The sequence below is a fragment of the Jatrophihabitans sp. genome, assembly GCA_036399055.1.
GTDB lineage: Bacteria > Actinomycetota > Actinomycetes > Mycobacteriales > Jatrophihabitantaceae > Jatrophihabitans_A.
This window is the reverse complement of sequence record DASWNX010000011.1, coordinates 1-113,419: the sequence shown is the minus strand read 5'-3', so window position 1 is coordinate 113,419 and position 113,419 is coordinate 1. Positions and strand designations below refer to the sequence as shown.

The 113,419-nt window shown below is 70.3% G+C and carries 111 protein-coding genes (1 of these 111 cut by a window edge); 76 read left to right on the top strand and 35 right to left on the bottom strand.

From position 1 onward, the window contains the following. On the bottom strand, positions 1-198 hold the 5' portion of the coding sequence (locus VGB75_03685) for an NfeD family protein (GenBank protein ID HEY0166124.1). The gene continues 237 nt to the left of window position 1, outside the view; 198 of the gene's 435 nt are visible here — the first part of the coding sequence; its start codon is at positions 196-198; its stop codon lies beyond the left edge, outside the window. A gap of 134 nt (positions 199-332) precedes the next feature. On the opposite strand from VGB75_03685, the gene VGB75_03680 reads away from it, so the two are divergent. Further along, positions 333-1,151 (top strand): alpha/beta fold hydrolase, encoded by an 819-nt coding sequence (locus VGB75_03680; GenBank protein HEY0166123.1) that lies wholly within the window; start codon positions 333-335, stop codon positions 1,149-1,151. A gap of 56 nt (positions 1,152-1,207) precedes the next feature. Here VGB75_03680 and VGB75_03675 read toward each other — a convergent pair whose 3' ends face one another. The 7 genes from VGB75_03675 to VGB75_03645 form a co-directional block, all read right to left on the bottom strand. After that, the gene (locus VGB75_03675; GenBank protein ID HEY0166122.1) at positions 1,208-2,023 is read right to left on the bottom strand and encodes an ABC transporter permease; all 816 of its coding nucleotides are present in this window, start codon (positions 2,021-2,023) and stop codon (positions 1,208-1,210) included. Beyond that, a complete protein-coding gene (locus tag VGB75_03670; protein HEY0166121.1) occupies positions 2,020-3,018 on the bottom strand; it encodes an ABC transporter ATP-binding protein in 999 nt (332 codons plus the stop codon). The genes VGB75_03675 and VGB75_03670 overlap by 4 nt, the downstream gene beginning before the upstream one ends. After that, positions 3,018-4,121: a hypothetical protein gene (locus tag VGB75_03665; GenBank protein HEY0166120.1), complete on the bottom strand. Its 1,104-nt coding sequence runs from the start codon at positions 4,119-4,121 to the stop codon at positions 3,018-3,020. The genes VGB75_03670 and VGB75_03665 overlap by 1 nt, the downstream gene beginning before the upstream one ends. 123 nt (positions 4,122-4,244) lie before the next feature. Then, complete coding sequence (locus VGB75_03660) at positions 4,245-4,853, bottom strand: dihydrofolate reductase family protein (GenBank protein ID HEY0166119.1); 609 nt, start codon at positions 4,851-4,853, stop codon at positions 4,245-4,247. 219 nt (positions 4,854-5,072) lie between these two features. Continuing rightward, entirely contained in the window at positions 5,073-6,368 is a 1,296-nt protein-coding gene (locus VGB75_03655; protein HEY0166118.1) for a DUF222 domain-containing protein, read from the bottom strand. A gap of 146 nt (positions 6,369-6,514) precedes the next feature. Beyond that, the gene (locus VGB75_03650; GenBank protein HEY0166117.1) at positions 6,515-6,775 is read right to left on the bottom strand and encodes a PspC domain-containing protein; all 261 of its coding nucleotides are present in this window, start codon (positions 6,773-6,775) and stop codon (positions 6,515-6,517) included. A gap of 223 nt (positions 6,776-6,998) precedes the next feature. Next, positions 6,999-7,475, bottom strand: a complete 477-nt coding sequence (locus tag VGB75_03645) for a hypothetical protein (protein HEY0166116.1) — start codon at positions 7,473-7,475, stop codon at positions 6,999-7,001. Positions 7,476-7,661: 186 nt separating this feature from the next. Here VGB75_03645 and VGB75_03640 point away from each other — a divergent pair, with 186 nt between their 5' ends. Next, entirely contained in the window at positions 7,662-7,823 is a 162-nt protein-coding gene (locus VGB75_03640; GenBank protein HEY0166115.1) for a hypothetical protein, read from the top strand. 45 nt (positions 7,824-7,868) lie between these two features. On the opposite strand, the gene VGB75_03635 is transcribed toward VGB75_03640, so the two are convergent. Further along, positions 7,869-10,028, bottom strand: coding sequence for an alpha-1,4-glucan--maltose-1-phosphate maltosyltransferase (locus VGB75_03635; protein HEY0166114.1), 2,160 nt, complete (start codon positions 10,026-10,028; stop codon positions 7,869-7,871). Between the two features lie 89 nt (positions 10,029-10,117). Between VGB75_03635 and glgP the strand changes: the two genes are divergently transcribed. Then, a complete protein-coding gene (glgP, locus tag VGB75_03630) occupies positions 10,118-12,694 on the top strand; it encodes an alpha-glucan family phosphorylase (protein ID HEY0166113.1) in 2,577 nt (858 codons plus the stop codon). A gap of 84 nt (positions 12,695-12,778) precedes the next feature. Next, positions 12,779-13,690, top strand: coding sequence for an NAD(P)-dependent oxidoreductase (locus tag VGB75_03625; GenBank protein HEY0166112.1), 912 nt, complete (start codon positions 12,779-12,781; stop codon positions 13,688-13,690). Here VGB75_03625 and VGB75_03620 read toward each other — a convergent pair. Then, a complete protein-coding gene (locus VGB75_03620) occupies positions 13,664-14,815 on the bottom strand; it encodes a nucleotide pyrophosphatase/phosphodiesterase family protein (GenBank protein ID HEY0166111.1) in 1,152 nt (383 codons plus the stop codon). The two genes, VGB75_03625 and VGB75_03620, sit on opposite strands and share 27 nt — an antisense overlap. A gap of 186 nt (positions 14,816-15,001) precedes the next feature. On the opposite strand from VGB75_03620, the gene VGB75_03615 reads away from it, so the two are divergent. The 3 genes from VGB75_03615 (at position 15,002) to VGB75_03605 (ending at position 17,200) form a co-directional block, all read left to right on the top strand. Continuing rightward, positions 15,002-15,394 carry a YciI family protein gene (locus VGB75_03615; GenBank protein HEY0166110.1) on the top strand — a complete coding sequence of 131 codons (393 nt, stop codon included), beginning with the start codon at positions 15,002-15,004 and terminating at the stop codon, positions 15,392-15,394. 81 nt (positions 15,395-15,475) lie between these two features. After that, positions 15,476-16,771: a sigma-70 family RNA polymerase sigma factor gene (locus VGB75_03610; protein HEY0166109.1), complete on the top strand. Its 1,296-nt coding sequence runs from the start codon at positions 15,476-15,478 to the stop codon at positions 16,769-16,771. Between the two features lie 51 nt (positions 16,772-16,822). Beyond that, positions 16,823-17,200 carry a VOC family protein gene (locus VGB75_03605; GenBank protein HEY0166108.1) on the top strand — a complete coding sequence of 126 codons (378 nt, stop codon included), beginning with the start codon at positions 16,823-16,825 and terminating at the stop codon, positions 17,198-17,200. A 10-nt stretch (positions 17,201-17,210) separates the two neighbouring features. Here VGB75_03605 and VGB75_03600 read toward each other — a convergent pair whose 3' ends face one another. Continuing rightward, positions 17,211-17,615 (bottom strand): nitroreductase family deazaflavin-dependent oxidoreductase, encoded by a 405-nt coding sequence (locus tag VGB75_03600; protein HEY0166107.1) that lies wholly within the window; start codon positions 17,613-17,615, stop codon positions 17,211-17,213. Between the two features lie 125 nt (positions 17,616-17,740). Between VGB75_03600 and VGB75_03595 the strand changes: the two genes are divergently transcribed. Then, entirely contained in the window at positions 17,741-18,121 is a 381-nt protein-coding gene (locus tag VGB75_03595; protein HEY0166106.1) for a hypothetical protein, read from the top strand. Between the two features lie 63 nt (positions 18,122-18,184). On the opposite strand, the gene rnhA is transcribed toward VGB75_03595, so the two are convergent. Next, positions 18,185-18,664, bottom strand: coding sequence for a ribonuclease HI (gene rnhA, locus VGB75_03590; protein ID HEY0166105.1), 480 nt, complete (start codon positions 18,662-18,664; stop codon positions 18,185-18,187). Between the two features lie 47 nt (positions 18,665-18,711). On the opposite strand from rnhA, the gene VGB75_03585 reads away from it, so the two are divergent. Then, positions 18,712-19,251 (top strand): dihydrofolate reductase family protein, encoded by a 540-nt coding sequence (locus VGB75_03585; GenBank protein ID HEY0166104.1) that lies wholly within the window; start codon positions 18,712-18,714, stop codon positions 19,249-19,251. A gap of 11 nt (positions 19,252-19,262) precedes the next feature. On the opposite strand, the gene VGB75_03580 is transcribed toward VGB75_03585, so the two are convergent. The 3 genes from VGB75_03580 to VGB75_03570 form a co-directional block, all read right to left on the bottom strand. Next, positions 19,263-19,475: a hypothetical protein gene (locus VGB75_03580; protein ID HEY0166103.1), complete on the bottom strand. Its 213-nt coding sequence runs from the start codon at positions 19,473-19,475 to the stop codon at positions 19,263-19,265. Between the two features lie 35 nt (positions 19,476-19,510). After that, entirely contained in the window at positions 19,511-21,049 is a 1,539-nt protein-coding gene (locus VGB75_03575) for an MFS transporter (protein ID HEY0166102.1), read from the bottom strand. A 179-nt stretch (positions 21,050-21,228) separates the two neighbouring features. Next, the gene (locus VGB75_03570; GenBank protein HEY0166101.1) at positions 21,229-21,657 is read right to left on the bottom strand and encodes a VOC family protein; all 429 of its coding nucleotides are present in this window, start codon (positions 21,655-21,657) and stop codon (positions 21,229-21,231) included. 641 nt (positions 21,658-22,298) lie between these two features. On the opposite strand from VGB75_03570, the gene VGB75_03565 reads away from it, so the two are divergent. The 12 genes from VGB75_03565 to VGB75_03510 all read left to right on the top strand — a co-directional run bounded on the left by VGB75_03565 (position 22,299) and on the right by VGB75_03510 (position 34,573). Beyond that, entirely contained in the window at positions 22,299-23,249 is a 951-nt protein-coding gene (locus VGB75_03565; GenBank protein ID HEY0166100.1) for a TauD/TfdA family dioxygenase, read from the top strand. A 52-nt stretch (positions 23,250-23,301) separates the two neighbouring features. Further along, positions 23,302-24,549, top strand: coding sequence for an ATP-grasp domain-containing protein (locus tag VGB75_03560; protein HEY0166099.1), 1,248 nt, complete (start codon positions 23,302-23,304; stop codon positions 24,547-24,549). Further along, complete coding sequence (locus VGB75_03555; GenBank protein HEY0166098.1) at positions 24,546-25,319, top strand: SDR family oxidoreductase; 774 nt, start codon at positions 24,546-24,548, stop codon at positions 25,317-25,319. Before VGB75_03560 ends, VGB75_03555 begins: the two co-directional genes overlap by 4 nt. 48 nt (positions 25,320-25,367) lie before the next feature. Then, the gene (locus VGB75_03550; GenBank protein ID HEY0166097.1) at positions 25,368-26,399 is read left to right on the top strand and encodes a hypothetical protein; all 1,032 of its coding nucleotides are present in this window, start codon (positions 25,368-25,370) and stop codon (positions 26,397-26,399) included. 200 nt (positions 26,400-26,599) lie between these two features. Beyond that, a complete protein-coding gene (locus VGB75_03545) occupies positions 26,600-28,768 on the top strand; it encodes an iron-containing redox enzyme family protein (GenBank protein HEY0166096.1) in 2,169 nt (722 codons plus the stop codon). A 42-nt stretch (positions 28,769-28,810) separates the two neighbouring features. Beyond that, positions 28,811-30,649: a carbamoyltransferase gene (locus VGB75_03540; protein ID HEY0166095.1), complete on the top strand. Its 1,839-nt coding sequence runs from the start codon at positions 28,811-28,813 to the stop codon at positions 30,647-30,649. A 45-nt stretch (positions 30,650-30,694) separates the two neighbouring features. Next, the gene (locus tag VGB75_03535) at positions 30,695-30,862 is read left to right on the top strand and encodes a hypothetical protein (GenBank protein ID HEY0166094.1); all 168 of its coding nucleotides are present in this window, start codon (positions 30,695-30,697) and stop codon (positions 30,860-30,862) included. A gap of 20 nt (positions 30,863-30,882) precedes the next feature. Beyond that, complete coding sequence (locus VGB75_03530; GenBank protein ID HEY0166093.1) at positions 30,883-31,953, top strand: pyridoxal-phosphate dependent enzyme; 1,071 nt, start codon at positions 30,883-30,885, stop codon at positions 31,951-31,953. 6 nt (positions 31,954-31,959) lie between these two features. Next, positions 31,960-32,277: a hypothetical protein gene (locus tag VGB75_03525; GenBank protein ID HEY0166092.1), complete on the top strand. Its 318-nt coding sequence runs from the start codon at positions 31,960-31,962 to the stop codon at positions 32,275-32,277. A gap of 16 nt (positions 32,278-32,293) precedes the next feature. Continuing rightward, complete coding sequence (locus VGB75_03520; GenBank protein ID HEY0166091.1) at positions 32,294-32,599, top strand: hypothetical protein; 306 nt, start codon at positions 32,294-32,296, stop codon at positions 32,597-32,599. Continuing rightward, on the top strand, positions 32,596-33,807 hold the full coding sequence (locus tag VGB75_03515) for a hypothetical protein (GenBank protein HEY0166090.1): 1,212 nt from the start codon (positions 32,596-32,598) through the stop codon (positions 33,805-33,807). Before VGB75_03520 ends, VGB75_03515 begins: the two co-directional genes overlap by 4 nt. A gap of 118 nt (positions 33,808-33,925) precedes the next feature. After that, positions 33,926-34,573: a LysE family translocator gene (locus tag VGB75_03510; protein ID HEY0166089.1), complete on the top strand. Its 648-nt coding sequence runs from the start codon at positions 33,926-33,928 to the stop codon at positions 34,571-34,573. 62 nt (positions 34,574-34,635) lie between these two features. Here VGB75_03510 and VGB75_03505 read toward each other — a convergent pair whose 3' ends face one another. Together VGB75_03505 and glgX are read right to left on the bottom strand one after the other, a co-directional pair. Then, on the bottom strand, positions 34,636-35,601 hold the full coding sequence (locus VGB75_03505) for a LacI family DNA-binding transcriptional regulator (GenBank protein HEY0166088.1): 966 nt from the start codon (positions 35,599-35,601) through the stop codon (positions 34,636-34,638). A gap of 311 nt (positions 35,602-35,912) precedes the next feature. Next, the gene (glgX, locus tag VGB75_03500; protein HEY0166087.1) at positions 35,913-38,066 is read right to left on the bottom strand and encodes a glycogen debranching protein GlgX; all 2,154 of its coding nucleotides are present in this window, start codon (positions 38,064-38,066) and stop codon (positions 35,913-35,915) included. A gap of 56 nt (positions 38,067-38,122) precedes the next feature. Here glgX and VGB75_03495 point away from each other — a divergent pair, with 56 nt between their 5' ends. The 5 genes from VGB75_03495 to VGB75_03475 are packed head-to-tail and all read left to right on the top strand — an operon-like array spanning position 38,123 to position 42,078. After that, entirely contained in the window at positions 38,123-38,950 is an 828-nt protein-coding gene (locus tag VGB75_03495) for an ABC transporter ATP-binding protein (protein HEY0166086.1), read from the top strand. A gap of 46 nt (positions 38,951-38,996) precedes the next feature. Further along, positions 38,997-39,776 (top strand): enoyl-CoA hydratase-related protein, encoded by a 780-nt coding sequence (locus VGB75_03490; GenBank protein HEY0166085.1) that lies wholly within the window; start codon positions 38,997-38,999, stop codon positions 39,774-39,776. Positions 39,777-39,778: 2 nt separating this feature from the next. Beyond that, the gene (locus tag VGB75_03485; protein HEY0166084.1) at positions 39,779-40,729 is read left to right on the top strand and encodes a class I SAM-dependent methyltransferase; all 951 of its coding nucleotides are present in this window, start codon (positions 39,779-39,781) and stop codon (positions 40,727-40,729) included. Beyond that, the gene (locus tag VGB75_03480) at positions 40,726-41,376 is read left to right on the top strand and encodes an HAD hydrolase-like protein (protein HEY0166083.1); all 651 of its coding nucleotides are present in this window, start codon (positions 40,726-40,728) and stop codon (positions 41,374-41,376) included. The genes VGB75_03485 and VGB75_03480 overlap by 4 nt, the downstream gene beginning before the upstream one ends. Positions 41,377-41,436: 60 nt before the next feature. Then, positions 41,437-42,078, top strand: a complete 642-nt coding sequence (locus VGB75_03475) for an acyltransferase (protein HEY0166082.1) — start codon at positions 41,437-41,439, stop codon at positions 42,076-42,078. Positions 42,079-42,202: 124 nt separating this feature from the next. Here the strand turns inward: VGB75_03475 and VGB75_03470 are convergent, their stop codons facing one another. Beyond that, a complete protein-coding gene (locus VGB75_03470; GenBank protein HEY0166081.1) occupies positions 42,203-43,381 on the bottom strand; it encodes a glycosyltransferase family 4 protein in 1,179 nt (392 codons plus the stop codon). Between the two features lie 23 nt (positions 43,382-43,404). Here VGB75_03470 and VGB75_03465 point away from each other — a divergent pair, with 23 nt between their 5' ends. Beyond that, entirely contained in the window at positions 43,405-43,992 is a 588-nt protein-coding gene (locus VGB75_03465) for a hypothetical protein (protein ID HEY0166080.1), read from the top strand. 4 nt (positions 43,993-43,996) lie between these two features. Here the strand turns inward: VGB75_03465 and VGB75_03460 are convergent, their stop codons facing one another. From VGB75_03460 to VGB75_03450, 3 genes are read right to left on the bottom strand one after another with little or no spacing between them, the layout of a single operon-like run. Then, the gene (locus tag VGB75_03460; protein ID HEY0166079.1) at positions 43,997-44,485 is read right to left on the bottom strand and encodes a hypothetical protein; all 489 of its coding nucleotides are present in this window, start codon (positions 44,483-44,485) and stop codon (positions 43,997-43,999) included. A gap of 29 nt (positions 44,486-44,514) precedes the next feature. Further along, entirely contained in the window at positions 44,515-45,975 is a 1,461-nt protein-coding gene (locus tag VGB75_03455) for a glycoside hydrolase family 57 protein (protein ID HEY0166078.1), read from the bottom strand. A gap of 23 nt (positions 45,976-45,998) precedes the next feature. Further along, positions 45,999-46,796 carry a class I SAM-dependent methyltransferase gene (locus VGB75_03450; GenBank protein ID HEY0166077.1) on the bottom strand — a complete coding sequence of 266 codons (798 nt, stop codon included), beginning with the start codon at positions 46,794-46,796 and terminating at the stop codon, positions 45,999-46,001. Between the two features lie 205 nt (positions 46,797-47,001). Between VGB75_03450 and VGB75_03445 the strand changes: the two genes are divergently transcribed. The 3 genes from VGB75_03445 to VGB75_03435 all read left to right on the top strand — a co-directional run bounded on the left by VGB75_03445 (position 47,002) and on the right by VGB75_03435 (position 50,503). After that, positions 47,002-47,301, top strand: a complete 300-nt coding sequence (locus tag VGB75_03445) for a hypothetical protein (protein ID HEY0166076.1) — start codon at positions 47,002-47,004, stop codon at positions 47,299-47,301. A gap of 411 nt (positions 47,302-47,712) precedes the next feature. Beyond that, positions 47,713-49,761: a tetratricopeptide repeat protein gene (locus VGB75_03440; GenBank protein ID HEY0166075.1), complete on the top strand. Its 2,049-nt coding sequence runs from the start codon at positions 47,713-47,715 to the stop codon at positions 49,759-49,761. Positions 49,762-49,819: 58 nt separating this feature from the next. Next, positions 49,820-50,503 (top strand): tetratricopeptide repeat protein, encoded by a 684-nt coding sequence (locus VGB75_03435; protein ID HEY0166074.1) that lies wholly within the window; start codon positions 49,820-49,822, stop codon positions 50,501-50,503. 80 nt (positions 50,504-50,583) lie between these two features. Here VGB75_03435 and VGB75_03430 read toward each other — a convergent pair whose 3' ends face one another. Further along, positions 50,584-50,766, bottom strand: a complete 183-nt coding sequence (locus VGB75_03430) for a hypothetical protein (protein ID HEY0166073.1) — start codon at positions 50,764-50,766, stop codon at positions 50,584-50,586. A gap of 264 nt (positions 50,767-51,030) precedes the next feature. Here VGB75_03430 and VGB75_03425 point away from each other — a divergent pair, with 264 nt between their 5' ends. The 6 genes from VGB75_03425 (at position 51,031) to VGB75_03400 (ending at position 57,699) form a co-directional block, all read left to right on the top strand. Next, entirely contained in the window at positions 51,031-51,810 is a 780-nt protein-coding gene (locus tag VGB75_03425) for an electron transfer flavoprotein subunit beta/FixA family protein (protein ID HEY0166072.1), read from the top strand. 76 nt (positions 51,811-51,886) lie between these two features. Then, the gene (locus VGB75_03420) at positions 51,887-52,846 is read left to right on the top strand and encodes an electron transfer flavoprotein subunit alpha/FixB family protein (protein ID HEY0166071.1); all 960 of its coding nucleotides are present in this window, start codon (positions 51,887-51,889) and stop codon (positions 52,844-52,846) included. Positions 52,847-52,873: 27 nt separating this feature from the next. Then, positions 52,874-54,373, top strand: a complete 1,500-nt coding sequence (locus VGB75_03415; protein HEY0166070.1) for an MFS transporter — start codon at positions 52,874-52,876, stop codon at positions 54,371-54,373. A 2-nt stretch (positions 54,374-54,375) separates the two neighbouring features. Beyond that, positions 54,376-55,587, top strand: a complete 1,212-nt coding sequence (locus VGB75_03410; GenBank protein ID HEY0166069.1) for a cysteine desulfurase family protein — start codon at positions 54,376-54,378, stop codon at positions 55,585-55,587. 10 nt (positions 55,588-55,597) lie between these two features. Beyond that, positions 55,598-56,707 carry a tRNA 2-thiouridine(34) synthase MnmA gene (gene mnmA, locus VGB75_03405; GenBank protein ID HEY0166068.1) on the top strand — a complete coding sequence of 370 codons (1,110 nt, stop codon included), beginning with the start codon at positions 55,598-55,600 and terminating at the stop codon, positions 56,705-56,707. Then, positions 56,704-57,699 carry a methionine synthase gene (locus VGB75_03400; protein ID HEY0166067.1) on the top strand — a complete coding sequence of 332 codons (996 nt, stop codon included), beginning with the start codon at positions 56,704-56,706 and terminating at the stop codon, positions 57,697-57,699. The genes mnmA and VGB75_03400 overlap by 4 nt, the downstream gene beginning before the upstream one ends. 33 nt (positions 57,700-57,732) lie before the next feature. Here the strand turns inward: VGB75_03400 and VGB75_03395 are convergent, their stop codons facing one another. The 3 genes from VGB75_03395 to ald all read right to left on the bottom strand — a co-directional run bounded on the left by VGB75_03395 (position 57,733) and on the right by ald (position 62,492). Beyond that, positions 57,733-59,817 carry a glycogen debranching N-terminal domain-containing protein gene (locus tag VGB75_03395; GenBank protein ID HEY0166066.1) on the bottom strand — a complete coding sequence of 695 codons (2,085 nt, stop codon included), beginning with the start codon at positions 59,815-59,817 and terminating at the stop codon, positions 57,733-57,735. 165 nt (positions 59,818-59,982) lie between these two features. Then, positions 59,983-61,260: an FAD-binding oxidoreductase gene (locus VGB75_03390; protein ID HEY0166065.1), complete on the bottom strand. Its 1,278-nt coding sequence runs from the start codon at positions 61,258-61,260 to the stop codon at positions 59,983-59,985. A 116-nt stretch (positions 61,261-61,376) separates the two neighbouring features. Then, positions 61,377-62,492, bottom strand: coding sequence for an alanine dehydrogenase (gene ald, locus VGB75_03385; protein ID HEY0166064.1), 1,116 nt, complete (start codon positions 62,490-62,492; stop codon positions 61,377-61,379). Between the two features lie 225 nt (positions 62,493-62,717). Here ald and VGB75_03380 point away from each other — a divergent pair, with 225 nt between their 5' ends. After that, positions 62,718-63,230 (top strand): Lrp/AsnC family transcriptional regulator, encoded by a 513-nt coding sequence (locus VGB75_03380; GenBank protein ID HEY0166063.1) that lies wholly within the window; start codon positions 62,718-62,720, stop codon positions 63,228-63,230. A 67-nt stretch (positions 63,231-63,297) separates the two neighbouring features. Here VGB75_03380 and VGB75_03375 read toward each other — a convergent pair whose 3' ends face one another. Then, the gene (locus tag VGB75_03375; protein ID HEY0166062.1) at positions 63,298-64,704 is read right to left on the bottom strand and encodes an aspartate aminotransferase family protein; all 1,407 of its coding nucleotides are present in this window, start codon (positions 64,702-64,704) and stop codon (positions 63,298-63,300) included. Continuing rightward, positions 64,701-65,177: an Lrp/AsnC family transcriptional regulator gene (locus VGB75_03370; protein HEY0166061.1), complete on the bottom strand. Its 477-nt coding sequence runs from the start codon at positions 65,175-65,177 to the stop codon at positions 64,701-64,703. Before VGB75_03370 ends, VGB75_03375 begins: the two co-directional genes overlap by 4 nt. Positions 65,178-65,512: 335 nt before the next feature. On the opposite strand from VGB75_03370, the gene VGB75_03365 reads away from it, so the two are divergent. From VGB75_03365 to VGB75_03340, 6 genes are all read left to right on the top strand, one after another. Further along, positions 65,513-66,733, top strand: a complete 1,221-nt coding sequence (locus VGB75_03365) for a spermidine/putrescine ABC transporter substrate-binding protein (protein ID HEY0166060.1) — start codon at positions 65,513-65,515, stop codon at positions 66,731-66,733. Then, positions 66,726-67,952, top strand: coding sequence for an ABC transporter ATP-binding protein (locus tag VGB75_03360; protein ID HEY0166059.1), 1,227 nt, complete (start codon positions 66,726-66,728; stop codon positions 67,950-67,952). Before VGB75_03365 ends, VGB75_03360 begins: the two co-directional genes overlap by 8 nt. Further along, the gene (locus VGB75_03355) at positions 67,949-68,878 is read left to right on the top strand and encodes an ABC transporter permease (GenBank protein HEY0166058.1); all 930 of its coding nucleotides are present in this window, start codon (positions 67,949-67,951) and stop codon (positions 68,876-68,878) included. Before VGB75_03360 ends, VGB75_03355 begins: the two co-directional genes overlap by 4 nt. Then, a complete protein-coding gene (locus VGB75_03350) occupies positions 68,878-69,738 on the top strand; it encodes an ABC transporter permease (protein ID HEY0166057.1) in 861 nt (286 codons plus the stop codon). The genes VGB75_03355 and VGB75_03350 overlap by 1 nt, the downstream gene beginning before the upstream one ends. Positions 69,739-69,831: 93 nt before the next feature. Next, positions 69,832-70,845, top strand: a complete 1,014-nt coding sequence (gene speB / locus VGB75_03345) for an agmatinase (GenBank protein HEY0166056.1) — start codon at positions 69,832-69,834, stop codon at positions 70,843-70,845. Between the two features lie 4 nt (positions 70,846-70,849). Next, positions 70,850-72,070 (top strand): saccharopine dehydrogenase NADP-binding domain-containing protein, encoded by a 1,221-nt coding sequence (locus tag VGB75_03340; protein ID HEY0166055.1) that lies wholly within the window; start codon positions 70,850-70,852, stop codon positions 72,068-72,070. Positions 72,071-72,083: 13 nt separating this feature from the next. Here VGB75_03340 and VGB75_03335 read toward each other — a convergent pair whose 3' ends face one another. Further along, positions 72,084-72,353: a DUF2631 domain-containing protein gene (locus VGB75_03335; GenBank protein ID HEY0166054.1), complete on the bottom strand. Its 270-nt coding sequence runs from the start codon at positions 72,351-72,353 to the stop codon at positions 72,084-72,086. Between the two features lie 132 nt (positions 72,354-72,485). Between VGB75_03335 and dxr the strand changes: the two genes are divergently transcribed. From dxr to VGB75_03300, 7 genes are all read left to right on the top strand, one after another. Next, complete coding sequence (gene dxr / locus VGB75_03330) at positions 72,486-73,688, top strand: 1-deoxy-D-xylulose-5-phosphate reductoisomerase (GenBank protein ID HEY0166053.1); 1,203 nt, start codon at positions 72,486-72,488, stop codon at positions 73,686-73,688. Between the two features lie 96 nt (positions 73,689-73,784). Next, positions 73,785-75,074 (top strand): site-2 protease family protein, encoded by a 1,290-nt coding sequence (locus VGB75_03325; GenBank protein ID HEY0166052.1) that lies wholly within the window; start codon positions 73,785-73,787, stop codon positions 75,072-75,074. Positions 75,075-75,143: 69 nt separating this feature from the next. Beyond that, positions 75,144-75,512, top strand: a complete 369-nt coding sequence (locus VGB75_03320) for an FKBP-type peptidyl-prolyl cis-trans isomerase (GenBank protein ID HEY0166051.1) — start codon at positions 75,144-75,146, stop codon at positions 75,510-75,512. 91 nt (positions 75,513-75,603) lie between these two features. After that, positions 75,604-76,740 (top strand): flavodoxin-dependent (E)-4-hydroxy-3-methylbut-2-enyl-diphosphate synthase, encoded by a 1,137-nt coding sequence (ispG, locus tag VGB75_03315; GenBank protein HEY0166050.1) that lies wholly within the window; start codon positions 75,604-75,606, stop codon positions 76,738-76,740. Between the two features lie 55 nt (positions 76,741-76,795). Further along, on the top strand, positions 76,796-77,998 hold the full coding sequence (locus tag VGB75_03310) for a GNAT family N-acetyltransferase (protein ID HEY0166049.1): 1,203 nt from the start codon (positions 76,796-76,798) through the stop codon (positions 77,996-77,998). Between the two features lie 110 nt (positions 77,999-78,108). Then, entirely contained in the window at positions 78,109-78,963 is an 855-nt protein-coding gene (locus VGB75_03305) for a GNAT family N-acetyltransferase (protein HEY0166048.1), read from the top strand. Continuing rightward, positions 78,963-79,700, top strand: coding sequence for an HAD family hydrolase (locus tag VGB75_03300; protein HEY0166047.1), 738 nt, complete (start codon positions 78,963-78,965; stop codon positions 79,698-79,700). Before VGB75_03305 ends, VGB75_03300 begins: the two co-directional genes overlap by 1 nt. A 73-nt stretch (positions 79,701-79,773) precedes the next feature. On the opposite strand, the gene VGB75_03295 is transcribed toward VGB75_03300, so the two are convergent. Both VGB75_03295 and VGB75_03290 read right to left on the bottom strand, forming a co-directional pair. Beyond that, on the bottom strand, positions 79,774-80,292 hold the full coding sequence (locus VGB75_03295) for a DUF4439 domain-containing protein (protein HEY0166046.1): 519 nt from the start codon (positions 80,290-80,292) through the stop codon (positions 79,774-79,776). Continuing rightward, positions 80,289-80,924 (bottom strand): hypothetical protein, encoded by a 636-nt coding sequence (locus VGB75_03290; GenBank protein HEY0166045.1) that lies wholly within the window; start codon positions 80,922-80,924, stop codon positions 80,289-80,291. The genes VGB75_03295 and VGB75_03290 overlap by 4 nt, the downstream gene beginning before the upstream one ends. 114 nt (positions 80,925-81,038) lie before the next feature. On the opposite strand from VGB75_03290, the gene rimP reads away from it, so the two are divergent. The 9 genes from rimP (at position 81,039) to nusB (ending at position 90,352) form a co-directional block, all read left to right on the top strand. Continuing rightward, the gene (rimP, locus tag VGB75_03285; protein ID HEY0166044.1) at positions 81,039-81,590 is read left to right on the top strand and encodes a ribosome maturation factor RimP; all 552 of its coding nucleotides are present in this window, start codon (positions 81,039-81,041) and stop codon (positions 81,588-81,590) included. 3 nt (positions 81,591-81,593) lie between these two features. Continuing rightward, positions 81,594-82,688, top strand: coding sequence for a transcription termination factor NusA (gene nusA / locus VGB75_03280; protein ID HEY0166043.1), 1,095 nt, complete (start codon positions 81,594-81,596; stop codon positions 82,686-82,688). After that, positions 82,678-83,037: a YlxR family protein gene (locus tag VGB75_03275; protein ID HEY0166042.1), complete on the top strand. Its 360-nt coding sequence runs from the start codon at positions 82,678-82,680 to the stop codon at positions 83,035-83,037. The genes nusA and VGB75_03275 overlap by 11 nt, the downstream gene beginning before the upstream one ends. A 170-nt stretch (positions 83,038-83,207) precedes the next feature. Next, the gene (gene infB, locus VGB75_03270; protein HEY0166041.1) at positions 83,208-86,087 is read left to right on the top strand and encodes a translation initiation factor IF-2; all 2,880 of its coding nucleotides are present in this window, start codon (positions 83,208-83,210) and stop codon (positions 86,085-86,087) included. A gap of 112 nt (positions 86,088-86,199) precedes the next feature. Then, the gene (rbfA, locus tag VGB75_03265) at positions 86,200-86,640 is read left to right on the top strand and encodes a 30S ribosome-binding factor RbfA (protein ID HEY0166040.1); all 441 of its coding nucleotides are present in this window, start codon (positions 86,200-86,202) and stop codon (positions 86,638-86,640) included. Positions 86,641-86,726: 86 nt separating this feature from the next. Next, positions 86,727-88,112 carry an MATE family efflux transporter gene (locus VGB75_03260; protein HEY0166039.1) on the top strand — a complete coding sequence of 462 codons (1,386 nt, stop codon included), beginning with the start codon at positions 86,727-86,729 and terminating at the stop codon, positions 88,110-88,112. 67 nt (positions 88,113-88,179) lie between these two features. Next, on the top strand, positions 88,180-89,082 hold the full coding sequence (truB, locus tag VGB75_03255) for a tRNA pseudouridine(55) synthase TruB (protein HEY0166038.1): 903 nt from the start codon (positions 88,180-88,182) through the stop codon (positions 89,080-89,082). Positions 89,083-89,227: 145 nt separating this feature from the next. Beyond that, complete coding sequence (gene efp / locus VGB75_03250) at positions 89,228-89,791, top strand: elongation factor P (GenBank protein HEY0166037.1); 564 nt, start codon at positions 89,228-89,230, stop codon at positions 89,789-89,791. Positions 89,792-89,929: 138 nt separating this feature from the next. After that, a complete protein-coding gene (gene nusB / locus VGB75_03245) occupies positions 89,930-90,352 on the top strand; it encodes a transcription antitermination factor NusB (protein ID HEY0166036.1) in 423 nt (140 codons plus the stop codon). 57 nt (positions 90,353-90,409) lie between these two features. On the opposite strand, the gene VGB75_03240 is transcribed toward nusB, so the two are convergent. After that, on the bottom strand, positions 90,410-90,919 hold the full coding sequence (locus VGB75_03240; protein ID HEY0166035.1) for a transcriptional regulator: 510 nt from the start codon (positions 90,917-90,919) through the stop codon (positions 90,410-90,412). Between the two features lie 314 nt (positions 90,920-91,233). On the opposite strand from VGB75_03240, the gene pyrR reads away from it, so the two are divergent. From pyrR to gmk, 11 genes are all read left to right on the top strand, one after another. Then, complete coding sequence (gene pyrR, locus VGB75_03235) at positions 91,234-91,869, top strand: bifunctional pyr operon transcriptional regulator/uracil phosphoribosyltransferase PyrR (protein ID HEY0166034.1); 636 nt, start codon at positions 91,234-91,236, stop codon at positions 91,867-91,869. 82 nt (positions 91,870-91,951) lie between these two features. Beyond that, entirely contained in the window at positions 91,952-92,962 is a 1,011-nt protein-coding gene (locus VGB75_03230) for an aspartate carbamoyltransferase catalytic subunit (GenBank protein HEY0166033.1), read from the top strand. Further along, entirely contained in the window at positions 92,959-94,293 is a 1,335-nt protein-coding gene (locus VGB75_03225; GenBank protein HEY0166032.1) for a dihydroorotase, read from the top strand. Before VGB75_03230 ends, VGB75_03225 begins: the two co-directional genes overlap by 4 nt. Further along, positions 94,290-94,892, top strand: coding sequence for a transporter (locus tag VGB75_03220; protein ID HEY0166031.1), 603 nt, complete (start codon positions 94,290-94,292; stop codon positions 94,890-94,892). Before VGB75_03225 ends, VGB75_03220 begins: the two co-directional genes overlap by 4 nt. Before the next feature lie 22 nt (positions 94,893-94,914). After that, the gene (gene carA, locus VGB75_03215) at positions 94,915-96,102 is read left to right on the top strand and encodes a glutamine-hydrolyzing carbamoyl-phosphate synthase small subunit (protein HEY0166030.1); all 1,188 of its coding nucleotides are present in this window, start codon (positions 94,915-94,917) and stop codon (positions 96,100-96,102) included. Next, complete coding sequence (carB, locus tag VGB75_03210) at positions 96,102-99,452, top strand: carbamoyl-phosphate synthase large subunit (protein ID HEY0166029.1); 3,351 nt, start codon at positions 96,102-96,104, stop codon at positions 99,450-99,452. The genes carA and carB overlap by 1 nt, the downstream gene beginning before the upstream one ends. Then, positions 99,449-100,342, top strand: coding sequence for a dihydroorotate dehydrogenase electron transfer subunit (locus tag VGB75_03205; GenBank protein ID HEY0166028.1), 894 nt, complete (start codon positions 99,449-99,451; stop codon positions 100,340-100,342). Before carB ends, VGB75_03205 begins: the two co-directional genes overlap by 4 nt. Next, positions 100,343-101,314 (top strand): dihydroorotate dehydrogenase, encoded by a 972-nt coding sequence (locus VGB75_03200; protein ID HEY0166027.1) that lies wholly within the window; start codon positions 100,343-100,345, stop codon positions 101,312-101,314. Then, positions 101,311-102,168, top strand: coding sequence for an orotidine-5'-phosphate decarboxylase (gene pyrF / locus VGB75_03195; protein ID HEY0166026.1), 858 nt, complete (start codon positions 101,311-101,313; stop codon positions 102,166-102,168). The genes VGB75_03200 and pyrF overlap by 4 nt, the downstream gene beginning before the upstream one ends. A 99-nt stretch (positions 102,169-102,267) precedes the next feature. Continuing rightward, positions 102,268-102,603, top strand: coding sequence for an integration host factor, actinobacterial type (mihF, locus tag VGB75_03190; protein HEY0166025.1), 336 nt, complete (start codon positions 102,268-102,270; stop codon positions 102,601-102,603). Beyond that, positions 102,600-103,184: a guanylate kinase gene (gmk, locus tag VGB75_03185; GenBank protein HEY0166024.1), complete on the top strand. Its 585-nt coding sequence runs from the start codon at positions 102,600-102,602 to the stop codon at positions 103,182-103,184. Before mihF ends, gmk begins: the two co-directional genes overlap by 4 nt. A 66-nt stretch (positions 103,185-103,250) precedes the next feature. Here gmk and VGB75_03180 read toward each other — a convergent pair whose 3' ends face one another. The 3 genes from VGB75_03180 to VGB75_03170 form a co-directional block, all read right to left on the bottom strand. Next, positions 103,251-104,648: an NAD(P)(+) transhydrogenase (Re/Si-specific) subunit beta gene (locus VGB75_03180; GenBank protein HEY0166023.1), complete on the bottom strand. Its 1,398-nt coding sequence runs from the start codon at positions 104,646-104,648 to the stop codon at positions 103,251-103,253. 79 nt (positions 104,649-104,727) lie between these two features. Beyond that, the gene (locus VGB75_03175; GenBank protein ID HEY0166022.1) at positions 104,728-105,048 is read right to left on the bottom strand and encodes an NAD(P) transhydrogenase subunit alpha; all 321 of its coding nucleotides are present in this window, start codon (positions 105,046-105,048) and stop codon (positions 104,728-104,730) included. Further along, entirely contained in the window at positions 105,045-106,226 is a 1,182-nt protein-coding gene (locus VGB75_03170; GenBank protein ID HEY0166021.1) for a Re/Si-specific NAD(P)(+) transhydrogenase subunit alpha, read from the bottom strand. Before VGB75_03170 ends, VGB75_03175 begins: the two co-directional genes overlap by 4 nt. Positions 106,227-106,519: 293 nt before the next feature. Here VGB75_03170 and rpoZ point away from each other — a divergent pair, with 293 nt between their 5' ends. From rpoZ to VGB75_03150, 4 genes are all read left to right on the top strand, one after another. After that, the gene (gene rpoZ / locus VGB75_03165; GenBank protein HEY0166020.1) at positions 106,520-106,783 is read left to right on the top strand and encodes a DNA-directed RNA polymerase subunit omega; all 264 of its coding nucleotides are present in this window, start codon (positions 106,520-106,522) and stop codon (positions 106,781-106,783) included. 31 nt (positions 106,784-106,814) lie between these two features. Beyond that, positions 106,815-108,083: a bifunctional phosphopantothenoylcysteine decarboxylase/phosphopantothenate--cysteine ligase CoaBC gene (coaBC, locus tag VGB75_03160; protein HEY0166019.1), complete on the top strand. Its 1,269-nt coding sequence runs from the start codon at positions 106,815-106,817 to the stop codon at positions 108,081-108,083. A 35-nt stretch (positions 108,084-108,118) separates the two neighbouring features. Then, complete coding sequence (gene metK, locus VGB75_03155; protein HEY0166018.1) at positions 108,119-109,321, top strand: methionine adenosyltransferase; 1,203 nt, start codon at positions 108,119-108,121, stop codon at positions 109,319-109,321. A 225-nt stretch (positions 109,322-109,546) separates the two neighbouring features. Next, positions 109,547-111,586 (top strand): primosomal protein N', encoded by a 2,040-nt coding sequence (locus tag VGB75_03150; protein HEY0166017.1) that lies wholly within the window; start codon positions 109,547-109,549, stop codon positions 111,584-111,586. Here VGB75_03150 and VGB75_03145 read toward each other — a convergent pair. Next, positions 111,583-112,233: a M15 family metallopeptidase gene (locus VGB75_03145; protein ID HEY0166016.1), complete on the bottom strand. Its 651-nt coding sequence runs from the start codon at positions 112,231-112,233 to the stop codon at positions 111,583-111,585. The two genes, VGB75_03150 and VGB75_03145, sit on opposite strands and share 4 nt — an antisense overlap. Between VGB75_03145 and VGB75_03140 the strand changes: the two genes are divergently transcribed. Continuing rightward, entirely contained in the window at positions 112,211-112,624 is a 414-nt protein-coding gene (locus tag VGB75_03140; GenBank protein HEY0166015.1) for a hypothetical protein, read from the top strand. The two genes, VGB75_03145 and VGB75_03140, sit on opposite strands and share 23 nt — an antisense overlap. Positions 112,625-112,701: 77 nt before the next feature. After that, on the top strand, positions 112,702-113,419 hold a 718-nt coding region (locus tag VGB75_03135; GenBank protein ID HEY0166014.1), incomplete at its 3' end, for a hypothetical protein.

Here is a 113,419-nt window from a genome sequence, read left to right as displayed (position 1 = left end):
CGGGCGCACCACCAGCAGCAGCGCCAGCGCGCCGCCGACGGCGACGGCCACCTGGACGGCCGGTGGCGCTCCTGCGGCGGCGGCGACCCCGCCGGCTGCCGCGCCGCCGGCGCACATGATCAGCACCAGGTCCAGCGAGAGGGTCTCAGCCCCTGCCAGTACGGCGGCCACGATCAGCCAGATCAACCAGGCTTGCATGAGCCCATCGAACCACGCCGCTTCGCCGCCGACACGCCATTGCCGGTTCAGGCGCCGGTGAAAGGGCGCTGAAGGCGCCCGGCCCCCCGCGGCCAGGCCACTGCGAGCACCGCGAACGCGGGCACAATGGTGCGGTGCTCAGCTCGCTGGCCCCGGCCCGCCGCCGCCTGGCCCTAGCCGGCTGTGCCGCCGTCGCGATCGCGCTGATAGCCGTGGTGGCCGCGGTGCTGGCGAGCCGCGGCGACGGCCAGGCCGAGCTTCGGGTGGCGCCCCAGGACCAGCCCGGCCCGGTGCTGCTGGTGCCCGGCTACGGCGGATCGACCAGCGGGTTGAACGTGCTGGCCGGCCGGCTGCGCGAGCAGGGCAAGGACGTCGCGGTGCTCACCCTGCCAGGCGAGGGCCAGGGCGACCTGGCGGCTCAGGCGCGGGTGCTCGACGCGGCCGCTGACGCCGCGATCCGGCGGACCGGCGCGGCCTCGGTCGACGTGGTGGGCTACTCGGCCGGTGGTGTGGTGGCCCGGGTGTGGATCAGCCAAGCCGGCGCCGCCACCGTTCCGGTTCGCCGCCTGATCAGCCTGGGCGCTCCGCACCACGGCACCGCGCTGGCCAGCCTCGGCGCGTTGTTCGCCGGGCAGTGCCCGACAGCCTGCCAACAGCTCGACCCGGAAAGCGCCCTGCTGGCCAGGTTGAACTCCGGTCCCGGCAGCGAGGCGCCTGCAGGCCCGGTGTCGGTCTCGCTGTGGACCAGCCGCGACGAGGTGGTGATCCCACCGGAGTCGGCGGTGCTGGCCGGGGCGCTCAACATCAGTGTCCAGAGCGTCTGCCCGGCCTCGACAGTGACCCACTCACAGCTGCCGAGCGACCCGTTGGTGGCGGCGATGGTGGTCGCGCAGTTGCAACCTTCGGCGCCCGTGCCGCTGACCGCCCGCGATTGCGCCCGGCTCAGCTCGTGACGCGCTGCGGCTGGTGACGCGCCCCGCTCATGACGTCCTTCAGCTCGTGACGTCCTTCAGCTCGTGACGTCCTTGGTGGCGAAATTCGCCCAGGCAGCGCCGAGCAGCACTCCGACGTAGACGCCTTGCAACGCCACTCCGCGCAGCACGTTGCGCCACAGGATCGGATCACGGAACAGGTCGATGAAGGACAACCAGTACCGCGTCGGCAGGTAGGGCTGCAGGGCTCGTGAGGCGTCGATGGTGAGCAGCAGCGAGGACCCGATCAGGATCGCCAGCGCTCCCATGCTGGCCGACAGCGCCGAGTCGGTCACCGTCGACAGGAACAGCGCCACGGCGGCGACCCCAAGCATCGAGAACGCCACGTAAGCGATCGCGATCACGGTCCGGACGGTGATCTGGCCGGAGGTCAGGCTGCTGCCCGAGACGCTGGTGACCGCCGCTGTCACCGGCTGGTCGCCCAGCAGCAGCCGGCCGACGAAGTATCCGGTGCCGGCCACCACCACCACCGCCACCAGGACGAAGGCGAACACCGAGACCAGCTTGGCGACCAGCAGCCGGGTGCGTCCGACCGGTCGGATCAACAGGTAGCGCAACGTTCCGCTCTGGGCCTCGCCGGCGATGGTGTCACCGGCCACCACCGCCACCGCGACCGGCAGGAACAGCGGCAGCACGATGGCCAGCGCGGCCACCGCGAACAGCGAGCCGTTGGACAGCACCGCCGACAGGAACGCCGGTCCCTGGCCCGGACGTGGGCCGACCCCGGTGACCGCGAGGAGGATCGCCACGATGGTCGGCAGCGCGTCGAGCATGGCGATGGTCATCCAGGTGCGCGGGCGCCGGAACAGCTTGAGCAGCTCAATCCTGATCATCGGCCCTCCACCCGGTCACTGCCCACCCGGCCACTGCCCACCCGGCCACTTCCCACCCGGCCGCTCTCCACCCGGTCCGCGCTCGGTCCGGTCAGCTCCAGCACGGCCTGCTCAAGACTGCGGCGTTCTGGCCCCAGCTCGCGCACCCGGATGCCCTGTCCGACCAGCAGCGCGTTGAGAGTCGCCGGGTCGCCGCCGCGCACCAGCAGCGTCTCGCCGTCGCGGTGCTCGACCCGGCCGTCCAGCAGCGCCAGCGCCGCCGCGGCGTCGGGAGTCCGCACCAGCGTGCGCCCGGTCGGCGCCTGCAACTCCTCGAGCTGGGACTGCACGATCAGCCGTCCCCGGTCCAGCACCCCGACCCGGGTGCACAGCTGCTCCACTTCGGCCAGCAGGTGACTGGATAAAAAGATCGTGGTGCCGCCGGCATGCAGCCGCAGCAGCAGGTCCCGGATCTCGTGGATGCCCTGCGGATCAAGGCCGTTGGTGGGCTCGTCGAGCACCAGCAGCCGCGGTGTGCGCAGCAGCGCCGCCGCCAGGCCGAGCCGCTGCCGCATCCCCAGCGAGTACGCCTTGACCGGCCGCCTGCCGACCCCGCCAAGGCCCACCTGCTCCAGCGCCGCGCTCACCCGGTCGGCGCGGTCACCGGGCGCGCCGCGAGCGCGCCGCGAGCCGCTGCCGTCGAGCAGGCTCAGATTGGCCCGGCCGGACAGGTGGCCGTATGCGGCGGGTCCCTCGACCAGCGCTCCGACCTGATCCAGCACCCGGCCGCCGGCCGCCGGCATCGGCTGGCCGAGCACCTCGATGCGGCCCGAGGTGGCCATCACCAGGCCGAGCAGCATCCGCACGGTGGTGGTCTTGCCCGATCCGTTGGCGCCGAGAAAGCCGTAGATGTCACCGGCCCGGACGTCGAGGTCGACGGAGTCGACGGCGGTGAGCGAGCCGAACCGTTTGGTCAGGGCGTGCGTCCTGATCACCGGGCTCTGCGATCCGGTCATCAGCCCAGCCCAGGATGCTCGGGCAGCTCGGCGGCGGCCGTGGCCAGCGTCGACGCGGTCACGGTGCCGATCAGCAGCCACGCCGCGTCGGGTTGGGTGGGAGATGACAGCAGCAGATTGAGCGGGCCGATCGACAGGTTGAGCTGGGGCTTGCTCGGATCGGCGCCGGTGGCCTCGAGCAGATCCTGGCTCAGCGAGTAGGCGATCCGGCCGGGTAATGGCACCGCCACTAGCTCGGTCACCCCGCGGCCGTAGATTCCGACGCTGCCCAGTGCCGGGAGGCGCTCGTTGCGGTCCAGGCCGGCCAGCCGAGCCGGCGGCTCCACCCCGCCTCGTTGGTCGATGGCGGTGGCCAGGTCCCGGGACGCTCTGCTGGAGAGGTTGGCGTCGGCAGGCGGGGAGAACTTGGTGATCGCCGGTGACGGCTCGGCGGGGGAGAAGTCAAGGAAGGTGCTGGCCAATGCCAGGACGCCGGACTGCTTGCCCCGCACCTGGACCCGCAGCGGCAGCCCGGTCTCCTGGTGGGCCCAGACGTCGACATGGGCGATGCTGGTGACCGGCTGGCTCGGGGTGATCCGCAGGCCCGGCGCGCTGCGGCCGGCTACCCGGGTCGAGCCGATCCGGCTGGCTTCCTGGGGCAGTGCCTGGCTCAGCAGCCGGCGGCCGAGCTCGGGCGGTAGCAGGTCGGCAGTGGTGGGCAATCTGACGTCGGCAGTCACCGATGAGCCGGTCCGGTCCACTGTGTTGGACTCGTAGTTCCAGTTCCACTCGCCGTATCGGTCGTGATAGACGCCGGCTTCGCCGGCGAAGCTGATCGCGTCGACCCGCCAGTCCGAGCTGGAGCGGTGCCAGACCCGAAGTTGGGTGCGCCCGCCGAACAGGTCGGCCACCGAGCCGAACCGGTCGGTGGCCGGCAACGCCAGGCCGCCGGTGGACTCGGCGTAGCCGCTGTAGGGCCGCCCGGTCGAGGACTGGATCAGCCGCAGCAGCGCGGCAGCCGAGAGGTCGCTGCTCTTGGCGGGCAGCGCGGCCACCAACGACGGCAGCGCGGCCAGCACCGCGGTGGTTGCGAGCACGGCCAGCCAGCGCCGGACTGAGGTCATTCTTCACCGTACGTCAGCCTCGGGCCGGTGATCGAGTGATCAGTGGCGGTCATCAGGAGCGCTGACTGGGACGGACGCCATCGCTCAGGGCAGGCCGCTGGCCCGATTCCTAGCCGGAGATCGTCACCGCGACCGCGTGGGCCGGTATCGCAGGGCGACCGCTCCAGATCGGAACTCATGGCGGTCCACGAGCTCGAGTGCGATGCGCTCGCGCAGACCGGCGAGCAAGGTGGGCCCGTGTCCGGCGAGGACTGGCTGCACAACGAACTCGTACTCGTCGATCAGTCCCAGCTCTGCCAACGCCAGCGGGAGCGTCACGCCACCCACCCACAGGCCCTCGCCTGGCTCCTGCTTGAGCCGCTCAACCGCTTGCCTCAAGTCGCCTCGCACCAGCTCGGCATTCCAATCGACCCCGCTCAGTGTGCTCGACACGACGTACTTCTTCGCCCGGTGGATCGCCTCGGCGAACGGGATATCCCGCTCGCCCATCCATTCGGGCCACGTGCCCGTGGCAGGCTCCCGCCACGCCGACTCCATCATCTCGTAGGTCACGCGACCGAACAGGAGGGCATCGGCTCGGTCCATCGCAGCGGTCCAGTAGCGCATCGACTCCTCGTCCGGCGGGAGCCCTGCCTCGTGATGGCAGCAGCCGTCGAGCGTTACGTTGATCGAGTATCGAAGTGGTCGCATCTCATGCTCTCCCTGCATACGCGCCGTGCGTTCATACACCATTCAGATGACTGCCGGCTCCAGAACTCATCGGCGCCGCGAATCAGGCCAAGGGCCACGGACTTCGCCTACTGACCGCCACGCCCGTGGGTGGCCCGAGCGGCCGCGCAGCAGTGCTTGCTGAGCGGTGCGCTCGATGAAGGCTAACGCCGGTTAGCCGCTGTTCCTGGCGATGGGTGGCTTAAGAGTGGACGAGGTTGTCTAGGTCGGTGGGGCTACGTCTCACGGCCTGTTGATCCGCTGGTTGCGTCTGGGTGTCTGCTCGGCGTCCAGCCAGGCCGGGGGCACGAACCAGGGCACGCCGTCGAGCATGGTCACGCGCCAACCGTGGCTGTCGATCCGGTCATGGTGGTAGTCGCACAGCAGCACCAAATTGCTCAGATCGGTCTGGCCGCCCTTGGACCACGGAACCACGTGGTGCTTCTCGGTCCATTCTGGAGGAGCGGTGCAACCCGGGAACGCGCAGCCCTGATCCCGGGCGATCAGTGCCAGGGTCTGCTTCTCGGTGGCGCATCGCTGAGTCGTGCCGTAGTTCAGGACGCCGCCCTTGCTGCCATGCACCACCCAGGCGATGGAAGCCTGATCGGCAACCCGCAGCGCCTGATCAACCGTCACACGCTGGCCGAAGCTGGTCGTCGCCAGGCCGGTCCGAGACTCGAACTGCTCGGCGGTCATGGTGATCAGCACGGTTGCCGACACGCCCGCCGACCGGGGGAGTTCCGCTGACCGCAGCGCGATCTTCAACACCGACCGGAACGCGTCATGCATGCGCTGTCCGGCGGTGCGCTCGTCGCGCTCACCGCCGGCCGCCGGCTTCGGCGCCGCCAGCGAGTGCAACACGGCGTGCGCGAGCGCGGCGGTCTCGGAATCAAGGTCAGCGGTGAGCCGATGCATTCCCTCACCGTTGGGCACGCAGCTCAGGAACCGGCGCCGCTGCTGCCATCTCTCGTCGGCGAGGGTTCCGTCGGGAAGCAAGGTGTCCAGCAGTTGCTTGGCGATCCCGGCGAGGGTCGCGGCGTCGAAAAGCTCGGCCTGCTCGACCAGAAACGCCTCGGCCTTGGCCAGCTCGTCCACACACAGCTGGCCGTCGCGCAGCTTGCCGAGGCACCGGATGACCACCTCTGCCTGCTTGGCTGAAACCGCACCGTCGGCTCGGGCGGCCGCCAGCGCCGGCAGCAGCGGCGGGTTCACCTGCCCCGACAGCTGCACCCGTACCCCAAGCTCATGCGCCTGCCTGACCCGCGCGCCGCTCTCTGACGGCGCCAGATTCAGCAGCCCCGCCACGAACTGGCTGGCGCCGCGCAGCATGTGCCGAGCGGGGATGCCGCGCGCTTCAAGCTCGGGGATGGTGACGTTGTCGAAAGCCTCCGTTTTGCGGCGAAGCTTCTCCACGGTGCGAACCAGCCCCAGTAGTTGGCTCTCATCGAGTACCGACAGATCGGCGGTGGCTAATTCAGTGACGGCGGCCAGCGCGGCGTCGGCCTTGGCCAACACCTCAGTCGCCAACCCCGTCGTCATACCTGAAATCTAGACCAAGGGTACGACAGTACTCGTTGCCGCCTTGCTTTATTAACAAAGGCGAAAACGCCCAGCCGAAGCTCAGGCTGGGCGTGTTTTCGCCGAGCCCGTAGGGCTCGCTGCACTACCTAGGGGACGACCACCTACTAGGCAGGCGGCGGCGTCGGGTTCATGGTGGGAACGCTGACCTCGCCTGACTGGGCCTTGGGCATCACGATCCAGAGAATCGGGTAGAGAAGCACCTGGCAGCCGGGCAGCACCAGCAGGACGAGCAGGAACAGCAGCCGTGCAGGCCATGGCTCCAGGCCGATCCGGCGGCCGAGCCCTGCGCAGACGCCGCCGAGGATGCGCCCTTCGCTCGGGCGGGTGAGACCCTGTCGGCGGAACAGGTCGTGGATGGACCCCATGATGTTTTCGTTTCCCCTCGTTGATCGGCCGGGTGGCCCGCGCCGCTCGGTGCGGCTCGATGTGTCAAGCATCGGCCGAGAGGGGTTCCCAAGCATCGGGGTCGGCCCTGAGAATCACCCTCGACGTCGCGGTCGGCGAGTCAGGGTCCGAGCGAGGGTGATTACCGCCCCTCCTACGGGGCGCGCGGACGCGGTCAAGGGCCGCGGCAGGGTCAACTGCGACCTATCGCAGGAGTTCGCACACGCTAAGCCTGAACTCCTCGACGCTCTCGACCTTGATGGCCTCGCCCTGGGAGTCGCTGCCTGACCAGTGCATCACCTGGCCGGGTCTCAACTTCGCCAGCTGCTCCAGAGTGAACGTGACGCCAACGGCTGACGATGAGTCATCCGACGTCCAGCCGTACAACGTGTACTCAGTGGCTGGCCGTAGTCGGGCGAGCGGCGGGTCGGTTTTCCACCCGTCCGGCGGATTCGCCAGCGTCCATGACGTGAAGTCGGTGACTCGCTGCGGCGGTGTCCACGAGCCGAGATCTTGGGCATCAGCGCCGGAATCGTGATACAGCGACGCGCCATCGACGTAGTGGCTGCAAAGACGGAGGTGTCCGACGATGCGTCCATCGGCGTCGACTCCGACGCCAGCCACACCGTATGAGGGCACCGTGCATCCCGAAGTCAGCGAGGTCGCGACCAGTGCGATCACCAAGACGAGCCCTCGCCGCATACCGGTGAGGCTAGGGCCGGGACGGCTGGATAAGGCGTTAGCGACCGATCCGTGACATCACGATTCAACGCCCATACAGATGCTTCTCACTCGCTGACGGCGCCTGCTTGTGACCAGAGGCGAGCGGCATGTCGCAAGCGGCCGATCACCGACGCGCGCAACCTGGTGCTTGACGCCGCCGGAAGGCACGACCAGGCGGAGGTTCGGCAGAAGTGGCGCTTCGCGTCCTTCGCCGTGGACGGGCAGGAGTACACCCTCAGTCACCACCCCGATTACACGCCGCTGCTCAGGGACGCGTTCGCAGCGGCCCGTGACCGCGACGCCTGACCAGCCGCCTGGCGTCGCGGCGTCGGGCGGCTACCCGCCCGACCATCAAACGCGCGGTCGGACGTGGAAGATGTGCGAGGGCTGGTCCGGGGTGAGCCGCACGAAGTTGTGCTCGCCCCACTCGTAGTTGGCGCCGCTGAGCAGGTCGGCCACCAGGAAACCCTCGTCCAAGCCGACACCCAGTTCGGCCAGCCGCAGGTGCACCCAGCCTTCGCGGACCTGATGCGGGTCGGTCGAACAGCACACCAGGATCGTGTCGCCGGTGGCGGCGTCGCGCTTGGAGAAGACCAGGATGGCGTCGTTTTCGCTGTGGTGCATCCGCAGGTTGCGCAACTGGTGCAGCGACGGGTGCGCCCGGCGGATCTCGTTGAGCCGCTTGAGGAACGGCGCCAGCGACTCGCCGCGCTCGATCGCGCCTTGGAGGTCCCGGGGCCGCAGCTGGTACTTCTCCGAGTTCAGGTACTCCTCGCTGCCCGGGCGCACGGGGGTGTTCTCGTACAGCTCGTAGCCGGAGTACACGCCATAGGTCGGCGACATCATGGTGGCCAGCACGGCGCGGATCGCGAACGCCGACCGGCCGCCGTTGACCAGGAACTCATTGAGGATGTCGGGAGTGTTGGGAAAGAAGTTGGGACGCATGTAGTCGGCGGCGGCGACCAGTTCCTCGCCGTACTTGCCCAGCTCCCAGGCGGTGTTGCGCCAGGTGAAGTAGGTGTAGCTCTGGGTGAAGCCGACCCGGGCCAGCTCGTGCATCATCGCCGGCCTGGTGAAGGCCTCGGCGAGGAAGAGCACGTCCGGGTCCTTGGACTTGACGGAGCCGATCAGCCATTGCCAGAAGTTCAGCGGCTTGGTGTGCGGGTTGTCGACCCGGAAGATTTTCACTCCGCGCGAGACCCACAGCATCGTAATCCGCAGCACCTCGGCGGCCAGGCCGGCCGGGTCGTTGTCGAAGTTGAGCGGGTAGATGTCCTGGTACTTCTTCGGCGGGTTCTCGGCGTAGGCGATGGTGCCGTCGGGCAGGGTGGTGAACCACTCCGGGTGCTCGCTGACCCACGGGTGATCCGGCGCGCACTGCAACGCCAGATCCAGGGCCACCTCGAGGTTCAGCTCACGGGCGCGGGCCATGAACGCGGCGAAGTCGGCCTCGGTGCCCAGCTCGGGATGGATGGCGTCATGGCCGCCCTCGGCCGAGCCGATGGCCCACGGGGAGCCGGTGTCGGTCGGCTTGGCGTCCAGGGTGTTGTTCGGGCCCTTGCGGTTGACCCGGCCGATCGGGTGGATCGGCGGCAGGTAGACGACATCGAAGAGCAGGTCGGCGACGTAGTCCAGGTGCCGGGTGGCGTCGGCGAAGGTGCCGTGCCGCAGCGGGCGGGCCGGGTCGCCGGGGTCGTTGGCCAGCTCCGCGCCGATCGAGCGCGGGAAGAACTCGTACCACGCGCCGTAGAGCGCGCGTGGCCGGTCGACCCAGACGCTGTAGCGCGGTGAGCGGGTGATCAGCTCGCGCACCGGGTGGTTCTGCGCCAGAGCGCGTGCCTCGGCGCTCATCGCCCGGGTGATCCGCAGCGGCACGTCCACCTCGCTGCGGCGCAGGTCCGCGGCCACCGCGCGCGCCAGCTCGGCGTCGGAGGGGTCGGCGCCGGCGGTGATGATGTCGGCGCTGCCGGCCTTGCTGGCCGCCGCGCCCTTGCCGACGACCGTCTCCGGCTTGTCGCCGGCGGCCGGTTTGCCGCTCGCTGATCCGCCGGCCGCGGGAGTGCCAGCCGCAGGCGAGCCGGCCGTGTCGCCCGCTGGCGAGGAGGCCGCGGTCAACGCGTCGGCGACCCGCTGGAACAGCCGCGCGCCGATCTCCAGATCGTTGGCCAGCTCATCGGCGCTCTGACCGGCGTCGACCTTGACCTCGACGGCGTGGTACCAGGTGGCCAGCGGGTCGCCCCAGGCTTCGACGACGTACTGCCAGGAGCCGGTGCTGTCGGGCGTCACCTCGGCGCGCCACCGGTCCGAGCCGCCGCCGAGCGGGCGCATCCGGTGGAAACCGGCCTCGACGCCGGCGGGGGAGCGCCACACCACGGATGCGGCCACCGCGTCATGGCCCTCTCGGAAGACCGTCGCCTCGATGCCCACCGGCTCGCCGACCACCGCCCGTGAGGGCAGCTCGCCGTGCGCTATCACCGGATGTAATGAGTTGAGTCCTATGCGTCCGACCACGAGGCTCACCGTATCGTCCCCCGGCTGCTGACTCGTAATTGACCTGGCATCGGCCGTAAGCGCTACCACGTGCCGCTATCGTGTGGGGAATGAAGGCATTACGACGGCTGACTGTCCGCGCGGCGCTGCCCGCCCCGCTGGCCCCGCTGGGCGACATCGTGGCCAACCTGCGGTGGTCCTGGCATCCGGACTCCCTGGACCTGCTCGAGTCGGTCGACCCCGAGCTGTGGTCTGAGTGCAGGGGAGACCCCGCCCGGCTGCTGGGCGGCGTCAGCACCGATCGGCTGGCCGGCCTGGCCAAGGACCGCAAGTTCCTCCGGCGCCTGCAGGACGTCTCCGACGACCTGCGTGACTACCTTGAGCAGCCGCGCTGGTACCAGCGCCAGCAGGAGGCCCAGCCCGGCTCGCTGCCGAACTCGGTCGCCTACTTCTCGCCGGAGTTCGGGATCACCGAGGTGCTGCCGCAGTACTCCGGCGGCCTGGGCATCCTGGCCGGCGACCACCTCAAGGCAGCCTCGGACCTCGGCGCGCCGATCATCGGGGTGGGCCTGCTGTACCGGGCCGGCTACTTCTCCCAGTCGCTGTCGCGCGAGGGCTGGCAGCAGGAGCGCTACCCCTCGCTGGACCCGCAGGGCCTGCCGCTGACGCCGCTGCGCGACAGCGACGGCAACCCGGCCCGGGTGTCGCTCGAACTGCCCGAGGACCGGACGCTGCACGCCCAGATCTGGCTGGCCTCGGTCGGCCGGGTGCCGCTGCTGCTGCTGGACTCCGACGTCGAGGAGAACGACGCGGCCGCCCGCGGGGTGACCGACCGGCTCTACGGCGGCGGCCCCGAGCACCGGCTGCTGCAAGAGCTGCTGCTGGGCATCGGCGGCGTCCGGGCGCTGCGGTGCTTCTGCGCGATCACCGGCCACCCGGCGCCTGAGGTGTTCCACACCAACGAGGGGCACGCCGGCTTCCTGGGCATCGAGCGGATCAGCGAGCTCAGCGACGGCCCGGCCAAGTTGAGCTTCGACGAGGCGCTGACCGCCGTGCGGGCCGGCACGGTGTTCACCACCCACACCCCGGTCCCGGCCGGCATCGACCGCTTCGACCGCGACCTGGTGCGCGCCCACCTGAGCGAGGTGCCCGGCGTGCCGGTGGACCGGATCCTGGCGCTGGGCGCTGAGGAGGACCCGGCCAAGTTCAACATGGCCCACATGGGGCTTCGGCTGGGCCAGCGCGCCAACGGCGTCGCCCAGCTGCACGGCCGGGTGAGCCGGTCGATGTTCAACGACCTGTGGCCGGGCTTCGACGCCCAAGAGGTGCCGATCACCTCGATCACCAACGGCGTGCACGCCCCGACCTGGATGGCCCGGGAGTTCCTGGACCTCGCCGAGCGCACCGCCGGCTCCGACGACCTGGCCTCCGGCGACGGCTGGGATGCCATCGACCAGATATCGGACGTCGAGTTGTGGGAGCTCAAGCACGAGCTGCGCGAGCGGCTGGTGGGCGAGATCCGCCGCCGGATCAGGCAGTCCAGCATCGAGCGCGGCTTCTCCGGCGTCGAGCTGTCCTGGATCGCGACCGCCTTCGACCCGGACGTGCTGACCATCGGCTTCGCCCGCCGGGTTCCTAGTTACAAGCGGCTGACCCTGATGCTGCGCGACCCGGCCCGGCTGAAGAAGCTGCTGACCGACCCTGAGCGTCCCGTGCAGATCGTGGTGGCCGGCAAGTCGCACCCGGCCGACGACGGCGGCAAGGAGCTGATCGCCCAGCTCGTCCGGTTCACCGACGACCCCGAGGTGCGCGGCCGGATCGCCTTCCTGCCCGACTACGACATCGGTATGGCCCGCTACCTGTACTGGGGCAGCGACGTCTGGCTGAACAACCCGTTGCGCCCGCTGGAGGCCTGTGGCACGTCCGGCATGAAGGCGGCCCTGAACGGCGGGCTGAACCTGTCGATCAAGGACGGCTGGTGGGACGAGTGGTGTGAGGACGGCAAGAACGGCTGGGAGATCCCGTCGGCCAACGACTCACTCGCCGGCACCACCGATGACCACCGCGACGCGGTCGAGGCGGCCGGGCTGTATGACCTGATCGAGCACCAGGTGGCGCAGCGGTTCTACACCCGCGACGCCCGGGGCATCCCGGCGCAGTGGGTGGCGATGGTGCGCTACACGCTGAAGTCGCTGGGCCCGAAGGTGGTCGCGACCCGGATGGTGCGCGACTACATCCACCGGCTCTACGCCCCGGCGGGGCAGTCCGCGGCGCTGCTGACAGTCGATGACTTCCGCGCCGCCAAGGACCTGGCCGCCTGGAAGAGCTGGGTGGCCGGCGCCTGGAAGGACGTGGCGGTGCGCCACGTGGAGTCCCTGGTCGAGGGTGACCCCAGTCTGGGCGGCTTCTTGCAGCTGCGCGCCGAGGTGGCGCTGTCGGGCCTGACCGCCGGCGACGTCGAGGTGCAGGCGGTCTACGGCCCGGTGGACTCCGACAACCGGCTGACCTCCTTCGAGCTGCTGTCGCTGACGCTGGCCGACGAGCGCGACGCCACCGGGTTCTTCACCGGCGACATCCCGCTGAAGAAGGCCGGCCCGTTCGGCTACACCGTGCGGGTGCTGCCCAAGCATCCGCTGCTGGCCAACCTCGCCGAGACCGGCCTGGTCGCCACCGCCACCCAGGTTTAGCGTTGCGGGCACAGGGTAATCGGGCACAGGGTAATCGGGCACAGGGTAATCAGGCACGGGGTAATCAGGCACGGGGGTGGCGCGATGCGGGTGCTGGTGACCGGAGCCCGGGGCAAAGTCGGCCGGGCCGCCGTCGCCGAGCTGGCCGCCGCCGGGCATGACGTGCTGTGCACCGACCTCGGCGCGCCGACCTACGAGCGCGCCGAGCCGGACATGCCGCCCTACGTGCGGGCTGACCTGACCGACGCCGGAGCTGCGTTTCAGCTGGTGCGCGGGATGGACGCGGTGCTGCACTGCGCGGCCATTCCCGAGCCCACCCAGGACATCGCGCACGCGGTGTTCGCCAACAACCTGCTGGCCGCGTTCAACGTCATCGAGGCCTGCGTCCGGTTCGGGGTGTCGCGGCTGGTGAACCTGTCGTCGGAGACGGTGCCCGGCATGATCTTCGCCGAGCGGCCGTTCGAGCCGTCCTACTTCCCGATCGACGAAGAGCATCCGGTGCAGCCGCAAGACCCCTACGCCCTCGGCAAGCTGTTCGGCGAGCAGCTATGCACGGCGGCGACGCAGCGCTCGGACCTGTGCTGCGTCTCGATCCGGCCGACCTGGGTGCAGGACGCGGGATCGTATGCGCGCAATCTGGGGCCGATGGTGGCCGCCGCCTTCGCCGGCGCTCCGGAGCCGACGGTGAACGGCTGGTCCTACATCGACGCCTACGACCTGGCGATTGCCTTGCGCCTTGCTGTCGAGTCAGATCTGCCGGGGCATGAGGTGTTCTACATCTGCTCGCCGGACGCGGCCGGGGTTTCCGACACCGTCGCCGCGTTGCGCGCGCAGTATGGCGACCGGGTGCAGTACCGGGACTTCGCGCGGCCCGACGCCAGCGGCACCTCGGCAGCGAAGGCGCAGCGGATGCTGGGCTGGCAGCCCACCCGCGGCTGGCGCGACTACCTCACCGAGGACGGCCAGCCGTTACCGGGACAGCAGCGGGACCAGTAGCTCGGCGTCGGTCAGGGCGCCGTGGTACCCGACGAGCTGCGCGTTGCGGGACGCGACTTTGCGGCGCACCACCGCCAGCTCTGACACCGACACCGCGACCAGGTCACCGATCCTGCTGCGCGCCGGCTCGCTGACGCTCGGACCGAACCAGCCCCGCTCTATCGCCTCATCCCTTGTCAGCAGCGCCATCCCGTGCCCGACCAGCTCGGCCCAGCGCGAGCGCACGCTGTCGAGTTGACCCGGCGCGACGTGCAGGTAACGCACCCGGGGCTCGCCCCCGAGCAACTCCACACCGTCGGAAAGCGATGGCTCGCTGTCGTAATCGATCTTGGCCTGCTCGGGGACGTCGAGCATGCCGTGGTCGGCGGTGACCAGCAGCCGGACGCCCGGCGGCAGTCGCTCGGCGAGCAGCTGGGCTGCCTTGTCGATCAGCTCCAGCTGGAGCCGCCACGCCTCGGAGTGGCAGCCGTGCACGTGCCCGATCAGGTCCAGCTCGGAGTTGTAGCAGTAGATCAACCCGCGCCGGGCTCTGGCTACGCTCGCGACCGCGGTCGCGGTGTCGGCGGCGGTGAACGCCGGGACGTAGCGCGCGCCACGCAGCGCCGCCCGGGTCAATCCGCTGTGGCCGAACGCGGGCGCGGACACCACCGACGCGCTGACCCCGGCCGCCTCGGCTCGTTCGAAGGCGGTGGCCACCGGCTGGACCTGTTCGGGCGGCTGCTCATCGCTCAGATCGGCGCCGGAGTAGACGCCGCGCCAGGTGAGCCAATTGACCGGTTCGCCCACTCCGTCGGCTCGGGTGGTGTAACCGGTGATGCCGTGCTGGCCTGGCGGGACGCCGGTGCCGAGCGAGGTGATGCTGACCGCGGTGGTGGTCGGGAAACCTGCCGTCAGCTGGCGGGCCGCCAGGCTCGACAGGAACGGGGCGTGCCGGGCGTGCTCGCTCAGCAGCTGCCACCCCAGGCCGTCCACCAGCAGCACCACGACGCACTCGGCCGGCTCGATCTCCAGCGTGTTCGGCTCGCCGTCCACTCCCAGGGCTGCCAGGGCTGACGGCAGCACGTCAGACAGCGAGGATTTGCCGTAGTCGACGATGCCGGCCAGCGGTGGCGATGCGGTGCTCATCGACTCATCCTGCCCGAGCCACGCGTGAGCCGCCTCGAAGACCGTGGGCAGGTCGGCGTCGATCGGTTCTGGCGCACGGCCGGGACCATACTTGTCGAGGACGGCTGGCCCGCGCCGACCTAGGCATGCACGAGCCCGGCACGGGCTACTTCTAGACGATCAAGCCAGAGGGACAAGGAGCCTGCCATGAAGTACGTGATCCTGATCCACAGCAACCCCGACCCGTGGGGACACCCGACGTCGGCCTACACCGCCGAGGGACGGGCGGTCCCGAAGGAGCAGCACGAGGAGATGGACCGGCAGTTCGACGCGTTGCTGGCTGAGCTGTCGGCGTCGGGGGAGTTCGTCAGCGCCGAGGCGCTGGGCGACCCCGCCTCGTCCACCGTCTACACCTGGAGTCCCGAGGCTCGCCTGGCCACCGACGGCCCCTACGCGGAGTCAAAGGAGCAGCTGGCCGGCTTCTTCCTCATCGACTGCCAGTCTCGCGAGCGCGCCGAGGAGGTGGCCGCGCAGTTCGCCGGCCCGGGCAGCACCGTGGAGCTCAGGCCGGTGATGTGGCCCGGCGGCGAGGACCAGTAAACGACCGGTAAGGCGACCAGTGAGACTTCCGGTAAGGCGACCGGTGAGACGGCCAGACGAGCGACCGGTGACAGGCGATCAATGACAAGCGAGCGGCAGGAACCCGACGGCGCGCGGCAGCTAGAGCAGCTGTGGCGCGACTGCGCGCCGCGGGTGCTGGCCGCGCTGGTGCGCCGCTACGGCGACTTCGACACCGCCGAGGACGCCCTGCAGGAGGCACTGCTGGCCGCCTCAAGGCAGTGGCCGAGCCAGGGCCTGCCGAGCGACCCGACCGCCTGGCTGATCACCGTGGCCTCCCGGCGGCTGGTCGACCAGTGGCGCGCGGACCGGTCCAGAGTCGAGCGGGAGCGGCTGGTCGCCAGCCGGACGCCGCCGGAGCGGTTCCTCGCCCCGGCGGCCGACAGCACCGCCGCCGTCAGCGCCGGAGCGGTGGACGACTCGGTGGCCCTGTTGCTGCTGTGCTGCCACCCGGCGCTGCCCCGGCCGGCGCAGGTGGCCCTGACGCTGCGTGCCGTCGGCGGCCTGAGCACCGCGCAAATCGCCCGGGCGTTCCTGACGCCCGAGCCGACGATGGCCCAGCGGATCAGCCGGGCCAAGGCCAAGCTCCGGCAGGTCGGCGCACGGTTCACCGCACCCGCCGCGCGCGAGCTGCCCGCCCGAGTCGCGGCCGCCGCGCAGGTGCTGTACCTGATCTTCACCGAGGGCCACACCAGCACCGCCGGCGCCGGCCTGTACGACGTCAGCCTCAGCGACGAGGCGATCAGGCTGGCCCGGCAACTGCACCGGCGCCTGCCCGAGGCCGGCGAGGTCAGCGGGCTGCTGGCGCTGATGCTGCTGACCGACGCCAGGCGGGCTGCCCGGATCAGCGCCGACGGGGCACTCGTGCCGCTGGCCGAGCAGGACCGCACGCTGTGGGACCAGGCGCGTATCCGCGAGGGCGTTGCGTTGATCGAGGCCGCGCTGCCGGCCGGGCCAGTGGGGGAGTACCAACTGCAAGCGGCGATCAGCGCCGTGCACGCCGAGGCGGCCCGCGCCGAGGAGACCGACTGGGCCCAGATCCAGACGCTGTACCGGATGCTGGGCGATCTGGCGCCCAGCCCGGTCGTCACCCTCAATCACGCCGTCGCCCTGGCCATGGTGGACGGGCCCGCGGCCGGCCTGCGGATGCTGGACCCGCTGCTGGAGGACAACCGGCTGCGCCGCTGGCACCGCCTCCACGCCGTCCGCGCCCACCTGCTCGAGCTGGACGGCCACGGCGAGCAAGCCCGGGACGCCTACGCCGCCGCCGGACGGCTGTCCACCAGCATTCCCGAGCAGCGCTACCTCAACGCCGCCGCGGCACGACTTGCCAGCGATCTGGACAGCACCCGATCCTGAGATGACACCCGATCGCACAACAGCGAGCACAGCACTGAACGAAAGGACGCCATGTCGAACTCGATCAGGCTCAGCTCAATCGCGCTGGACTGCCCGGACGCCGGTGAGCTCGCCGCCTTCTACGCCGACATCACCGACGGCGAGGTCGTCTTCGTCAGCGCCGAGTGGGCGACCGTCGACGGCCCGGGCGGGCGGATCGACTTTCAGACCGCTCCCGGCTACACCCCGCCCACCTGGCCCCACCCGGCGTCGCAGATGCAGGCGCATCTGGATTTCTACGTCGATGACCTGGCCGCGACCGAGGCGCGGGTGCTGGCAGCGGGCGCGACAAGGTTCGCCGACCAACCCAACGCCGATCATTGCCTGGTCTTCGCCGACCCGGTCGGGCACCCGTTCTGCCTGACCACATGGGACACCGTGCCGTCCTGAGCCGGCTGGCTCAGACCCGGGTCAGGATCACCACGGGAATGACCCGCCCAGCCTGCTGCTGGTGCTCGGTGAAGAACGGGTAGTGCTGGGTGAGCAGGCGCCACAACCGCTCCCGCTCCGCGCCCTCGGCGGTGCTGGCCACCGCCTCGTAGGTCTGGTCGCCGACCTCGACGGTGACGTGAGGATCGGCCACCAGGTTGAGGTACCAGTCCGGATGCCTGGCCGCGCCCATGTTGGAGGCGATGACCAGCAGCCGGTCACCGTCGGGATGAAACATCATCGGCGTGGTGCGGCGCTGGCCGGTCCTCGCCCCGACCGTGGTCAGCAGCAGCAGCCGATCGCGGTGCATGCCCTCGACCTCGCCGCCGGCCCGAAACTGCTCGACCACTCGACGGTTGATCTCCTTGATGTCCACGCTTGCCCCTTGCTGCCTGATAGCGCCAGTGTTGGGCCGTCGCCGATCATCCCCGGGCCGGCGCCTGCAAGGCAATCCCGGGTCGTCCCTTCACCACCTCGCGCGGTTGTTGGATAATTCCGGGTGTGAGAGGGCGAGGCTTCGAGAACATGGCCACGGTGCTGGTCAACCCTGACGTGCTGGGCGACTTCGAACTCGATCTGATGTCACAGGACTTCCGGGTGTGGATCGTGCACACCACCACGACGTTCCCCGACGCGCCGCGGGCGGCGATGCAGATCCGTCGCGCCCTGATCGACTGGAGCCAAGGAAGGTGGAGCGTGGCGGCCGACTGGACCGTCGTCTGGATCACCTTCGGCGAGAGCTGGTTGGACGGCGACAACCCGATCCCGTGGCCGGCGCATTCGGCGCTGTGGAAGAAGCTGGCCGAGTACTCCGACGACGTCCGCTACAACCTGGGACTCGGCGGCATGCCGAGACTCGGGGTGCCTCGCGAATCTCGTTAGCCGGCAGGAAGGCGGCGTCGGGGGAGCCGTTAGATCATCAGCGCCGTCAGATCATCAGCGCCGTCAGATCATCAGGGCCGCGCCGTCGTTGGCCAGCGCGTCGGCGCGCTCGTTGCCGAAGTCTCCTGAATGCCCCTTGACCCAGCGCCAGTCGACCGCGTGCCGGACCGACACCTCGTCCAGCGAGCGCCACAGGTCGGCGTTCTTGACCGGCTGCTTGGCCGAGTTCTGCCAGCCGTTGCGCTTCCAGCCGTGGATCCAGCGGGTGATGCCATCGAGGACGTACCTGCTGTCGGTGTAGAGCACCACGGCGCACGGCCTGGTGAGGGCGCTCAACGCCTGGATGGCGGCCATCAGCTCCATCCGCTGATTGGTGGTCTGCGGCTCGCCGCCGAACAGCTCCTTGGAATGCTCGCCGATGCTGAGCCATGCGCCCCAACCACCCGGCCCCGGGTTGCCCTTGCAGGACCCGTCGGTGTAAATCACCACTGGCGGCTGGTCGGGCTCGGCTGGCGGCGCCACGCTGGGCAGGTCGGCACTCACCTGCAGCACGGTACCGGCGAACGACGGATCTCTGGCGGAGGCAGGTCATGGCAAAGCTGCTGTACTCGGCGTCGATGTCGCTGGACGGTTTCATCGCCGGTCCAGGCGGCGACATGTCGTGGCTGACCGGGCACCTCGGGCCCAACCCGATCGCGGACGAGCTGATCGGCCAGATCGGCGCCCTGCTGATCGGCAACCGCACTTATCGCGGCGACGATCCGAACCGGGGCACTGACAAGGAGGGCGCGTTCGGCGGCCGGTGGTCTGGACCGCAGTTCGTGCTCAGCCACCACGCTCGGCACACCTCGGCGCCCGGCGTGGTCTTCCTCGATGACCTCCACGCCGCCGTCGCCGAGGCCAAGGCCGCCGCCGGTGAGAGATACGTCAACATCCTCGGCGCCAGTGTCGCCCGGCAGTGCCTGCAGGCCGGGCTGCTGGACGAGATCCTGGTCTTCATCGTCCCAACGCTGCTCGGCGACGGCGTGCGGCTGCTCGATCAGCCCGGCGGGGTCGACGTCCTGCTCGAACACCTCAGCGTGCACCCGCTGCCGCACGCCACCGGCCTCTGGTTCGGCGTTCGCAGGTGATCCGAGCCTGCTCAACCTAGGGGCCGGCCTCGGTGGTCTCCGCGGAAGAGGCGCCCGATCACCAGCGTCACGAGCAGGTAGAGCGCCGGCACGAGCGGCCAGAGGAACCAGCCGAGCATGCTGAAGGCGTCAAGCCGGTCGACGTTGAGCAGTTGCCAGCCGATCCCGGCCGGCATCCAGCCCCAGAGCAAGAGCCAGACGGTGCGCCGCCACGGCTCTGGCATCTGGGGCTGGTCACCTGGTGAGGGGAATCGCCCGGCTACTTCGTATCGCCGTCGGTGGCATCGCCCTTGGGCCCGGCGCGCAGCACCCCGGCCCCGTGGTCGCGGCGGACGCCCGCGCCCAGGCCGCCGGTGAGCCGGCTGGCCCCGCCTGAGGCCATGGCGACATGTCGAGCCGACAGCGGCTTGGCGATGCTCTCCAGGGATTGCCGCTCGGCGTTGACGCCGTAGATGAAAGCGGTCAGACCACCGAGGAACATCAGGACGGCGCCGATCGTGTACCCCCAGAACAGCGGGTCGCGATCGAGCACGTCCCCGGTGCCCGCGGCGTCGATGAGCTTGCCGAACAGGAACGGCGCGATCACACCGCCGAAGAACTGCGACACCGCGAAGAACAGTGAGATGGCTTTGGCCCGCACTTCCAAGGGGAAGATCTCGCTGACCGTCAGGTACGCAGAGGATGCCGCCGCCGAGGCGATGAAGAAGATGACGCACCACAGGATGGTCTGGGTGGTCGCGTTGAGCGAGCCGTTCTTGAACAGCCAGCCGGTGATGAACAACAGGATGGCCGAGGAGCAGTACGTGCTGCCGATCATGATCCGTCGGCCGACGGTGTCGAACAGCTTGCCCAGCAGCAACGGGCCCAGCAGGTTTCCGACCGCGAACGGGAAGATGAAGTAGCCGACCGCGCCACCGCTGATGCCGTAGAACTTGCCCAGGATCAGGGCGAAGGTGAAGAAGATCGCGTTGTACAGGAAGGACTGGGTGACCATCAGCATGAAGCCCAGGAACGCCCGGCTCGGGTATTCCCGAACGATGAGCTGGGCGAGTGTCTTGTAACCCGGCTCCTCACGTTGCTCGACCAGCAAGGCGTCGGACGGGTCGACCGGCGCCAGCGTGACGCCTCCGGCTTTGATGTCGCCTTCGATGCCGTCGACGATCCGCTCGGCCTCCTCGGACTGACCGTGGGTGAGCAGCCATCTAGGGCTCTCCGGGATATGCCTGCGCAAGCCCCAGACCGCGATGCCGATCAGCGGTCCGATGAGCAGGCCGAGCCGCCACCCGAGGTTGACGTCGAAGAGGTCGGGGTTGAGGAAGGCGATGTTGGCCGCGGCGCCGATCATCGCGCCGAGCCAGTAGGTTCCGTTGATGGCCAGGTCGACCCGGCCGCGGTAATCGGCCGGGATCAACTCGTCGATCGCGGAGTTGATCGCCGCGTACTCGCCGCCGATACCCAGTCCGGCGATGAACCGGGTGGCGATGAAGAAGAGGAAGTTGAACGAGAAGGCCGTGAGCAGGTTGCCGATCAGGTAGACGCCGAGGGTGATGATGAACAGCTTGCGACGTCCGAGCTTGTCGGCGAGCCGTCCGAAATAGAGGGCGCCCACCACCTCTCCAAGCAGGTAGATCGACGCGGCGAGGCCGATCTGGCCGGCGGTGAAATGCAGGGTCCCCTCTTCGGTCAGCCGTTCGCCGATCGCGCCGGCCACGGTGATCTCGATGCCGTCGAGCACCCAGGTGATCCCCAGCGCGATGACGACCCGCCAATGGAACTTCGACCAGGGCAGTCGATCCATGCGGGCAGGGACAAGACTTTGGATGGGTTGGGCGACTGCGCCTGGCACCGTCACGACCTCGGCCTCCTGACGTGTTAATGCGGAGTGAAGTCGCTCTCGGTTCTCAGATGATCACTCCTATTCGTAGGTACCACCGCCCGCTTGCTCCGTCAAGCAGGCTCACAGGTGTTGCCTGGCGGCTACTCCTGGTGCTGGGGGCCGGCGATGTTGACCAGCCAGCTGACGCCGAACTTGTCCACGCACATGCCGAAGGTGTCGCCCCAGGGCGCCTGGTCGAGCGGGGCCGTCACTATCCCGGTGGAGGACAGTTTCTCCCAGTAGCCCCGAAGCGCGGACTCGTCCTCGCTGTCGCCGCTCAGCGACACCGCGAAGTTCGTGCCCGGCGTGTAGGGCATGACGTTGGGCGTGTCGGCGGCCATCAGCACCAGCCCCTGCTCGGTGACCAGCATCGAGTGCATGATCTTGTCGTGCTCGGTGGGGTCGTCGCTGACCTGGAGCTCGGCGAAGGTGCTGCGGGTCAGCTCGCCTCCGAACACCGACTGGTAGAAGTCCATGGCGTCCCTGGCGGTGTCGCGGAAGTTCAGGTAAGGGTTCAGCCGGGTGGTCATGAGTCGTTCCTTCCCTCGTGACGGCGCCCCGCCGGACGACGCCCGGCGGGCACCTCATTCTGGCCTCTGAAGTCCTCGTCTCGGAAGAGGCGCCGCACCCGGCAGGCCGGTGTGCCTGCGCGGTGCGCGGCCGGCGCGCCGGCGCGATCGGCGTCCACGCGGCCCGCGGTGCCCCCGCGATGCGGCGAGGACCGCGGGGCGAGGGGAGCGGACTCGGGGGCGGCTGCCGACGGCGTCTCCACGGCCGTGCGCCACCGCCACCGCTGCCGCCACCGCCGCCAATGGGTCTTCGTACGGCTGGAACGGCGCATCGACGCCCTGGCGCCGGCAGCGCAGCGCGCAGCCGGATCGCGCGCATCGGACTCGTCATCCTCATTTGGGGTTTGAATGTCATTCGTATGATGTATATGCTTGCGCAGCCTTCTGTGACAGCTCGGCTCACCGGACGTCGGTGAAGTGCTCGGCAACCTGCGGGTCGCCGGGCCATGTCACCGGTCGCTGAGTGCTGACGCCAGGCAGCTTCGGCCCTATGTTAAGCCAGAGTTACACTGCTCAACTTTTAGCGCCACCGCTTCTGACGTGCCACGTCACACCCTCCATACCGCCCCGTCCGCCCGGCCGCTCTCGTTGGAGTCATACGAATGACTAGTACGATGATGTTCAGCTCATTCACAGTGGACGACAAGACCCGTGAGTCCCTCAGTGAGGACCTCGCCGAGCGTCTGCACGGGCAGCCGCTGGATTCGGACCGGCACGAGTCAATCCTCGCGGGCGTCGGATCACACGTGCTGCAGCAGGTCCTCGACGACCACATCCTCACTCACCTGGCGCAGTTCGTGAGCAATCGCGAGCGGGTTCTACTGCTGCGCAACCTTCCGGTGCAGCAACTTCCGCCCACGCCGGTCGAGGGTTACGCCGACGAGCCCGCCCTGGCGATGACGAACGCGATGCACCTGGGCCTGGTCCGGCTGTGCGGTCTCACCCCGTACTCGGTGCCCTATGAGAATGACGGCCGGCTGATGCGCAACGTGGTGCCCAATCCGCAAGCCGCAGCCTCCACCAGCTCATGGGGTTCGGACACCGACTTCTCCTGGCACACCGACAACCCGCACCTGCCGTTTGGCTTCAGCGGGGTTGACCCCCGTGCCTTCATCCCCCGTTACCTCAGCTTTTTCGCGATGCGCAACGAGGAGGCAGTGCCCACCGATGTCGTGTCGATCGACGCCGCGGTGGACCTGATGGATCCCCTGGCGCTGCAGGTGCTCGGCGAGCCGGGCTTCACCGTGGGCGCCCCGGCGTCCAACGACAGGTTCCAGACCCAGCCGCTGGCGCCGCATCCGCTGGTCGAGATCTCAGGCGCGGACCGCAGGGTCAGGTATGACCCTGGAACCGTCACAGCGTCGAACCCGCGCTGTGAGGCGGCACTGGCCCAGTGGCGCCAGGCGCTGGACAGCCTCACCGGAGAAGAGCTGGTGCTCGGCCCCGGGGACTTCCTGATCTTCGACAACTACCGGATCCTGCACCGCCGTCGCGCGTTCGAGCCCGGGCCGGTGACCCAGGCCCGCTGGCTGCGGCGCTGCTACGCCAGTTGAGCGCTGCCCTTTCTCCCCGATCTCACAAGATCAGAAAGCATAGAGGTTCTCGATGTTCAGGATTGCAGTAGTCGGCGGTCGCCCCGCCCCGATCGCCGGCGCCAAGGAGCTTGGCATCGACGTGGTGCTGGTGCACGAGCCCGGCAAGTATCACCCGAGCATCGCCGCGCACTGCGAGCAGATCGTGCATGCCAGCGTCGAGGATTCTGCCGAGATTCTCCAGGTGTTGCGGCCGCTGCACGCCAAGCGGCCATTCGACCGGGTGATGACGACGGCGGAGATCGCCGCGGTGTCCACCGGACAGGTGGTCGACACGCTGGGATTGCCAGGCGTGGGCGAGGCGACGGCGTTGGCTCTGAAGGACAAGTCGCTGACCCGCCAGTGCCTTGACCAGCGCGGACTGAGCCCGGTGCGGTTCGCCGTGCTGGAAAGCGCTGAGCAGGCGGCGGACTTCTACGACAAGGTCGGTGGCCGGATCGTCATCAAACCGATCGACGGCGCCGCCAGCCTGCGGATCAACCTGGTCGACAGCGCCGCTGCCGCCGCTGAGGTGTTCACCAGCCTGCTCGCCGAAGGAGTGCTGAACCCGATCGCGGAGGAGTACCTGGACGGCCCGGTCGTCAGCGTCGACTCCATCTCCTTCAACGGCCGGCATGTCCCGATCGGCTACTCCGAGTACCGCATGAACGATCGATTCGTCGAATGGGAGGTGAGCACGCCCAGCAGGGTCGCGCTGCCTTACCTGGACCAGCTGCGCACGCTCACCCCGCAGTTGCTCGACGCGGTGGGACTCACCGAGGGCCCGTCGCACAGTGAGTTCGTGCTCACCGAATCCGGCCCCCGGGTGCTGGAGTCCCACGCCAGACTGGCCGGCAGCGGAGCGCCGGAACTGGTGCGCCGGGCATTCGGTTATGACCTGAACCGGATGATGATGACCGTTCCACTGCAGATCGATCCGCTGCCGGAGTCGTCTCCGGATCCCATCGCCGGAGCGGCAGTCCGGTTCTTCACGCCGATGGCCGGCAAGATCGAGCGGATCGACATCGCCGAGGACATCCAGTCGATTGTCCGGCGGTTGCCCGTCGGGGTGACACCCGACGTGTTCCTGCCCTTCCTCGACGAGTTCCGCGACATGGAGATCGCGGCGGCGGTCACCAAGAACGTCGGTGACGAGGTGCCGCCGCTGCTGACCGTCGCCGACTGCGTGAGCGGTTATGTCATCGCCACCGGCCGGGACCGTGAGGACGCGGTGCGCCGCTGCGACGAGGTCAACGACAAGATCCGGATCGAGACGTCGTGACGTCGCACCCCACCCCGCCGCGCCTGAGCGCGGTGGTGACCGGCGCCAGCACCGGCATCGGCCGGGCGACCGCCAGACGGTTGGCCGAAGCCGGTTACCGCGTGGTGGTGGCAGCCCGGAGGCTGGAGCTGCTGAGAGCGCTTGCCGATGAGATCGGGGGGACCGCGGTCCACCTGGACGTCACCGACGCCAAGTCGGTGGCGGCGCTGGCCGAGCAGGTCGACGCCTGCGATGTGCTGGTCAACTGCGCCGGAGGCGCGGTGGACGCGCGATCGGTGACCGAGGCCGAGCCTGCTGACTGGGCTCGCAGCTATGACATCAACGTGCTGGGAACCCTGCGCGTCATCCAGGCGCTGCTGCCGGCGCTGAGCCGCAGCGCCAGCGCGTCCATCGTCACCGTGACCTCGACCGCGGCTCTGGCCGGTTACCCGACCGGCGGCAGCTACAGCGCGGCTAAGCATGCCGAGCGAGCCTTGATGGAGACCCTGCGCCAGGAGCTGTGCGGCCAGCCGCTCAGGGTCATCGAGATCGCGCCCGGCATGGTGATGACCGAGGAGTTCGCGCTCAACAGGTTCGGCGGTGACCAGCAGCGCGCCGAGGCGGTGTATGCCGGCGTCGACCGGCCGCTGCTGGCCTGTGACATCGCCGAATGCATCCTCAGCTGCCTTGCGCTACCGGCTCATGTCAACGTCGACCGCCTCATCGTCCGCCCTCTCGCGCAAGCGGCCCAACACCTGGTAGCGCGAGGCCCCATCTTCGCCAGCACGTGACCCCCTGCCGTCAAAGCACGTTCCGCACTCCTCCGGAGGACCGCATCGATGAAGCTTCACCGCGAGAGAATCGCCCCGCAGATGTTCCAGTACGCCGATTTCGACGACCGCGGCAACGTCCGCTGGATGTCCTACCTGATGTACTACCACCGGGCGAACTACCGCTCTCGGGCCATCAACACCGACGCGGGCGGATTTCGCTACTCCCACAACGGCAAGGGTGAGATCGCCTCGGTGGGGGAGCGGATCCCTGACGGACCGGTGAACATCCTGTCCGGCACCTCTTCGGCGCTCGGGGTGGGCGCCACCGGTGATGACAAGACCCTGCCCTCCCGCCTCTGGAGCGAGCACGCCCCCAGCAACCCGTGGCTCAACATGGCCGGGCGAAGCTACTCCGCCACGCAGGAGTTGTTGCTGTTCATGTTCCACCGGCACCTGCTGCCCCAGGTCGACAACGTGGTGATCCTCTCCGGGTTCAACGAGCTGGCCACCAGCCGACTGCCCGCGGAGCTACGCGGAGACCACGGGGGCTTCTTCTTCTGCGGGGAGTTCTTCGACGCGATGGAAGGAGTGAAGGCACAGCATCGCAAAGCCAACGCCAAGCTGAAGGGAAACGTCAAGGTCGACCCGGTCGTGGTGACCGACACCGCCCCGCACGTGCTCTCGACGTTCATCGAGCGCGCGGTCGCCGACACCGAACGCAATCTGGCCAACTGGAAGCTGCTCACCGCCCCGCACGGCAGCCGCGTCAGCTATGTGCTTCAACCGATGTCCTACTGGGTGCGCGATGAGCCTTCAGCGGAGGAGAAGTTGCTCTTCGACGAGACCGACCGGATCTCGAAGATGGGCACCTGGGAGCAGCTCTACGGAGAGGTCTCCACCCCGCAGGCCCACCGGGATTACGCCGCGGCGCTGGCCGCGGCCTGCGAGCGGCAGTCGGTCGAGTTCGTCGATCTCAACGGGTTGATGGCCTCGGCGCTGACGCCCGACACGTGGGCCTATGTGGACCGGGCCCACTACACCGACCTCGGCCACGACATCGTCGCCCGCCTGTTGGCCGAGTCACTGTCACTGAAGTAACCCACTCCTGCCCGGTGAGGGCGCCGACACCACCGAGAGGTTGACCTCGACATGAGCATCCTGAAGAGAATCCTGGCTCGCTTCGGAAAGAAGAAGCCCAAGAATGACGCCTCGATCTATCCCATGTTCTGAGCTGAACCATCCAGCGTGCCGCCAGAGCGCAGCGGCGGCGTGCCAGAGAAGATCAGGAAAGTGAACCCATGACACTGACGGATCAGCCGGCCCGAATCCAGCCCTCGACCGCCTCTGCCTCTGCCGCCGATCCCTCGCGGATGATCCTGGCCGCGCTGTCGGACCCCGAACGCGACTACGCGCCGGGGTTGGCCGACGACGTGCGCGCTGAGATCTCGCGTGTTCAGCAGCGCGGCGACAAGCGCGGCGTCGACGAGCTCTGCGAGCAGGCCCGCCAGTGGGCGAGCAGCCAGCGAGCCCGTTTCGCCGCGATGGCTGAGGGCGTGAGCGAGCCGGAGCTGCGGGAGGTGCTCATCCGTCGGACCGCCCTGCACTGCGCGCCCGTCATGTTGACCGCGGGCAGTTGGCTGCAGTCGCTGTGCGCCTCCAGCTCGGCCGAGCGGCCGAGCTCGCTGGCGATGTTGGCCGTCTACGCCGATGACATCGGGGTCGGCGCGCCCCGGGCGGGCCGCGCCGACGCGTACTACACGCTGTTGCAGTCCCTGGCGCTGGCTGACTACGCGGCGCCGCTGTCACAGCTCTGCCGCGACGCCCGGATACCGGACCTGTCGTTTCACCTGCCCTCGGTTCTGTCAGCGATGAGCCGGCGCTCGGCCGACTTCGAGGCCGAGCTGATCGGCGTCGACGCGCTGGTGCGCAGCGTCGGGCTGCTTCCTCCGCTGCAACTGCTGGTGAAAGCCAGCCCGGCCCTGGCCGACTGGGCACGCCTGGACTTCGGCGTGCCCATGCGTCCGGCTGATGCCGGCGCGACGCCGAGCAGCCGCGAAGCCCTCGACCTGCTCGCGGCCGAACAGCGCGGGGACCCAGCGGTGTCCGAACGCGCGGCAGCTGCTCAGGCCTGGCTGTTGGACCTGCTGAGCAACTGGTGCGATCAGGTCGCGCAGGAGCTGCAGGCCGCTGGGGACCCCAGCTTCGAGATGGCGGAGTTGATGCGGCTGCGCGCCCGGGAGGGTTCGGTCTATCACGAGCGCTTCCTCTTGCAGGACAAGCCGTTGTCGCAATGGCTGCGCGACTGCCAGGTGGATCCGGGGCCGTTCCTGGACGCGCTGGCGACCAGCCGGCTGGTGAAGCCGGGCCGTGCTGGGGCGAGCTCCCTGGTCAACGGCCTGGTGAGCTCCCGCGGGCCGATGTTCCGGGTCTTCTCACCCGCGGACCTCGGGGTCATCAGGCGGTGGATCAACTCGCTGGGCTCGAGCCAGCCCGACCTCGCCCCCACGCCGACCGCGACACCGCCACCGCTGCGCTGGCTGCGAACTCCCAACCTGAACCCACCGGCGCCTGGGCCGGCGCCTGCCTCCATCCGGCAGGCCTACCACCTGCTGTTGCAGCCGAACAGCCCGGGCATGCAGGCATGGGCGGCCAGGTACGTCCGCGGCTGGCTGGCCCGTGCCGCGCACACCGAGCTCTCCGAGGCCGAACGGCTGCCTGTGGCGTGGTCGGAACAGGGGCTGCGCCCATGGCTGCTGCAACGCCATGACCAGCACAGCGAGGATTTCACCTCTCATCAGCAGGAGGAGCTGCCGAGCCGGGAGGCCCTGATCGACTCGACATTGCAGCTGGCGCCGCTCACCCTCATCGACGGCTCGTGGCTGCAGGGTTTCACCGATTTCCAGCATGCTCGGACCGAAGTCGGCTACCCGCTGTTCGACACCTACTGGGACGAGCTCGGAAACGGCCGGCTTGAGCTGAATCACCCGCTGATCTACCGGCAGGTGCTGCTGGACATGGGCATCGAGGCGCCGCCTACGGCGTCTGTGGAATTCGCAGAATGGCCGCTGCTGCGCCCGCCGTCCTTCGAGCTGCCGGTCTACTGGTTGTGCATCGGCCGGCTGCCGAGGACCTTCATGCCCGAGATCCTCGGACTGAACCTGGCTATGGAGCTCTCCGGTGTGGGCGGCACCTACCGGCAGGCGCACCGCGCGCTGCGCGAGTACGGCTTCAACACCCGGTTCGTCGACATCCACAACACGATCGACAACGTGGCCACCGGCCACTCGGCGTGGGCCGCCGACGCCGTGGACACCTACCTCGCCTCCGTCGGCGCCGAGCAGGGCGCTGATCATCAGGAAGCGGCCTGGCGCAGAGTGCGGATGGGCTACGCCTCGCTGGGGGCGCCGGACACCTTCCGGGCCAAGCTGGCCCAGCGCCGGGCCGAGCGCCGAGGTGGCCCTCGATGACCGCGGCAACCTTTCCGACAAACCCTTCCGACCGGAGCATCGATGTCTGAGCTTATTCTCGGCGTGTCTGCCTATTACCACGACAGCGCGGCAGCGCTGGTCAGTGACGGCCTGCCGGTGGCCGCTGCTCAGGAGGAGCGGTTCACCCGCCGGCGTCATGATCCGGCCTTTCCGGCGAAGGCGATCCAGTACTGCCTCGACGAGGCGGGAGCCAAGCTCGACGACGTCGCCGCCGTCGTGTACTACGAGAACCCGAAGCTGAAGGTCGGCAGGGTTCGGGCCACCTACCTGGCCGCGGCGCCGTTCGGGTCCAGCTCGTTCGCCGCCAGCGTGGGTGGCTGGTTGGGCGACAAGCGCTCGGTGGGAGCGACGCTGCGTCGTGAGCTCAAGGCCCTGGACCTGGGCGCGATCCCGCCGGTGCAGTGCCGTCAGCACCATGAGTCCCATGCCGCCTCGGCGTTCCTGCCGAGTCCGTACGAGTCGGCCGCGGTGCTGTGCATCGACGGCGTGGGCGAGTGGGCCACCACCACGATGTGGCACGGCCGGGCCGACGGCAGCCTGAAGCCGCTGACCGAGATCCGCTTCCCGCACTCGCTGGGGCTGCTGTACTCGGCGTTCACCTACTTCTGCGGATTCAAGGTGGATTCAGGCGAGTACAAGCTGATGGGCCTGGCGCCGTACGGGACACCCCGGTTCGCCGACGTCATCCGGCGAGAGCTGATCGACATCAAGGCAGACGGGTCCTTCCGCCTGAACATGAAGTACTTCGAGTACCTCAAGGGCGAGGTGATGACAGGGCCTGCCATGGAGAGGCTGTTCGGCATCCGTCGCCGGCTTCCCGAGGCGCAGCTGACCGAGGAGCAGTTCGACCTCGCCGCCTCGATCCAGCAGGTCACCGAGGAGGTGGTGCTCAAGCTCGGGCGCACCGCACGCCGGCTCACTGGCGAGAGCAGGTTGTGCCTGGCCGGTGGCGTGGCGCTGAACTGCGTCGCCAACGGCAAGCTGGCAGAGGCCGGCGTTTTCGACGAGATCTGGATCCAACCGGCCGCCGGAGACGCCGGCGGGGCCCTGGGCGCGGCGATGCTCACGGCGATCGAGCGAGGCGCCAGCCGGCCGCTGGACCCGGCCGGCCGGGACGCGATGTCGGGATCGCTGCTGGGACCGTCCTACTCCGACGAGCGCATCGCCTCGTTCCTGACCAGCCGGCACATCCCGTTCCAGCGTTACGAGGACGGCGAACTGGCCACCCGGACGGCGGAGTTGCTCGCCCAGGACAAGGTCATCGGCTGGTTCCAGGGACGGATGGAGTTCGGGCCCAGGGCGTTGGGCGCCCGGTCGATCCTCGGTGACGCCCGCAGTCCCGAGATGCAGTCCACCATGAACCTCAAGATCAAGTTCCGCGAGTCGTTCCGGCCCTTCGCGCCCGCGGTGCTCGCCGAGCGTGCCGGCGAGTACTTCGGCCTCACCCAGCCCAGCCCGTACATGCTGCTCGTGACCGGGATCCAGCCGCAGCAGCGGATCGCCGAGACCGGCGCCGTGGCCAACGGGCTGGACCGGCTCAAGCAGCACCGATCCACCGTGCCGGCCGTCACCCACGTCGACTACTCCGCCCGGGTGCAAACCGTCGAAGACGACGGGGTGAACCCGCCCTTCTTCCGATTGCTCAGCGAGTTCGACCGCATCACCGGCAGCCCCGTGCTGGTCAACACCTCCTTCAACGTCAGGGGTGAGCCGATCGTGAACACGCCGGAGGAGGCCTACACCTGCTTCATGCGCACGAACATCGACTACCTGGTGCTGGGCAATCACGTGCTGGCCAAGCAGGACCAGCCGGCCTGGTCAGAAGAAGTCGATTGGCGCGAGAGCCTTCCGCTCGACTGACCCCTCACCGCTCACGGCCGATCAACACCGACGAGAGGAAGACTCGTGCGCGTTATCTTGTGGAAACTGGTGTACTTCATCGTGTTCGTACCGGTGGCGATGGTGATCCGGGCGATCCGGCCACCGCTGGAACAAGGTTGGCGACTCGATATCCCCAGCTACTTCAGCCCTCCGGCCGCAGCGCTCGCCCGACAACCAGGGCAGTTGCGATGACGGTCACCGCACTCGGGCGAGTGAGTCGAAGCGGTCATGGCCGATACCGCGAGCCGGACCCCGGCGTCTATGAAGCCATCGGGCCGGGGGCAGCCGACCGGCTGGGCGCGGCATTGGCCGAATGGGACAGGGCATTCGAGGACGCGCGTTCGGATGAGGCCTTCACCGGCGCGCTGGAGCCGGCGCTGCGCGATTTCGTGGGCCGTCCCACGCCGCTCACCGAGGCGGCCGCCCTCGCCGGGCAGGCCGGAACCTGTCGGATCCTGCTCAAGCGTGAGGATCTGGCGCACACCGGCGCAGCGGTGGCGACCGACGTGCTGATCCAGGGCATGCTGGCGCAGCGGATGGGCCGCCGGCGCCTCGTCGCCAGCACCACCTCGGGCCGCGCAGGCGTTGCCGCGGCGGCAGTCGCGGCCCGGCTCGGGCTGGATTGCACCGTGCACATCGGACGTTGCGATGAGATCGCCGCGGGCCCCCAGATCGCTGCCATGACCATGTTGGGCGCCTGCGTGACCGTGGTCGGCACGGGTCCCGGCGATCGGCGCCAGGCAGACCGGAGCGCGGTCTCGGACTGGTTGTGCGACGTCACCGACAGCCAGTTGCTCCTGGTCGAGCCCCAACCGCGCTTCGGCGCGCCGTTGATAGCGGCAGAGGGCGGGCGGCTGATCGCGCGGGAGACCAGCCAGCAGGCAGCCGCCCTCACCGGCAGGTCACCGGTGGCGGTGGCAAGCACGGCCGGTCGCGGTTGCGGACAGGCGTTCCTACGCGCGTTCGCCGATCAGCCCGCCACCGACCTGTACAGCTTCGGCCCGCTCGCCGGCTCAGCGCCGGAGCAGGACGGCCGGCGTTGTTCGGACCGGCTCAACCGAATGCAGGCCGGCGCCGTCAGCCACACCCGCGCCATGCGGGCGTGGGCCCTGCTAGGCCAATGCGAAGGGCTCATCGCCTCCATCGACTCCGCGTTCGCCCTGGCGGGCGCGCTCGAGGCCGCTAGGGCCTACCAGCCTGATGACGCGCTTGTCGTGTTGCTGACCGGCCGCGGCGAGCAGGACATCGCGCAGGCCTCGGAATACTTCGGATTGGACAGGTGAGCCGTGATGACAGAGCAGAATGACACTCCCTCCCGCGCCGACGACGCGCTGTCGCTGCGCTCGGTTCGCGAGCTGTTCGTCAGCGATCCCGCAGCCCTGACCCCGCAGGTGCTGCAGGCCGCCGGCGAGCTGGCCAGGGTGGTGCTGCAGGGCGGGGCGCGACTGCCCGATGAGATGTACAGCGAGCTGGCCCGCCGTCAGATCTCGGTGAGCTGGCTGGCTCACACGCCCACCGGGTTTCGGCCGGTCGAGAACCCCTATTCCACATCAGCTGCCGAGCAACCGTCTTCGGCCCCCCTACAGCCGGGTAGCTGCACCTTCTGAGAACGAGGACGCCGCCGTGAACCCCTCCACCGACCTCCACCCAGCCCGAACAGGACCTGCGTCCGAGCCAGTTCCTTCCCCCTCAGCCGAGGAACTGCTGGCCGGCGCGCATGCCGCTGTAATCAAGGACTTCGGCAGCGCCGATGTGCTCAGTCAGGCGGTGCTGCACCTGGTGGACTGCGCAAGCCATGCCGCCACCTGCCTGCCGCACCCGGATCTCACCGCCGCCCGGCTGGCGCTGGAGTCCGCCCGCAGCGCGGTCGTTGCGGCAACCTATGCCGTCCGCATGATTCACGATCAGGGTGAAGGAGTGGTGGCATGACCGAACATGTGATTGTGGTGCACCGGTGGCGTGACAAGCACGCGCTGTATGAGGAGTACATCGACCATCGGGCCATCGACGTCAGCTACATCGTGACCCCTCTGGCCGCTCCGTCGGTGGCCGAGTCGGCTGCGGCGGTCGAGGTGGTCTCGCGCACGGACGACCTCGCCGAGCTGGTCAGCGCCACGGGCCGGCTCTGCCAGCGGTTTGGCGCCCCGTCGCGGATCGTGGCGCTCAACGAGGGCGACCTCGACGCCGTCGCCGAGCTCCGGGTGCTGCTCGGCTGCCCCGGTGAGACCCCGCAGAGCCAGGCGGTGTTTCGGGACAAGCACACCATGGTGGCGGCCGTCGCGGCGGCCGGCGTGGCGACCCCGCGGTTCGCGGCAGTGTCGAGCGAGTCAGAGGTGCTGCGGTTTCTGGCCCAGGAGGGCGGGCCGATCATCGTCAAACCGCGCTTTGGAACAGCCAGCCGCGGCGTGCTGCGGATCGACGCGGCCGAGGACGTCGCCCAGCTCGCGGACCTGCCGGACGAGCCGAGGCTGGCGCAAAGCTTCTGCCCGGCGCCGATCTTTCATATCGACGGCGTCTGGAACGGTTCGCGTCTGGTCTCCTGGCGGGCCTCGCGTTACCTCAACACCTGCGTCGACTTCACCGTCGGAGCACCGCTGGGATCGGTCGAGGTGGATGACGCCAAGCTGCTGGGGCACCTCGGTGAGTTCTCCACGGCCGCCATCGCGGCGATCACGCCGCAGCCGGCAGTGGTGCACATGGAGGCCTTCGTGGCAGCTCACGCCGACCGAGGTCCCGACATCACCTTCCTGGAGATCGGCGGACGGGTCGGGGGCGCGGAGATCCCGTTTCTCTGGCGGGAGGTGCACGGCGTGGACCTCGCCGCCGCGGCGACCGCCATCCAGCTCGGCCGGCCGCTGCCGGAGCAACCAGCCGCGGCCTCCGACGAAGTCGGCGGATGGCTGCTGGTGCCGACGCCGGTCCCGGCGCCGTGCCGCATCGACCGGATCGAGCACGAGCCGGCCGAGTCCGGCCCCTATGTGACCATCGTGCCGCCGGTCGGGTATCGCATTCCGAAGGTCGGGGGTTATGAGCATGTGGGGGCTCGAATGAGATTTCGGGCCTCGACGTCGGCGGAGGTGGAAAAAGCTGTCAGGTACGCTGCTGAGCGGTTTCATCTATATTGTTCACCGGCATGAGCGCTTCGTCATCGCCAGCGCGCTTCCTCGAACGCCTGGCGCCTAACTCGAGGTGAGGCGGCGTGCCGGTGTGGATGACTGCAGACCGGCAGGACAGGCCGTTTAAGAGGGAGTGCCGATGATCGCGATGTCATCAGCGCTAGGAGTTTTCACGATAGCTCTGGGCATGGTGCTCACTCCCGGGCCGAACATGATGTACCTGGTGTCGCGCAGCATCACCCAGGGCCGCCGGGCAGGGGTCATCTCCTTGATCGGGGTCGCGGTCGGATTCCTCGTGTACCTGGTCGCGACCAACCTCGGGCTGACTGCGGTCTTCGTCGCCGTTCCGGACCTGTACGTGGCAGTCCGGGTTCTGGGCTCGCTATACCTGGGATGGTTGGCGTGGAAGGCGCTCAAACCCGGGGGAGCGTCGGTGTTCGCGCCCAAGGAGCTGGCCGAGGACTCACCCTGGCGGCTCTTCTCGATGGGCTTGATGACCAACCTCCTCAATCCGAAGATCGCAGTCATGTACCTGTCGCTCATCCCGCAGTTCGTCAGGCCCGCGGCCGGCAACGTCCTGGCCCAGGGGTTCATCCTGGGCGGCATCCAGATCGTGGTGGCCCTGACGGTCAACTTCCTGATCGTGCTGGCGGCCGGCACGATCTCGGTGTTCCTGCTCCGGCGGCCCGGCTGGTTGCGGGCTCAGCGGCTGGTGATGGGCAGCGTCCTGGCTGCTCTGGCGGTGCGGTTGATGTTCGACAACAGCAAGGCGTTGCCGGCGTCGTAGCCGCGCGGCGTTGGCGTGCGCGGCGGCGCTGGTGACGCCGCCGCCCATCCCGTGACGGCCGATCAGATCGTGCGGACCGACTCGCGTTCGGTGAGGCTGACCTTCAGCCGCTGCGACGAGGGCGCCTCGCCCCTGAGCATGCTCAGTAGCGAGAGCATGGCCAGCGAGCCCAGCGCCACCGACGGAACGGTCAGCGTCGTCAACGCCGGATGCAGCGCGTCGGCAATCGGCAGATCGTCATGGCCGACCACCGATATGTCGTCGGGAATCCTGAGGTCGAGCGCGGCCGCCTCGATGTAGACAGCAATCGCGATATTGTCGTCCTCGCAGATTATCGCGGTGGGCCGATCGCTTCGGCACAGCAGTTCGCGAGCCGCTATACGGGCTTTCGACAATTCGAATGAGGTCGAATGCACAATCAATTCGACCGATTCCTGAGAAAGCACCTGGGCTGCCGCGTGATGCTTTGTCGACATGAGCCAGGAGCCCACTTGATTGACTTGTAGATAGCCGATCCGACGGTGGCCACGCTGTGCCAGCATTCGACACAACGCACGTATGCCGCCCGCCGCGTCGGAATTCACGGTGACGCTCATCGAGCGGGGATTGGTGTCAATTCCCACCGCCGGCAGATGCGCGAGTGAATCCATGACCTCCAGCGCGTCGCGGCACACCACGACCCCGTCGACGAGGTAACCGGGCACGGGAAGCGTGGCATTGGAGACCGGCGAGGGAGTGGGCGCGATAACCACGCTGTACCCAGCCTGCTGTGCCTCGCTGCTGACTCCGACGAAGATGTCGCTGAAGGTGGGAATGGCGAGAGCCGGTAGGACCGCCAGCACCATTCCAGTCTGATCGGTGCGCAGGCCGCGGGCCGCCAGGTTCGGCCGGTACCGCATCTCGCGAGCGCAGGCCTTTATCCGCTCCGCGGTTTCCACACTCACGCGGCCGCGCCATTTTCCGGAAATGACCAACGATACGGCCGACTGCGAGACGCCGGCCGCTAGGGCCACTTCCCGGCTGGTCACCGCATTGCGCGACCGCAATCCGTCAGACGTTGAATAGTCCGGTTGCTTATTTTTCAAAAGCTTCCCGCCGTATCTGTTAGGAGTAAAGCATTCCGGAGCGCCCGCAGGTTACCAAATCGTGAATGGCCTCACCATCCATGTTCGTAGCCGGGCTGGGCCGGGACTCCATATTGTCCGCTAAGGCAAGAGCGTCCGTAGTAAGAGTACCGAGCGGGTCGCTACCGCCAGCGTTACCCGGCAACGGGTCGGCGGAGTCCGCCCGCGGGGCCGGGACTGGCCCCGTAGGCGATCGGGCCGGCCCTGGCGTGAGCTCAGTCGCGGTCGGCGCGCAGCAGCAGCACCGAACGTCCGGGGACCGTGATCTCGGCGCCGCCGTCGACCGGCTCGGCGCAGGACAGGCCGCCGGCCTGGGCGGTGTCGATCACCACCTGGTAGCGATCGGCCCAGGGCAGGCCCGGCAGGGTGAAGCGCACCGGCTGCTCGCCGGAGTGCAGCAGCAACAGGTAGGACTGGTCGGAGATGACCTCGCCACGTCGCCCGCGGTGGCGCAGGCCGCGACCGTCGAGGTACATGCCGATGGTCCGCAGACCGCGGTCGAACCAGTCGCCGCTGCCGAGCTCCCGACCGGTGGGGTGGAACCAGGCGAGATCCTTGCAGCCGTCGGCGTTGACCGCCCGGCCCTCGAAGAAAGCTCGCTGGCGCAGCACCGGTGAGGCCCTGCGAAGGGCGATCAGGCGTCGCGTCAGCGCCAACAGGTCAGCGCTGGCCTCGGTGTCCTGCCAGTCCAACCACGAGACGTCGTTGTCCTGCACGTAGGCGTTGTTGTTTCCGCCCTGGGTCCGGTAGCGCTCGTCGCCGGCCACCAGCATCGGCGCGCCGGTGGAGAGCAGCAGCGTGGTGAGCAGGTTGCGGACCTGCTTGCGGCGCAGCTCGTTGACCACCGGGTCATCGGTCTCGCCCTCGACCCCGAAGTTGATCGAGCGGTTGTCGTCGGTGCCGTCGGCGTTGCCCTCGCCGTTGCCCTCGTTGTGCTTGCGCTCGTAGCTGGCCAGGTCGCGCATCGTGAACCCGTCATGGGCGGTCACGAAGTTGATCGAGGCGAACGGCAGCCGGCCGTCGTCGGCGTAGAGGTCTGAGGACCCGGTGAGCCGAAAGGCCAGATCGCGGACCCCGCCGCTGCCGTGTGACCAGAAGTCACGCACCGTGTCGCGGTACTTGCCGTTCCACTCGGTCCACAGCGGCGGGAACTGCCCCACCTGGTACCCGCCATCGCCGAGGTCCCACGGCTCGGCGATGAGCTTGACCTGGCTGATCACCGGGTCCTGGTGGATGGTGTCGAAGAACGAGGAGAGCTTGTCGACGTCGTGCAGTGACCGGGCCAGCGCCGAGGCCAGGTCGAAGCGGAAGCCGTCGACGTGCATCTCGGTGACCCAGTAGCGCAGCGAGTCCATCACCAGTTGCAGCACGGCCGGGGTCCGGACGTCCAGGGTGTTGCCGCAGCCGGTGTAGTCCAGGTACCTGGCCGGGTTGGCCGGGTCCACCCGGTAGTAGGCGCGGTTGTCGATTCCCCGGAAGGACAGCATCGGGCCGTCCGGGGTGGCCTCGCCGGTGTGGTTGTAGACGACGTCGAGGATCACCTCGATGCCGGCGGCGTGCATGGCCCGGACCATCGCCTTGAACTCCCGCACCTGGTTGCCGCCGAGCCGGCCGGTGTGGGTGGCGTAGGCGGCGTGCGGGGCGAAGAAGCCGATCGAGTTGTAACCCCAGTAGTTCTTGGCGCCCCGGCGCTGCAGCGCCGGCTCGTTGACGAAGTGGTGGATCGGCAGCAGCTCGACGGCGGTGACGCCCAGGTCCTTGAGGTAGGAGATGGCTGCCGGGTGGCCGAGGCCGGCATAGGTGCCGCGCAGGTCGGCGGGGATGCCCGGGTGGCGGGCGGTGAAACCCTTGACGTGCAGCTCGTAGATGATCGTGTCTTCCCATGCCGTGTCAGGCCGGGGATCGGCCCCCCAGGGAAATCCGTCCAGGACCACCACCGACCGTGGGACGAAGGGCGCCGAGTCGAGGTCGTTGTCGCCGTAGCAGGCGACGTCGTCGATGAAGTCACCTTCGATAGCTCGGGCGTAGGGGTCGATCAACAGCTTGGCGGGATTGTGCAGCTCGCCCGTGGCCGGTTGGTGGCGGCCGTCGAGCCGGAAGCCGTACCGCTGGCCGGGATTGACTCCCGGCAGGTAGCCGTGCCAGATGTGGAAGGTTCGCTCCGCCAACCGCACGCGGGTCTCGACTCCCTCGACGAACAGGCACACCTCGGCGCGGGTGGCCGTCGGTGACCAGATGCTGAAGTTGGTGCCTTCGCCGTCCCAGCTGGCGCCGAGCGGAAACGGCTGACCCGGCCACGCCACCAGTTCGCTCGCGGCGCAGTCGAGCCGGTGGGCCAGGCCCTGCCTGAGGTCGGGTGCTTGTTCCATAGCGCAGGCGACCTTACGCCGGTCACGCGATGGGCGTTTTCTCTCCCGTTGTGCGCGTGCGGTTGGATGGGGGCGTGGTGCGCCCCGATTTCGAATCAGACCCCGACGCCGTCCTGCAGCTGAGCCAGGTGACGGTTCGACGCGGCGCCAAGCTGCTGCTCGACTCCGTCGACTGGACGGTGGAAGAGGACGAGCGCTGGGCGGTGCTCGGGCCCAACGGCGCGGGCAAGACCACCCTGCTGCAGCTGGCAGCCACCACCATGCACCCCACCACCGGCGCCGTCGTGGTCTTCGGCGAGCGGCTGGGCGCGGTCGACGTCTTCGAGCTGCGCCCCCGGATCGGGCTGTCCTCGGCGGCGCTGGCCCAGCGGATCCCGCCGGGCGAGCTGGTGATCGACGTGGTCGTCTCGGCCGGCTACGCCGTGATCGGGCGCTGGCGCGAGGCCTACGGCCGCCTGGACGTCAGGCGGGCCCGGACGCTGCTGAACCGGTTCGGGGTCGCCGAGCTGGCCGAGCGGGCCTACGGCACGTTGAGCGAGGGCGAGCGCAAGCGGGTGCAGATCGCCCGGGCGATGATGACCGACCCGGAGCTGCTGCTGCTGGACGAGCCGGCCGCCGGCATGGACCTGGGGGGCCGGGAAGACCTGCTGCGCCGGTTGGCCAGGCTCGCCGCCGACCCGGAGGCCCCGGCGATGGTCCTGGTGACCCACCATGTCGAGGAGATCCCGCTGGGCATCAGCCACGCACTGCTGCTGGGCGAGGGGAAGGTCGTGGCTCAGGGGCTGATCGCCGACGTGCTGACCTCGGCGAACCTGTCCCGGGCCTTCGGCCTGGACCTCGTCGTCGAGTGCGAGGACGGTCGCTACTTCGCGCGAGCCCGCTGAGGCAGAGCGCCGCGACCGCTTTGGCCGCTCTGGGTAGGCTCGCGCCATGACTGAGTACCTAGCGCTCGAGGTCACCGACGGTGTGGCCACTATCCGGATCGACCGGGCCCCGGTGAACGCCCTCAACACCCAGGTGCAGGAGGAGCTGCGTCAGGCGGCCGCCGAGTGCGACCGGCGCGATGACATCCGGGCAGTCATCCTGTGGGGTGGGCCGAAGGTGTTCGTGGCCGGCGCCGACGTCAAGGAGATGCACACCATGTCGGCCCAGGACATGCAGCGGCGGGGCGCGGCGGTGTCGTCGTCGCTGGACGCCATCGCCCAGCTGCCCAAGCCGGTCATCGCGGCGGTGACCGGCTACGCCTTGGGCGGTGGCTGCGAGCTGGCGCTGACTGCGGACTTCCGGGTCAGCGCCGACAACGCCAAGTGGGGCCAGCCCGAGATCCTGTTGGGTGTCATTCCCGGGATGGGCGGCACCCAGCGGCTGGCCCGGCTGATCGGCCCGGCCAAGGCCAAGGACCTGATCTTCACCGGCCGCTTCGTCGACGCCGCCGAGGCGTTGCAGCTGGGCCTGGTGGACGTCGTGGTGCCAGCCGACGAGGTGTACTCCACCGCCCAGGCGATGGCCGCCAAGTTCGCCCGCGGGCCGGCGCTGGCGCTGCGGGCGGCCAAGCTCGCCATCGACAGCGGCCTGCAGACCGACCTGGCCAGCGGCCTGAAGCTGGAATCTCAGCTGTTCGCCGGCCTGTTCGCCACCGAGGACAAGCAGCGCGGAATGGCCTCCTTCATCTCCTCCGGGCCCGGCAAGGCCGAGTTCATCGGCAACTGAGCATGTCGGCCGAACCCAACCCCCCTGCCAGCGCCGCCCAGGTCGAGGCGGCCTGGCGCGACCCCAAGCTCGCCAACGTGCTCTACCACGACTGGGAGGCAGGCACCTACGACCAGAAGTGGTCGATCAGCTTCGACCAGCGCTGCATCGACTACGCCCGCGACCGGTTCGCCCACGTCGCCGGCGTCACCGGCTGGCCCTACGGCCGGGCGCTGGAGCTGGGCTGCGGCACCGGCTTCTTCCTGCTGAACCTCAAGCTGGCCGGCGTGATCGACTCCGGCGCGGTGACCGACCTCAGCCCCGGCATGGTCGAGGTGGCGCGCCGCAACGCCGCCAACCTCGGTTTCGACATCGAGGGCCGGGTCGCCGACGCCGAGTCCATCCCCTATCCCGACGACAGCTTCGACCTGGTGGTCGGGCATGCCGTCCTGCATCACATCCCCGGCGTCGAGCAGGCGTTGCGCGAGGTGCTGCGGGTGCTCAAGCCGGGTGGCCGGTTCGTCTTCGCGGGCGAGCCGACCCGCTACGGCGACTACGTCGCGCGCCGGCTGTCCCGCTTGACCTGGTGGGCCACCACCCGGGTGACCCGGCTGGACCGGCTGAAGTCCTGGGCGCGGCCCAAGGCCGAGCTGGACGCCTCGTCACGGGCCGCCGCGCTCGAGGCCGTCGTCGACCTGCACACCTTCGACCCGGCCCAGTTGCGCCAAACCGCTGAGGCGGCAGGCGCGGTGGGGGTGCAGACCCGGACCGACGAGCTGACCGCGGCCTGGTTCGGCTGGCCGGTGCGGACGTTCGAGGCCGCTGTGCCGCGCGAGAAGCTCGGCTTCGGCTGGGCGATGTTCGCCTTCAAGAACTGGCAGCGGCTGCACAAGCTGGACTCGGCGGTGCTGTCGAAGTTCGTGCCGGCCCAGCTGTTCTACAACGTAGAGATCACCGGAGCCAAGCCCGCATGATCGACACCGTCCTTTTCGACCTCGACGGGACCTTGAGCGACTCGGCGCCCGGGATCCTCGGCGCGCTGCGGACCAGCTTCGCCGAGGCCGGCCTGGACTGGGTGGATTCCGACACCGCCCGGTCGCTGCTCGGACCGCCGTTCTGGCACTCGCTGCCGCCGCTGGTCGGCGAGCACCGCCTCGACGAGGTGGTGGCCTCCTACCGCCGGCACTACGTCGAGGGCGGCGCCATGTTCGACACCACCCGCTACGACGGCGTGCTGGAGACCTTGCAGGCGCTGGCCGAGCGCGGTCACCGCCTCGCCGTCGCCACCAGCAAGCCCGAGCCGCACGCGAGCCGGATCGTGGCGCATCTGGGGCTGGCCGACTTCTTCCAGACGATCTGCGGGGACACCCTCGACGGCGCCCGGAACTCCAAGACGCTGGTGGTGGGAGAGGCGCTGCGCAGGCTGGGCGATCCCGACCCGGCCACCGTGCTGATGGTCGGTGACCGTAGCCACGACGTGCTCGGGGCGGCAGCGCACGGGCTGGACTGCGCCGGCGCGCTCTGGGGCTACGGCTCGGCCGCCGAGCTGAGGGCTGCCGGGGCGTCGCGGCTGTGCGCCAAGCCGTCGGAGGTGCTCGACCTGCTGACGCCGCCGGACTGAGCCGTGATCGGCCGATGGCGCTTCCGCGCCCGCGCTGCGGGACAGCCGCGCTGGCTCAGCGTGGCGAGCCTGCGCTGGGTGCTGCGGCACCGGGCCTACACCCCGTGGTACCTGCTGCGGTACTGGCGGTTCTGGCGGTTCAAGCTCGCCAATCCCCATGTCGTCACCACCGGTTTCGTCTTTCTCGGCAAGAACGTCGAGCTCTATGCCCGGCCGGGATTCGGGCGGCTGGTGCTGGGGCGCTGGGTGCATCTGGGCGACGGCACCTCGCTGCGCTGCCATGAGGGCACCCTGCGGATCGGGGACAAGGTGGTGTTCGGCCGCAACAACGTGGTCAACGCCTACCTCGACATCAGCGTCGGGGCCGCCAGCATCATCGCCGACATGGTCTACGTGACGGACTTCGACCACGTCTTCGCCGACGTCGAGCGCCCGATCAAGGACCAGGGGATCGTCAAGTCCCCGGTGCGGATCGGCGCGGACGTGTGGCTGGCCAACAAGGTGTCGGTGGTGCGCGGCACGGTGATCGGCGATGGCTGCGTGGTGGCGGCCAACGCCGTGGTGACCCGCGACCTGCCGCCGTACTCGGTGGCGGTCGGGGTGCCGGCCAGGGTGGTCCGCAATCGGCGCGATGACCACGCCGCCGGCGCCGAGACCCGGGCCGCGATCGCCGACATGGCCGCCAAGCTGGGCCTGGACTGACGTCCCCGGTGGCATTGTGCGGCCTGAAACCGCGCTAACGGAGGGGATCAACGCGGTTTCAGGCCGCACAACGGGCCAGGCGACGTCAGCCAGGCGACGTCAGGCAGGCAGGCAGGCAGGCAGGCTACGGCTGGACCGCCGCGTAGACCTCGGCCGTCCGGCTTGCCACCGCGGCCCAGCCGAACTCCTCCTGGGCCCGGCGCTGGGCCCGCCTCGCCTGCTGGCGGGCGGCAGCCGGGTCGGCCACCACCTGCCGCACGGCGGCCGCGATCGCAGCCGGGTCCTCGGGAGTGAACCGCAGCCCGGTGCGGCCGGGCTCCACCAGCTCAGCCAGGCCGCCGGTGTCAGAGACCGCCACCGGAGCGCCGGCCAACTGGGCCTCCAGCGCCACCATCCCGAACGGCTCGTAGAGCGAGGGCACCACCACCAGGTCAGCGGCGCCCAGCAGCCCGGCCAGTTCGGCGGCGTCGAGAAAGCCGGCCCAGTGGATCAGGTCGCTGACCCCGTACCGGGCCGCGCGGTCCTGCTGGTCGGCCAGCTGCTGGCCCACGCCGGCCACCACCAGCCGCACGTCGGGCAGCTCCGCACGCAGCAGCGGCAGGGCCTTGATGAGCTCCTGCAGGCCCTTCTCGTGCACCAGCCGGCCGGCGAACACCAGCAGCGGCCGACCCGCGTACTTCTCGGTATCGACTGTCTCGACCTGGGGATGAGACTCAGCCGCCGGAACGCGGTCGGCCCCGTTGCCGATCACCCGGACCTTGCCGAGCTCAAGCTGGAACAGCTCGGCGACCTGGCCCGCCATGAACCGCGAGCAGGCGATCACCGCCGAGGCCTCGCGGCACAGCCAGCGTTCCACCGAGTGGATGGCACGCGGCGCCGGCTCACTCAGCCAGCCCTGCTGCCGGCCGTGCTCGGTGCTGTGCACGGTGACCACCACCGGGCTGCCGGTGACCTGGCGCAGGGTGAGCGCGGTCTGGGCCACCAGCCAGTCGTGGGCGTGAATGACCTCGGGCTGCCACTGCGAGACCAGCAGCAGTCCGGCCCGGGTCAGCGAGTGCTCGAAGGCCTGGGTCCAGGCCAGCACGCTCTCGCTGCCGAAGTCGATCGCCAGCCCGTCGGCGGCCGCCCGCCAGACGGTGACCCCCTCATAGCGCTGCTGCTCGGGCTCGGGCCGCTCGCCCCGGGTGAGCACCCGGACGTCATGGCCGAGCGCGGCCAACTGCCGGGCCAGGTGCCCGACATGCCGGCCGAGCCCGCCGATCACCAGCGGAGGAAACTCCCATGACACGATCAGCACCCGCACACGAGAGATGGTGCCTTACCTCCATGACGCAGCCGACGCCGCCGCAGGACGCGCAGCCGATGACCGGCGGCCAGCCCGGCAGCCCGCCGCCGCCAGGGCGGGGCGGGGCGAGCCTGGCCGCCGGCGTCGTCCTGCTGCTGCTGGCGGTGCTGCTCTTCGCCGGCTCCCGGGTGGTCGCGGCCGGGCAACGGCATGCCTATGACCCGGCAGCGACCCCGCCGCAGACTTACCAGCTCACGGCCGGCCAGACCTACCAGCTGTCCTCGGCCCGGTCGGTGGCCGAGCTGAAGCAGGCCGGGGTGCTGCCCAATCTGGCATGCTTCATCGCCTCTGGCGCCGGCGCGCCGGCGCCGCTGACACTGGCCTCGACGACCGACGACGACCGCAACCTGCACGTCTTCGCCACCATGGTGGCGCCTGCCACCGGCCCGGCTCGGCTCAGCTGCACCGGCATCGCCGCGGTCTTCGTCGATGACGCCGACGACGCCGAGCCCGATCGCAGCGCGCTGCTGGTGCTGCTGTCGATCGCAGCCGGCCTGCTGGGCGTGATCGCGACCTGCTCGGGCGGCTATGCCCGCGGCCGGAGCAGGCAGCCGGCCGGCCGGGCCTGAGCGATCAGGGCAGCTCGATCGTCTCGGCGCGTTCCAGCTCGGCGAACGCCGCGTCCAGGTAGCCGGTCAGCGGGCTGCCGGCCGCGCTCAGCAGATCCGCGGTCAGCAACGCCGCGCCCTGGCTCAGCGCCGCGGGCCCGACCGCGACGGAGGCGCCGCTTGGGTCGGAGTCCGGGTCGGCCAGGCCCAGCGTGCCGGTCAGCACCAGCACCAGCACGCTCGCCTCTGCCTGCGGCCACCAGGTCGCCGCCGACAGCAGGCAACGTCGCAGGAGGTCCTGGGCGTCGGCGCTGGACAGCCCGTCCGGATGCAGCTGCTCGAGCAGTATTCGCAGCACCCAGGCCTGCGTCAGGGCCAGCCGTTGCTGGTCCTGCAGGCTCAACCGCTCGGCTGCCAGCGCGAACCGGCCGGCGTCGCGGCTGAGCGCGGCCTCGACGGCCTCGCTGACCGCGCGGCGCAGCCCGGCCACTGTGGAGGTGGTTGACCGGCGCATGTCGTGGGGCTCCTCAGGTCGACGCTGACTCAACACGTGCGGGCGTCCAGCCGGCCGAACGGGCCGTCCACGGCGCGCAGCCGGGCAGCCAGCGCCTCGGCCCCGGCGCCGGACTCGATCGCGTCCGCCAGCGCGGTGAACTTCTCGGCGTGCTGGCGGGCCCGCTGGCGGGCGTAGCCGGCGGCCGAGTCCCGGCTGACCATGAAGGCCCAGTCGCTGGAGCTGAGCAGGAACGCCTCCCGGACCAGCTGATCAGCCGCCGGATCGCGTCCGGCGCCGTCGGGCCGGCTGTCCAGCACCGTGAACAGCCGTTTCTGCATATGGGCGATCTCGTCGTTGAGTTCGGCCACCGCGTCGTTGTCCCAGACTCGCCAGTCCTTGCCCGCGCCCCACGACGAGCTCGGCAGGTCGATGCGATCGGCCACGAACCCGGCCGAGGCCGCCCCGCTCAGCGTGCTCAGCTGAACCCCGGCCTGGGGCAGCGCCCGCAGCACCGCGTCCAGGAACTCCGGCCCCTCGTACCACCAGTGCCCGAACAGCTCGGTGTCGAAGGCGGCCACCACCAGCCCCGGGCGGCCATGCTGGTCGCGTAGCTCGGTGAGCCGGCGCACCACCGCGGCGACGAAGTCCTGGGCGTCGCGCAGCACCGCGGCCGCGGCCAGCCGCCGGTCCCAGGGCCGCTTGGCCTCGGCCGGGATCGCGCCGCCGGTGACCCGAGCCGGCCGGAACCCCGAGGCGTGGTCGAAGGTGTGGAAGTCGCGGTAGCTCGCGCCGCCGGGGTAGCCGGTGCGCGATGACCACACCCGGTAGGAGATGTCGAGGTCACGGGCGAAGGCCAGCACGTCGGAGTCGCCGACCGGACGCCCGAAGCCGGTGTCGCCGCGCACCGCCGGGCCGTCCACCAGAAAGTGCGTCACCCCGTGCGCGGCGTAGAAGTCCTCCATGCCGGGTGCGTACCCGCATTCGGGCGCCCAGATGCCGGCCGGCCGGCTGCCCAGCCGAAGCTGGGTGTCGGCCAGCCCGGCGCTCAGCTGGGCAGCGGCGAATCGCTCGGTGAGCAAAGGCTGAAACGGATGGGTGGCCGGACCGGACAGCAGCTCGACGACGCCGGAGTCGACCAGCGGCCGCAGCACTGCCGACAGCCCGCCGGTCAGCCACCGGCTCGCCACGTCCTCCAGGCAGGCCACCGCCTCGCGGCGCTCGTGCTCGGCCAGCGCCCGCATTCCCGGCCGGGCGCTCAACTCCTCCGCGCGCAGCTGCCAGCGCCCGGCCCACGAGTGGATCTCGGACAGGCAGTACGGGTCATCGAGCATGGCGGCCAGCACCGGCGTCACCCCGAGCGTGGCGACCTCGCGATAGCCGTGCTCGGCGAGGGTCTCCAGCACGCGCAGCACCCGGCGCCAGGAGCCGGTGAACGCCTGGTGCAGCCATTCCTCACCGACCGGCCAGACGCCGTTGTGCGCCACCCACGGCAGGTGGGTGTGCAGCACCAGGCTAAACCTGCCGAGCCCGGTCATGCCCGCCTGGCCAGCAACACCAGGTCCAGGCTCTGGTCCAGGGCCGCGAGGTCGGCCGAGGAGTCCGGGCCGAGCTGGAAGTCCTGCCACCGGACCGAGGCGACGTCGGCGGCCAGCCCGGCCGTCCACCGCTCGGGCGGGAAGGCCAGCTGGGCCGCGACGAACCCGCCCCGCGCGGCGTGACGGCTGTCCAGGGCAGCCACTTCGGGGCCGGCGAACAGGCCGCGGACGGCGATCACGGACAGGCCGTCGCGGTCTACCAGCCGGCACAGCTCGGCGGCGGTGAACTCGTGGGTGTGAAAGGGGTTCACCGGCTTGTCGGCGCCGGGGGAGAAGGTCAGCCGGTTGGGCGTGCTGAGCATCAGCAGGCCGCCCGGGCGCAGCACCCGGGCGCACTCGGCCACGAACTGCCGGTGATCCCAGACGTGCTCGATCACCTGCAGCGACACCACGGTGTCCATCGAGCCGCTGCCCACCGGCAGCGCGGCCAGGTTGCCCCGGACCGCGTGGAGCCTCGGGTACCGCCTGGCGAGGTGGGCGATGGCCTGGGCGTCGTAGTCCAGGGCCAGCACCGTGGGCGCCCGCTCGGCCAGCAACGCCGCCCCGTAGCCCTCGCCGGCCCCGACTTCGAGCAACCGCGGCCCCTGCACCTCTTCGCGCAGGCGCAGATAGGCGGCCTGGTGCCGGCGGAACCAGTAGTTCTCACTCGCTATCCCGGGCACGGTCCGCTCACCGGTCAGCGGCAGGGCGTCCGGAGCGAGCGAACTCGATTCCTCGATCTCTCTGTCCTTCACACTCGGCGATGCCGGCCAGTTTAGGTGAGTAGGGCCAGGCCGCATGACGGTGCGGAGACAGCCTGGCCTTCCTCCTGCGAATCACCGAGGTGGAAAGCGAAGCCGAGTCCACCCTGCGTGGTGGGTGACTGCCGTCAGCCCTTGTTCCGGCGCCGAGGCCAGGAGGAGAGTGTTTGCCATTCACCTCCACCACAGGGAGCTGGCCATGGCCGGATTTGTCCAGATCATCCAGTACACCACCTCGCGAATCGACGAGGTCGAAGCGCTGGGACGGGAGATGGCCGCGCAGCGAGGGCCAGACTCCGGGGCCCGAGGTCTGGCGACAGCTGACCGTGACCACCCGAACCAGTACCTCGTGATCATGGAGTTCGAGTCTTACGAAGCGGCGATGGAGAACTCGAACCGGCCTGAGACAGCGGAGTTCGCCTCGAAGATGGCGAAGCTCTGTGACGGACCGCCGACGTTCTACAACCTGGACGTGATGTACGCTTTGCCGCCGGAGTAGCCGCAGGCGCAACAGATCACACCTGGTCGGTGTCACGCCGGACGACTTCTCGCCGGTGTGGGCGGCCCGGGGCGAGCCCCGCCTGCGAAGGCGACCTTGTCCACGAGTCGCCGCTGGCGCCGAGCGGCTGAGTCAGGCGGGCTCGGGCTCACCGGCTGGCACGTTGCCGGGGTCATCCGGTCCCGGCATCGGTTCGACGGGCGCCGGCGGAAGAGTCTCGGGAGTGTCCGGCGAAAGCGTGCCCGGGTCATCGGGAACCGGCTCGTCCGGAGCTTTGCTTCAGCCCACCACCCTCGTTCGGGTCTCGGCCTGCCCGGTCCCCGCGCTGGGACGCGGTCGCTGATCCGGCGTCAACACCCGCAGGGTCGATAAACCGCAGTGCGATCTTCGAATAATGGATACTTCGTGCTCATGGCGGTGAGGTGGCGGCAACAGGCACGCAGTCGGTTTCTGATCGTCGGTTCCGCACTCGGAGTGTTCCTGTCGGCCGCGCTGGCTGCCGGGGTGTCGGCAGCGCTTGGAGCGGAAGGTATTGCTGCGGTGGCCATCGCAGCCGGCGCCGCAGCGGTGGGCGGCGTGGTCGCGCCGTTCGTGATCGAGGCAGTGAGTACTCGGTCCTCGTTGCGTTCAGCGTGGGACAGCGCTGGCGACGGGATCGTCCACCCACTTGCCCTTGCAGAGGATGCGCGGGCGCTAACCGAAAGCGGCGGCAGCCCTGCAGAGATGTTGCGGGCCGAGCGGGAGATAGTCCGCTTCCGCGGCCGCCCTACCGAGCTCGGCGACCTGCTGCGTTGGTGCGGATCGGCGGAGCCGACTGCAGTGCGGCTCTGCTGGGGCGCGGCCGGGACAGGCAAGACGAGGTTGGCACGGCAACTGGCTTGGGAGCTGGATAAAAGTTGGGAACGCGGCTTCTTGCGATCCGGTCGGGCGGAGCAAGCCATGTCGGTGATCAAAGCGCTTGATCGCCCAGTCCTGCTCATCGTCGATCAGGCTGAAGGGCACACGGGGCTTGACGCCCTGTTGGCTGAGGCGGCTGCCTACACCGGCCGGGCACCGTTACGAATCCTGCTGCTCGCCAGGTCGGCCGGCGACTGGTGGCGCAGAATCGTCGATCGTCCTGGCAGCCTCGCCACCGAACGCGACCTATTCCGGCAGGCTGCCATGCAATTGAAGCCCGACGCCATCGAGGTCACCGACCAGCAACAGGTCTATGAACGAGCACTGCGCGCGTACGCCGCCCGTCTGGATCGGCCGGTCCCTGACACTCGGCTGGTAAACCTAGACCGTCGGTCGGCGCCTGTCGTACTCAGCCTGCATGCAGCAGCGCTCGCTGCGGTACTTGGCAAACGGGCAACAATCACGATCAACTCAGAACTTTTCATCGAGCTGCTCGAGCACGAAGACAGCTACTGGCAGGCGAACGCCGCCAGGGCCGATGTGAAGCTGAACTTGCGGCAGTGTCGCCAAGTGGTCGCCTTAGGCACGTTGCTCGGCGCGCACCAACCCGCAGACGCTGAGGCGCTGCTAGGCCGCCTACCGACCCTGCGCCACGCGGGCGTCCCGCTTGCCCGAGTCGCTGACTGGCTCCACGACCTGTACCCAGCACCGGACGCCCAATGGATCGGTCCGCTGCAGCCCGACCTTCTTGCCGATGCGCTGATACTGTCCGAGATCTCGGCCGAATCGGAAATGCTCGACCTGATCCGCTGGGGCTTGACCGAGCCCTCCCACCACCGCCGGGTGCTTGCCTTCTTCGCCCGCACCGCAGAAACCGATCTCAGAGCCGAACAGCTACTCACAGACCTGCTGGCCGTCGATCTGGAGCGGCTAGCCGTCGTCGCCATGGACGTCGCACGTGACGTGTCTGGACCGATTCCCGCTGTTCTCGCCGCGGTGCTTGCACAGGCAGCGCCGAACCCTAGCCTCGATGTCACCATCGAGAAGCATCTAATCGAAGAAGAACTCCTCAACTTGTTCGCGGAGCTTGCCGAAATTGTCACTCGCAGGCAGCTCGAACATGCCCGGGAAACCTCCGACCTTGTGCGAGTTGCTGGGTTGCTGAACAACCTCGGCAACCGGCTGGATAACCTCGGGCGGTACGAGTTGGCGTTGGCTGCGGCCGAGGAGGCCGTCGCCCTGTACCGGGAGTTGGCTGCGCAGCTGCCCAACGCCCATCTATCCGGTCTGGCCGGCGCGCTGAACAACCTCGGCGGCCGGCTGAGTCGGCTCGGGCAGTACGAGTTGGCGTTGGCTGCGGCTGAGGAGGCTGTCACCTTGCGTCGGCGGTTGGTTGAGCAGCGGCCTGACGCCTATCTGCCCGGCCTGGCCGGCGCGCTGGCCAATGTCGGCAGCCGGCTGGATAACCTCGGGCGGTACGAGTTGGCGTTGGCTGCGGCCGAGGAGGCTGTCACCCTGTACCGGGGGTTGGCTGGTCACCGACCCCGACGCCTATCTGCCTGACCTGGCGACCGCGCTGACCCACCTTGGGGCGCAACTGGACAGCCTGGGGCGGTACGGGTTGGCGTTGACTGCGGCCGAGGAGGCCGTCGCCCTGTACCGGGGGTTGGCTGAGCAGCGACCAGACGCTCACCTGCCTGGTCTCGCCGGCGCGCTGAGCAACCTCGGCAGCCGGCTGGACCGGCTCGGTCGGCACGAGCCGGCGTTGGCTGCGGCCGAGGAGGCTGTCACCCTACGTCGGCGGTTGGCTGCGCAGCGACCCGACGTCCATCTGCGTGGCCTGGCGACCGCGCTGAATAACTTCGGCACCCCGCTGGACAACCTCGGGAGGTACGAATTGGCGTTGGCTGCGGCCGAGGAGGCCGTCGCCCTGTACCGGGGATTGGCTACGCGGCTACCCAACGCTCATCTGTCCGGTCTGGCCAGCGCGCTGAACAACCTTGGCGGCCACTTGGGTCGGCTCGGGCGATACGAGCCGGCGTTGGCTGCGGCCGAGGAGGCCGTCACCCTGTTCCGGGGGTTGGCTGAGCAGCGGCCCGACGCCCACCTACGGGACCTGGCGGGCACACTCAATAACCTCAGCAGCTGGCTGGAGGGCCTGGGACGGCAAGAAGCTGCACTCTCAGCGATGAGGGAATGCGTCCAAGCATGGCAGGCCGCATGCCGACACCACCCGGAGCTCTATGAGGGGCGTCTGGCTTTCGCTCAAGCGCAGCTCAGGCACCGCCACCCGCCACTCATCTAACGTGCAGCTATCCCACCACGGGGCAGCTCTACTATGCCATTGAATGGGGACTGATGGTCCCGATAAGCCTCAGGCGGCGCTCAGACCGGCTCAGGCTCGCCGGCGGGCACGTTGCCCGGGTCATCAGGCCCCGGCATCGGTTCCACGGGCGCCGGCGGAAGCGTCTCCGGAGTGTCCGGCGAGAGCGTGCCCGGGTCATCGGGAACCGGCTCGTCAGGGTTGATCGGCGGGTAGTCGTCGGGGTCCGGTCCTGGCATCACCATGCCTACTTAGTACACCAGCCCCGGTTTAGGCGCATCAGCCTTGCCCGGACCGAGCGGCCCTTGTCGGGGGCCGGCAGGCGTGTAGGAGAATGGCGCCAGGCCCCACCCGCGCTCGATGAGCGGGTGACCCGAAACACGCTCAACGTCGCGGCGCCGGGCCTGCTACTGACCGGTAACATAGGGACGTGGCCCGAGTACCGCAGCACGCATCGACCCCAAGCACCGCGCTGACCTCGACTCTCGAGAAGTAAGGACGATCACCGGATGAACATCGTTGTTCTGATGAAGCAGGTGCCCGACACCTACGCCGAGCGCAAGCTCAGCTCCACCGACAACACCCTGGACCGCGAGGCCTCCGACGCCGTCATCAACGAGATCGACGAGTACGCGATCGAAGAAGGGCTGCGGCTCAAGGAAGCGCACGGCGGCGAGGTCACGATCCTGACCATGGGCCCTGAGCGGGCCACCGAGTCGCTGCGCAAGGCGCTGTCGATGGGCGCGGACAAGGGCGTGCACGTCGTCGATCCCGCGCTGCACGGCTCGTGCGTCATCACCACCGCCAAGGTGCTGGCCAAGGCGCTGGGCACCCTGGAGTACGACCTGGTCATCGGCGGGTTCGAGGCCACCGACTCCCGGCTGTCGGTGCTGCCCGCCCTGGTCGCCGAGGCCACCGGCCTGCCGCAGCTGTCCGGCGCCCGCAAGGTGACCGTGGACGGCTCGAGCGTCACCGTCGAGCGGGTCACCGAGGCAGGCTACGACGTCGTGCAGGCCAGCACCCCGGCCGTGCTCAGCGTGGTCGAGAAGATCAACGACCCGCGCTACCCGTCCTTCAAGGGCATCATGGCCGCCAAGTCCAAGCCGGTCACCACGCTGACCCTGGCCGAGCTGGGGTTGGCCGAGAACGAGGTGGGCCTGGCCGCGGCGACCACCATGGTGGAGTCCTTCGAGCTCGCGCCGCCGCGCGCCGCGGGTGTCGTCGTCAAGGACGACGGCAACGGCGGCGCCGCGATCGCGGAGTACCTGGCAAGCAAGAAGCTCATCTGAGCCGGCTGACTGACCTCAGACGGCCGACTCACCGAGACGACTGACTTACCCCAGACGACGACAGGACTCGATTTCCATGGCTGAAGTACTCGTACTGATCGATTCGGCGGACGGCAAGCTCAAGAAGTCCGCACTCGAACTGCTCACCGCCGCCCGCTCGCTCGGCGAGCCGGCTGCCGTCGTGATCGGCGCGCCCGGCGGCGCCGCGGCCCTGCGCGACCAGCTCGCCGAGTACGGCGCGGCCAAGGTCTACGCCGCCGAGAGCGACGAGATCGCCGACTACCTGGTCGCGCCCAAGGCCGAGATCCTGGCCGGCATCGCCGCACAGGCCTCGCCGGCCGCGATCCTGGTGGCTTCCACCCCCGAGAACAAGGAGATCGCCGCCCGGGCCGCGTTCAAGCTCGACTCCGGATTCCTCGCCGACGCGATCGAGGTCAACGCCGACGGCTCGGCCAAGCAGTCCATCTTCGGCGGCGCCGTCACGGTCAGCTCGCGGGTCTCCCGCGGCATTCCGGTGATCAGCCTTCGCGCGAACTCGGTGCCGCCGCAGCCCGCCTCCGGCGCTGCCGAGCAGGTCGACGTCGCAGTCGCCCTGTCAGAGTCGGCCAAGGCCTCCAAGGTGGTGGACCGGGTCACCGAGGCCAAGGGGTCCCGGCCCTCGCTGCAGGACGCCTCCGTCATCGTCTCCGGTGGCCGGGGCGTCGGCTCGGCCGACAACTTCTCCGTGGTCGAAGGCGTCGCCGACTCCCTCGGCGCCGCGGTGGGCGCCTCGCGCGCAGCCACCGACGCCGGCTGGGTGCCGCATCAGATGCAGGTCGGCCAGACCGGTGTCACCGTGTCGCCGCAGCTCTACGTGGCGCTCGGGATCTCCGGGGCGATCCAGCACCGGGCCGGCATGCAGACGTCGAAGACCATCGTCGCGGTCAACAAGGACGCCGAGGCGCCGATCTTCGAGCTGGCCGATTTCGGCGTGGTGGGCGACCTGTTCACGGTCGCCCCGCAGCTTGCCGACGAGGTGAGCAAGCGCAAGGGGTAGCCGTCTGGGGCCATTACACTGGGCCCAGTGACCGCGGCATCGGAGTTCGTCGAACGACCTGGCTCCGGGGGCGAGTCGATCTTCTCGCCCCGCTACCGGATCACCACGCTCGGCATCCTGATCCTGATGACGATCATCGCCTTCGAGGCGCTGGCCGTCGCGACCGCGCTGCCGACCGCCGCTCGTAGCCTGAACGGGCTGGCCTCCTACGGCTGGGCCTTCACCGGCTTTCTGGTGGCAAGCGTGGTCGGCATGGTCGTGTCGGGGATGTACTCCGACATCCACGGCGCCCGCCGGCCGTTGCTGGTCGGCTTGCTGCTGTTCATCGTCGGCCTGGTGATCGGCGGCGCGGCGGAGTCGATGTGGATGCTGGTCGCCGCCCGGTTCGTGCAGGGTCTGGCGACCGGGCTGCAGATCACCGCCATGTACGTGGTGATGGGCGAGGTCTACTCCGACCAGGTCAGGCCCCGGATCTTCGCCGCTCTGGCCAGCGCCTGGGTCATCCCCGGACTGGTCGGCCCGGTGGTGGCCGGCTGGATCACCGAGCAGCTGTCCTGGCGATGGGTCTTCAGCGGCCTGGCGCCGTTCGTGGCGCTCGGCGGTCTGCTGATGCTGCCGTCACTGCGCCAGCTGCGCCGCTCCACCGGCTCCTCGGCTCGGATGGATCGGCGCCGGATCGGCTACGCGTTGCTGACCGCCTGCGGCGTCGCGGGGGTGGCCAACCTCGGCGAGAACCTGCACGCCCTGGGCGCGGCCGGCGCGCTGGCGGGGGTGGTGGCCATGGTGGTCGGCCTTCGCCGGCTGCTGCCCGCCGGAACGCCGCGCTTCGTGTCCGGGGTGCCGGCCGCGATCGCCTTTCGTGGGGTGCTGGCCGGGATCTTCGTCGGCATGGAGGTCATCGTCCCGCTGACCCTGTCGGTGCAGCTGCACTACTCACCGACCATGGCGGGCACGCCGTTGATCCTCTCGGCCCTCAGCTGGGCCACCGCGTCGGCGATCCAGGGCCGCCTCCGGCAACCCAACCGCGCGGCGCTGGTCGCGCTGGGGCTGGCGCTGATGGCCGTCGCGGGGGTGGGAATGGCGCTGGTGGCGCTGCGGACGGTGCCCGGCGCCTTCGCCTTCGCGGTCTGGCCGTTCGCCGGTTTCGGGGCCGGGTTCGCGATCACCAGCTCAAGCGTGGTGATGCTGGAGTGCACCACCGACGCCGACCGGGGTTCGGACTCAGCCGCCCTGCAGCTGTCGGACTCCTCGGTCAGCGCCATCTCGGCCGCGTTCGCGGGGGCGCTGATCGCCCTGGCGGTGCACGGCCGGATCAGCTACGGCGTCGGCTTCGCGGTGGTGTACCTGAGCATGGCCGGACTGGGCGTGCTGGTGATCAGCCGAGCCTCCCGGCTGCGGGCGCCGGCGGGGGTCGGTCAGGGCGGCGGCGCGGAGTTGGCGGCCGGTGGCGCCCAGCCCGGCGGTGGCGGCGGCCAACCGGTCCAGGCATCGGTCGAACAAGGCCGCCCAGGCTCAGTAAGCTCCTGACGATGCCTTATCTCGATCATGCCGCCACCACCCCGATGCTGCCGGAGGTCATCGACGCGATCTCCGCGTCGATGCGGGCCTCCAGCACCGGAGCCGTCGGCAACCCCTCATCGGTGCACACCTCCGGCAGGCAGGCCCGCCGGATCATCGAGGAGTCCCGGGAGCGGCTGGCCGGCGTGCTGGACGCCCGGCCCTCGGAGGTGATCCTCACCAGCGGAGGCACCGAGGCGGACAACCTGGCGGTCAAAGGCATCTACCTGGCCCGCCGGTCGGCAGACCCCGCCCGTCGAAAGCTGCTGGTCAGCGCGGTCGAGCATCACGCGGTGCTCGATTCCGCGGATTGGCTGGTGGCCCACGAGAAGGCCGAGCTGGTGCTGCTGCCGGTCGACGCCCACGGCGTGGTGCAGCCCGAGACGTTGGCCGCGGCGCTGGCCGAGGACCCTGACGCGGTTGCCCTGGTGAGCGTCATGTGGGCCAACAACGAGGTCGGCAGCATCCAGCCGGTCCGCGAGTTGGCTGAGATCGCGCACGCCTACGGCGTGGCGTTCCACACCGACGCGGTGCAGGCCGTCGGTTCTCTCGACGTCTCCTTCGCCGCCTCCGGCGTCGACGCGATGACGGTCACCGCTCACAAGATGGGCGGGCCCTACGGCGCCGGGGCGCTGCTGCTGGGCCGAGGAGTCGACTGCATGCCGGTGCTGCACGGCGGCGGTCAGGAGCGCGACGTCCGCTCGGGCACCCTGGACACACCGGGCGCGGTCGGGTTCTCGCTGGCCGCCGAGCTCGCGGTGAGCAGGCGCGTCGAGCTCGCCTCCCGGCTGACCGGGCTGCGCGAGCTGCTGATCACCGGCGTGCTGGAGGCGGTCCCGGACGTCCAGCTCAACGGCCATCCGAGGCACCGGTTGCCTGGCAACGCCCACCTGTCCTTCTCCGGCTGCGAAGGCGACTCGTTGCTGATGCTGCTGGACGCCCGGGGCGTGGAGTGCTCGACCGGCTCGGCCTGCTCGGCCGGAGTGGCCCAGCCCTCGCACGTGCTGCTGGCGATGGGGGCCGACCAGCAACGGGCCCGTGGCGCGCTGCGGCTGTCGCTGGGCCACACCTCGACAGAGCAGGACGTCCGGACCGTGATCGAGGTGATCGGCCCGGTGGTCGAGCGGGCCCGCAGGGCAGGCGCGGCGGCCAACCTGGCCACCATGGCCGGACGTGGAGCATGAGGATGGTCGTATGAAGGTCCTGGCAGCCATGAGCGGTGGCGTCGACTCGGCAGTCGCCGCGGCCCGAGCGGTCGCCGCCGGCTGGGACGTGACCGGCGTCCACCTGGCGTTGTCGCGCCAGCCCGCCACGCTGCGCACCGGGTCCCGGGGCTGCTGCTCGCGCGAAGATGCCCACGACGCCCGGCGCACCGCCGACATCCTGGGCATCCCGTTCTACGTCTGGGACTTCGCCGAGCGCTTCCAGGCCGATGTGATCGACAACTTCATCGAGGAGTACCAGGCGGGCCGCACGCCCAACCCGTGCCTGCGGTGCAACGAGCAGATCAAGTTCTCCGCGCTGCTGGACCGGGCGCTGGCCCTCGGGTTCGACGCGGTGGTCACCGGTCACCACGCCCGGCTGGCCGACGGCTGGCTGAGCCGGTCGGTGGACGCGGCCAAGGACCAGTCCTATGTGCTGGCGGTGCTGACGCGTGAGCAACTGGCGCACGCGGTCTTCCCCCTCGGGGACTCCACCAAGGACGAGGTCCGCGCCGAGGCGGCGCGGCTGGGGCTGGCGGTCGCCACCAAGCCCGACTCGCATGACATCTGCTTCATCGCCGACGGCGACACCCAGGGCTTTCTGGCCAGCCGGCTGGGGGAGCGCCCCGGCGACATCGTCGACACCGACGGCGCGGTGCTCGGCGCGCACGCCGGGACTCATCAGTTCACCGTCGGCCAGCGCAAGGGACTGAACCTCAGCACCCCCAGCCCGACCGGCGAACCCCGCTATGTGCTGTCGATCCAGCCCAAGTCCAACACCGTGGTGGTGGGCAGCGCCGCGGACCTGGAGGTCACCGAGGTCCGGGGCGAGCGGCCGCTCTGGATCGCCGACGTGCCGACAGCGGCCTTCGACTGCCAGGTCCAGTTGCGGGCGCACGGCATGGTGTCGGCGGCGCGCGTCCATCTGGAGGCCGACGGCGTCCGCGCCGAGCTGAGGCAGTCCCAGCGCGGAGTCGCCGCCGGCCAGGCGCTGGTGATGTACGACGGCGACCGGGTGCTCGGCTCAGCCACCATCGCCGGCGCCGACAACGGCCCGCGCGCCGACCGGCCGTTCCAGCACAGCGCTGTCAACGCCGGATGAGCCACCCCTGGCCGGCCGGCGCCTCGACCGGGATCGGCTCGCTGCCCGGCGCCGACCCGGCTGAAGCCGTCCGGCTGGTGCTCGGCGAGGTCGGCGACCTGCCCTACCTGCCCGAGCTGCCCGGTCGCGGCTTCGGCGCCGACGCGGTCGCCCGCGCCGGCGCGCTGCTGATCGACTTTCCGGTGGAGTGGCAACCGCACGGCTGGACCGTCACCAGCTCCTCCGGACGCGACCTGGCGCGAGCTCGCGATCACCTCAACCGCGACCTGGACGCCCTCACCGAGCAGGCGCAGGGCGTGGCGCTGCTGAAAGTCTCGGTGTGCGGGCCGATGACGCTGGGCGCCGCCCTGGAACTGCCCAACCTGCACAAGGTGCTGACCGATCCCGGCGCCTTCCGCGCCCTGGCGGAGTCGCTGACCGAAGGCGTGCGGTCGCTGCTGGCCGACCTGGGCGCCCGGCTTCCGGGCACCGCGTTCGTGTTGCAGGTGGATGAGCCGGGCCTGCCGCAGGTGCTCAACGGCCAGGTGCCCACGCCGTCCGGGTACGGCACCGTCCGGTCGCTGCCCCGGTCGGTGGCCGGCCCGGCCCTGGCCGGCCTGCTCGAAGTCGCCGCGCCCGGGCACCGGGTGGTGCACTGCTGCGCCGGGCGAGTGCCCCTGGACCTGCTCGCCAGCTCCGGGGCCTCAGCGGTCTCGATCGACGCGGGCCTGATCACCAACGCCTCCCTCGACGTGCTGGGGGAGCTGGTCGAGGCCGGCGTCTCGCTGTGGTTGGGGGTGTTTCCCGGCCTCGACGCCCCGATCTCGGCCGACGCCGCGCGCAAGCAGATCCGGGAGCTCTGGGGCAAGCTGGGCTTCGATCCGAACCTGCTCGCTGGATCGGTCGTCCCGACGCCGTCCTGCGGCCTGGCCGGGGCCTCGTTGCCCTACGCCCGCCGGGTGATGTCGATGTTGACCGAGGTCGGCAGGTCGCTGCGCGACGGCTTGGACTGAGGCCTCGGCTGAGGCTGCCGGGACCCAGGCCGGTCAGCCGAGGGCGCTGGTGAGCGAGCCGTCGGCCGCCAACTCAACCGCCAGTGGCTGGCCGGCGAACCGCAGGCCGGTCACCGTCAGCTCGCCCACCGGCAGCGCGCCGTCGGGCCCCGGTCGCAGCGGCCGGAACTCCAGCGAGCCGGTCGGCGCGTCCGGCCGCGGACCCAGCAACGCCGCCATGATCGCGATCGAGGACGCGGCCGACCAGGCCTGTGGCCGGCACGAGGCCGGGTAGGGGACCGGGCCCCGGCCGGGTTCGGCGCGCTGGCCGCCGTAGAGCTCCGGCATCCGGTAGCCGAAGGCGGGGGCGGCTGCCAGCACTCCTGAGATCAGGCCGGCGGCCGCCTCGGCGGCGCCCGCGACCCCCTCAGCGGCGGCCGCCGCCAGGCCGGTGATGGCGATGGCGGTGTCATGGGTCCAGACCGAGCCGTTGTGGTAGCTCAGCGGGTTGAAGCCGGCCGAGGAGCCGGCCAGCGTGCGCAGCCCGAAGCCCGAGGACAACTCGGGCGAGCCGAGGCGCCGGGCGATCAGAGCCGACTCCTGCGGGGTCAGCAGCCCGAGCCCGAGCAGATGGCCCATGTTGGAGGCGACCGAGTCCACCGGCTCGCCGTGGCCGTCCAGCGCCAGCGCTGGATAGCCGCCCTGGTCGTCGCTGAGCCAGAACCGCTGCCTAAAGCGCTCGGCCAGCTCAGCGGCCCAGCCGCGCCAGCGCTGCGCGCCGGGACGGCCGAACGCCTCCAGCAGCGTCGCGCCGGCCATCGCTGCGGCGTAGCCGTAGGCCTGCACCTCGCTGAGGGCGATCGGGGCCTCGGCGAGCCGGCCGTCGCGAAACTGGATCGCCTCGCCGGAGTCCTTCCAGCCCTGGTTGGCCAGGCCGTGTCCTGAGCGGTCGGCGTAGCTGAGAAAGCCGTTGGCGTCCAAGGCGAAGTCGGCCATCCAGGCCAGCGCTCGCTCCAGGTTTCCGAGCAGCCGCTCGACCTCCGGCTCGGCCATGCCCCAGCGCCAGCTGTCGTGCAGCAGCAGGATCCACAGCGCAGTGGCGTCGACGGTGCCGTAGTAGGTGGCGGGCAGCCGCAGCCGCCGGTCCGGCTGGTGGCCGGAACCGTGCTCGGTGGCCGCCGCCCGGATCTCGTGCAGGATCTTGCCCGGCTCCTCGGCCGAGTCCCGGTCGACCCGGCTGCCCTGCCGGCGGGCCAGGACGCGCAGGGTGCCGGCGGCCAGCTCGGTGCCCAGCGGCAGCGACATCCGCGCAGAGATCAGGCAATCACGGCCGAACAGGGTCAGGTACCACGGCGCCCCGGCGCCGAAGAAGTGGTCGTGCGCGGCGGCCGGGTCGGCCAGCTCCAGCGCGGCCAGGTCAGCCACCGAGCGCGTCAGCAGGTTGCCCAACCGCGAGTCGCGGGCCCGGACGCTCGGCGTCGCCAGCTGGGACCGCCCGGCCGGCGCGCTCACCACCGGCGGCCTCGGGTCCAGCGCCGCGTACCGGACCTCGATCAGCGAGGTCTGGCCGTGCCCGAGGTCGACGTCCCAGCTAAGGGCAGCCGGCTGCAGGCTGATCTGGGCCGGGGCGGGAAAGGCGCTGGCACTGACCCGGACGCCTTCGGGCCCGTCCCAGCCCAGGCCGCCGGTCAGCCTGGCGGCGGCAAGCGGCGGGCCGGCGTCACCGGCTTTCACCGCGGCGATGCCGGCCAGGTCGCAGGCCAGCTCGAGGGTGAGCCTGGTGCGCACCGGCAGCCGGGCCATGGAGGTGATGGCCACCGACTCGCTGGCCCCCGATCCCGAGACGGCCCAGCGCCGCTCGATCCAGACGGTCGGGTCAGCGCCCGGGTCGCCGAGCCCGCGCGCCACCGACACGCTGCGGGCGCCGCCGGAACCGACCGGCTCGGCGGAGATCGGCGCCAGCTCGGCGCCGGCCACCGTCAGCACCGACCGGGACAGGATCCGGCGGTCGGCCAGGTACACGCCCTGCGCGCCGCCGTCCCTGAGCTGGCCGTCCGGATCGGTCAACGCCAGCGCCGGCGCCGCCACGCAGACGAGCAGCTCGTGCAGGTAGGGCTGGCGGCCCGCCGCGTCGGTCATCTCAGCCTCCTGGCTCTTCGCGCGAGCGCTCATCGCCGGATGAGGTCCGCTCCTCGGCGCTGTCGCGCCTGCGATGCTCCCTCATCTGGCCTCCTGGCTCTTCGCGCGAGCGCTCATCGCCGGATGAGGTCCGCTCCTCGGCGCTGTCGCGCCTGCGATGCTCGGTCATCTGCCGAGCACGCGGTTCACGGTGGTGGCCAGCCGCGACGGCCGGCCGTGGCGGTCCTCGGCCCGGTCGGCCCAGCTCATCGCCCGCAGGCCGGCGTTGGCGCCCAGCCAGCGCAACGGCTCGAACTCCCAGTCCGGGGATCGGTGACCGACCCACGGCAGGCTCGTCAGCTCGCTGCCGCGGCCCAGCGCCAGGTCAGTCAACGTCCGGCCGGCCAGATTGGTGGCGGCCACGCCGTCGCCGGCATAACCGCCGGCCCAGCCCAGGCCGGTCGAGCGGTCCAGGCCGACCGAGGGATGCCAGTCCCGGGTGATGCCCAGCGGCCCGCCCCAGCTGTGGCTGATCGGCACGTCGGCTGCGACCGGCAGCAACTGCGCCAACGCCGTTCGCAGCGCTGCGAACACCGCCGGCGCCCGGTCGTACTCGGGCGAGATCCGGGAGCCGAAGTGGTACGGGGCGCCGCGCCCGCCGAACAGCAGCCGGTCGTCGGCGCTGCGCTGGCCGTAGATGATCAGGTGGCGAAAGTCGGTGAAGGTCTGCCTGGATGCCAGGCCGATCTGCTGCCAGCTGCGTTGCGGCAACGGCTCGGTGGCGATCATCAGCGAGTACACCGGCGCGACGCTTCGCCGCTGCCCCGGCAGCCGAGCGCTGAATCCCTCGGTCGCCCGGATGACCAGCTCGGCGCGCAGGTCGCCGTGCCGGGTGCGCACCCGGCCGGGTTCGATGCTCAGCGCGGGGGTCTGCTCATAGAGGGACACGCCAAGCTCCACCACCCGGCGGGCCAGGGAGCGGGCCAGCTTGGCCGGGTGGATCGCCGCGCAGTGCCGGGTGTAGACGCCGCCGAGCACCGAGGTGGCGGCCAACTGCTGTGAGGCCGCGGCAGCGTCGAGCAGCTCGACGTCCTCGACGCCGAAGCCGAACGCCCTGGCCTGCTCGACCTCCTCGGCGGCCCGGCGCAGCTGGGGTCGGCTGCGGGCCAGCGAGACGGCGCCGCCGGCCGCCCAGTCAGCGTCCAGGCCGTCGTCCTGGATGACCCGGCCGACCTCGGTGACTGCTGCCTGCATGGCGCGGTACTGCCGCACGGCGGCGTCACGGCCGTGCTCGCGGGCCAGCCGGGGCAGTGACACCGGGTACAGCGCCGAGCACCAGCCGCCGTTGCGTCCGGAGGCGCCGAACCCGGCCACCTCCGCCTCGATGACGGCGATCCGCAGCGCCGGGTCGGCGCGGGCCAGGTAGTACGCCGTCCACAAGCCGGTGTAGCCGGCGCCCACGATGGCGACGTCGACTGCCCGCTCGCCCGGGCCGGCGGTGGCCAGCGACGGACGCGGGGTCAGATCGTCGCCGGCGGTGGCGTGCCAGAACGACAGGCTGCGGTAATCGGTGGCAGGGGTTATGCGAGCACCTCGGTGATGGCCCGGCTCTCATAGCCCAAGGCCTGGCCGACCTGGGCGTTGGTGAGCTCACCGGCGTGGGTGCTCAGGCCCAGCGCCAGCGCCGGGTCCGAGCGCAGCGCGTCCTGCCAGCCGCGGTTGGCCAGCTCCACCGCGTAGGGCAGCGTGACGTTGGTGAGCGCGTAGGTCGAGGTGTGCGGCACGGCGCCGGGCATGTTGGCGACGCAGTAGAACATCGAGTTGTGCACCGCGTAGGTCGGGTCGGCGTGGGTGGTCGGCCGCGAGTCCTCGAAGCAACCGCCCTGGTCGATGGAGATGTCGACCAGGACCGAGCCGGGCTTCATCCGCGACACCAGGTCGTTGCTGATCAGCGTCGGGGCCTTGGCGCCGGGGATCAGCACCGCGCCGATCACCAGGTCGGCGTCGAGAACCGCCCGCTCGACCTCGTAGGCGTTGGAGGCGATGGTCTGGCAGTGGCCCCGGTAGATGGCGTCCATCTGGCGCAGCCGGGCGACGTTGCGGTCCAGCAGCAGCACCTCGGCCTGCATGCCGAGCGCGATGGTGGCCGCGTTCTGGCCCGACACCCCGGCGCCGATCACCACGACCTTGGCCGCGTAGGTGCCGGGGACGCCGCCCATCAGCACGCCGCGTCCGCCGCCGTGGCGCATCAAGTGGTACGAGCCGACCTGCGGGGCCAGCCGGCCGGCCACCTCCGACATCGGGGCCAGCAACGGCAGCGAGCCGTCGGGCAGCTGGACGGTCTCATAGGCGATCGAGGTGGTGCCGGCCTTGAGCAACGCGTCGGTGCAGTCGCGTCCGGCGGCCAGGTGCAGGTAGGTGAACAGGACCTGGTCCGAGCGCATCCGGCCGTACTCCTCGGCGATGGGCTCCTTGACCTTGAGGATCAGGTCACCGGCGGCCCAGACGTCGTCGGCGTGGGGCAGGATCTCCGCGCCAGCCGCCACGTAGTCCTGGTCGGGAATCGAGGACCCGACACCGGCCTCGGCCTCGACGTAGACCTGGTGGCCGTTGCGGACCAGCTCATTGACGCCCGAGGGCGTGATCGCCACCCGGTACTCGTGGTTCTTGACTTCGCGGGGGATGCCGACCTTCATGACGTTTCCTCTTCCATCGACGTTGACAGCTGATGAGACGTGCTGACCGGACAGCTCGTCCAGTAGCGCCGGCCCCCTGTGCCCGCTGAGCCTAGGGAACTAACTCCAAACAATGAAGCTTTGCCTGCTGGATTACTAGTGAAGTGAAGTAAATTCTGTCAGAGTGCCTATATGTCCCCCACAGGTTCGGAGCGACCCGGCCAGCCTGGCATTCCGTCGAACAGCGTGCGGGAGCTGACGCGCGCGCGACGCGCCGACGCCGGCGGTCGGTCGCCCGATCAGGCAGCCGGCCTGGACCTGGTGGACCGCGCGATCCTGCGGGCGCTGACCGCCGACGCCCGGATACCGAACAACGCCCTGGCCGACCTGGTCGGGATAGCGCCCTCGACCTGCCTGGGCCGGGTGCGGTCGCTGCGCGAGCGGGGGGTGATCCGCGGCTTTCACGCCGACATCGACCCGGCGTCGGTGGGCCGTGCCATCCAGGCGATGATCGCCGTCCGCATGCAGTCCCACGCTCGCAGCCACATCGCCGAGTTCGCCGCGACCGTGTCGCAGCTTCCCGAGGTGCTCAACGTGTTCTTCCTGGCCGGCGCCGATGACTTCTTGCTGCATGTGGCTGCCCGCGACACCGAGAACCTGCGCAACTTCGTCGTCGTCAATCTCAGCGGCAACCCCGACGTCGCCCTGACCGAGACGAACCTGATCTTCGAGCACATCCGGTCCGGGGCCGGCTACTGAGCCAGGCCGAACGCGGCCCCGAGGCGTGCCCGACGCGGGCACGCCTCGGGACCGTGGCGACTAGTGCCTAGATCTGGTTGGCGCCCTCGGTCAGCACCGCGCGCAGGATCTGCTCGATCTCGTCGAACTCGGCTTGGCCGCAGATCAGCGGCGGAGCCAGCTGGATGACCGGGTCCCCGCGGTCATCGGCGCGGCAGTACAGCCCGGCCTCGAACAGCGCCTTGGACAGGAAGCCTCGCAGCAGCCGCTCGGCCTCGTCGTCGTTGAAGGTCTCCTTGGTGGCCTTGTCCTTGACCAGCTCGATCCCGTAGAAGTAGCCGTCGCCCCGGACGTCGCCCACGATCGGCAGATCCGTCAGCTTCTCCAGCGTCGAGCGGAAGGCGTTCTCGTTGTCCAGCACCCGCTGATTGAGGCCCTCCCGCTCGAAGATGTCGAGGTTGGCCAGCGCGACCGCCGAGGACACCGGGTGGCCGCCGAAGGTGTAGCCGTGCGGGAAGAAGGTGGCGCCCTGCAGGAACGGCTCGACCAGCCGTTCGGAGACGATGCAGGCGCCGATCGGGGAGTAGCCCGAGGTCATGCCCTTGGCGCAGGTGATCATGTCGGGGACGTAGTCGTACTTCTGGCCGCCGAACATCGTGCCCAGCCGGCCGAAGGAGCAGATCGTGTCGTCGGACACCAGCAGCACGTCGTACTGGTCGCAGATCTCACGCACGCGCTGCATGTAGCCCGGCGGCGGCGGGAAGCAGCCGCCGGAGTTCTGCACCGGCTCCAGGAAGACCGCCGCGACCGACTCCGCGCCCTCCATGAGGATGGCGGCCTCGATCTGGTTGGCAGCCCACAGGCCGAACATCTTCAGGTCATCGCCGTAGACCGGTGCCCGGTAGAAGTTGGTGTTGGCCACCTTGTGCGCGCCTGGCACCAGCGGCTCGAACATCGTCTTGGCGGCGGGGATGCCGGTGAGCGCCAGCGCCCCCTGCGGGGTGCCGTGGTAGGCGACGTAACGCGAGATCACCTTGTGCTTCTCGGGCTTTCCGGTGAGCTTGAAGTACTGCTTGGCCAGCTTCCAGGCCGTCTCGACCGCCTCGCCGCCACCGGTGGTGAAGAACACCCGGTTCAGGTCGCCGGGGGTGTGGGCGCTCAACCGCTCGGCGAGCTCGATGGCCTTGGGGTGGGCGTAGGACCAGATCGGGAAGTAGGCCAGTTCGCTGGCCTGCCGGCTGGCGGCCTCGGCCAGCTCCCGGCGCCCGTGCCCGGCCTGCACGGTGAACAGGCCGGACAGCCCGTCCAGGTAGCGCCTGCCCTGGATGTCATAGACGTAGGCGCCCTCGCCCCGCTCGATGATCGGCACCGGCGAGTCCTGGTAGGAGGAAAGCCGGGTGAAGTGCATCCAGAGGTGGTCACGGGCAGAGTCGGAGAGCCGCTCGGCCCGCTCGCTGTCGTAGTTGGTGCTCGGTTCAAAGCTGCTGGCTGTCATGCGATACCCCAGTTGTAGGTTTGTTTCTTGAGTTTCAGGTACATGAATGTCTCGGTGCGGCGGACGCCGGCAAGCTTTCGGATCCGCTCGTTGATCAGCTCCAGCAAGTGCTCGTCGTCGACCACGACAGCCTCGGCGAGGATGTCGAAGGAGCCCGCTGTCAGCACCACGTACACCAGCTCGGGAATCTCGGCCAGCGCCGAGGCCGCGCTTTCCAGGTCGCCCTCGATGTTGATGCCGATCATCAGCTGGCGGGCGAAGCCGATCTGCTGCGGGTCGGCCACCGCCACGATCTGCACGGCGCCGGACTCGATCAGCTTCTGCACACGCTGGCGGACTGCCGCCTCGGACAACCCGACCGCCTTGCCGATGCTGGCGTAGGGCCGCCGTCCGTCCTGCTGCAGCTGCTCGACGATGGCTTTGGAGGTGTCGTCCAGTTGCGGGCGGGCGGACTGGCGCCGAGAAACTGCCATAGAACGAATAGTGCAGTAGTGGATGGCATAACGCAAGTGAATCCGAAGCAAAATGACTCTGAGAGGGCCCATATCGTGCGCTCGGGTGTCGACCGCTGGAACAAAGAGCCCGCTGCGCCGGCTGGGCTGGCCGCAACGGCCGGCCCGGGGCGGGGCGAGCCGGCGGCCTGCGCCTGGCCCGGTGGAAGTCCCTGCCTGCGTGGAGAACCGGCAGCCGAATCGTTCTGCGATTGCCGCTCACGCCTGCGACGAAGATGTGACCATCCCTGGCTAGCATGGCCTAGATCCGATGGCGTCCACAGGCGTCGCGCCCGATCGAACGAGGGAGACATCCGATGACCGACCGCCCTACCGATCGGGATCACGACTTCGACCGCGCCCTCACCCGGGGCCTGCTCAGCCGCCGGACCATGCTCGCCGGAATCGGGGGCGCGGGGCTGGCAAGCCTGCTGGCCGCCTGCGGCACCAAGGGCACCGCGACCAAGGCCGACCCGTCCTCGCAGGCGGCGGCGGACCGCTCGGACACCGAGAAGGTCCTCAGCTGGTCCAACTGGCCCGAGTACATCGACGTCAATGACGACACCCAGGCCCACCCCACCCTGGACGCCTTCAGCAAGCAGACCGGCATCAAGGTCACCTACACCGAGGACTACAACGACAACGACGAGTTCTTCGCCAAGGTGCAGCCGCAACTGCGCGCCGGCGCTGACACCGGCCGCGACCTGTGGTGCTCCACCGACTGGATGGTGGCCAAGCTGATCCGGTTGAACTGGGTGCAGGAGCTGGACAAGGCCAACATCCCCAACGCCAAGAACGTCCAGGACACCCTGGCCGACGTCGAGTTCGACCCCGGACGCAAGTTCTCGCTGCCCTGGCAGTCCGGCTTCACCGGCATCGGCTACAACCCCAAGGCCACCGGCGGCAAGAAGATCGAGACGTTCGAGCAGCTGCTCACCGACAAGGCGCTCAAGGGCAAGGTCACCCTGCTCACCGAGATGCGCGACACCGTCGGCATGGCGCTGCTGGCGATGGGCAAGGACCCCGCCAAGTTCACCGACGCCGACTTCGACGCCGCCATCGCGCAACTGGCCGAGGCCAAGGAGAGCGGCCAGCTCAAGGGCTTCACCGGCAACGAGTACGGCAAGGGCCTGGCCTCCGGCGACATCGCCGCGTGCCTGGCCTGGACCGGCGACGTGGTGCAGCTCAAGGCCGACAACCCGAGCCTGGGGTACACGCTGCCCTCGACCGGCCATCTGATCTGGTCGGACAACTTCGTGATCCCGAACAAGGCCAAGCACAAGAAGAACGCCGAGATCCTGATCAACTACTTCTACGACCCGAAGGTCATGGCGCAGGTCGTGGGCTACGTCAACTACATCTCGGTGGTCAAGGGCGCTGAGGACATCCTGGTCGCCGAGGACCCCGACGTCGCCAACAACCCGCTGATCTTCCCTTCCGAGGAGGTGCTGGGCCGGGCGCATGTCTTCCGCGGTCTCACCGAAGAAGAGGAGACCAAGTACAACAAGGCATTCCAGGCTCTGACCACCGGTGGCTGAGCCGTTGCGGCAAGAGTCGGCCAGCGCGCTGGACAAGTCGGCCCCGGCCCGTTCAGGCGCGACGCCTGCGGGCGGGTCCCCGGACTCCGGCGATCTGACGCTGACCTCGCTGACCAAGCGGTTCGGTCCGTTCACCGCCGTGGACTGTCTGGACCTGAGGATCGCGCAGGGCTCGTTCTTCGCGCTGCTGGGCCCGTCCGGCTGCGGCAAGACCACCACCCTGCGGATGGTCGCCGGGCTCGAGCAGCCGACGCACGGCGAGATCCGGATCGGCAGCCGCGACATCACCTACGACAAGGCCTACCGGCGTCCGGTCAACACCGTCTTTCAGAGCTACGCGCTGTTTCCGCACCTGAGCGTCTGGGAGAACGTCGCGTTCGGCCTCAAGCGGCGGCGTTCGGCGCAGGTGGACAAGCAGGTCGCCGAGGTGCTGGAGCTCACCGAGCTGCAGACGCTGGCCCGGCGCAAGCCCGCGCAGCTGTCCGGCGGCCAGCAGCAGCGGGTGGCCCTGGCCCGCGCCATCGTCAACAAGCCGGCGGTGCTGCTGCTCGATGAGCCGCTGGGCGCCCTGGACCTGAAATTGCGCCGTCAGATGCAGGTGGAGCTCAAACGAATCCAGACCGAGGTCGGGCTGACCTTCGTGCACGTCACCCACGACCAGGAGGAGGCCATGACGATGGCCGACACCATCGCGGTGATGAACGCCGGACGGATCGAGCAGCTCGGCGCGCCGGCTGACCTCTATGAGAACCCGGCCACCACCTTCGCGGCGAACTTCCTGGGCCAGTCCAACCTGATCCGCGCCACCGTCGGGCAGCGGCAGTCGGGTTCGGCGACGGTGGCGCTGCCCAGCGGGACTGTGCGGGTGCCGGCTGACCGGCTGCCCAGCGGGATCGAGGAGGTGTGGGTCGGCGTCCGGCCCGAGAAAATCACCGTGCACGGTGAGACCGCGCACGGCCAACCGGTCGAGCCGGCCGCCGGCCTGAACCAGATCACTGGCGTCGTCACTGACGCCAGCTTCATGGGGGTCAGCACCCAGTACCTGGTCCGCACGCCCTGGGACCAGCAGTTGACGGTGTTCGAGCAGAATCGCAGCGCCGCCCTCCACCGGCCCGGTGACCGGGTCAGCCTGAGCTTCGCCGCCGAGCACACCTTCGCCCTCGACGCCGGCCAGGACAGCGCGGCCGGCATCGACCTCGACGGCGAGGCGGCCGGATGACCAGCGGCGCCCAGTCCCGCGGCGTTCAGGCCGTCGCTGAGCCCGACGCCGTCCGGCCACGGCGGCGGGTCGCCGGCATGCCGTACTTCCTGCTGCTGCCGGGCCTGTTGTGGCTCGCGGTGTTCTTCGTGATCCCGATGATCTTCCTGCTGTCCCAGTCGCTGCAGACCGGCACCCTGGAGACGGGCTACCAGCTGACCTTCCACTTCGCCACCTACACCGACTCGCTACAGCAGTTCTCCCGGCAGTTCCTGCGCTCGTTCCAGTACGCCTTCCTGGCCACCGTGCTGGCGCTGCTGATCGGCTACCCACTGGCCTACGCCATCGCGCTGAAGTCCGGCCGGTTCAAATCGGTGCTGCTGGTGATGGTCATCGCCCCGTTCTTCACCAGCTTCCTGCTGCGGACGCTGGCCTGGCAGACGATCCTGAACTCCGACGGCCTGGTGATGAAGTTCTTCCGCGGCACCCACCTGATCGAGCTGACCAGCGCGCTGGGCTGGACCAACGGCAGCCAACTGCTGAGCTCGCCGCTGGCCGTGGTGACCGGCCTGACCTACAACTTCCTGCCGTTCATGATCCTGCCGCTGTTCGCCAGCCTGGACCGCTTGGACCCGCGGCTGCTGGAGGCGGCCGGCGACCTGTACGCCACCCCGTTCACCGCCTTCCGCCGGGTCACGCTGCCGATGTCGATGCCCGGCGTGGTCGCGGGCACGCTGCTGACCTTCATCCCGGCGGCCGGGGACTACATCAACTCCCGGCTGCTGGGCAATCCGAACACCGCGATGATCGGCCAGGTGATCGAAGGCTATTTCCTGCGCATCAACGACTACCCGACCGCCGCCGCGCTGTCGTTCGCGCTGATGCTGACCATCCTGGTGCTGGTCTCGGTCTACATCCGCAAGTCCGGGACCGAGGAGCTGGTCTGATGGTCGCGACCATGCCCCGCGGCCGCGCCGCCGTCGCCGCGCCGCCCGCCCGCCGCCGCAGGTCGCCATGGGCGGTGCTGCGCGAGAACGTCGTCTGGGTGGTGGCGGTGCTGGCGTTGGTCTACCTGCTGCTGCCCAACCTGGTGGTGGTGCTGTTCTCCTTCAACAAGCCCAACGGCCGCTTCAACTACACCTGGCAGCGGTTCTCCTTCGACGCCTGGCTGAACCCGTGCGGGGCGCCGGGGATGTGCGAGTCGCTGAGCCTGTCGCTCAAGATCGGGGTGGCGGCCACGCTGGTCTCGACGCTGTTCGGGACGATGATCGCCTTCGCGCTGGCCCGGTACCGCTTCCGCGGCCGCACCGGGTCCAACCTGCTGATCTTCCTGCCGATGGCCACTCCCGAAGTGGTGATGGGCTCGTCGTTGCTGACGCTCTTCGTCAGCTCGGGGATACCGCTGGGCCGGATCACCATCCTCATCGCGCACATCATGTTCTGCCTCAGCTACGTGGTCGTCACCGTCAAGGCCCGCATCGCCGGCCTGGACCCGCGGCTGGAGCAGGCGGCCGCTGACCTGTACGCCAACGAGCTGCAGACCTTCCGCCGGATCACGCTGCCACTGGCCGCTCCGGGTATCGCGGCCGGCGCGCTGCTGGCGTTCTCGCTGTCCTTCGATGACTACATCATCACCAACTTCAACGCCTCCAACGCCTCGATCACCTTTCCGATGTACGTCTGGGGCGCGGCGGCGCGCGGAACGCCGGTGCAGATCAACGTGATCGGGACGGCGATGTTCGTGCTGGCGGTGCTAGCGGTGGCGATCGGCCAGCTGGCCGGGCGCCGTCGCCGTCGCAGTCGTTGAGGCGATGACCGACCACTCGGCCACCGCCGGTTCGGCGGCGCCGCGACCGCCCAGGTCGCGGGCCGGTTCGCAACACTGGTAACTGGAGGAGACATGGCGCGCTACGGCGCACAGTTCGGCCCCGACATCACCTTTCTGGGTGTGCCCCGATGTGACTGGGCCGATCCGGGCAGTTATCCCGACGCGGACGTGGTGATCCTCGGCGCGCCGTTCGACGGCGGCACCTCGCACCGTCCGGGCACCCGGTTCGGCCCGCAGTTCATCCGGCAGAGCTGCTACCTGGCCCACGACGGCAGCCGGCCGTCGCTGGCGATGCGGGTGGACGGCCTGCGTGACCTGGTGGTCTATGACGCCGGGGACGTGGAGCTGTTCTCCGGCGACGCCGAGCGCTCGGTGCGCGACCTGCAGGTGGCGGTGCACGCGGTGACCGCCACCGGGGCGATCCCGCTGATCCTGGGCGGCGATCACACCATCGCCTGGCCCGACGCTGCCGGGGTCGCCCAGCACCTGGGCCAGGGCAGGGTGTCGATGATCCACTTCGACGCGCACGCCGACACCGGTGACATCGAGTTCGGCTCGCTGGTCGGGCACGGCCAGCCGATGCGCCGGCTGATCGAGTCAGGCGCCGTGCGCGGAGACCGGTTCCTGCAGATCGGGCTGCGTGGCTACTGGCCGCCGCCGGAGACGCTGGACTGGATGGCCGAGCAGGGCATGCGCTCCTACGAGATGACCGAGATCACCGCCCGTGGCCTGGAGGCCTGCCTCACCGAGTCGTTCGCAATCGCCATGGACGAGTGCGACGGGGTGTTCCTGTCGGTCGACATCGACGTCTGCGACCCGGGCCACGCGCCGGGAACCGGGACGCCTGAGCCGGGTGGCCTGACCTCCCGGCAACTGCTGGACGCGGTCAGGAGGATCTGTTACGAGCTGCCGGTCGTGGGGATCGACCTGGTCGAGGTGTCACCGCCCTACGACCACGCCGACATCACCTCCTTCCTGGCCAACCGGGTGGTGCTGGAGTCGTTGTCGGCGATCGCCCGGCGGCGCAAGGACGCCGCCGACGGCACCCGCTGGGACCCGTTCCAACCGCTGCTGGACGGCCGGTGACCCCGTGCGGTTGCTGATTCTGGGCGCCGGCGGGGTGGGCTCGGCGGTGGCCAAGATCGCGGCCCGGCGGCCGTTCTTCGAACACGTGCTGCTGGCCGACTACGACCTGGCACGCGCGCGACGGGCCGCGGCTGAAGCCGGGGACCCGCGGCTGGCGGCGGTTCAGCTGGACGCCTCCGATGAGGCGGCGATCAGCCGGCTGCTCACCGAGCAGCGCGTCGACGCCGTCCTCGGGGCGACCGACCCGCGGTTCACCATGCCGATCTTCCGGGCCGCGTTGGCTTCGGGCACGCACTACCTGGACATGGCGATGTCGCTGTCGCGCCCGCACCCGCGGGACCCGTTCTCCCGGACCGGCGTGAAGCTGGGTGACGAGCAGTTCGCGATGGCGCCCGACTGGGAGCGGGCCGGCAAGCTGGCCCTGGTCGGCATCGGCGTCGAGCCGGGCCTGTCCGACGTGCTGGCCCGCTACGCCAGTGACCACCTGTTCTCAGAGATCGACCACCTGGGCGTGCGCGACGGGGCGAACCTGGAGGTGCTGGACTCCGCCGGACAGCCGATGTTCGCGCCCACCTTCTCCATCTGGACCACCATCGAGGAGTGCCTGAACCCGCCGGTGATCTACGAGGCCGGCCGCGGCTGGTACACCACCGAGCCGTTCAGCGAGCCTGAGGTCTTCGACTTCCCCGAGGGGATCGGCCCGGTCGAGTGCGTCAACGTCGAGCACGAAGAGGTGCTGCTGATGCCCCGCTGGCTCAAGGCCAAGCGGGTCGACTTCAAGTACGGGCTCGGCGCGGAGTTCATCGGGGTGCTGCGCACGCTGCACCGGCTGGGCCTGGACTCGGTGACGCCGCTGCGAGTGGGCCAGGCGTTGGTCAGCCCGCGCGACGTGGTGGCCGCCGCCCTGCCCGACCCGGCCAGCCTGGGGGACCGGATGCGCGGCAAGACCTGCGCGGGGGTGTGGGTCCGCGGCCGGGGCGTCGACGGCCGGCCGCGATCGAGCTACCTCTACCACGTGGTGGACAACGAGTGGTCGATGGCCGAGTACGGCTGCCAGGCGGTGCTCTGGCAGACCGCGGTCAACCCGGTGGTGGCCCTGGAGCTGATCGACAGCGGCGTCTGGGCCGGGGCCGGCGTGCTCGGCCCGGAGGCCTTCGACGCCGCGCCCTTCCTGGAGCTGCTGGCCGGCGACTACCAGTCGCCGTGGGGGATCAGCGAGCTCTGAAGCTCGGGTGGCCTCAGCCGCGCCACTGGGTGCGGCGGCGCCTGCGGTCCCAGATCAGGCCCGCTGCCAGCACGACCATCATCGCGATCAGCGCCACGTCACCGGTGTCGTTGTAGTGGGTGGTGGTGAGCAGGGCGCCCAGGATCAAGAACGTGATCCAGCCGCCGACCTGGCGCCCGGTGACGAACTCGTGGTGCCAGCCCCAGTCCTCTGGGCGCTCGTGCTCCTGGGTCCGCGAGTGCTCGACGTCGGTGCCGGCGATGGGGTTGGACTCGGTTGCCACGTTCGATCACTCCTGTACGGCGGTTCGGCGTGCTCGGGCCAGCTCATTCTGGCACCCGCTCATTCTGGCGCCCGGAGCGGCGGCTGGGCAGGTCGGCGCCCCGGGCTTGCGCAGGTCGGCCAGAATGGCGCGATGAGCACTTCTGCCGGCCCGCGCCGAATCGTCCTGCTCGGTTCGACCGGCTCGATCGGCACCCAGGCGCTGGACGTGATCGGCGCCGCCGGAGACCGGTTCTCGGTCGCGGCTGTCTGCGCCGGCGGCGGCAACCTGGAGCTGCTCGTCGAGCAGGCGGTGCGCTGGCAGGTCGGTTATGTCGGCGTCAGCACGGCGGACGCGGCGCAGGAGCTGACCGAGCGGCTGGCAGCCGACTGGCCGGCCGGCCGGGCGCGACCGCAGGTGCTCGCCGGCCCGGAGGCGACTGCCGAGCTGGCCACCCTGGACTGCGAGGTGGTGCTCAACGGCGTGGCCGGAGCGCAAGGGCTGGGGGCCACCCTGGCGGCGCTGCAGGCGGGCCGGACGGTCGCGCTGGCCAACAAGGAGTCCCTGATCGCGGGCGGGCCGTTGGTGCTGGCCGCCGCCGCGGCCGGCCAGCTGGTGCCGGTGGACTCCGAGCACTCGGCGCTGGCGCAGTGCCTGCGCTCGGGCAGCGCCGCCGAGGTGCGCCGGCTGGTGCTGACCGCCAGCGGCGGCCCGTTCCGGGGCCGCCGGCGCGAGGAGCTGACTGAGGTCACCCCGCGGCAGGCGCTGGCGCATCCGACCTGGGCGATGGGGCCGCTGGTCACCACGAACTCGGCGACCCTGGTGAACAAGGGGCTGGAGCTGATCGAGGCCCAGTTGCTGTTCGGCGTGGGCTATGACCGCATCGACGTCGTGGTGCATCCGCAGTCGGTGGTGCACTCGATGGTCGAGTTCGTCGACGGGGCGACCCTGGCCCAGGCCAGCCCGCCTGACATGCGGCTGCCGATCGCGCTGGCGCTGGGCTGGCCCGACCGGGTCGCCGACGCCGCGCCCGGCCTGGACTGGCGCCAGTCGCAGACCTGGACCTTCGAGCCGGTGGACGACGAGGCCTTTCCCGCCATTGAGCTGGCGCGGGCGGCCGGCATCGCCGGAGGCTGCGCGCCGGCTGTCTTCAACGCGGCCAACGAGGAGTCGGTGGCCGCCTTTCACAGCGGGGCCTGTGGTTTCCTCGGCATAGTCGACACCGTGGCAGTGGTGCTCGAGCGCTGGCTCGGCGAAGAGCACGCCGCGGCCGGGAACCCGCGCGACATCGCCGACGTGGAACAGGCGCAGCGTTGGGCGCGCCGGCAGGCGAGAACGGCGCTGGGAATCGGGTAACCGGCCGCAGTTGGCCGCCGAGGCGCGCCGGACAGGGCACAATTGACGCTGAGACACCGCCGGGGCTGACCGGTGGTTTGAGAGGATGACACAGGCGTGCTTTACGCACTGGGCGTGATTGCCTTCGCCGTCGGGCTGTTGGCCTCCATCGCCCTGCACGAGATCGGCCACCTGGTCCCGGCCAAGAAGTTCGGCGTGCGGGTCACCCAGTACATGGTCGGCTTCGGCCCCACCCTGTTCTCACGGCGGCGCGGCGAGACCGAGTACGGCCTCAAAGCCATCCCGCTGGGCGGTTACATCCGGATGATCGGAATGGTGCCCCCGCGCGCGGACGGCAGCCGGTCGCGGTGGCCGCGCCGGATGGGCGAGCTGGTCGAGGAGTTCCGCGCCGCCAGCCGCACCGAGGTGACCCCGGCCGACGGCGACCGGCAGTTCTACCGGTTGACCCCGGGCAAGAAGATGATCGTGATGCTCGGCGGCCCGAGCATGAACCTGCTGATCTTCTTCATCCTCACCATCCTGCTGTACGGCTTGATCGGCTTGCGGGCGCCGACCACCACGGTCGGCTCGGTCAGCGAGTGCGTGGTCTCCAGCACCACCACCCAGCAGAGCTGCCCGGCCCCGACCAGCCCCGACTACCGCAAGGCCCCGGCCAACGGCGTGCTGCGGGCCGGCGACACGATCACCGCCATCAACGGCGCCCCGATCAAGAACTGGTCGGACGCGGTGCGGGTGATCGAGGCCTCGGCCGGCAAGACGATCAACCTGGCGGTGCGCCGCGACGGCCAGCCGACCCAGCTGAGCATCACCCCGGTGCTCAACACCAAGTACGCCGACGAGGCCGGCAACACCAAGCAGGCCGGCTTCATCGGCATCAGCACCACCGAGGCCTACCAGCAGCTGACCCCTGGCCAGATCCGCAGCGTGATCTGGCAGCAGCTGGGGCTGAGCGTGCAGGCCCTGCGGCAGTTCCCAGAGAAGATCGCCAGCCTGGTGGGCACGGTGTTCCAGGGCAATCCGCGCGACCAGGAGGGCGCGGTCGGGGTGATCGGCCTGGGCCGGATCGGCGGCGAGATCGCCGACAGCGCCGAGGTGGCGGCCCTGGACAAGATCTCGATGCTGATCAGCCTGCTGGCCAGCGTCAACCTGCTGCTGTTCTTCTTCAACCTGCTGCCGCTGCTGCCGCTGGACGGCGGCCACGTCGCCGGCGCGCTGGTCGAGGCGACCCGCCGCGGGTTTGCCCGGCTGCGCAAGCGGCCGAAGCAGATCTTCGTCGACGTCGCCCAGCTGGTGCCCGTGATGTACGTGGTGGCCAGCATCCTGATCGTCTTCTCGGTGCTGGTGATGTACGCCGATATCGTCAAGCCGATCACACTGACCAACTGAGCGCTTGACCTCTGACTGAGCACCAACCCGCGCACCTGAACGCCAACCCGCAACCTGAAGGAGAGTGCCTTGACCAAGCCCGTGGTCGACATGCCGACCGCCCAGCCGACCGGTGAACTGCAGATCCGTGACCTGATCGAGGGTGACGGGCCGGTCGCGCAGGCCGGTCAGCAGGCGATCGTGCACTACGTCGGGGTCGCGTACTCGACCGGCGAGGAGTTCGACGCCAGTTACAACCGCAACTCGCCGTTCAGTTTCGGTCTCGGCGAGGGACGGGTGATCGCGGGCTGGGACCAGGGCGTGCAGGGCATGAAGGTCGGCGGCCGTCGCGAGCTGATCATCCCGCCGCATCTCGGCTACGGTGATCGCGGCGCAGGCGGCGCCATCAAGGGCGGCGAGACCTTGATCTTCGTGGTGGACCTGCTCGAACTGCGCTGACCGCGCGCGTCGGAGTCCGCTCCGGCGAACATCTGCCCGCAGACATAGAAGGACCGAGGAGACTCCAGTGAGCGTTCCGATCGCGTTGGGCATGCCGACGGCGCCGCCGCCGGTGCTCGCGCCGCGCAGGAAGTCCCGCAAGATCGCGGTCGGCTCGGTGGCCGTCGGCGGTGACGCGCCGATCTCGGTGCAGTCGATGACGACCACGCTGACTTCTGACGTCAACGCGACCCTGCAGCAGATCGCCGAGCTGACCGCCACCGGCTGTGACATCGTCCGGGTGGCCTGCCCCAGCCAGGACGACGCCGACGCGCTCGCGACGATCGCCAGGAAGAGCCAGATCCCGGTGATCGCCGACATCCACTTCCAGCCCAGGTACGTCTACGCCGCGATCGACGCCGGCTGCGCGGCGGTGCGGGTGAACCCGGGCAACATCCGAGCCTTCGACGACCAGGTCGGCCCCATCGCGCGCGCCGCGGCCGACGCCGGGGTGTCGATCCGGATCGGGGTGAACGCCGGCTCGCTGGACAAGCGGCTGCTGGCCAAGTACGGCAAGGCCACTCCCGAGGCGCTGGTCGAGTCGGCGCTGTGGGAGGCCTCGCTGTTCGAGGAGCACGGCTTTCGCGACTTCAAGATCTCGGTCAAGCACAACGACCCGGTGGTCATGGTGCGCGCCTATGAGCTGCTGGCCGAGCAGTGCGACTACCCGCTGCATCTCGGGGTGACCGAGGCGGGGCCGGCGTTCCAGGGCACCATCAAGTCCGCGGTGGCCTTCGGCGCGCTGCTGAGCAAGGGCATCGGCGACACGATCCGGGTGTCGCTGTCGGCGCCCCCGGTCGAGGAGGTCAAGGTCGGCCTGCAGATCCTGCAGTCGCTCAACCTGCGCGAGCGCCGGCTCGAGATCGTCTCCTGCCCGTCCTGCGGGCGGGCCCAGGTCGACGTCTACACCCTCGCCGAGAAGGTGACCGCCGGCCTGGAGGGCATCGAGGTCCCGCTGCGGGTCGCCGTCATGGGGTGCGTGGTGAACGGCCCCGGAGAGGCGCGCGAGGCCGATCTGGGCGTGGCCAGCGGCAACGGCAAGGGCCAGATCTTCGTCCGCGGCGAGGTCATCAAGACGGTGCCGGAGTCGATGATCGTCGAGACGCTGATCGAAGAGGCGCTGCGGGTGGCCGAGGAGATGATGGCCGCCGGCGTCGGCTCCGGCGAGCCGACCGTCGCCATCAGCTGACACCGGCGGTAATCCGTTTGTGGCCGGTCGGTCCAGCGGAGCAGACTCAACGGTCGTGGACTTAGAACTCAGGCCGGGAACACCGCAGGACTACGACGAGATCCTGCGGTTGGACAGCCTCGCCTTCGGCGAGCACTTCACCCAGCAGGACGCCGCGGACGCCTTCGACGGGATTCCGCCGACGTTCACGGTGGCGACCGTGGCGGGCCAGCTCGTCGGGGTCACCGGCCACTACGACTTCACCATGACGGTGCCCGGCGGCGCGTTGCCGGTGCCCGGAGTCACCTGGGTGTCGGTCAGCCCGCTGCACCGGCGGCGCGGGGTGCTGCGGGCGCTGATGGACCGGCAGGTGCGCGACTTCGCCGCGGCGGGCGTGCCGGCGGCCATCCTGACCGCCAGCGAGGGCGGCATCTACGGCAGGTTCGGCTACGGCCCGGCGTCCTCGACGCGCCGCACCGTGATCGACCGGCGGCTCACCAAGCTGGCCCAGTCCGGGCAGAAGGCCGGCGGTGAGGTGCGGGTGCTCACCGCCGAGCAGGCCCGGCCGGTGCTGCCTGAGCTGCACCGCCGCTGGCGTGAGCAGGTGCCGGGGGCGCTCAACCGGAACGAGTCCTGGTGGGACCACCTGTTCCTGGACCGAGAGCAGCACCGGGGCGGGCTGAGCGCGAAGTTCTACCTGGCGCATCCGGAGGGTTACCTCAGCTACCGGGTCAAGGACAATTGGAACGACGGCATCCCGGCGCTGCTGTGCCGGATCACCGACTACGTCATCGGCAGCGATGAGGCGCACGCCGCGCTCTGGCAGGTGCTGCTGGGCATGGACCTGTTCCAGACCATCGAGAGCGAGCAGATCCCGGTCGATGACCCGCTGCCGTTCCTGGTCGACGACTTCCGGCAGGTGCGCACCACCGCGGTCAACGACGGCCTGTGGGTGCGTCCGGTCGACGCGGCAGCGACCCTGGCCGCGCGCACCTACCCGGTCGAGATCGAGGCGGTGATCGAGGTCGCAGACCCGTTGCTGGGGGACCAGCGGCTGGCGCTGACCGGCGGCCCGGACGGCGCCAGCTGCCAGCCGACCGACCGGCCGGCGCAGGTCAGCTTCGGCCTGGCCGGCCTGGGCTCGGCCTATCTCGGCGGGCACCGGCTGCACACCCTGGCCAGGGCGGGCGCGCTGCGCTGCGACGATCCCCGGCTGCTGACCCGGCTGGCGCTGGCGTTCTCCACCGACCGGGCGCCGTTCCACGGCACGTCGTTCTAGAGCTTCAACGCCTTTCGCCTCGAGCTTCAACGCCTTTCGCTAGAGCTTTAAACGCCTTTGGTCTAGAGCGCCGGTACGCCGTAGCCGGGCGCTGGCGGTACGTTTTGGATATGACCGTGATTCAGGTCCAGCCGCGGGTGCTGGCGGCTGCCGACGAGCTGGCGGTGCGGTCACTGGTGCAGCGCGACCGGGTGCTCAACTGCGTGGTCGAGGCCCGCTTGCGCCGCGCCCCGGACCTGAATCCGCAGCGGCTGGGCGGCTACCTCTGGGGCGTCGGCGAGGCCGGCGACGGGCTGCGGGCGGCGGCCTTCGCCGGCGGCAACCTGATCCCGGTCGGCGAGGACCTCGGCGCCCTGGAGTTGATCGCCGGCCAGCTGGCCCGGACCGGCCGCGGCTGCTCGTCGATCGTGGGAGCCTGCGACTCGGTCGAGGCGATGTGGGCGGTGCTGTCGCGGCGTTGGGGCCCGGCGCGCGCCGTGCGGGCCAGCCAGCCGCTGCTGTACGCCGACACGCCGTCGTCGGGCGTCGAGCCCGACAGCCGGGTCCGCCGGGTTCGTCTGAGCGAGTTGCCACAGTTCCTGCCGGCGGCGGTGTCGATGTTCACCGAGGAGCTCGGCATGTCACCGACGGGCCAGGACGCCGGACGCGGCTACCGGGCTCGGGTGGCCGAGCTGATCAGCTCCGGCCGGGCCTTCGCCTGCTTCGACGCGCGCGGCCAGGTCGAGTTCAAGGCCGAGATCGGGGTGCTGGGGAGCGCGACCGCTCAGGTCCAGGGTGTCTGGGTGCGCCCTGACCTACGCGGACGCGGAGTCGCCACGGCGGCGATGGCGGCGGTCCTGCAGCTCGCCCTGGAAGTCGCGCCGTCGGTGAGCCTGTACGTCAACGACTACAACATCGCCGGACGCCGGCTCTACGACCGGCTGGGCATGCGCCAGATCGGCACGCTGAGCACGGTGCTGTTCTGATGGGCGGCGCAGTCCTGAGCAGCCGACCCCTGGACGCGGTGATCTTCGACTGGGGCGGCACCTTGACGCCGTGGCACACCATCGACCCCTTCGAGTGCTGGCTGGCGGTCACCGCCGACGAGGCGCAGGCCGCCGCTCTGCACGCGGCCGAGAGCAGCGTGTGGGCGGCGATCAAGGACGATGACCACCGCAGCGGCACCTTCGACCAGATCGTGGAGCAGGCGGCCCTGACGCTGACCGAGCAGCAGCGTCGCACCTACTACCAGTGGTGGGACGCCCACAGCTACACCGACCCGGCGGTGCCCGAGCTGTTCAGCGCCCTGCGCGGACGCGGTCTGAAGGTGGGGGTGCTGTCGAACACGACCTGGCCGGCCGCCGAGCACCAGCGGATCTTTCAACGCGACGGAGTCGACCACCTGATCGACGGCGCGGTGTACTCCTCCGAGATCGCCTGGGCCAAACCGCATCCTGAGGCTTTCCGGGCCGCGCTGGACGCGGTGGGAGTCACTGACCCGGCCCGGGCGGTGTACGTCGGCGACCGCCTGTTCGAGGACGTCTTCGGCGCCAACCGGGTGGGCATGCACGCCGTGCTGGTGCCGCACAGCGACATCCCCGCGGCGCAGACCACCGGCATCGAGGGCACGCCGGACGCGGTGGTGCATGAGCTGCTCGACCTGGTCCCGCTGCTCGATGGCTGGTTGGCCGGCGGGTTGCCGGCGCGCGGCCGTCCAGACTGAAGCCGCCGGATCACGCGGCGCCGGCCTGCTCAGCGGCGCTGAGCCCCTGGCGGGCCGGTCCGAGCGTCGCTGACTACAGGCCAGGAAAGGCGACCGTGGGAGTCGCCGGGCTCAGCAGCGAGCGCCACTGGGTGGCGTTCAGGGCGGCGGTGCTCAACCCGGCCAAGGCCTGCCGCCGGAGGGCGGCCTGCTCGGCGGCGCTGAGCCCCTGGCGGCCGGCTCCGTTGGCGGCAGAGCCGCTCGCGCCGGACCCGGTGACCAGCACCGGCGCCACCAGCAGGTAGCGGTAGGCGGCGGCGCAGTCCTGCTCCAGCTCCAGCGCCCAACGCTGGGCGTCGGCCGGCGCGGTCACCGGCTTGGCCGGGGCGTAGCTGGCCTCGGCCGGCGCCGGGGTGGCCCGGCGGTTGACCAGTTGGGCCATCAGCTCGTCGCGGGCGTGCCGGTGGCGCCCTTCCAGGCCGCGAACCAGCTGAACCTGGCCGGGGTCGCGCAATGCCACCCCGATGACCGGATAGCCGAAGACCGCGGCGTGGTGGGCGGCCAGCACCCGCTGCAGGCCTCGGGCCACGGCGTCCTGGTCAGGCGCGGTCATCGGAGCACCTGGGCATGACTGGTCAGGCAGGCGGCGATGCTGCCCAGCAGCGGCACCACCTCGGCGGCGTGTGGCTCGGTGGCCGGCCAGTCCAGGCAGGCGCGGGTGGCAGCGGCCGCCGCGGCGCTGCTGGCCGCGGCCAGCGACGCGAGGATGGCGCCCGGCGGGGGAGTGCCCGCCGACACGGAGACGCCGGCAGAGGCGACGGGGGAGGAACCGCCGCCCGGCGACGCGCCGGCGTCCGGGGCTGAACTGCCGTCCGACGACGCACTGCCGTCCGGGCCCGACCTGCCGTCCGGGCCTGACCTGCCGCCCGACGCGGAGTCGGTGACGCCCAGCCGCCATCCCGGATAACGCTCCAGGACCGCGCGTAAGGCATTGCCGTGTGCCGCCACATCGGCACGCAGGCCGGCTACCCCGGGGTGCGCCGGTTGACTCGCCAGCGCCTGGTCATAGCCGGCCAGCAGACGCCCCTGCCGGGCCAGCGCGGCGGTCAGCGCCGCAGGCGGCGGTGGCGGTGGCGTGGCGAGCTTGTGCTTGAGCGGCCTGGTCAGGCCGAGCAGCGCGCCGCCGCCGAGCGCGGAAACCAGCAACGCCCTGTTCAACAGCGTTCTACGCGAGATGTCGGCCATGGCGCGAGCAGTCTCTCAGATGCCGGTAAGCTGGTAAGACAGCTTTAGAGCTGGCGCGCCGTACTTCACGGGGCATTCTTGGCCACAACTGGACACCGACGGGAGCGCCTGAACATGACCGCGCGAACGCCGCAACGTCAACAGCTGATCGAGCTGATCAGCCCAGTCATCACCGCTGCGGGGTATGACCTCGACGATCTCTCAGTGACCGCCGCCGGCCGCCGGAGCCTTATCCGGGTGAGTGTGGACGGTGATCACGGCATCGACCTCGACGCCGTCGCGACCATCTCCCGCACGATCTCAGAAGTGCTTGACGACGACAGCGGCAGCGGCGCGAGCTTCGCCGGCCCCTATGTCCTGGAGGTCAGCTCGCCGGGCGTCGACCGGCCGCTGACCCAGCCGCGGCACTGGCGGCGGGCCACTGGCCGGCTGGTCACGGTGGACGTCGACGGCCAGCCGCTCACCGGGCGGGTGGTGACAGCCGATGACTCGGCTGTCGTGCTCGAGGTCGCCGGCGCGCGGCGCAGCCTGCCGACGGCCGGCCTGGGTCCGGGCCGGGTGCAGGTGGAGTTCTCCCGGCCGGGCGAGCCCGAGCTTGACGACGACGACGCCGACTTCGACGGCGACGATCTGGATCATCAGCAGAACGACGAAGAGGAGGCCTGAGGCATGGTCTCAGTGGATATCGCAGCACTGCGCAGCATCGAGCGGGAGAAGGAGATCTCCTTCGAGACCGTCCTGCAGGCGCTGGAGACGGCACTGCTGACGGCGTACCGGCACACCAACCACCCGATGCCTCATGCCCGGGTCGAGATCGACTCCAAGACCGGCGCGGTCACCGTCTGGGCGGCGGAGTACTCGGCCGACGGCGAGCTGATCGAGGAATTCGACGACACCCCCACCGACTTCGGCCGGATCGCGGCGATGACCGCCAAGCAGGTGATCATGCAGCGGCTGCGCGACGCCGAGCACGAGCACACCTACGGCGAGTACTCCGGTCACGAGGGCGACATCGTCACCGGCATCATCCAGGCCGACGCTCACGCCTCCCAGCGGGGCCTGGTGCTGGTCAGCCTGGGCAAGGTCGAAGCAGTCCTGCCGCAGTCGGAGCAGGTGCCCGGCGAGGTCTACGATCACGGCACCCGGATCAAGTGCTACGTGGTCTCGGTGAGCCGTGGGATGCGCGGCTTGCAGATCACCCTGAGCCGGACGCATCCGAGCCTGGTCAAGAAGCTGTTCGCCCTGGAAGTGCCTGAGATCGCCGACGGCAGCGTCGAGATCATGGCGGTGGCCCGTGAGTCCGGCCACCGGACCAAGATCGCGGTCCGCAGCCGGGTGGACGGGCTCAACGCCAAAGGCGCCTGCATCGGGCCGATGGGGCAGCGGGTTCGCAACGTGGTGGCCGAGCTGCACGGCGAGAAGATCGACATCATCGACTACGACGAGGACCCGGCGACCTTCGTCGGCAACGCGCTCTCACCTGCTGCCGCGCGCGAGGTCCGGGTCATCGATCCGATCGCCAAGGCCGCGCGGGTGGTGGTGCCCGACTACCAGTTGTCGCTGGCGATCGGACGCGAAGGCCAGAACGCCCGGTTGGCCGCTCGGTTGACCGGCTGGCGGATCGACATCCACTCCGACGCCGAGCCGCCCGAGGCCGCTGAGCCCTCCGCCGAGGAGTGGGACGCCGAGCCGGCCATCGACATCCGGCCCGTGACTCGCGGGCCGGACCGATTGGTGGCCGAATCTGGCGCCGGTGGGGAGTAGAGTTGTCTCTGGCCGTCTGTCCGACGGTGGCCAGCTCGATGACGCGCGCGTACTGCGTACCTGCATCGGCTGCCGCCAGCGGACATCGGCCACCGAGCTGCTTCGCGTTGTGGCGGGGCCAGCAGCGTCTACCGAGGCCGGTGACTCTTCGAGTCCGCCGGGCACATCGGCTCAGGTGTTGCCGGACCCGCGACGCCGTGCCGCCGGACGGGGAGCCTGGCTTCACCCGGTCATCGGCTGCATGGAACTCGCCGAGCGTCGTCGGGCGTTCGGACGGGCGTTGCGCAGCACCGCCCAGCTGGACGCCACGCCGGTTCGGAAGTACGTCGAGTCGATCACCGGGTCATAGACCGGCTGACCGAGTCACCGATTGCCCTCTTGTCAGCCTCCGCTGACGAGTACGCAGCGAATGTGAGAAGAAGAGCTATGAGCACCCGATGAAGCGCCAACCATGATTGCGTTTCCCACCTAATTCGGGACCGTGCGGGCTTTCCGCCGGTCCTGCGACAAAGGAGTCCAGTGGCAGGCAAGGCCCGCGTACACGAGCTCGCGAAAGAACTCGGCGTACCCAGCAAGGAAGTTCTGGCAAAGCTCAGCGAACTCGGTGAGTTCGTCAAGAGCGCGTCGTCCACGGTCGAGGCGCCGGTCGCCCGGCGTCTGCGTGAGGCGTTCCCCGCCGCGGCTCCGGCTCCGGCTCCCAAGACCGCTCCCAAGCCCGCCGCGCAGCCGGTGGCCCAGCCATCCGCCGCGCCTTCGGTGATTCCGTCCGCGCCTGCGCCGGTCTCGGCGCCCGCGCCGACGCCCGCAGCGGCTCCGGCCGCTCCGGTGACTCCGATCGCGGCCAGCGCAGCCCCGCCGGCCGCTCCGGCGCCCGACGCCGGCCTGGCTCGGCCCGCGGCGCCGACTCCGACGCCGGCGCCCCGGCCCGGCGCGCCCCGGCCCGGTGGCCAGCAGCGAGTGGCGAACAACCCGTTCGGCGTGGGTGGCGGCCAGGCCCCGCCCCGCCCGGCGGCTCCGCGTCCGGGCGGAGCCGCGCCCGGTCAGTCCCAGATGCCGCCCCGTCCGGCCGGCCCCCGTCCCGGCGGCCCCGCCGGCGCTGGTGGCCCGCGGCCGAACCCGGGCATGATGCCGCCCCGCCCGAACCCGGGCATGATGCCCGGCCGCGGCGGTGGTCCAGGCAGCGCTGGCGGCCCAGGCCGTCCTGGCGCGCCCGGTCGTCCGAGCGGCCCCGGCGGCGCGGGCGCCGGTCGTCCCGGCGGTCCCGGTCGTCCCGGCGGCGCTCCCGGCGCCGGTGGTGGCGGCTACCGCGGCGGTCCCAGTGGCGGCGCTCCCGGCGCTGGCGGCGGTTACCGTGGCGGTCCCGGCGGCGGCGCCCCCGGTGGTGGCGCTCCCGGCGGCGGTGGCGGTGGCTTCGGCCCACGTCCCGGCGGCGGCGGTCCCGGTGGCCGTGGCCGAGGCGCTGGCACCGCGGGCGCGTTCGGTCGGCAGGGTGGCCGTCCGACCCGTGGCCGCAAGAGCAAGAAGCAGCGTCGTCAAGAGTTCGACAACATGTCTGCCCCGTCGCTGGGCGGCGTGCAGGTGCCCCGCGGTAGCGGCGAGGTGCTGCGGCTGCCCCGTGGCGCGTCGCTGTCGGACTTCGCGGACAAGATCAACGCCGAGCCCGCCGCCCTGGTGACGGTGATGTTCCATCTCGGCGAGATGGTCACCGCCACCCAGTCGGTCAATGAAGAGGTCCTGCAGTTGCTGGGCGCCGAGCTGAACTACAACGTTCAGGTCGTCAGCCCCGAGGACGAGGACCGCGAGCTGCTGGAGTCCTTCGACCTGACCTTCGGCGACGACGAGGGCGGTGACGAGGCGCTGGTCGCACGTCCGCCGGTCGTGACCGTGATGGGTCACGTCGACCACGGTAAGACTCGGTTGCTCGACGCGATCCGCAAGTCCAACGTCATCGCCGACGAGGCAGGTGGCATCACCCAGCACATCGGCGCCTACCAGGTGCACGTCGGCCACGACGGCGTCGATCGGGCGATCACCTTCATCGACACCCCCGGTCACGAGGCGTTCACCGCCATGCGTGCCCGTGGCGCCTCCACCACCGACATCGTGGTGCTGGTGGTGGCCGCCGATGACGGCGTGATGCCTCAGACGATCGAGGCGCTCAACCACGCCCAGGCGGCCGACGTTCCGGTCGTGGTCGCGGTGAACAAGATCGACAAGGAAGGCGCGAACCCGCAGAAGGTGCGCCAGCAGCTCACCGAGTACGGGCTGGTGGCCGAGGAGTACGGCGGCGACACGCTGTTCGTCGATGTCTCGGCGCGCAACAACCTCAACATCGACGGCCTGCTCGAAGGCATCCTGCTGACCGCGGACGCGGCTCTGGACCTGCGGGCCAACCCGCACCAGGACGCTCAGGGCATCGCCATCGAGGCGCACCTGGACCGCGGACGGGGTCCGGTGGCGACCGTGCTGGTCCAGCGCGGGACGTTGCACGTCGGCGACTCGATCGTGGCCGGCGACGCCTTCGGCCGGGTCCGGGCGATGCTCGACGACGACGGCAAGACCGTCGATCAGGCCGGCCCCGGCACTCCGGTGATGGTGTTGGGCCTGACGTCGGTTCCCGGCGCCGGTGACTCCTTCATCGTCGTCGAGGAGGACCGGATCGCGCGCCAGATCGCCGATCGCCGTTCGGCCCGGGAGCGCAACGCTCAGCTGGCCTCCAACCGGCGGCGGATCTCCCTGGACGACCTGGACAAGGCATTGGCGGCCGGTGAGGTTCAGCAGTTGAACCTGATCATCAAGGGCGACGTGTCCGGTTCGGTGGAAGCCCTTGAGGACTCGCTGCTCAAGATCGAGCTCAACGACGGCAATGACGAGGTCTCGCTGCGGGTGATCGGCCGTGGTGTCGGCGCCATCACCGAGAACGACATCAACCTCGCCATCGCCTCGGACGCGGTCGTGATCGGCTTCAACGTCCGGCCCGAGGGCAAGGCGCGTGAGGCTGCCGAGCGCGAAGGCGTCGATGTCCGGTATTACACAGTGATCTACCAGGCCATCGACGAGATCGAGGCCGCGCTCAAGGGCATGCTCAAGCCCGAGTTCGAAGAGGCGCAGCTGGGCACGGCCGAGGTGCGCGAAGTCTTCCGAGTCCCGAAGATCGGCAACATCGCGGGTTCGATCGTCCGCTCCGGCACCATCCGGCGAAACTCCAAGGCCCGGTTGGTCCGCGACGGCATCGTCGTCAACGAGCACCTGAACGTGGAGTCGCTGCGGCGGTTCAAGGACGACGCGACCGAGGTCCGCGAAGGTTTCGAGTGCGGCATCGGGCTCGGGTCGTTCAACGACATCAAGATCGGTGACATCGTCGAGACCTTCGAAATGCGCGAGAAGCCGCGCGGCTAAGTAGTCAGCCTTAGTCAGCGAGGAGTCCCAGAAGGTCATGCTCAGCGCCGCACGTCGGCGCTGGGCATGACCTTTCGGTGGGGCACTCACACCGACAGCAAGGAGTTCAGCCATGGCCGATTCGCCACGCTCCCGCAGAATGGCCGGTCGTATCCGGCAGATCGTCGCCTCCTACATCGAGAGCCAGATCAAGGACCCGAGGCTGGGCATGGTGACCGTCACCGACGTCAAGATCACCGGTGACCTGCACGACGCCTCGGTGTATTACACGGTGCTCGGCGACGATGTCGAACGGGCCGACTCGGCTGCCGCGCTCGAGGCTGCCAAGGGCCAGATCCGCAGCGAGGTGGGTCGCCAGACCGGAGTCAAGTTCACCCCGACGGTCTCCTTCTATCTCGACGAGCTGCCCCAGTCCGCCCAGCACATCGACGAGTTGCTCGCTCTGGCCCGGCAGGCTGACGCCCAGGTTCAGCAAGCCCGGGCTCACGCGGTCCCGGCTGGTGACCCCGACCCCTACCGCAAGCCTCGTGCAGCCGACGACGACGACGAGTAGCCGCGCGCCCGGCTACGGCGGCTTCAGCTGTCCGCAGCAAGGCTTTGTCGACCTGCTGATCATGTTCCGCGCGCTGTGAGCCGGCCTTGAGCAGCGATCCGGCGTTGAGCGGCCCCGAGCCGGGGTTGGGCGGCCCTGAGCCGGCGTTGGGCAGCTCGGCGCCGGTGAACGTCGTCGACGTCCCGACCCGCCGGATAGTGTCGCTGGCGGCCTCGGCCTTCGTGGTGCTGGCGGCCGAGCCGCTGTTCCTGCTGGTCGACACAGCGGTGGTCGGGCACCTCGGCCGGATCGAGCTGGCCGCCCTGGGCGCGGCCGGCACGGTGATGACGATGCTGACGGTGCTCGGCACCTCGCTTGAGTACGGCACCACCGGGCGGGCGGCCCGCTACTACGGCGCGGGCCGCCGCTCGGCCGCGGTGAACGAGGGTGTCCAGGCGTCCTGGCTGGCGCTGTGGATCGGGCTGCTCGCCGTGCTGGTCGGCCAACTGGTGGCCAGGCCGGTGGTGCAGGCGATCACCGGCGGCCCGGGCCCGGTCGCCGACGCGGCCACCGAGTGGCTGCGCGTCGCCATGCTTGGGTTGCCCGGCATTCTCATCGTGCTGGCCGGCAACGGCTGGCTCAGGGGCGTGCAGGAGACCCGGACCCCGGTGCGGATCGTCGTCGTGGCCAACGCGCTGTCGGCGGCGGCCTCGCCCCTGCTGGTCTACCCGGCGGGCCTGGGCTTGACCGGCTCGGCGATCGCGAACGTGCTCGCCCAGTGGGTCGGGGCGGTGCTGATGCTGCGGGCGATCCGCGCCGAGGGGGTGCCGATCGCCCCCGACTGGAAGGTGATGCGGGCGCAACTGGTGGTCAGCCGTGACCTGGTGGTCCGCGCGCTGGCATTTCAGGCCGCCTACCTCACCGCTGCCGGGGCGGCCGGCCGGATGGGCGCGGCAGAGCTCGCCGCGCACCAGGTCGGCCTGCTGCTGTGGACGTTCATCGCCCTGCTGCTGGACTCGTTCGCGATCGCGGCGCAGGCGCTGATCGGCGCGGCGCTGGGCGGCGGGGCGGTCGCGGCGGCCAAGCGCACCGCCTGGCGGGTCAGCCGCTACGGGTTCACCGCCGGGGTGGTGTTCGGCGCGGTGATGGCGGCCGGCTGGTACCTGATACCGACGCTGTTCACCTCCGATGAGGGAGTCCGCGGGCAGCTGCACGTGCTGTGGCCGTGGCTGGTGTGCATGATGCCGGTGGCCGGCATCGTCTTCGCCCTGGACGGCGTGCTGCTCGGCGCCGGCGACAACGCCTTCATCCGGACGGTCACCGTGGTCGCGGCGCTGGGCGGCTTCGTCCCGATGTGCCTGCTGGCCCTGTGGCTGGACTGGGGGCTGGCCGGCGTCTGGGCGGGCCTGGCGGCCTTCATCGGGCTGCGGTTCGTCGGGATGGTGTGGCGGACCTGGACCGGTCGCTGGCTGGTGGTCGGCGAGCAGCGCTGAGGCGTGCGGCGTCCCGTTCGCTACCCTCTGGCAGGACGCGACGGGCTTGCACTATGCGAAGGACGACATGGCGAAGAAGGGCCCGACCGGGCCGGGTGGGTTGATCGTCGTCGACAAGCCGGCGGGCATGACCTCCCACGACGTGGTCTCCAAGGTCCGCCGGATCGCCGGCACCCGCCGGGTCGGGCACGCCGGCACGCTGGACCCGATGGCGACCGGGGTGCTGGTGCTGGGCGTGGAGCGCTCCACCAAGCTGATGAACCACCTGATCCTCACCGACAAGACCTACCGCGCCACGATCAGGCTGGGCATGGCGACCAGCACCGACGACGCCGAGGGCACGGTGCTGTCGACCGCCTCGGCCGCTGGGCTCGACCCCGGCGCCGTCACGGCCGCGGTCGCCACCCTGACCGGTGAGATCCTGCAGCGGCCGTCCTCCGTGTCGGCGATCAAGGTGGGCGGCGAGCGGGCCTACGCCCTGGTCCGGGCCGGCCAGACGGTGGACCTGGCGCCCAGGCCGGTGACGGTCGAGCGGTTCGAGATCCTCGGCGAGCCGCGCCAGGTCGGGGACTTCTGCGATGTCGACGTGGTCATCGACTGCACGTCGGGCACCTACATCCGGGCGTTGGCGCGTGACCTTGGCGACCTGCTCGGAGTCGGCGGCCACCTCACCGCGCTGCGCCGGATGAGGGTGGGGGTCTTCAGCCTGGATCAGGCGCTGACCCTGGAGCGACTGGCCGAGCTGCCCGACCCGATCATGCTGCCGCTGCCCGCGGCGATCGCGGCCACCATGCCGGTGCGCCGGCTGGCCCCGGACGAGGCCAGCGAGTTGACCTTCGGGCGCACCATCGCTCCGGCCGGCATCGAGGGCGTCTACGGCGGGATCGCCGAGACCGGCGAGGCGGTGGCGCTGCTGCGTGAGTCCGGCGGCCGAGCCCGGCCGGTGCTCGGGTTCACCCCGGCCAGTTGAGACGCGCCCGCCGGGTCGGCGGGACGGCCACGGCGCGGCGGCTAAACTAACTGGCGAAGAGCCCGCCTGCGGTTCGCGCTCGCGGCGCGTCCGAGCTGCGCTCAGGCAGTGCATCAATCCCATTTTTTAGGAGACGTAGCGACTCATGGCCAGCACGAATGACCTGAAGAACGGCCTGGTGCTCAACATCGACGGCCAGCTGTGGACCGTCGTGGAATTCCAGCACGTCAAGCCGGGCAAGGGCGGCGCATTCGTGCGGACCACGCTGAAGAACGTGCTGTCGGGCAAGGTGGTCGACCGGACCTTCAACGCCGGCACCAAGGTCGAGACCGCGACGGTGGACAAGCGGGCGATGACCTTCCTGTACAAGGAGGGCGAGGACTTCGTCTTCATGGACGGCGACACCTACGAGCAGATGCACGTGCCGGCCGCGGTGGTTGGAGACGGCGCGAACTACCTGCTCGACAACGCCGAGGCGGTGGTGGCGGTGCACGAGGGGCTGCCGCTCTACATCGAGCTGCCGACCTCGGTCGAACTGCTGATCACCTACACCGAGCCGGGACTGCAGGGTGACCGGGCGACCGGCGGCACCAAGCCCGCCACCGTCGAAACCGGTGCCGAGGTGCAGGTCCCGCTGTTCGTCACCACCGGCGAGAAGATCAAGATCGACACCCGGGACGGCCGTTACCTCGGCCGGATCAACGGCTGAGCTGAGTGAGCATTAACAGCAGGGTGACGCGCCTAGCGAGCAGCGCAGGCGCGCCAGCGCCGAGGAGCGCAGCCAAGCGCGCGATGAGCGCTGCCAAGCGTGCGGTGAGCGCTCGCGCGAAGAGCGGGATGATCTGACATGGCCGCCCGCAGCAAGGCCCGCAAACGCGCAGTCGACCTCATCTACGAGGCTGACCTTCGGGGAGCTGACCCGGTGACGACGCTGGCCGAGCGGATCGCGCTGGCCGACCCGCCGGTCAACGACTACACCATCGAACTCATCGAGGGGGTGGCCGAGCACCGGGCGGCGATCGACCAGTTGCTCAGCGACTACTCAGAGGGCTGGACCTTGGCTCGGATGCCGGGGGTGGACCGAGCCGTCCTGCGGGTCGGTCTCTATGAGCTGCTGTGGGCCGCTGACGTGCCTGACGCGGTGGCCATCGACGAGGCGGTCGAGCTGGCCAAGGTGCTGTCCACTGACGAGTCACCCAAGTTCGTGAACGGGCTTCTGGGCAGGGTGCTGCGCGACCAACTGCCGGCCGGCGGCGCGACCGCCACCTGAGGCTCTCAGTCTGGCGAGGCTCTCAGTCTTCTGAGGCTTTCAGGACCTCGCAGGCTCTCAGTCGAGCTGGCCGTGCCCGATGGAGCCCGGGGCCAGCACGCCCCAGCTGAGCAGCTTCTCGGTCAACCGCTCCAGCGACGTGTCGAACATCAGAGCCAGCGCTCGCAGGTCCTCGCCGCGGATCGAGAGCACCTTGTTGCCGTAGTCACCACGCTGGCGCTGGATGGAGTGGGCGTAGCGCACCAGCGGCGCGGCGTCCTCGGCGGGCACGTGTTGCAGCTTCTGCAGGTCGAGGACGACCTTGCCACCGCTGTCAGCCCGGCTGCTGGGCGCGCCGTCTTCGGTGGGCAGCAACTCTGAGATGGGCACGCCGTAGAACTCGGCCAGCTCGGCCAGCCGGGCCACCGACACCGCGCGGTCGCCGCGCTCGTACGAGCCGACCACGACCGCTTTCCACTTGCCGTTGGACTTGCGCTCGACACCGTGCAGGGACAGTCGCTGCTGGGATCTGACCGCTCTCAGCCGGGTGCCGAGCGCGCGGGCGTACTCACGATCGCCGGGAGCCAGCCCGGCAGCCTCGGGGCCGACGCCTTCAGCGCCGGGGGCCGCGGCGACGTCTTCACCGATGGTCGGAGTGTTGTGCTCAGTCACGTCCCCGTCCTTAACGTAAGTGGCCACGCATGGTAATCGTCTCGTCGGACTTGTCACCCAATGTCGGCTGGTAACGCTGACTTCACAGGGTAACACTTCCACATACTGTAACCGGGTAACCCGACACTAGCCTGCGGCGTGGTTGCCGTCCTTCATTCTGCTACCGTCAGTGTCGATTCGACGTCCTTTAACGACTCGTCCAGTGAGGCGGGGAAGGGGGTCTTCGCAGCATGCCTGCGCAGCCAAGCCCGGCGACACCTGTCGGCGCCACGCCCACTTTCACCGCGCCGGCCGTCTCGGTGCCGCCGTCGACACCGCGGTCCGCCGGCGCCAAGACGGTCCTGCACGCCGCTGACATCTCCCGGGTGCTGGACCGGATCGCCCACCAGATCCTGGAGAAGACCCGAGGCGGCGCCGACGTGGTGCTGCTGGGCATCCCGACCCGCGGCCAGCCACTGGCGCACCGGTTGGCCGCTCGCATCGCCGGCTTCTCCGGCGTCGAGGTGGGCCTGGGCAGTCTGGACATCACCCTCTACCGCGACGACCTGCGCACGCAGGCCAGACGACCGCTGGGGCGCACGGTCGAGCCGGTGGGCGGGGTGGACGGCAGGCTGGTGATCCTGGTCGATGACGTGCTGTTCTCCGGTCGCACCGTCCGAGCCGCGCTGGACGCCCTGACCGACCTGGGACGCCCACGCGCGGTGCAGCTGGCGGTGCTGGTCGACCGCGGCCATCGCGAGCTGCCGATCCGGGCCGACTACGTGGGCAAGAACCTGCCGACCTCGGTCGAGGAGCAGGTGCGGGTCAGCCTGACCGAGACCGACGGCGTCGACGAGGTCAGCATCGTCGGCGGGGGGATCGCATGAGCGAGCATCGAGGCAGCGCCAGCGAGGCAGGAGCGCAGCCAATGGCGGGGATGAGCGCTCGCGCGAAGACCGTGGAGATCGCATGATCAGGCACCTGCTCTCAGCCGGTGATCTCGACGCGGCCGGCGCCAACCAGATCCTGGACTCGGCCGAGCAGATGGACGCGATCCAGAACCGGCAGGTCAAGAAGTTGCCGGCGCTGCGCGGGCGCACCATCGTCAACCTGTTCTTCGAGGACTCGACCCGGACCAGGTCGTCCTTCGAGATCGCCGGAAAGTGGCTCTCGGCCGACGTGATCAACGTCAGCGCCAAGGGCTCCAGCGTCAGCAAGGGCGAGAGCCTGCGCGACACCGCCTTGACCGTCGCCGCGCTCGGGGTGGACGCGCTGGTGGTCCGGCATCCCAGCTCCGGCGCCGTGCAGCGGATCACCGAGTGGGTCGACTGCCACGTCGTCAACGCCGGCGACGGCACCCACGAGCACCCGACCCAGGCGCTGCTGGACGCGTTCTCGCTGCGTCGCCGGCTCGGTGAGCTGGCCGGACGGCACATCGTCATCGTGGGCGACCTGGTGCACAGCCGGGTGGCTCGCTCCAACGTCATGCTGCTCACCACGCTGGGCGCCCAGGTGACGCTGGTCGCGCCGCCCACCCTGATGCCGTCCGGCGTGCATGGGTGGAACTGCACCACCAGCTGGGACCTCGACGCCACCCTGGCAGGCAAGGTGGCCGGCGACGTCGACGCCGTGATGATGCTGCGCGTCCAGCGCGAGCGGATGGGCGCCAGCTCGACAGGCGGCCGGGCGGCGGTCGGCTACTTCCCGACCGAGCGCGAGTACGCGATCGGTTACGGCCTGAGCCCGGCTCGGCTGGAGCTGCTGCCCGAGCACGCGCCGGTGCTGCATCCGGGTCCGATGAACCGCGGCCTGGAGATCTCATCGGCGGCGGCCGACAGCGGCCGGTCCCTGGTGCTGGACCAGGTCCGGGCCGGGGTGGCCATCCGGATGGCGGTGCTCTATCACCTGCTGGCAGGCGCCGACGAGGTGTCCGGCGCGCTCAAGGCGAGTCCGAACGAGCCGGCAGGGGCGTCCTCGTGACCGGCTTCGCGCGCCCGGCGCCGGTGCTGCTGCGCGGGGCGCGGCCGCTGGGCGCGGCGCCGACCGACGTGCTGCTGGCCGACGGCGTCATCGCCGCGGTCGGGCCCTCGCTGAGCCTGCCCGACGGCGCGCAGCTGATCGAGGCCGAGGGCGCGGTGCTGCTGCCGGGGCTGGTCGACCTGCACACCCACCTGCGCGAGCCCGGACGCGAGGACACCGAGACGATCGCCACCGGCTCGGCCGCGGCCGCGCTCGGCGGGTTCACCGCGGTGCACGCGATGGCCAACACCAACCCGGTCGCAGACACCGCCGAGATGGTCGAGCAGGTGGCCCGGCTCGGTGAGCTGGCCGGCCTGGTCGACGTCCGGCCGGTCGGGGCGGTGTCGCGGGGGCTGGCCGGCGAGCAGCTGGCCGAGATCGCCAACATGGCGCGCTCAAGCGCTGCGGTGAGGGTGTTCAGCGACGACGGGCACTGCGTCAGCGACGCACGGCTGATGCGCCGGGCGCTGGAGTACCTCAAGCCGTTCGACGCCGTGCTGGCCCAGCACGCCCAGGACCCGCGGCTGGCCGACGCCAGCTGCTGCGCCCACGAGGGCGAGCTGTCCGGCCGGCTGGGGCTTCCCGGCTGGCCCTCGGTCGCCGAGGAGAGCGTCATCGCCCGTGACGTGATGCTGGCCCGGCACACCGGCTCGCGGCTGCATGTCTGCCACGTGTCCAGCGCCGGCAGCGTCGAGGTGCTGCGCTGGGCCAAGGCCCGCGGGATCGCCGTCACCGCCGAGGTGACCCCCCACCACCTGCTGCTGACCTGTGACCTGCTGAGCAGTTATGACCCGGTCTACAAGGTCAACCCACCGCTGCGCCCGGCGGAGGACGTCGAGGCGCTGCGTGCCGGCCTGGCCGATGGGACGATCGACGCGGTGGCCACCGACCACGCCCCGCACGCCGCGCACGACAAGGACCACGCTTTCGGCGACGCCGCGTTCGGGATGCTGGGTCTGCAGACCGCCCTCGGCGTGCTGATCGAGACGATGGTCGAGCCCGGCCGGCTGGACTGGGCCGGCCTGGCCGACCGGATGAGCGTCCGACCTGCGCTGATCGGCCGGCTCGCCGGGCACGGCCGTCCGATCGCGGCGGGCGAGCCGGCCAACCTCACCCTGATCGATCCGGCCGGCAGCTGGCTGGTCGAGCCGGCCAGGCTGGCCTCGCTGGCACGCAACACCCCGTTCGCCGGCCGGCGGCTGCCCGGCCAGGTGCTGGCCACCTTTCTGCGCGGCCGGGCCACCGTGCGCGACGGCGCGGTCCTCGCCCCGTCCGCGGCGGTGCGGGCATGACCCGCTGGCAGCTGGTGGCGGCGTGCGGCGTGCTGTTCGCGCTGGCCCTGGCCGGCATGTGGCTGGGCTGGCGACGCCGCGGCCGGCGCCAGGACTGGCTGCCGGAGTTGCCGGCAGTGCCGGCCGCGCTCGGGACCGAGCTGGCCGCGCCGCTGACCGGGCTCTACGTCGGCAGCACCCTGGCGACCCGGTGGCAGGACCGGATCGTGGCCGGCGGCCTGGGCGCCCGGGCCGAGTCGGTGGCCAGGCTCACCGAGGCGGGGGCGCTGATCCAGCGGCAGGGCAGCACGCCGATCTTCATCCCGGCGCCGCAGCTGATCGACGCGCGGCTGGAGCCGGCGCTGGCCGGCAAGGTGGTCGGCCGAGGCGGCCTGCTGGTGCTGCGCTGGCGCCACGGCGAGCAGGATCTGGACACCGGCATCAGAGCTGATGACAAGACCGGATACCCAGCGTGGATAACGGCGATCGAGCACCGGGCCCAGCCCGGCAGTAAGCCTAACGACAGCGCGGCGAATGGCAGCGCGGCGAACGGCAGCCAACCGAAGGGCAGCCAACCGGCCGGTGACGTCCGGCCCGGCGTCTGGCAGCACGAGCAGTGACGAGACCGAGAACGAGGCAGAGATGACTGACAAGGCGATTCTGGTCCTGGAGGACGGCCGGTCCTTCACCGGCGAGTCCTACGGCGCGGCCGGTGAGACGTTCGGCGAGGCCGTGTTCAACACTGGCATGACCGGCTATCAGGAGACCTTGACCGATCCGTCCTATCACCGTCAGGTGGTGGTCCAGACCGCCCCGCACATCGGCAACACCGGTGTCAACGACGAGGATCAGGAGTCCTCGCGGATCTGGGTGTCGGGCTACGTCGTGCGGGACCCGGCCCGGCGGATGTCGAACTGGCGCGCCACCCGATCCCTGGAGGAGGAGCTGCAGAACCAGGGCGTGGTCGGGATCTCGGGCATCGACACCCGGGCGCTGACCCGGCACCTGCGCGAGCGCGGCGCGATGCGCTGCGCGATCTCCACGACCGACCTGGACCCCGACTCGGTGCGGCAGCGGGTGCTGGCCTCGCCGGAGATGGCCGGCGCCGATCTTGCCGGCGAGGTCAGCACCGCCCAGGCCTACACCGTCGAGGCGATCGGGACCCGCCGGTTCAGCATCGCGGCGCTGGACTACGGCATCAAGTCGATGACCCCGCACCGGTTGGCTCAGCGCGGCATCACCAGCCATGTGCTGCCGGCGGACTCCAGCCTGCGGCAGGTCCTCGACACCGGCGCCGACGCGGTGTTCGTGTCCAACGGGCCGGGCGACCCGGCCACCGCCGACAGCGCGGTGGCGCTGCTGCGTGAGCTGCTGGCCACCGGCACGCCGGTGTTCGGGATCTGCTTCGGCAACCAGCTGCTGGGACGGGCCTTCGGCTTCGGGACCTACAAGCTCCGCTACGGGCACCACGGCATCAACCAGCCGGTGCAGGACCGGGTCACCGGCAAGGTCGAGATCACCGCCCACAACCACGGCTTCGCCGTCGACGCCCCGATCGACCGGGTCAGCGAGACCGACTTCGGCGGGGTGTCGGTCAGCCACATCTGCCTCAACGACAACGTCGTCGAGGGACTGCGGGCCCATGACGTCCCGGCGTTCTCGGTGCAGTACCACCCGGAGGCGGCGGCCGGGCCGCACGACGCGGCCTACCTGTTCGACCGCTTCGCCCAACTCCTCGAAGGCGGCAGCGAGAGAGCATCGCAGCGAGCGCAGCGAGCCAGGAGCGGATCGAGCGCGGAGCCGACCGACATCACCGAAGGCGGTAACTGATGCCCAAGCGCGAGGACATCCAGCACATCCTGGTGATCGGCTCAGGCCCGATCGTGATCGGCCAGGCCTGCGAGTTCGACTACTCCGGCACCCAGGCCTGCCGGGTGCTGCGCAGCGAGGGGTTCCGGGTCAGCCTGGTCAACTCCAACCCGGCCACCATCATGACCGATCCCGAGTTCGCCGACGCCACCTACATCGAGCCGCTGACTCCTGAGTACGTCGAGAAGGTGATCATGACCGAGGCGGCGCTTGGCCACCCGGTCGACGCGCTGCTGGCCACCCTCGGCGGCCAGACGGCGCTCAACCTGGCGGTCGCGCTGCACAATCGCGGCATCCTGGAGCGGCACGGCGTGGAGCTGATCGGCGCCGACATCGACGCCATCCAGCGCGGTGAGGACCGCCAGAAGTTCAAGGACATCGTCCGGACGGTCGGCGCCGACGTCCCGCTGTCGGCGGTCTGCCACAGCCTGGACGAGGCGACCGCCTTCGCCGCGACCGTCGGCAACCGGGTCGTCATCCGGCCGTCGTTCACGATGGGCGGCCTGGGCTCGGGTATGGCGAACTCGGCCGAGGAGGTGCGGACCCAGGTCGCGCGCGGCCTGGCCGCCTCACCGGTGCACGAGGTGCTGGTCGAGGAGAGCGTGTTCGGCTGGAAGGAGTTCGAGCTGGAGCTGATGCGCGACCGCAAGGACAACGTGGTCGTGGTCTGCTCCATCGAGAACATCGACCCGATGGGCGTGCACACCGGCGACTCGATGACGGTCGCGCCGGCGATGACGCTGACCGACCGGGAGTACCAGCACATGCGCGACGTGGGCATCGCGGTGCTGCGCGAGGTCGGGGTCGACACGGGCGGGTGCAACATCCAGTTCGCGATCGACCCGAAGTCCGGGCGGATGATCGTGATCGAGATGAACCCGAGAGTCTCGCGGTCCTCGGCGCTGGCGTCCAAGGCGACCGGCTTCCCGATCGCCAAGATCGCCGCGAAGCTGGCGGTGGGCTACACCCTGGACGAGGTGACCAACGACATCACCGGCGCCACGCCGGCCTGCTTCGAGCCGACCCTGGACTACGTGGTCATCAAGATCCCGCGGTTCGCCTTCGAGAAGTTCCCGGGCGCCGATCCGGTGCTCACCACGCACATGAAGTCGGTCGGTGAGGCGATGTCGATCGGGCGCAACTTCACCGAGGCGATGGGCAAGGCGCTGCGCTCGACCGAGACGAAGGCCGCCGGGTTCTGGACGAGCGCGGACCCGCGCGAGCCCCACGACGGCCTCGCGCTCGCCTCGATCCAGGAGCTGCTCGGCATCGCCTCGGTTCCCACCGACGGGCGGATCTATGCCATCGAGCGGGTGCTGCGAGCCGGCGCGAGCGTTGCCGAGGTGGCCGAGGCCACCGGCATCGACCCCTGGTTCATCGACCAGTTCGCGCTGATCCTCGAAGTGGGCCAGGAGCTCATCGAGGCCCCCGACATCACCTCGGAGCTGTTGCGGCGGGCCAAGCGGCACGGGCTGTCGGACCGGCAGATCGCGGCGCTGCGCCCGGAGCTGGCCGGCGAGGACGGGGTCCGGCTACTGCGGCACCGGGCCGGCATCCGGCCGGTGTTCAAGACCGTCGACACCTGCGCCGCCGAGTTCGAGGCCTTCACCCCCTACCACTACTCCAGCTATGACTCCGAGACCGAGGTCAGGCCGCAGCGGGACCGGCGCAAGGTGCTGATCCTGGGTAGCGGGCCCAACCGGATCGGGCAGGGCATCGAGTTCGACTACTCCTGCGTGCACGCGGTGATGGCGCTGCGCGAGGCCGGCTACGAGACCGTGATGGTCAACTGCAACCCCGAGACGGTCTCCACCGACTACGACACCGCCGACCGGCTCTACTTCGAGCCGCTGACCCTGGAAGACGTGCTGGAGGTGGTGCACGCCGAGCAGCAGTCCGGCGACGTGGCCGGGGTGATCTGCACGCTGGGCGGCCAGACCCCGCTGGGCTTGGCGCAACGGCTCAAGGACGCTGGGGTGCCGGTGCTGGGCACCCAGCCCGAGGCCATCGACCTGGCCGAGGACCGCGGCGAGTTCGGCCGGGTGCTCGAGCTGGCCGGCCTGCCCGCGCCCAAGCACGGCCTGGCCACCTCCTTCGAGCAGGCCAAGCAGGTCGCCGACGCGATCGGCTACCCGGTGCTGGTGCGTCCGTCCTACGTGCTGGGCGGGCGTGGCATGGAGATCGTCTATGACGAGGTGGGCCTGTCGGCCTACATCGCCAAGGCCACCGACATCGCGCCCAGCCACCCGGTGCTGGTGGACCGGTTCCTCGATGACGCGGTCGAGATCGACGTCGACGCCCTCTACGACGGCGCCGAGCTCTACCTAGGCGGGGTGATGGAGCACATCGAGGAGGCCGGCATCCACTCCGGCGACTCGGCGTGCACGCTGCCGCCGATCACGCTGGGCAGCAGCACGATCGACCGGGTCCGCGCGGCGACCGAGCAGATCGCCCACCATGTCGGGGTCCGGGGCCTGCTCAACGTCCAGTTCGCCTTCAGCGGTGACGTCCTCTACGTCCTGGAGGCCAACCCGCGCGCCAGCCGGACGGTCCCGTTCGTGTCGAAGGCGACTGCCGTCTCGCTGGCCAAGGCGGCTGCCCGGATCGCGGTCGGCGCCACCATCGCCGAGCTACGGCAGGAGGGGATGCTGCCGCGGCACGGCGACGGCGGCGAGCTTCCCCCGGACGCGCCGATCGCGGTCAAGGAAGCGGTGCTGCCCTTCCACCGGTTCCGCTCGCCGGCCGGCGAGCTCGTCGACTCGATCCTGGGTCCGGAGATGAAGTCCACCGGCGAGGTGATGGGCCTGGACCGGACCTTCGGGTCCGCCTTCGCCAAGTCCCAGACCGCGGCCTTCGGCTCGCTGCCCACCAAGGGCACGGTGTTCGTCTCGATCGCCAACCGGGACAAGCGCGCGGTGATCTTTCCGGTGCGCCGGCTCTTCGACCTCGGCTTCCGAATCCTGGCCACCGCCGGGACCGCCCAGGTGCTGCGGCGCAACGGGGTGGCCGCTGAGATGGTCGGCAAGTACTCAGAAGGCGCCGGCAACATCGTCGAGCAGATCCTGGCGGGCAACGTCAACCTGGTGCTCAACACGCCGTTCGGCTCGCCGGGCAACTCCGGGCCGCGGATCGACGGCTATGAGATCAGGACGGCCGCCGTGCAGGTCGGCATCCCGTGCCTGACGACTGTCCAGGCGGTGGCGGCGGCGGTCCAGGGCATCGAGGAGCTCATCCGCGACGAGATCACGGTGGCGTCCTTGCAATCGCATCACCGAGCGCTGGCCAGCTGGCGAGAGGGGACCGGCCGATGAGCGCCGACGGCGCGGCCGTGACCGGACCGGAGGCGACTGGCCCGGTGCAGGAGACCGGCGAGATCTTCGACGTCACCAGGCTCGGCGAGTACATCCAGTTGACGGTGGTCGCCCCCGGAGTGGCGCGCGCCTTCGCGCCGGGCCAGTTCGTGGCGGTGGCGGTCGGCGGCTCGCAGACCTCGATGCTGCTGCGCCGCTCGTTCGCGCTCTACGGGGTGAAGCCGGGCGCGGAGTTCGCCGGCACCATCCAGTTCGTGGTGGCCGTGCACGGCCCGGGCACCGAGTGGCTGGCCAGTCAGCGGATCGGCGCCAGGCTGAACCTGGTCGGCCCGCTGGGGACGCCGTTTCCGATCCCGCGGGACGCGGTGCCGGCGGTGCTGGTCGGCGGCGGCTACGGCGCCGCCCCGCTGCTGCCGCTGGCCGAGCGGCTGATCGGCCTGGGCAGCGAGGTCGAGATGATCGTCGGAGCGTCCCGGGCCGACCGGCTGTTCGGTGAGCTGCAGGCCAAGCGGCTGATCGGCAAGGTGACCGTGACCACCGACGACGGCTCGGCCGGCCAGCTCGGTCGGGTCACCGATCCGCTGCCCTCGGCGATCGAGCGGCTGGGCGCTGAGATCGTCTACGCCTGCGGCCCGATGGCGATGCTGGCCGCGGTCGGCGAGGTCGCTCGGGCACATGCGATCCCGGCTCAGGTCGCGGTCGAAGAGGCGATGGCGTGCGGGATCGGGGTGTGCATGACCTGCGTGTTGCCGGTTCGGGGAACGGACGGGGTGTCGCGCTTCGTCCGCTCCTGCGTGGAGGGGCCGGTCTTCGAGGCCGGCCGGGTGCGCTGGGCAGAGGTCGGGACGTTGCCGGCGGACCTGCACGGAGCTGACGGGATGGGGCGCTAGATGGTTGACCTGCGAACCTCGCTGGGGCGGCTGCAGCTGCCGAACCCGGTGCTGACGGCGTCGGGTTGCGCCGCGTCGGGCAAGGAGCTGAGCCAGTTCTTCGACCTCGCCGATCTCGGCGGCGTCGTAACCAAGTCGATCATGCTGCGAGCGCGGTCGGGCCGGGCGACGCCCCGCATGGCCGAGACGCCGAGCGGGATGCTCAACTCCATCGGGCTCCAGGGGCCGGGCATCGACGCCTTCCTGGCCCACGACCTGCCCTGGCTGCACGCCCAGGGCGCGCGGGCGGTGGTCTCGATCGCCGGCGGTCACACCGACGAGTACGTGGCCCTGACCAAACGGCTCTACAACCACCCGGTCGACCTGATCGAGGTCAACATCTCCTGCCCCAACGTCGAGAGCCGCGGCCAGGTGTTCGCCTGCGACCCGATCGCGGCCGGCCGGGTGATCTCGGCCGTCCGGCGGGCGGCCCATCCCAACGTGCCGGTGTTCGCCAAGCTGTCGCCGGACGTGACCGACATCGGACTGATCGCCCGCGCGGTCACCGATGCCGGCGCGGACGGCATCTCGTTGATCAACACCCTGCTGGGCATGGAGATCGACCTGGACACCCTGCGGCCGGCGCTCGGCGGGGTGACCGGCGGGCTGTCCGGGCCGGCGATCCGCCCGGTGGCGTTGCGCTGCGTGTGGCAGGTGCACCAGGCGGTGCCGCACCTGCCGCTGCTGGGAATGGGCGGCATCATGACCGGGCGGGACGCGCTGCGGTTCCTGCTGGCCGGCGCCTCGGCGGTCTCGGTAGGCACCGCGGTGTTCCACGACCCGATGGCGCCCGTCCGGATCCTGGCGGAGCTGGAAGCCGAACTCGACGCCCGCGGGTTCTCCTCGGTGGCGGACGCGGTCGGGTTCGCGCACAAGAGCCCGGAGCAGCAGGCGGCGCTGCGGGGGAGTGCCGGTCAGACGGTGCCGGCGTGAGCTCGGACCCAGGCACGGCGGCTCCCGCGAGCTTCGGCCAGCGGCTCAGCACGGCGCTGGACCGGCGCGGCTCGCTATGCCTGGGCATCGACCCGCACGCCCAGTTGCTGGAGCAGTGGGGGATGGCTGATGACCTGGCCTCGCTGGAGCGGTTCGCGCTGACGTGCGTGGAGGCCTTCGGCGACCTCGCGCCGGTGATCAAACCGCAGTCGGCGTTCTTCGAGCGGTTCGGCTCGCGCGGCATCGCGGTGCTGGAGCGGACCGTCGCCGCCGCCCGGGCGGCCGGCGCGCTGGTGCTGCTGGACGTCAAGCGCGGTGACATCGGCTCCACGATGGCCGCCTACGCCCAGGCCTACCTGGACCCGTCCTCGGACCTGGCGGTGGACGCGATCACGCTCAGCCCCTATCTGGGCGTCGGCTCGCTGGAACCGGCCTTCGAGCTCGCTGCCCGGCACCAGGCCGGGGTCTTTGTGCTCAGCCTCACCTCGAACAAGGAGGGTCCGCAGGTGCAGCACGCCCGGCTGGCCGACGGCCGGACGGTGGCCCAGTCGGTGATCGACGAGCTGGCCTCGCGCAACGCCGGAGCCGAGCCGCTCGGCTCGTTCGGGGTCGTCGTGGGCGCCACCATCGGTGACTCCGTCGCGCAGCTCGGCCGGCTGAACGGGCCCTATCTGGTGCCGGGCATCGGGGCTCAGGGCGGCACCGCCGCCGATGTCCGGCGGATCTTCGGCGCCAGCCTGCGGGCGGTGCTGCCGAGCGTGTCGCGTGAGGTGCTGCGGGCCGGGCCTGACGTGCCTGCGCTGCGTGCCGCGGCTGAGCAGGCCGTGGAGGATTTCCTCTTCCTGCGCGGCTGAAACCCCCGCGACCGGCTTGCTGATCGCCGGTCGGCTCACCGGTCAGCGGCGGGCCGGGCGGCCACCGATCCGAGCGCGTGAGCCGGTACCGTGGCAGGCATGCCTGAGGCGCCTGAACTCAGCGCTGAGCAGCGGGCCGGCGCGCTCGCGATGGCGACCGCCGCCCGGTCGGCCAGGGCCCAGGCCCGGGCCGACCTCAAGAGCGGCCGGATCAGCCTCTCCCAGCTGTTGGAGCGGGCCGGCTCCGATTCCCAGCTCGCCGCGATGCGGGTGAGCGCCCTGCTGGCCGCCTTGCCGGGTTACGGCAAGGTGCGGGCGGCGGCGCTGCTGGCCGATCTGCGGATCGCCGAGTCCCGCCGGGTGCGAGGATTAGGCCCTCATCAGCGCGCCGCGTTGCTGCAACGAATCGAACAGACGGCACAATCGCGGTCATGACCGAACCCGCCACCGACGCCGTCACACCCGCCCGCCTCACCGTCCTGTCGGGACCGTCCGGGGTGGGCAAGGGGACTGTCGTGGCCGAGGTGCGCAGGCTCTTCCCACACGTCTGGGTGTCGATCTCGTGCACGACCCGCAAGCCCCGCCCGGGTGAGGTGGACGGGGTGCAGTACCACTTTCTGACCGACGCCCAGTTCGACGAGTTGATCGCCACCGACCGGCTGCTGGAGTACGCCACCTTCGCCGGCCACCGCTACGGCACGCCCCGCCGGCCGGTCGAGCAGCACCTGGCCGCAGGCCGGCCCACCCTGCTGGAGATCGAGTTGCAGGGCGCCCGGCAGGTGCGGCAACGGATGCCCGAAGCCCAGTTCGTGTTTCTGGCGCCGCCGTCGGTGACCGAGCTGCGTGACCGGCTGACCGGCCGGGGCACCGAGACCGGCGACATGATCGAGACCAGGCTGACCCGGGCCCAGTACGAGCTGCAGGCCCACGACGAGTTCGACGTGGTGGTGGTCAACGACGACGTCGAGCGGGCCGCCGCCGAGGTCGTCTCGCTGATCAGCGCCGTCGTCTCCTGAGCCCGGTCCTCTCACGGCGAGGCTGCGCCGAGGCGGGCCGACTGAGCCGGTCGCGCGGAACCGGGCTCAGTCGACCTGCTTGGTGGCCGTCACCAGCGCGGCCAGCCCCTTCTTGGCGTCGCTGAACAGCATGCTGGTCTTGGGGTCGCCGTAGAGCTCGTTGTCGATGCCGGCGTAACCGGAGGCCATCGAGCGCTTGATGACGATGATGCTGCGGGCGTGGTCGACGTCGAGGATCGGCATTCCCGAGACGGCGTTGCCGGGCCGGCGGGCGGCCGGGTTGGTGACGTCGTTGGCGCCGATGATCAGGGCCACGTCGGTCCGGTCGAACTCCGGGTTGACGTCCTCCATCTCGCGCAGTTGGTCATAGGGAACGTTGGCCTCGGCCAGCAGGACGTTCATGTGGCCCGGCATCCGGCCTGCCACCGGGTGGATCGCGTAGGACACCTCGATGCCCCGGCTCTCCAGCAGCTCGCCCAGCTCGCGCACCTCGTGCTGGGCCTGAGCCGCGGCCAGGCCGTAGCCCGGCACCACGATCACCTTGCTGGCGTAGGCCAACTGCAGGGCCGCGTCGTCGATGGCGATGGACTTGACCGAGCCGCCGCCGCCGGCAGTGCCGACCTCGATCCCGGCCGCGCCGGTGCCGAACCCGCCGGCCATGATGCTGAGCACCGAGCGGTTCATCGCGTCGGCCATCAGCTTGGTCAGGATGGCGCCGGAGGCGCCGACCAGGGCGCCGGCGATGGTCAGGGTGGCGTTCTCTAGGACGAAGCCCGCCATCGCCACCGCGGTGCCGGTGAAGGCGTTGAGCAACGAGATGACGACCGGCATGTCGGCGCCGCCGATCGGCAGCACCATGCCGATGCCGATGCCCAGTGACGCGATCAGCACCAGCGCCAGCAGCCAGGGGCTGTGCGCACCGGCGATCACCGCGATCCCGGCGACCAGCGCGGCCAGGGTCAGCACGATCGAGACCAGCCGCGAGCCGGGGAAGTTGATGGGCTGACTCCAGTAGCCCTGCAGCTTGGCGGCCGCGATCAACGAGCCCGAGAACGTCACCGCGCCGATCAGCACGTCGAGCACCACCGCGGTCGCGATGCCGGCCGAGACATGGCTGTCGTGCTGGTAGTCGGCCACCGCGATCAGGGCCGCGGCGCCGCCGCCGACGGCGTTGAACAGGCTGACCAGCTGAGGCATCTGGGTCATCGCCACGGCCCGGGCCGAGTACAGCCCGGCGGCCGAACCGATCAGGGCGCCGCAGCCCAGCACCAGCCAGCGGGTCGAGTTCATGGTGCCGCCGTCTGACACCGAGACCAGCACCGCCACGATCGCGACCAGCATGCCGAATGCCGACAGCTGGTTGCCGCGCCGGGCGGTGGCGGGGGAGTTCATCATGTGCAGGCCGAGCACGAAGGCCACCGCCCCGAACAGCGAGGCCAGCCTGACACCGTTGTCGACAGTCACTCGGTTTCACCGCTCTTCGCGCGAGCGCTCATCGCTGGCATTCGCTGTGCTCCTCGCTCCTGCGTCGCTCGATGCTCGCTCACTCGGACTCCACCGCGGGGCGGGCCGCCGCCGGGACCGGGCGTTTACGGAACATCTGCAGCATCCGGTCGGTCACCGCGTACCCGCCGACCACGTTGGCCGCGCCGAAGGCGGCCGCCACGAAGGTCAGGATGTAGCCGAAGGTCCCCTCGACAAATGAGGACAGGATCACCACGCCGACCAGCACCACGCCGTGGATGGAGTTGGCGCCCGACATCAGCGGGGTGTGCAGCGTCGCCGGCACCTTGCTGATCACCTCGAACCCGACCAGCAGGGCCAGCACGAAGATCGTCAGGTTGCCGACGAATCCCTGGGTCATGAGGCCTGCCCTTCACTAGAAGTCGCGCCCGCCGTGGGCGTGGCCACGGCGGCCACCGCCGATGACACGATCTGCCCGCCGTGGCTGATCACCACGCCGCGCTGGATCTCATCGTCGAGGTCGATGACCAGCTCGCCGTCGCGGACCAGATGCTGCACCAGCGCGGCCATGTTGCGTGAGAGCGCCTGCGAGGCGCTGGTGGCCAGCCTGGCCGGCAGGTTGGCCGCCCCGACCAGCCGGACGCCGTTGCCGGTCAGCACCGTCTCGCCCGGCACCGAGCCCTCGACGTTGCCGCCAAGCCGGCTGGCGGCCAGGTCGACGATGACCGAGCCTGGCCGCATCCGAGCCACGGTGTCGGCCGTGACCAGCACCGGCGGGACCCGTCCGGGCACCTGGGCGGTGGTGATCACGATGTCGTGCCGGGCGATGTGCTCGGCCAGTTCCTGCTGCTGGGCATGGCGCTCCTCGGACGACAGCTCGCGGGCGTAGCCGCCCTCGCCGGCGCCGGCGATGCCCGCCTTGAGCTCCACGAACTTCGCGCCCAGGGACTTGACCTCCTCGCGGGCGGCCGGCCGCACGTCGTAGCCGCTGACCACCGCGCCGAGCCGGCGGGCGGTTCCGATCGCCTGCAGCCCCGCGACCCCGGCGCCCAGCACCAGGACCGCGGCCGGCTTGGAGGTGCCGGCCGCCGTCATCAGCATCGGAAAGAACCGGTCGTAGTGCTCGGCGGCGACCAGCACGGCCTTGTAGCCGGCGGCGCTGGCCTGCGAGCTGAGCGCGTCCATCGACTGGGCTCTGGTCAGCGTCCGGGGGAGCCCGTCCAGGCTGATCATGGTGACGCCCCGGTCGGTGAGCGCGCGGACCAGTTCGGGGTTGGTCAGCGGCGCCAGCAGGCCCAGCCAGCTCTGCCCGGCCCGCAGCATGCCCAGGACGTCGTCTGCGGGCGGGCCGACCGAGAGCACCAGATCGGCCTCGGCCAGCAGCTCGGCCCGCTCCAGCAGACGCGCGCCGGCGGTCCGGTAGGACTCGTCGTCGAACCAGGCGGCCGCGCCGGCGCCGACCTCGATCAGCACCTGCGCTCCGAGGGCCTGCAGCCGCTTCACGCCGTCAGGGTCGAGCGCGACCCGCCGTTCGTGAGCGGCCGTCTCTTTCACCACCGCGATCCGCAGGGTGCTCATCCGGCGTGCCTTTCGGTCGAGGTCTCCTGGTCGGGCGGTGGTGTCCGGACCCGCCCGGGCCATCGAACCGGGACGACCCGGTCGACATCGAAGAAACACTAGCGGGTAACTGAGCCGATACCGGTGACCTTGCCCACAGGCCTCCGGCTGCGCCGGATCGAGAATGCGGGCACAGCAGCGCGGAGTTGGTAGTATTGCCAGACTGCGCGTGGCGTTCAGATCGCCGACTGCCTTGGCCAGAACTCTCGATGGCCCAGCCGCGCATGAGATTCCGAGAAGAATTCGAGGCTAGCGTGACCGCACCTGTGCCTGCTCCCGAGGGCATCACCAACCCGCCGATCGACGAACTGCTCGACCGGACCGGTTCGAAATACGCCCTGGTCATCGTGGCCGCCAAGCGGGCCCGCCAGATCAACGCCTACTACAGCCAGCTCGGCGAGGGTTTGCTCGAGTACGTCGGCCCGATGGTCGAGACCGCTCCGCAGGAGAAGGCCCTGTCGATCGCGCTGCGCGAGATCAACACCGATCTGATCGAGTTCAAGCCCTCCGAGGCCTAGGCCCGGACGACGGGTTCGAGTGACGCGCCTCGTGACTGACTTGACCTCTGAGACTCCACAGGCGCGAGCGGCCGGCCCGGGCGCCCAGGTGATCCTCGGAGTCTCCGGCGGCATCGCCGCCTACAAGGCGGTCGAGCTGCTGCGCCGGCTGAGCGAGTCCGGCCATGACGTGACGGTGGTGCCGACCGAGTCGGCGTTGCGTTTCGTGGGTGAGCCGACCTGGGCCGCGCTGTCGCACAAACCGGCGCTCTCTGACGTCTGGACCGGCGTCGAGCGGGTGCCGCACGTCCGGTTGGGCCAACAGGCCGATCTGGTGGTGGTGGCGCCGGCGACCGCGGACCTGCTGGCCAAGGCCGCGCACGGCATGGCCGACGACCTGCTCACCAACACCCTGTTGACCGCCCGGTGCCCGGTGCTGTTCGCGCCGGCGATGCACACCGAGATGTGGACGCACCCGGCGACCGTGGCCAACGTGGCCGTCCTGCGCAGCCGCGGCGTGGTCGTGCTGGAGCCCGCTCACGGCCGGCTGACCGGCGCGGACACCGGCCAGGGACGGCTGCCCGAGCCCGCCGAGATCGCTCAGCTGGCCGAGCTGCTGCTGCGCCGCCCGGACGCTCTGCCGCCGGACCTGACCGGACGCCGGGTGCTGATCACCGCCGGCGGAACCCGTGAGCCGCTTGATCCGGTGCGTTTTCTGGGCAACCGGTCCTCGGGCCGGCAGGGTTTCGCTCTGGCGACCGTGGCCGCCGCCCGGGGCGCCCAGGTGACGCTGGTGGCCGCCAACGTGGAGCTGCCGACCCCGGCGGGCAGCGAGCTGATCCCGGTGGGCAGCGCCGAAGAGCTGCGCGCGGCGACCCACGCCGCGGCCAAGGACGCCGACGTCGTGGTGATGGCCGCCGCGGTGGCCGACTTCCGCCCGGCCGTGCCTGCCGAGGCCAAGATCAAGAAGACCGGCGCCGCGCCGGCGGCGATCGAGCTGGTCGGCAATCCCGACGTGCTGGTCGAACTGGTCCAGGCCCGCTCGGCCGGCCGGTTGGCCGCGCCGGTGATCGTCGGCTTCGCGGCCGAGACCGGCGACCAGGCCGGCGACGTGCTGGCCCACGGCCGCGCGAAGCTGGCCCGCAAGGGTTGTGACCTGCTGGTGGTCAACGCCGTCTCCGAAGGCCGGGTCTTCGGCCGGCCGGACAACGCCGCGGTGATCCTGAGCGCCCTCGGCGCCGAGGTCGACGTCCCCCTGGGCCCGAAAACCGTGCTCGCCGCCGCCCTGTGGGACGCCATCACCGCGCTCCTGCCTGAGTAGACTCCCCTTGCCCATCACACCCCCTAGGAGCTTTTGTGAGCCGTCGCCTATTCACCTCGGAGTCCGTGACCGAAGGACATCCGGACAAGATCGCCGATCAGATCTCGGATGGAATTCTGGACGCCCTGTTGAGCCAGGACCCGGCAAGCCGGGTAGCGGTCGAGACGATGATCACCACCGGCCAGGTGCACATCGCCGGTGAGGTCACCACCAACGCCTACGCCGACATCCCGGCGATCGTCCGCAAGACCATCCTCGGCATCGGCTACGACTCCTCCCGCAAGGGCTTCGACGGCGAGTCCTGTGGCGTCAGCGTGTCGATCGGCGCGCAGTCGGCTGACATCGCCCAGGGTGTGGACACCTCCTACGAGGCGCGGGTCGAGGGCGCGGACGAGGCAGAGGACGCCATCGCCGCCCAGGGCGCCGGTGACCAGGGCCTGATGTTCGGCTACGCCTGCGACGACACCCCCGAGCTGATGCCGCTGCCGATCTGGCTGGCGCACCGGCTGGCCGAGAAGCTGACCGAGGTCCGCAAGAACGGCACCGTCCCGTACCTGCGTCCCGACGGCAAGACCCAGGTCACCATCGAGTACGTCGACGGCAAGGCCGTCCGGCTCGACACGGTGGTGGTCTCGAGCCAGCACGCCGAGGACATCGACCTCGACACCCTGCTCAAGCCCGACATCGAGGAGCACGTGATCAAGCCGGTGCTCGAAGGGCTGGCCATCGACACCTCGGACTACCGGGTGCTGGTCAACCCGACGGGCCGCTTCGTCACCGGCGGGCCGATGGGCGACGCCGGCCTGACCGGCCGCAAGATCATCGTCGACACCTACGGCGGCATGGCCCGCCACGGCGGCGGGGCGTTCTCCGGCAAGGACCCGTCGAAGGTGGACCGGTCCGCGGCCTACGCGCTGCGCTGGGTGGCCAAGAACGTGGTGGCCGCCAAGCTGGCAGCTCGAATCGAGGTGCAGGTCGCCTACGCCATCGGCAAGGCCGAGCCGGTCGGGCTGTTCGTCGAGACCTTCGGGACCGAGACGGTGCCGGTCGACAAGATCATCGACGCCATCAACGAGACCTTCGACCTGCGGCCGGCCGCGATCATCCGCGACCTGGACCTCAAGCGCCCGATCTACCAGAAGACGGCCGCCTACGGGCACTTCGGCCGCGAGGACGCCGACTTCACCTGGGAGCGCACCGACCGCGCCGACCAGCTGGCCAAGCTCGCCAACAGCTGAGACGTTTCAGCTCTCTCTGCCCGTTGTGCCATTGTGCGGCCTGAATCCGCGCCGATCTCGGTCGGAACCGCGGATTCAGGCCGCACAATGCGTTGTGCCGGCACCGCTGCCGGTGCGTCATGCTCTGCGGTGGCCAGGACCACGTGTGCCCATGACGCTGGAAGAGCTCGAGCGTCCGCAGGGTAGGGGCCTGAGAACGTCGGCTGGGGCTGGTAGGCATATCCCGTGACCGCCGACCGCACGGACGTGCCCGGGTTGGCCGCGCGCGCCGCGGTCGCGCGCCGGGGCGCCACCCGGCCGCCCCGGGACCGCCAACCGGCCGAATCATCGCCGGTGGCACGGGTGGCCGTGGACTCGCCGCTGCCGCATCTGGACCGGCCCTTCGACTACCTGGTGCCGGCTGAGCTGGACGAGGCCGTGCGACCGGGCTCGCGGGTGCGGGTGCGTTTCGCCGGCCGGCTGATCGACGGCTGGGTGCTGCAGCGGCTGGCGGCCAGCGAGCACGACGGCCGGCTGTCCTATCTGGAGCGGGGTGTCGGCGACGAGCCGGTGCTGACCACCGAGACAGCCGCGCTGTTCCGGTCGGTGGCCGATCGCTGGGCCGGCGCCTTCGCCGACGTGGTGCGGCTGGCGGTCCCGCCCCGCCATGCCCGCGCCGAGTCGGCAGTGGCTGTCGAGGCCGCCGCGCCGCCGCTGGCGCCGAGTCAGGACGGCTGGGCGCGTTACCGGGCGGGTGCGGCGTGGCTGGGTGGCGTGCAGGCCGGCCGGCCGGTGCGGGCGGTCTGGAACGCGACGCCGGGGGAGGACTGGCCGGCCCGGATCGCCGAGGCGGCGCAGGCGGCGCTGGCCGGTGGCCGCGGGGTGCTGGTGGTGGTCCCCGACGCCCGTGACGCGGGCCGGGTCGACAAGGCGTTGCAGGCGGCCCTGCCCAAGGGCTCGCATGTGGTGCTCAGCGCCGACCTGGGGCCCGAGGCCCGGTACCGGCGATGGCTGGCGGTGCGCCGAGGCGCGGTGCGGGCGGTGCTGGGCACCCGCTCGGCGGTGTTCGCGCCGGTGGCCGACCTGGGGCTGGTGGTGATCTGGGACGACGGCGACGACCTGCACGCCGAGCCGCGCGCGCCCTATCCGCATGCCCGCGACGTGGCGGTGCTGCGCGCCTCGATGACCGGCGCGGCGCTGCTGGTGGCCGGCTTCGCGCGCACCGCTGAGGCGGCGCTGCTGGTCGAGTCGGGCTGGGCGCAGCCCATCGCTGCTGACCGGGCGATGCTGAGGCAGGCCGCGCCCCGGATCGTGGCGCTGGGCGATGAGGTGGAGCTCGAACGCGATCCGGTCGCCCGGACGGCCCGGCTGCCGGCGCTGGCCTTTCGCACCGCCCGGGCCGCGCTGGCCGCGGGCAACCCGGTGCTGGTGCAGGTGCCCCGGCGCGGTTACGCGCCCACCCTGGCGTGTGCCAAGGACCGGACACCGGCTCGCTGCGCGCACTGCTCCGGGCCGCTGGCGGCGACGTCGCGGCAGGGGCTGCCCTCCTGCCGGTGGTGCGGCCGGCCGGCGGCGGACTGGCGCTGTCCCAAGTGCGGCGCTGACCGGTTGCGGGCGATGGTGGTGGGCTCGACCCGCACCGCCGAGGAGCTGGGTCGGGCGTTTCCGGGGGTGGTGCTGCGCACCAGCGCCGGTGACTCGGTGCTGGCCGACATCCCGGCCGGCCCGGCCCTGGTGGTGGCGACGCCGGGCGCTGAGCCGGTCGCTCCGGACGGCTACGGCGCGGCGTTGCTGCTGGACGGCTGGGCGTTGCTGTCCCGGCCGGACCTGCGGGCGTCGGAGGAAACCCTGCGGCGCTGGGCCAACGCCGCGGCGCTGGTGCGCGGCGACGGCACCGTGATCGTCGGCGCGGACGCCTCGCTGGCGGTGGTGCAGGCGCTGCTGCGCTGGGACCCGGCAGGCCACGCCGAGCGCGAGCTGGCCGACCGGCGCGAGCTGCGCTTTCCACCGGTCAGCCGAATGGCGGCGCTGGTCGGCGCCCCGGCCGACGTCGCCGAGCTGCTGTCGCTGAGCCAGTTGCCGGCCTCGGCCGAAGAGCTCGGCTCGGTTCCGGTGCAGGCCAGTCGCGGCGGGCAGCCGACCGAGCACATCCGCAGCCTGTTGCGGGTTCCCCGCCCGGACGGGGTGGCGCTGGCCGAGGCGTTGCACGCCGCGGCAGCGGTTCGGTCGGCGAAGAAGTCCGGTGACGCGGTGCGGATCATGCTCGACCCGCTGGAGCTGTTTTAGCTGAGCGGGGCGTTGAGGTGCGGGCGCCTGACTCCAGAACCCGGCCCGTTGAAGTGCCACCACTCACCTGAGTAGACGGTGATGCCGCCGGAGTTCATCGCCGATCGCAGCCGCGCTCGGTTCGCCTGCGCCTGGGCGCTGACACCGTCCACAGCGAAGGCCCGCGCGCGAGGGGTGAAGTCATCAAAGCCGGTGCCCATGTCGAGCAGGCAGTGCCGTTGGACGCGCTGGGCCGCCGAGCACGCGACGCCGGTGCGCGCGTAGGCGAGCGTGATGTCGACCGAGCGGCCGGCTACGTGGCTGGTGGCGTAGGGCCGGGGCCGGGCCACCCACTGCGGGTCCGAGACCACGTCGAACATGCGCGCCTGCACCGCGTTCGGCCGGTAGCAATCCCAGAACACCACCACGTGCCCCTGGCGTCGGAGCTGATCCGCGGCTGCCTTCAGGCCGGGCGCCATCGACTCGTGCACCAGGCAGCGCGCGCCGGCCGGGTACATCGGCACGCCCACGAAGTTGTCGCTGGTCGCATAGCGCAGCTCGACGACCGCGTCAGGAACGACCGTCCGGATGTCGACCAATCCCACCGCGCGAGCCTTGGCCGAGACCGGGGGCGTCAGCGGCGCCGTGCTCGACGCGCTGCGCGACACCGAAGGACGCGATGCCGATGACGCTGCGCTGCGGGGGACGGGTGACGAGCTGGCCGACGGCGGCGACGACACCCAGGACGACACCGACGACACCGACGACGACGGCGACACCGACGACACCGACGACGACGGGGACCTGGAGCCGGCGGGCAGCTGGCCGTCCGCAGCGGGCCGCGGCGTGCAGCCGGCGGCGACGAGCAGCGCAAGCATCCACCACCCGATCCTGAACATCGGCTCATCCTTGCGGCACCGCCGACTGGAAGGCAATTCCTCAGACCCGTCCGGGCGCGGTGTCAGACCGGTGAGGATTCTGCCGCGAGGGCTGAGCAGGCAGGGGCGCCCAGAGTCATCCAGTGGCTCGCAACTCCCTGATGATCTACACATTATGTAAGATAAACGGCGTAATTGTCCGACTCGAAGCTGAAACCGGCCCCCCGTCGGACGCCCTCACCCACCCCAGGAGTGAATGTGCGGTTCTGCACGCCCATCCCGTCCAGCACCCGTCTAGCCCAGAAGCGGCGAACGTCGCCGCGGACCTTGCTGCGAGCGCTGGTGCTCGCGGCGCTCGTCCTCGCGACTTTGCCGGTGATCGCTAACCGGGACGAGGCACATGCCGCCGCGCCGTTGCTGACGAACACCCAGCGGCAGGCCTACCTGAACTATTACGCGCCAGTGATCTTCAAGCGGGGGAACGAGAACAACGCGGCCGAAGGCCGCGACTGGCTGACGAACTACGACTTCGACCAGGACGCCAACTTCGCCACCAACCGGGTCAACTGGCTCCAGGTCAACCAGTACGCAGCCGCGTCGGCGACCAAGGCGACCACCAGCCCGTACGCCCAATGGCGTATCCGCCCGACCCTGTACACCTCGCTGATCGAGTACATGAACGGCGCCACCAAGTCACTGGTGCTGCTCTACCACGTGTACAACGCGGCGGACAAGGAAGGCTCCGAGATTCACGACTGGGAGCGGATCGAGATCGTCGTGCGCAACGTCACCGGCACGCCCGGGGCGACCGGTGAGTACGTCAACAGTTCGACCCTCACCCACCACAGCGAGGACATCATCCGCAAGCGCGGCGACTCCGGGTTCAACTTCATGAACACCGCGACCGGCAAGCACCTGATGATCTGGCAGGCCGACGAGGCGGGCGACGTCACGGCCACCCACGCGCACGAGCTGC

Excerpts from the sequence above, each read along its gene's own strand:
- VGB75_03290 (HEY0166045.1), bottom strand. The coding sequence starts at position 80,924 with ATGGCCGACATCTCGCGTAGAACGCTGTTGAACAGGGCGTTGCTGGTT.
- VGB75_03350 (HEY0166057.1), top strand. The coding sequence starts at position 68,878 with ATGGTCGCGACCATGCCCCGCGGCCGCGCCGCCGTCGCCGCGCCGCCC.
- VGB75_03395 (HEY0166066.1), bottom strand. The coding sequence starts at position 59,817 with ATGACCGACGCGGCGGGCCGCCAGCCCTACCTGCACGAGCTGCTCGTC.
- carA (HEY0166030.1), top strand. The coding sequence starts at position 94,915 with ATGACTGACAAGGCGATTCTGGTCCTGGAGGACGGCCGGTCCTTCACC.
- nusB (HEY0166036.1), top strand. The coding sequence starts at position 89,930 with ATGGCCGCCCGCAGCAAGGCCCGCAAACGCGCAGTCGACCTCATCTAC.
- VGB75_03650 (HEY0166117.1), bottom strand. The coding sequence starts at position 6,775 with ATGGGGTCCATCCACGACCTGTTCCGCCGACAGGGTCTCACCCGCCCG.
- VGB75_03445 (HEY0166076.1), top strand. The coding sequence starts at position 47,002 with ATGGCCGGATTTGTCCAGATCATCCAGTACACCACCTCGCGAATCGAC.
- VGB75_03510 (HEY0166089.1), top strand. The coding sequence starts at position 33,926 with ATGATCGCGATGTCATCAGCGCTAGGAGTTTTCACGATAGCTCTGGGC.
- VGB75_03410 (HEY0166069.1), top strand. The coding sequence starts at position 54,376 with ATGCCTTATCTCGATCATGCCGCCACCACCCCGATGCTGCCGGAGGTC.
- VGB75_03430 (HEY0166073.1), bottom strand. The coding sequence starts at position 50,766 with ATGGTGATGCCAGGACCGGACCCCGACGACTACCCGCCGATCAACCCT.
- VGB75_03550 (HEY0166097.1), top strand. The coding sequence starts at position 25,368 with ATGAAGCTTCACCGCGAGAGAATCGCCCCGCAGATGTTCCAGTACGCC.
- speB (HEY0166056.1), top strand. The coding sequence starts at position 69,832 with ATGGCGCGCTACGGCGCACAGTTCGGCCCCGACATCACCTTTCTGGGT.
- VGB75_03230 (HEY0166033.1), top strand. The coding sequence starts at position 91,952 with ATGATCAGGCACCTGCTCTCAGCCGGTGATCTCGACGCGGCCGGCGCC.
- VGB75_03170 (HEY0166021.1), bottom strand. The coding sequence starts at position 106,226 with ATGAGCACCCTGCGGATCGCGGTGGTGAAAGAGACGGCCGCTCACGAA.
- rimP (HEY0166044.1), top strand. The coding sequence starts at position 81,039 with ATGACCGCGCGAACGCCGCAACGTCAACAGCTGATCGAGCTGATCAGC.
- VGB75_03580 (HEY0166103.1), bottom strand. The coding sequence starts at position 19,475 with ATGCCAGAGCCGTGGCGGCGCACCGTCTGGCTCTTGCTCTGGGGCTGG.
- VGB75_03425 (HEY0166072.1), top strand. The coding sequence starts at position 51,031 with ATGAACATCGTTGTTCTGATGAAGCAGGTGCCCGACACCTACGCCGAG.
- VGB75_03665 (HEY0166120.1), bottom strand. The coding sequence starts at position 4,121 with ATGACCTCAGTCCGGCGCTGGCTGGCCGTGCTCGCAACCACCGCGGTG.
- VGB75_03585 (HEY0166104.1), top strand. The coding sequence starts at position 18,712 with ATGGCAAAGCTGCTGTACTCGGCGTCGATGTCGCTGGACGGTTTCATC.
- VGB75_03295 (HEY0166046.1), bottom strand. The coding sequence starts at position 80,292 with ATGACCGCGCCTGACCAGGACGCCGTGGCCCGAGGCCTGCAGCGGGTG.
- VGB75_03525 (HEY0166092.1), top strand. The coding sequence starts at position 31,960 with ATGACAGAGCAGAATGACACTCCCTCCCGCGCCGACGACGCGCTGTCG.
- VGB75_03305 (HEY0166048.1), top strand. The coding sequence starts at position 78,109 with ATGACCGTGATTCAGGTCCAGCCGCGGGTGCTGGCGGCTGCCGACGAG.
- efp (HEY0166037.1), top strand. The coding sequence starts at position 89,228 with ATGGCCAGCACGAATGACCTGAAGAACGGCCTGGTGCTCAACATCGAC.
- rbfA (HEY0166040.1), top strand. The coding sequence starts at position 86,200 with ATGGCCGATTCGCCACGCTCCCGCAGAATGGCCGGTCGTATCCGGCAG.
- mnmA (HEY0166068.1), top strand. The coding sequence starts at position 55,598 with ATGAAGGTCCTGGCAGCCATGAGCGGTGGCGTCGACTCGGCAGTCGCC.
- VGB75_03205 (HEY0166028.1), top strand. The coding sequence starts at position 99,449 with ATGAGCGCCGACGGCGCGGCCGTGACCGGACCGGAGGCGACTGGCCCG.
- VGB75_03610 (HEY0166109.1), top strand. The coding sequence starts at position 15,476 with ATGACAAGCGAGCGGCAGGAACCCGACGGCGCGCGGCAGCTAGAGCAG.
- VGB75_03560 (HEY0166099.1), top strand. The coding sequence starts at position 23,302 with ATGTTCAGGATTGCAGTAGTCGGCGGTCGCCCCGCCCCGATCGCCGGC.
- VGB75_03545 (HEY0166096.1), top strand. The coding sequence starts at position 26,600 with ATGACACTGACGGATCAGCCGGCCCGAATCCAGCCCTCGACCGCCTCT.
- VGB75_03620 (HEY0166111.1), bottom strand. The coding sequence starts at position 14,815 with ATGAGCACCGCATCGCCACCGCTGGCCGGCATCGTCGACTACGGCAAA.
- VGB75_03400 (HEY0166067.1), top strand. The coding sequence starts at position 56,704 with ATGAGCCACCCCTGGCCGGCCGGCGCCTCGACCGGGATCGGCTCGCTG.
- VGB75_03440 (HEY0166075.1), top strand. The coding sequence starts at position 47,713 with ATGGCGGTGAGGTGGCGGCAACAGGCACGCAGTCGGTTTCTGATCGTC.
- mihF (HEY0166025.1), top strand. The coding sequence starts at position 102,268 with ATGCCTGAGGCGCCTGAACTCAGCGCTGAGCAGCGGGCCGGCGCGCTC.
- pyrR (HEY0166034.1), top strand. The coding sequence starts at position 91,234 with ATGCCTGCGCAGCCAAGCCCGGCGACACCTGTCGGCGCCACGCCCACT.
- VGB75_03490 (HEY0166085.1), top strand. The coding sequence starts at position 38,997 with ATGACTGAGTACCTAGCGCTCGAGGTCACCGACGGTGTGGCCACTATC.
- glgX (HEY0166087.1), bottom strand. The coding sequence starts at position 38,066 with ATGGAACAAGCACCCGACCTCAGGCAGGGCCTGGCCCACCGGCTCGAC.
- carB (HEY0166029.1), top strand. The coding sequence starts at position 96,102 with ATGCCCAAGCGCGAGGACATCCAGCACATCCTGGTGATCGGCTCAGGC.
- VGB75_03625 (HEY0166112.1), top strand. The coding sequence starts at position 12,779 with ATGCGGGTGCTGGTGACCGGAGCCCGGGGCAAAGTCGGCCGGGCCGCC.
- VGB75_03175 (HEY0166022.1), bottom strand. The coding sequence starts at position 105,048 with ATGACCCAGGGATTCGTCGGCAACCTGACGATCTTCGTGCTGGCCCTG.
- ispG (HEY0166050.1), top strand. The coding sequence starts at position 75,604 with ATGCCGACGGCGCCGCCGCCGGTGCTCGCGCCGCGCAGGAAGTCCCGC.
- VGB75_03480 (HEY0166083.1), top strand. The coding sequence starts at position 40,726 with ATGATCGACACCGTCCTTTTCGACCTCGACGGGACCTTGAGCGACTCG.
- VGB75_03615 (HEY0166110.1), top strand. The coding sequence starts at position 15,002 with ATGAAGTACGTGATCCTGATCCACAGCAACCCCGACCCGTGGGGACAC.
- VGB75_03370 (HEY0166061.1), bottom strand. The coding sequence starts at position 65,177 with ATGGCAGTTTCTCGGCGCCAGTCCGCCCGCCCGCAACTGGACGACACC.
- VGB75_03465 (HEY0166080.1), top strand. The coding sequence starts at position 43,405 with ATGACGCAGCCGACGCCGCCGCAGGACGCGCAGCCGATGACCGGCGGC.
- VGB75_03300 (HEY0166047.1), top strand. The coding sequence starts at position 78,963 with ATGGGCGGCGCAGTCCTGAGCAGCCGACCCCTGGACGCGGTGATCTTC.
- ald (HEY0166064.1), bottom strand. The coding sequence starts at position 62,492 with ATGAAGGTCGGCATCCCCCGCGAAGTCAAGAACCACGAGTACCGGGTG.
- VGB75_03420 (HEY0166071.1), top strand. The coding sequence starts at position 51,887 with ATGGCTGAAGTACTCGTACTGATCGATTCGGCGGACGGCAAGCTCAAG.
- nusA (HEY0166043.1), top strand. The coding sequence starts at position 81,594 with ATGGTCTCAGTGGATATCGCAGCACTGCGCAGCATCGAGCGGGAGAAG.
- VGB75_03200 (HEY0166027.1), top strand. The coding sequence starts at position 100,343 with ATGGTTGACCTGCGAACCTCGCTGGGGCGGCTGCAGCTGCCGAACCCG.
- VGB75_03660 (HEY0166119.1), bottom strand. The coding sequence starts at position 4,853 with ATGGTGTATGAACGCACGGCGCGTATGCAGGGAGAGCATGAGATGCGA.
- VGB75_03570 (HEY0166101.1), bottom strand. The coding sequence starts at position 21,657 with ATGACCACCCGGCTGAACCCTTACCTGAACTTCCGCGACACCGCCAGG.
- dxr (HEY0166053.1), top strand. The coding sequence starts at position 72,486 with ATGAGCACTTCTGCCGGCCCGCGCCGAATCGTCCTGCTCGGTTCGACC.
- VGB75_03565 (HEY0166100.1), top strand. The coding sequence starts at position 22,299 with ATGACTAGTACGATGATGTTCAGCTCATTCACAGTGGACGACAAGACC.
- VGB75_03220 (HEY0166031.1), top strand. The coding sequence starts at position 94,290 with ATGACCCGCTGGCAGCTGGTGGCGGCGTGCGGCGTGCTGTTCGCGCTG.
- VGB75_03485 (HEY0166084.1), top strand. The coding sequence starts at position 39,779 with ATGTCGGCCGAACCCAACCCCCCTGCCAGCGCCGCCCAGGTCGAGGCG.
- VGB75_03375 (HEY0166062.1), bottom strand. The coding sequence starts at position 64,704 with ATGACAGCCAGCAGCTTTGAACCGAGCACCAACTACGACAGCGAGCGG.
- VGB75_03605 (HEY0166108.1), top strand. The coding sequence starts at position 16,823 with ATGTCGAACTCGATCAGGCTCAGCTCAATCGCGCTGGACTGCCCGGAC.
- VGB75_03460 (HEY0166079.1), bottom strand. The coding sequence starts at position 44,485 with ATGCGCCGGTCAACCACCTCCACAGTGGCCGGGCTGCGCCGCGCGGTC.
- glgP (HEY0166113.1), top strand. The coding sequence starts at position 10,118 with ATGAAGGCATTACGACGGCTGACTGTCCGCGCGGCGCTGCCCGCCCCG.
- VGB75_03675 (HEY0166122.1), bottom strand. The coding sequence starts at position 2,023 with ATGATCAGGATTGAGCTGCTCAAGCTGTTCCGGCGCCCGCGCACCTGG.
- VGB75_03355 (HEY0166058.1), top strand. The coding sequence starts at position 67,949 with ATGACCAGCGGCGCCCAGTCCCGCGGCGTTCAGGCCGTCGCTGAGCCC.
- gmk (HEY0166024.1), top strand. The coding sequence starts at position 102,600 with ATGACCGAACCCGCCACCGACGCCGTCACACCCGCCCGCCTCACCGTC.
- truB (HEY0166038.1), top strand. The coding sequence starts at position 88,180 with ATGGCGAAGAAGGGCCCGACCGGGCCGGGTGGGTTGATCGTCGTCGAC.
- VGB75_03515 (HEY0166090.1), top strand. The coding sequence starts at position 32,596 with ATGACCGAACATGTGATTGTGGTGCACCGGTGGCGTGACAAGCACGCG.
- VGB75_03670 (HEY0166121.1), bottom strand. The coding sequence starts at position 3,018 with ATGACCGGATCGCAGAGCCCGGTGATCAGGACGCACGCCCTGACCAAA.
- VGB75_03365 (HEY0166060.1), top strand. The coding sequence starts at position 65,513 with ATGACCGACCGCCCTACCGATCGGGATCACGACTTCGACCGCGCCCTC.
- VGB75_03540 (HEY0166095.1), top strand. The coding sequence starts at position 28,811 with ATGTCTGAGCTTATTCTCGGCGTGTCTGCCTATTACCACGACAGCGCG.
- VGB75_03655 (HEY0166118.1), bottom strand. The coding sequence starts at position 6,368 with ATGACGACGGGGTTGGCGACTGAGGTGTTGGCCAAGGCCGACGCCGCG.
- VGB75_03575 (HEY0166102.1), bottom strand. The coding sequence starts at position 21,049 with ATGGATCGACTGCCCTGGTCGAAGTTCCATTGGCGGGTCGTCATCGCG.